Below are 115,343 nucleotides of genomic sequence, written 5' to 3' on the forward strand. Positions count from 1 at the left end.
TTAGTCCGAATTATCTGTCAATTTACCATGGCAAATCAGGGGCCGGTCAACTTTTGCTCTAGCGCAGGTGGTCAACTTTTGTGTTGACGAAACCACCTGATCTTAGGAAAACGTTTTTCTGTATCGCTTTTATCATAATTCTTCGTTACGGATAGATATTTCCAACTATTTGACGTATATTTCATTGTAAAAACTTTCGTACAATAAATTTCTCCAGATTCCGGCACAAGAAAATCAACAATTAATCTAACAGTGTCATCAGAAATTTGCTCTTTATTTGAGAGTTCAACTTTTCGATCACCGCCAAATCCTGCAAAGATAGGCGTAACAAATTCATTTTTAACCGGTTCGAAAGCATATACCTTTTCCGGTTTGAATCTAGTTTTTTCAAAATATTTGTCGAGAACTTCACGTATTGTTTTCACAGGGATATGATACTTATTGTCCCCCTTATTAAGGAATTTATCTCCCGAATCCTCAATATCACCATGAGTGAAATGATATTCCATGTCCATTACATAGATAGAAAATGTATAGAGGGTTTGCGAAGGAATATCTTCTGAATTGGCAAATATCAATTCGGGAACACAGATATCAAGATCTTTAATGTACCTAGATATAAACTTGTCATCGATCAACTTTAATAAGTCAGTAGTAAATGCAGTCTTTCTCTGTTGTTCACTGTTAGATTGTATAGTCGACACCTGAGTTGCATCCATTGTAATTGAGTTAGCTTTCGGCGAATATACGGTCGCTGTTTTACTACAGCCGATCAGAAAACAGGTTGCCAAAGTTAAGCTAAAAATAGCGATTATTATTCTTTTTATCATACATTCCCCCTAATATAAAAATAATGCTAAAAAGTAGTTTATCTATTTTGATTTCCGTCCCATCATAGGCGAAAACGATTCGCTACCTGCCAGGCATCGGCTTTTTATCTGCTACTCCGGTATCAGCAACGTTTGCTTACAAGACAGGTATGTAAAATAGATTTCGCCAAGCGGATCATGGACCTGAAATTCGATCGTCCACTCAGCCGTCGGTTTCAGTACATTTCCGGGGTTGTTCCAAACTAAGCGATCGAGCGCTTGCTCGAAGGTAAGGGGGCGATAGTTCTCGTCTTTTTTGATCAATTCCCATACAGCTTGGGCATTGGGCGATCCTTCCGTTTCCATGGATTCACCGTCAGATACGTTCATGTAGTACCCCTTAAGCTTGGCTTGCCATATCTCCTGCTGATCGGCTGTTGGCTTTTTTTCCAGATCGGTTAGTTCAAAAATAAAATACCCCTGATCACTCCATCCGATGGGCTTATATGTTCCATCGACACAGGTCAAAAAACGTGAAGAGCGATGACTGTTATCACGATGGCCAAAATACATTTCGGTTATCGAATCAAATTGTTCTTTCGTGATGGTGCCGTCTTGCGGATTAATGATCCCTGCTTTATCCTTGGCCATCTGATAAACGTACAAGGTTAGCTCATCCCAGTTGGGCCGCTTGCCGCGATCAAAAGCGGGAAGATCGCGAAGCTCTCCGTTATTTTTCTTGAAGTAGTAGTAAAAAAACAGCTTGTTTTCCATGGCCACTTTTGTTGAACCCTTTTTGATCTGCTGCTCGTAAAAATTGTCTTGGTACGGATAGGGCCAGCGGTTAAAGGAAAGCAGCGCATACTCCGAAGGTTTAAGATTCCAATCCAATGGCAACGCTCTTGCTTCTTTCACCCGGATACCGCCCCAGCGATCACCTTGTTGGACAAAAATGATGTCTTCCGGTACATTGAGCACATCCATAAAGGCATTGTCCCAGATCGGCTCCACGAGCCCTTTGCCTTCTCTCGTCACGTAACCAAACTTTTTGTTTTTTTCGACTTTGACAAAAGGTTCGACTTCCTCGTAAAAAGTGAGATGAATAAAATCAAACTCGGGCGGAATGACCATCCGTCCTTGTTGATCGATCGCACCCCAGCGCCCGTTTTGTTTCACTCGAACCAATCCGTTGACCTTATAACCATCGGGCCTGATGGGATTCATGATATCTTCATAGATAGGGTCACCGATTTTTTCGCCTGTCAGATTATAAAGCCCCCACAGGTTGTCTTTTTTCGCCAATACCAAATCCCGCATGATATCAAAGTCCTGAAAGCCGGTGAGAATGGGCACCTGATTAGCGGTCAGGAGCGATTTTTGACCATCAGGCGATGAAGTGATCAAATACTCCGTAATTTTGTCTTCTTCGTTTTCCCCGTAGTAGCTGACAGTGATTTTTTCCGTGCTTGGAACCATGCTTGAAACCGTGTTTGGAGTCACATTTTGATTCGTATCTTGATAAGCAACGATACTGCACCCGGCAATCATCAAGGAAACAATGAATACGAAAAGACTGGGATAGATTTTTCTTTTCAAAGAAATCCCCCCTCCATCTCTTTGGCTACATAGCCCCAATGGATACTACTTGCTTAGAAAACATTTTCGATAACCACTTCTCCTGTTTTCGCGTCAAAGCAATAATAGTACTGCTTGCTGTTCGCTTCGGCGATCAAAAACCAATTAACTTGGTTTTTTTCATAAGGTGCTAAATATGACTTTTTTAGATCACTACTGCCGATACCCTTGCTTTGTATGAATAAAAGTATTTTGTCTAAAGAAATTACATCTTTCATTAAAACCGCCGATTCCACTGATATCGTATTGTCATATTGGTTTTGCGCAACCCAAACCGCTTTTTCATTGCCGAATTCATCTACACCAACCACCATCGTGTCCATTGGGCCAAATTCGGTAAAACGGGTGGGCGTAAATTCAACTTTATTGATCTTTGTAAGGATTCCCTCTTTTAAAACATATTCTTTGGCATCTTCAAAAGAGCACACCGTTACCCCAGCAATCGGCTCATCGGGTATCACATTCATATTCTCCGTTTTAATCCAAACCGAACAGCTTTTATCATCCCACCGGACATTGCAACCCATCGATTCGCTGACAAAGCGAAGTGGCACCATCGTATGCCCTTCGATAATTTCAGCCGGTCGATCCAGTAACATCTCTTGACCGTCTTTTTGTGCGCTGGCCGATCCGATGATCAACCAAAGTGTCGTTTTTTCTTTTGTAGCCGTAACCTTCTGTACGTTTCCGTCCCATTGGACAGTCGCCCCCAGCGCTTCAAAAATCCCGCGCAAAGGAACCAAAACCCGATCATCCCGGATGACGGGATCTTGCGTAAAGGCTAATTTTTTTCCGTCCAGATAAACCGTAATCGGCGAAGGCGCTTCTAATGTATCAGCGGCATCAGTAGCATTGGCGGCATTGCCGGTAGCAGCTTCAGCAACATCGGCAGCATTGGCAGCAGCATCCTCAGCAACAACTTGAATGGTAAAAGCTTTCGTATATTCGCCCAGACGAGCCGTAATCGTCGTTTCACCTTCCTCCAGCGCAACGATCGTCGGCTCATAGCTTCGTATCTTGGCTACTTGATCATTACCAGACACAAATTCAGCCGGCGGCCAAAGCCCCACGTGAGCGCCGTTAGCCAGGATCTTTTCATCATATAGTTGCGCTTGAAATCCCTTATGTACCACAAAAGCACCATTGATGACGGGAACATAAAAATATTCCGGATCACTTGTCCTCTTTGGCCCAAAGTGAAGTTGGATATCGATAACCGGACTAACTTCTACATTTACCGATCCGCTGCAACCTTGATAGCGAGCCGTAACCGTTGTGCCGCCGATCGCCTTAGCGGTAATTTGGGATCCATCAAAACTAAGAACCTCCGGATTACTTGCTTCCCATACAGCTTGGTCCGATACGTTTATTTCCGAACCGTCCGCATATCGCGCCTTCGCCTCAATCATCTCTAGGGCTCCCGGAAAAAGAGCAATCGGCTCGCCCGGTTTGTCGGTTTCCTGCGGATAAACTTTTTGCACAGTCACGGAAACCACTTTATTTTCCGGCTCTGCCGCCATGACCGTTACAGGTACCATAAGTATTAAAAGTACAAATAGTAATGTAATTAAGAATGATAGATTTTTTCTTACGCCCAAGTTACTTGTTAGCGCCATAGGATTAATCCTCCCATACAACTTGATTTTCACTACTTAACCCCGTAATCGCCCAAACCTGCTTCCCACTTGCCAGCATAGAAAACATCAAAAAAGTTGCTTGTTGATCTGTGCGATGAAAGTTACCACGTATACGTACAATGAACATCGGAGCCTTTGTAGATACGTCAGATGTTAATATTAGCTTCTCCAGTCTTGGATTTGCTTCACCGTAACTCATTGATACTTTTGTTATTTGTTCCATAACATCGATGCCCTCAGGGAATATTTCCTTTTCCTTATATTGAAATGAGTTTTCGTTTACGATCAAAAAAACAACGGCACAAATGGCAAGTGCAACGAAAAGAGCCCATACTTTTTTTACATTCAAGTTTCGCTTCTCCCTCCTTTCATTGTTTTGTATTTATCGTTATGTACACATGATGAAACAAAGGCAGCCCGTTATCCCACATCAATAAAAAATATTCTTCACTTAACGTCCGATTGCCAGGTAATTGGTCGTTTTCATCTTTTTCCTTCTTGGAATCAAAAAAATAAACTTCCTTTTTGGCATTGTCATATCCCAACATTGTCATATAATGCTGCCATAATAAACCGTTGACGACGAGTACAATCACCGGATTCCCTTGCGTTAACCTGGCTTTTAACGTATCGATGGTTCCCCGGTAAATCGATGGCTGTAGTCCTTGCGATTCAAGATACGTTATAATCCCTTTGGGCAATACATAGCCCGAAACAGGTATCTTGTAATCAATCGAATTGTAAACAAGAGTCCCTTTCGCCTCCCGGCCGAGGGTTCTTAGCAAATACGCCGTTGCGAAGGCCGAACATTGGTTGTGCCCCTGAACTTCAAAATCTGCTTCTCTGAACACAGTAAAACGCGGTGGATTTTCTGTGGTCGCTGAATCTTCAGAAGGAAACGGAGTCAACAAATATACCATCGTCCCGCTTACTAAGCCCATGAGGGCGGTAAATGTAAGAAAAATTCGACGCACCTTTTTCATTCTCAACCCTAAATCTGATCTCAAACTTCAAATCCTCCTATATCGAAGAATCTAAAATACTGAATTTAACATCTTGGATTAATAATACCACACTACATCCGAATATAGGAAAAGAAGAACAATAATTCATTCCCTATTTTTATATCGTAATAGCTGCCGACACAACAGCCTATCCATACATAAATAAAAATGCGAAGCCAATTCATTCTGGCTTCGCATTTTTTTCACTCAAAAATCCCATGTTGCTCCGTGAACTGACGGAAGATCTGGCGTTTCTTCATGTGGTTACGTTCTTCCGAACAGAGCAACGCCGAAAGCGTCTTAATCGCATCGATGATGTGGGCACCTTTGTTAAGCATGACCGCGTCGGCGCGGTGAGCCGACGCAGCGTCAGTAATCTCCGCACGAGCCGGTAATCCCGTTTTGGCCATCGTCTCCAGCACTTGCGTCGCCCAGATGACCGGAACGTGGGCAGCTTCACACAGACAGAGGATCTGCTCCTGAATGATCGCCAAGTTTTCGAAGCCCACTTCAACAGCAAGGTCGCCGCGAGCGATCATGACACCAAAGCAAGGGAATTGCAGCCCCGTAATCAACAATTGCGCCAGGCCATGGAGCGCTTCCGGGTTTTCAATCTTAGCGATAATGCCGAATTCCGGGCGGCCAAGGTCGATCAGTGCATGATGTAAATCAAGCAAGTCTTGCGGACGCTGCACAAAGGATAATCCCACAGCGTCAGCATGCTCGGCGATGAAGGGCAGTGCTTCTTTATCTTGCTCCGTCAACGCTGGGAGATCGAGCAGGGAGTCCGGAATATTGATGCCTTTTTCCGCTTTGATGCGTGCCGGTGCACTGTCCGGCGAGAGAATCCGCAGTTCAAGGTAGGTATCATTTTTACCGGTGACATGAGCGCTGATTTTGCCGTCATCGATAAAAAGGCGATCACCGATTTCCACATGAGTAAGCGCCGCCGGCAGTGTACAAGCAATACCGGCCGGGCGTCCTTCTCGGGCCGGATGGCCAAGGCGTTGCGGATCGCGGTAAAGAAGCAACCGGTCCCCGGCTTGGACTTCAATCCGTACTGGCTGCGCGGCCACCGGGCCTATTCGGAAGCGCAGTCCGTTTTCCGCGCAGAGCATGATGCCTTCTTCGATATGGGCATTACGGCTGAGACTCACTTTGACACGACCCGGCCCTGTATGTTCCAGTACGTGGAAGGTGCGCTTGCGATTGCGGCTGTCTTCGAAGAATAAGGTGCTGCCGAGCGGTAACTGTTCAAGTCGTTTTTGCCCGGGAAGGGCAATAATAAACTTGGCCGTGCTGTCGGGAAGGTTGATTTTTTCCGTCTCTGCTGCATTGCTGTCGAGATAACCGAATAATTGCGGATGCGGCATCTCCGCCGTGATCGGCGGAACGCTTAGCTTGAGTGGGCGCGATTCGGCCAGTAAGGCGCCCGTGCGGATCTTGGGACCACCAAGATCCATGACGATATGGCAGCGCCGCCCAACCCCTTGACCGCTACGTTCCAGTTGCGCCTCAGTGGTACGAATTGCGTCGATGATCTTGTACCACGTCTCGGGATTGTCATGGGCGCAGTTAATCCGCGCCATATCCATGCCGCTGCGGAGCAGTTCTTCAATGAAGCCGGGACTGGCGATAGCAGCGGTATCCAGCGTAACCATGATTCGAGGACTGCGTTGCTCCCGCGGGCGGCCAAGCAGTTGGATGCTGCGTTTTTCCAGCATGGTCCGCGCTTCCGCATTCGTCGTTTTATAGAGCGTTGTCGCCGGGATCGGTGCGCCAAGGTGTTGCATGACCCGTTCAATACTGGCAAGCACCGATGGTTCCAAACGTCCAAGGGAAGAAAGACCATGTTCGGCCAGCGCCGATTGCAAGTCAAAAATATCATGGCGACGTAAGGCCAAGTACGCTAAGAGATTATCACAACTCGCCTGAATTTCTGCCGTTGCTTGCGGTTTGTGAAAGCAGGTGTTGCTGGCTTTATCGACAATATCCGAATAGAGGTCGTGCAGTTGACTGGCAAGGTAAGCATGCTCGTCATGATTTACTGGGTAGGAACCGGACATTAGGTGTCCTCCTCTGCATTAATTGACAGTTTTTCCTATACCAATATGTATATGTCGCTACTTGTAGTTTAAATTCTGCGGATTAACGAAACAAGTAAAGTTTTATTAAAGATTTTGCCAAAAATCAGCACGAAAAAGAAGAGAAGATACCGGCCTCCAAGCCAATATCCTCTCTTCGGTATTTTTAAAGACTTTTCATCGGGCACTTTTTTATCCGCTACTTCTTTCCCGGGCGCTTCGTAACCAGGCACTTCTTAACCGGGCACTTTCCGCTCCTGCAACAGCGTCGTCTTGCGCAACTCGCCACAGGAACAGCTTTCTACGGTATCACTCAAGGTGGCCATCGCCATCAACAGCCGCCGCCCGGCCCGCTCCGACTCCTCATAGAAGATATCTTTCAGTTCCTGATGGGTCCAGTCGGTGATCACACCTTCGGCAAAGTTCACGACCAGTTCCATCCGGGCGTAGCAAGCGCCGATCTCCCGGGCCAGATATACTTCCGGCGCCACGCTCTGCCCGATCACATCGCCCCCGGCGATGGCAAAATGGCGCACTTCCGCCGGGCTCTCAAAATGCCGGCCATCGGTGACGACATAGTTGGAACGATCAAAGACGCGCCCTTGCCCCGGTAATTCTTCACAAGCCGCCACAAAAGCACGGCGCATGACCGGACAAAAGGCTTGACGCATGATGCAAAGCGTCCCTGAGCCGAGATCGACGTCCTTGCGCATGGAAAAGTCGAGGTAATCATGGGGCACCACCAGATCGCGCGGGCGCAGCAGATGATTGATGGCGCCGACGCCCCCTTCCGAAAGCACCCGCTTCACGCCGGCTTCCCGGAAGACCCAGAAGATCTGCCGCGACGCATCGGCCCGCGTGACGCCGCGCCGCCATCCATGCATCGTACAAGTCAGCGCCCGCTGACCGTTCAGTTCAAAGTAAACAAAAGGCGGACTCATGCCATAAGGCGTCTCCCAACCGGAAAACACCGATAGCACCGTCAACCCCGGAAAAGAGATATCTTCCGGAAAGTGCAGCGAATTCGTACTGGAACCGCCGATAATGCCAAAACTTGCGGCAGGTATTGCAGGTAACGTCAACCGTCGTTTCTCCCTTCTCCAACCCATGTAATGCTTTTGATACTAACCCTTGTCGGACTTTCGATCTGGGTTTTCGAGCTGTCTTTTGCCCTTCCCGGCACTGTTGGTTAGTTCCCGAAGGAAATGCCGACCGCCTTTGCCGTACGCACCAGTTGATCTTCCGGATCGACCTTCTTCGATGTGCCGATCGCTTCGGTAAGCGGTACCGGTAGGATAAAGGGCGTCCGCAACGCCACCATATGACCGTAATGACCGCTCATGATCGCATCGACAGCGGCCACGCCATAGCGCGTGCTCAACACCCGGTCGTACACCGTCGGCGAACCGCCGCGTTGCACATGGCCGAGCACCGTTACCCGCGTTTCCATGCCCGTCATCTCTTCCAGCTTCGCGCCAACAGCATTGCCGATACCACCCAAACGAATCGGATCATGGCTTTGCGCTACCATCTTTTGCACAACCATCTCGCCGCCGATCTCCTTGGCCCCTTCAGCCACAACGACGATCGAGAACTTTCGCCCTTTTTGTGCCCGTGCCCGGATATGATTGGCCACTTGATCCATATCGTAGGGAATTTCCGGAATTAAAATCACGTCAGCCCCGCCGGCCACACCGGAATGCAAGGCAATCCATCCCGCATAGCGCCCCATCACTTCTAAGATCATGATCCGGTGGTGCGACTCCGCCGTTGTATGCAGTTTATCAAGCGCCGATGTGGCCGTGGTGATCGCCGAATCAAAGCCGAACGTCACATCCGTCGCCGACAGATCATTGTCGATCGTCTTGGGCACTCCGACCACTGGCACGCCCTTCTTGTGGAAGTTATAGGCAATATTTAAGCTGCCGTCACCACCGATCATGATCAGCGCATCAATGCCGCGCCGCTCCATGATCGCCATGCACTGCTCCGAGCGATCTTCAAAGACCAGTTGGCCGTCTTTTTCAACGGCATAACGAAAAGGGTTATCACGGTTGGTGGTGCCCAAAATCGTACCACCGCGATGAACAATACCGGCCACATCATCTTCCGTGAGCGGTTTCATAATGTCATTGACGAGGCCATAGAAGCCGTCAGAGATACCGACAACCTCTAAATCATAACGACGAATCGCCGTCTTCACGACAGCTCGAATCACCGCATTCAGGCCCGGGCAATCCCCCCCACCGGTCAGTACACCAATTCGCTTGATGGACTTTTTCATCTTGCCAAAACTCCTTTTTTATCTTTCTCTTGCTATCGGGCCTGCGGTTCAGACCAGATGCAGGTAACCTGTTTGGCGCAAGGCCTCAAAGACCACGACGGCCACCGCATTGGAAAGATTCAGCGATCGCGCTTCCTTGCGCAAGGGAATACGTACCACCTGATCGGGCCATTGCTCCAATAAGGAATCCGGCAAGCCCTTCGTTTCCTTGCCAAAGACCAGATAATCTCCCGGTTGATAGGCTACTTCATGGTAGGACCGCGTACCTTTGGTGCTCAGGAAAAACTTTCGCCCCTCCGGGCAGCTTTGCTGAAAATCATCCCAGCCCTCATGGTAGCGCACATCGACCAAGTGCCAGTAGTCCAGTCCCGCCCGTTTTAAGTAGCGATCATCCACGGAAAATCCCAGCGGTTTGATCAGATGGAGAACACATCCGGTGCCGGCGCAAAGGCGCGCCACATTGCCCGTGTTGGGTGGGATCTCCGGTTCTACTAACACGATATGAAAATTATGCATCTTGCCATAGCCCCTATGTTATTAAAATGTCCTCTATTTATTCTGCTCATCATCACCAAAATCCTTCCCCTTTTGTATACATGCGGTTACAGGAATCAACAATTGACGCTTTCCGCTATTTTTGTTACATTGAAGGGGTGATTACAACAAGGAGGGGTACCCGTGGGGAAAAATCTTGTTCAGAAAATTCTTAATGCTCACTTACTTGAAGGCGAACTCATCGCCGGCCAGGAGATCGCTATTCGCATCGATCAAACCTTGACCCAAGACGCCACCGGCACAATGGCCTACTTACAATTCGAGGCTATGGGCGTTCCTCGTGTCAAAACGGAGCTCTCCATCTCTTACGTTGACCACAACACCTTGCAAAGCGGCTTTGAAAATGCTGACGACCATCGCTTCTTGCAAAGCGTTGCTTCCAAGCACGGTATCTATTTTTCCCGCCCCGGCAACGGCATTTGTCACCAAGTCCATCTGGAACGCTTCGGTGTTCCCGGCAAAACCTTGCTTGGTTCGGACTCTCATACACCGACCGGCGGCGGTATCGGCATGATCGCCATTGGTGCCGGTGGCCTCGACGTGGCTGTGGCCATGGGCGGCGGTCCGTTCTACTTAACTTGCCCGAAAGTGGTCGGCGTCAATCTGACCGGTAAGCTTTCGCCTTGGGTATCGGCCAAAGACGTCATCCTGGAAGTGCTGCGCCGCATGACCGTCAAAGGCGGCGTTGGCAAAATTGTCGAATACTGCGGCCCTGGCGTCGCTTCCCTGTCGGTACCGGAACGCGCCACCATCACCAACATGGGTGCTGAACTCGGTGCCACCACGTCGGTCTTCCCGTCCGATGCAGTGACTCGCGAGTTCCTGACGGCGCAAGACCGCGCTGACGTTTGGGTGGAACTCGGCCCCGATGCTGACGCCACCTATGACGAAGTGATCAACATCGATCTGTCCGCATTGGAACCGGCCGTCGCTTGCCCGCACATGCCCGATGCGATCAAAACGGTGCGCGAAGTGGGCCCCATCGCCGTTCAACAAGTACTTATCGGTTCCTGCACCAACTCTTCCTACGCCGATCTGATGAAGGTAGCCGCTATGGTCAAAGGCAAAACAGTTCATCCTTCCGTCAGCTTTGGCATTGCCCCCGGCAGTCGCCAGGTTTTTGAAATGCTCGCCCGCAATGGCGCCCTTGCCGACCTGATCGCCGCCGGTGCCCGGATCCTCGAATCGGCTTGCGGCCCTTGCATCGGTATGGGACAATCGCCCAGCTCCGGCGCTGTCTCGGTCCGGACCTTCAACCGCAACTTTGAAGGCCGCAGCGGCACCAAAGATGCGCAAGTCTATTTGGCTAGCCCCGAAGTTGCTGCCGCAACGGCACTGACTGGTGTCTTAACAGACCCCCGTGACCTCGGCGCTCCCATCGAGATCGCCATGCCCGAGAAATTCCTCATCGACGATCGTTTGGTCCTGGCGCCGTCGGACAACCCGGAAGATGTGGAAGTCCTGCGCGGACCAAACATCCAGCCGCTGCCGATCAACACGGCTCTGCCAGGGTCGCTCACCGCGGAAGTGATCTTGCATGTTGGCGACAACATCACCACCGACCATATTATGCCGGCCGGTGCTAAGATCCTGCCCCTCCGTTCTAACATCCCGGCCATCTCGCAGCACGTCTTTGCCGGCGTCGACGCTACCTTCCCGGACCGCGCCAAAAAAGCCGGTTGCGGCGTCATCGTGGGCGGTCAAAACTACGGTCAAGGCTCGTCGCGGGAGCATGCGGCATTGGCACCGATGTACCTCGGTATCAAAGCCGTCATTACCCGTTCCTTCGCTCGGATTCACCGCGCTAACTTGATCAACTTTGGCATCCTCCCCTTGACCTTTGCCAGCGATGCGGACGCTGCAAAAGTCAAACAAGGCGATGTGCTGACTTTTGCCGACTTGGGCGACCAATTAGGACAAGCGGAAACACTGACGGTGAAAAACGAAACAACCGGCGAAACCTTCACAGTTCGCCCTGACCTGACGGAACGCCAAGTGGCGATCATCAAAGCCGGCGGTCTGCTCAACTTCACCAAGCAAAACGCACAGTAAACTCCGTCTTTGCCATTTCAAGCTTTTATAGCAATAATAAAAGTAGCTATGATCGGTGAGTTCACCGCATCATGGCTACTTTTTTATCTTTATAATGTTAGGCAGCTTTAATTTTTCGAATATTTGCTTCGCTGTGTCGTTTTGACCATAAGATATAGTCAGAGTTTTTAGCTGCAAGAGCATCTAAATACTCGGTTTTGATTTCCTTCTCCTCATCATTGATAATGGCTAAGCTATAAAGTGTTTTCTGAGTAATACGTTGCCTAGTCTCTTTGATATCATCCCAACTAAAAAGAAATTTCGACAGATTCGTCTTGTTTATCGAATTAAATGTGTTAATAACAATCTCCTTTTCCTTTCGGGCAATTTGAAAGTCAAAAGTGAATTCTAATCCTGTACTGCCCTTGGAAATAAATTGCGGGGTATAGATTATATCTTGTTCATCCAGAAAACCTCTTACATCTTCTTTAAACACCGAAAACACATTTTGTCTGGCAAGCATATACATATCCGATATTTCCATGATCGCCGAAAGTAGATTATGCTTTTTTTGCGGAAAATCCTTCAAAGTAGACTGCGTAATTAATTCTCCGTTATTATCAATGCTAACCCCATAGTTCAACAGTATTTTGTCGATGACTTCTTTTCTTTTTTGCGATCTACTTGATGACACCCCCATCATTTCTAAATCATTCAACGTCTTTCCGTCATCAGATAGAATAATAATCCCATTGTTCTCCTTACAATATATTTCTATCGCATCATTAAATAATCCTAAAAAAGGTGTGCTTATGATTATCCATCCTGTTCCTTGCATTATCCTTGTTTGAGCTTTTAAGAATTTATAATATTCATTAATAGCAGTATCAATCCACATTATAAAAACAACCTCTTTTCTATGTCCAACTCCGTGTTCAGTCTGATTCTTTTCCCAAAACACAGTATAGCCTGCTGAAATGATGTAAAGTCATCGATCGTTTTAACCGGAAACACATCTACCGCGAGGGGTACTGCCCATGATAGCGTTTTGTATCCTTGAACATGATAATGTATATGATGGTCCTCAAAATCAAAAAACTTACTGGCGTAGGGTTGGATAAAAAGAGGAACGTGAGGAGTAATAACATCCGGGTTTTTATGGCATCCGTTAAAATCAATCCGCAAAAGGCCGACCTTTGTATTATCTTCTTGAAAATGCAATGTTATTTTTATATTATATTTAGCACTTTGTTGAACGGTAAACAAAAACATATGTTCCCCGTCATCAGAAATCGCATTTAATCGCAAGTTAACCGCGGCACTATTCGTTGGAATTTTCATGTTCTCAATTTTTTCGTCATTTAAAACGATGAATTTTGGTGTTTCCAACAGTTTTTCTGCTTCTTCATTCGTCATGTCCATGTTTATTCCCCCCAGACATAACCTACTCTTTCCTCCATTCTAATCCATCTGGATAGACTTGCAAGAAAAAAAAGAGGTCAAAGTAACCGGCAATATCACCGGCTGCTTCGACCTCTTTTTAATTCCATTTGACGATCAATAAACCTCCCGCTCCACCGCCACGATCTCCACATCGTCGACGCCTTCCATCTGGCGGAGTGCCGCATCCATTACCTGCCCGATAAAGGCATGATCATTGCCGACCACAGCAAAGCCGACCACGGACGCTTGCCATAGGTCATGCTTGTCCACTTCAGCGATCGATATATTGAACTTGTTTTTCAAGCGCTCAACCACACTTTTTAATACGCGTCGTTTTCCTTTCAAGGAGTCCACGCCAAACAAATGTAGTGTCACTTCACAATACCCGACGGCCATGGGACCCCTCCTGTGCGATCACCATCGCTCTGTTCGCCGCTCAACCAGCGCTAGATTTTACGCATCTTGTACATTCATGATCAGTTCCAGATAACGGCCTGCTTGTTTGACCTTATCAATGATCAACGGCGTAACAATAGCACCTTTTTCAACGATCACTTGCCCTAAGTTCGTTTCAATGCGCTTGGTCACACGCTTGCCTAAGTAATGCTGATACTGTAAAGGGCCAAAAAGCTTTTCGTTCTCCTGAGGCGTCGATGCTGTTGGCGAACCTGCCGTCACTGGTAATCCGCTGTTCCTTGATGGAGGTTCTGCGTTAAGGGTATTTACGCCCCCGCCTAACGCAACTTCAGCCATGTCCGAAGCCGATTCATTTTGTCCAGCCAGAATATTGAGTGTCCTTCCCGCATCGGTCGCCCCGGAAGCGGTTACCGGCCCCTGACTTGGCGCGAGCAATTCCGTCCAAGGAACAAACTCTGTAGCCGCCCGGGATGATTGCTGCTGCTCATTTCCTTGAGGATACTGCGGTTGCGTCTCTCGCGCTGCTGGATACTGCGGCTGCGCTTCCCGCGTCGGCGGATACTGGGGTTGCGTCTCCCGTGCCGGCGGATACTGCGGTTGCGTCTCCCGTGCCGGCGGATACTGTGGTTGCGCTTCCCGTGCCGGCGGATACTGTGGCTGCGCTTCCCGTGCCGGCGGATACTGCGGCTGCGCTTCCCGCGCCGGTGGGAACTGTGGCTGCACTTCCCGCGCCGGTGGGAACTGCGGCTGCACTTCCCGCGCCGGTGGGAACTGTGGCTGCGCTTCCCGCGCCGGTGGGAACTGTGGCTGCGCTTCCCGCGCCGGTGGATACTGCGGCTGCGCTTCCCGTGCCGGCGGGTACTGAGGCTGCGCTTCCCGCGCTGGCGGAAATTGTGGTTGCGTCTCCCGTGCCGGTGGATACTGCGGTTGAACTTCCCGTGTCACCGGAAAAGATGTAGGGTACTCCCTTACCGGAGGAAAGGCAGGCTGATTCTCTCTTGCTGGGGGAAAGAGCGATGGCTTAGCGTGCATAGCAACGGATGGCTGTGGGTTATCCATCACCTGCGCAAGCGCTGCTGAGGCAGGCCAAACCGATGGCGTTTCCACCACCAGAACTTCCCGACCAAAGGTCACAATGGCTGATGCCGGAATGTGATACCCCTCCTGGTCCCCTGCAGCCGGCTCCAAGACCGTCTCCGTAATGCGGCCACTGCCGAGGTCAACAAAAAAAGAAGCCACACGGCCGATCAAGCGTCCGTCGCGGGTTAGCACCTTCGTCCCGCGCACCTGCACGGGACGCGTGACCAGCGCTTGTGCCGCCGGTACATCGGCCAACCACTGCAGCACTTCACCGGATTCGATCAATACCGCATATTCACCAACACTGAGGATTTGATCAAAGGGTAGTACCAAGGCACCTCGATACCATTCTTCATTTTCGAGCAACAAATACACCACCGAGCCAACGCGCGGATCAATGACAATGCCTCGAACATGGCCCATTTCACAGCCATCGTTAACCGCGATGACCATTCGTCCCAGAAACGCTTCATCAGCAAACGTTTCTACCCCCTGCATGATCGAATCCCCCTCCATGCCCCTATGCTCTCCCTGCTCTCCATTTTCAGTACTATTTGTCATAGCCATATTTCTTGGCGATTTTATCATATAGTTCGACATATTCCCGCGCCGAACGATCCCAAGAAAAATTCACTTGCAACGCCCGCTGCACGAGCTTCAACCAACGGGAACTATCGCGGTAACAGCGCAGTGACCGCCGCAGTGTGGATAGCAGTACCTGCGCTTCGTATGCTTCAAAAACAAACCCCGTCCCTTGATCGCTGTCCACATCGATATCGATCACCGTATCGGCTAACCCGCCGGTCGCCCGCACAATCGGGATCGTACCATAACGTAACCCAATCAACTGGCCGAGCCCGCACGGTTCAAAGCGGGAAGGCATAAGAAAAAAATCACTCCCGGCATAGATCCGTTGAGCCAATGCTGAATTAAAGCCAATGTGAGCAGCCACTTTCTGTGGATAGCGATACTCCAAGTCATGGATCCAGTTTTCATAGCGGGGATCACCTTGGCCCAGGAATACCAGTTGCACATCATCCCGTAGCAGTTCATCGGCGATTTCCACGATCAAATCCAGCCCTTTTTGATCCACTAAGCGCGAGACTAATCCATATAGCGGCACCGAAGCCACCGGCAAGCGCATTTCCTGCTGCAGCGCCGTTTTATTCAGCGCCTTCGGCCGAAGATTTTCCGCGGAATAATGGTGGCTGATATAGGGGTCACTGGTAGGATCGAACCGGCGCACATCGATCCCGTTAACGATCCCCGAAAAATCTTGGCTTCGCTTACGCAGTACGCCTTCCAGCCGTTCGCCATACTCGATGGTTTGCACCTCGCGGGCATAGGTCCGGCTCACCGTGTTCACATAATCGCTGAAGAGAATGCCTGCCTTTAAGAAATTCACCTGTCCGTAAAACTCCAAAGCCTCCAGTGTGAACCAAGCCGGGCTAATACCGAACTGGTGAAGGATTTCCATCCCGAAAAGCCCTTGATATTGCAAGTTATGAATCGTGAGCAGCGTACCGATATTCGCATACCGCGATTTATTCCGGAATTCCGTCTTGAGCATCAGCGGCACCAAACCCAATTGCCAATCATTGAGGTGCAAGATGTCCGGAAAAATACCGACGGCTGCGATCATCTCTAACAACGCACGGCTGAAGAATCCCCACCGGGCGCCGTCATCAGCATATCCGTAGATCCCGGGACGCTGAAAGAACTGATAACAGTCGACAAAGTACACCGTGATTGGGCCACTTTCCGGATGAAGACGGTTTTCCATTGTGCCTTGCCGGATGATCGCCGTTTCCACGCGCTCACCCATAATCACCGGAAAATCAGCGAGGTAGGTACCTTTTTCAATCTGCATATACCGTGGCATGACAATCCGTACATCGACGCCGAGAGCGGCCAACGCCTGTGGCAATGAACCGGCTACATCTGCTAATCCGCCTGTTTGCGCAAAAGGAACCACTTCCGTTGCTACGAATAATACTTTTTTCGGTAACGCTGTCATCGGTTATTTCACCCCTTTTGAACATTGTCCCAACCGCATCATCGATTTTAGTCGCCAGTTCCCTACTATATCCATATATTGTAACCAAGGTTTCCATACCTAGTTCCATCGATCAGAAGAAAGGATTGTCCGATGCTAACGTTATGTGATCGCTTTTGTGCTGATTTTTGCGCGAAACACTCTCTCCATCGTCACTACAAACCATCTGTCGATCCTCCATGGAGAGAGATGGGGTTTCACTATGTGGGGCAAGGTCAGTATATGATCGTTTTTCGCTATAAGCACATTGCACTGAAAATCCCCCGTAAACCAAGCCATGACATTGCGTCTGAGCGGAACCGCTTGCGTGCCTTACATCCCTGGGCCAGTTTTGAAAAATACATCGCCCATGGTGATCGCTGGTTAGCTACCGGCTTCGTGACCGGCGAGCGGCTTGATCATTTGATCGACAAGGGGAACTTCCACACGACTTATAGCGCCATCTTGCAGTTGGAGTCGGATTTGCGGCAAAGCATGTCCGTAACGCCCTACCTGCCTCGCGACTTGCAGTTGTTTAACTTGATGCAAACGCCGGAAGGACGGCTGATCCTTATTGATACCGGCGAATTCATCGACACTCGACAATCACCGAAACGTCTCTACCAAGCCCAGTATCTCAGTTCGCTACAACGGGTTCACAGCCTAATCTACTGGCTTTCTGAGTACGCTACACCCCGGGCTGATCCCCCATGGCACCACGAAAACCATCTTCCCCTGTCCGGTCGCTCGCGCTCGCTTAGTGAACCTCGAGCAGCATCGCTATTTCATCACAGTTAGGGAATTTAGGGCAGTCAATACACTCTTTCCAGACCTTATGGGGTAATTGCTCTTTGCTGACGATGCGAAAACCGCACTTCGCAAAAAAACCGTCCTGATAGGTCAGCGCAAACACACGGGCTAAGCCTAACCCCCGCGCTTCTTCGGTCAGCGCCTCCACAATCGCCCGTCCAATCCCACGGCCCCGCCCTTCCTTGGCAATCGCTAAGCCCCGGATTTCCGCCAAGTCTTCCCAGAGGATATGCAACGAACCGGTGCCGATAATCTTACCGTTTTCTTCAGCCACCGTCATATCCCGCAGCGACTCGTAAAGCAAACTGCGCGGGCGAGCTAGCATCAGGCCCTCGGCAGCATTTTCACTGATTAACGCATGAATCGCCTCCACATCATTCATCCGGGCCTTACGCAGCATGAACTGTTGTACCACCTTGAGTTCCCCCTCTATTTTATCTTATCGTTCTCCAGAACGGCGGATCGCATCCAAGCAATCTCCCGCTGATAGTCCGCAAGCTCGCCCGGTGTTTCCAGGTTCACCGGCAGCGACGCCAGGGCCGGATGGCGTAGTACCTCCGCCAGTGCAGTTGCGCCAATCTGGCCTTGCCCGATCAGTGCATGCCGATCTTTACGCGATGCCAGCGGTTGCAAGCTGTCATTAAAATGCATGGCCTTCAAGCGCGTCAAGCCAACGACTTGATCAAACTCAGTCAGCACCGCGCTAAAATCATGCACATCATAGCCGGCACCGAACAAATGGCACGTATCCAAGCACACACCGACCATTTCCGGCACGTCCAGCCGATCAATGATGGCTCGCAATTCCTCAAAACGACCGCCAACTTCTGAACCGGCGCCGGCCATCCCTTCCAAAAGCACCATCACTTCTTGATCCGGGCGCAGGATTGCATTCAATGCTGCTGCGATTCGTTCCACACCAGCTTCCGCACCTTGACCGACATGGCTCCCGGGGTGAACCACGATGTACGGAATCCGAGCCTGGCCCATCCGGACAATATCGGCAGCCAGCGTCTGTCGCGCAAACGCCCAGGTCTCCTCTTTCTCCGCCGCCATGTTGATCGTATAGGGCGCATGAGCGACCAGCGGACCAAAACCATGTTCCTGGCGCAATTGCCAGGCTTTCTCAATGTCTTCGGCATCCAGCGCTTTGGCTCCTCCTCCGCGCGGGTTACGGGTAAAAAATTGAAAGGTTGTGGCCCCAATCGCCAGGGCCTCTTTTACGGCCGCTGTAAAGCCTTTTGAAATCGATAAATGAGCTCCAAAGAACATCTCACATTCATTTCCTTTCGTGGACAGTCACCGTTTCCGCAAAATCCCATAATCTTAACACTGAGCCTAGAGTTACTCGCCTAGCAGAAAGGAGTGCTTTTCACATGAGCGGTTATGGCTTCTTCGGTCGCTTCCAAAACGTCGCTGGTCTCGTGATCACTTTGATTGTCATCGGTGCCTTTTTCCCCAGTTTGTTCTGCGGTTGCAACGACTAGTTCATCCAAAACCTATCCATTCAGCGTAAGGAGGTAACACAATGAGCACGGTATGTGGTGGCGGCTCCCGGTACAGCAATGATATCATCGCCTTAGCAATCCTGATCATCATCATTGCCATCTTAGGAACTTCAGCAACTCGTTGCTTCTAACTTGAAATCTCTAATGAGCCCAACGTCCGGTTTGAGCGGAGCTTCTAAGCTTCGCTCAAACCGTTCTTGGCTTAAACCACTCTTGGCAAGATACGCAAAAAAGCGGGGCCATCACCCCGCGTGCTTCCTGGATTCTTAAAAATATTATACACGATGGTAATAAAATTTACCATGTGCCTACCCGGATATCGGTTATCGGTTTAGGTTAAGGTCAACCGGTTCAGGCGCGCTAATTCCTCCACATGGGTTGCAAACACTTGCAAGCTCTGGGCAATCGGTTCCGGCGATGTCATATCGACACCGGCTGCCTGCAACTGTTCCAGCGGATAATCAGAACCACCACTCCGGAGAAAAGCCAAGTATCGCGCAACCGCCGGCTCACCTTGCTCCAGAATCTGCTGCGCCAGCGACGTCGCCGCTGAAAAACCGGTAGCGTATTTATAAACATAAAAATTCGAGTAAAAATGTGGGATCCGCGACCACTCCAAGGCGATCGGTTCATCGACCACCATATCCGGCCCATAATAGTCCTGATTCAACTGCCGGTACTGCGCTCCCAGCGTGGGCGGTGTCACTGCCTGACCGGCTTCTACGTGGGCATGAACCGCCTTTTCAAACTCAGCAAACATGGTTTGACGGAACACAGTACCACGGAACTGCTCGAGGTAATGATTGACCAGACTGGCCCGCTGTCGATCGTCCTTCACCGTTTTGAGTAAGTAATGCATCAACAAGGTTTCATTGACCGTCGATGCCACTTCCGCCGCAAAGATCGAATACTGGCTGTTTACATACGGCTGCTGGTGTGCATAGTACGAATGCATCGCATGGCCCATCTCATGAGCCAGTGTAAAGACATCATCCAGTGTTCCCTGATAATTCATCAAGACAAACGGATGGGTGCCATAGGGTCCCCAGGAGTAGGCACCACTCGTCTTGCCGCGATTTTCATACACATCGACCCAGCCGCTCTGAAATCCTTCCGCCAGCACACGGCCATACTCTTCGCCCAGGGGTCGGAGACTTTCTTGCACCATCGCGACCGCTTCTTCGTAAGGCACATGCCAATCCATGTCTTTGGTCAGCGGTACATACAAGTCATACATGTGCAGCTCATCGACGCCCAGCAGTTGCTTACGCAGGCGCACATAACGATGCAACACCGGCAGCCCGGCCCGGATCGTGGCGATCAAATTGTCATAGACGGCCAAAGGCACTTGGTCGGCAAAAAGCGATGCCTCCAGGGCTGATGGATGCTTACGGGCACGGGCATAAAAAATATCCCGTTTGATCACGGCCCCCAGCGTCGCCGCCAGCGTATTTTGCACCGAACCGTAGGTTTGATAAAAACCGGCAAAAGCATCGCGCCGTACGCGCCGGTCCCGGCTTTCCATAAAACGTACAAAACGGCCATGAGTAATTTCCACTTCATGGCCCTGTTCATCGCGGATCACCGGAAAACGCAGATCGGCGTTATTCAGCATGGTAAACACATGGGACGGTACTTGCGCCAGATCACCGGCTTGGGCCAACAGCGCTTCTTCTTCCCGCGACAATACATGGGGCTTTTGCCGCAATGTATCTTGTAAGAAAAACCGATACACTTGCAACCGCGGTTCTTGATCGAGCCACGCCTGCAACTGTACTTCAGACAAGGTTAAAATTTCCGGAACCAAAAAAGCCGTTTTGCCGGCCACCACCGTACCCAGGGCCATGACCCGTTCCGTCATCGCCTGGTAGGTGGCATTGGCGTTATCCTCATCGCGGCGCATCCGCCCATAGGTAAACAAGCGATCCAAGGCCAGGTTGATCCGGTCATGGAGTTCCAAGACGGTAGCAAGCGCCGCCGCGCCCTCGGTGATTCGCCCTTGCCACGCTGCTATCTCTTGCAGGAGCGCAGGCAACGCCTGAAAATCGCGTTCCCAAGCGTCATCACTGGCATAAATATCTTCAAGCCGCCATTTGGCCGATGCGGCGATCTCCGAACGATTTGGCAGTGCCTTCGTCGGTTGCATCAATCGATCACCCTCCATTTTATCCAAAAGCCCGGAGCTTACCAGCTCCGGGCTAAGGTTTCCCGATTACATACCAAAATATGCCGACAAGGGAGGTACAACTTGTTTTTTACGGGAGAGAACACCGGGCAAGCAGGCTACGCCATTCTCCACCTTGGTTTTGAAGACCTTTTCGATTATTTCGAGTTTGTCACCGGTGACCAGCAGCGATGTCACTTCTTTAATAATATCGGTGAACATCAACAAGGTCATATCGAGTCCTTTATGTTGACGAATGGTTTCCATTTTATCCAACAGTTCTGCCTGCAAATGGGTAGCACCGACGGCATCCATCGTTTCCACTTGGCTGATGGCCAAGGCCACGTCACCGAAATGAAACTCTTTGAAGTCCTGGTAGATGATCTCCTCGGCGGAACGCCCCTCCAAGGAAGATCCGGCCGTAAAGAGCGCCGTACCATACTCCATGATGTCCACACCGGCAATGGCGGCCAGCTTTTCGGCGGTCCGGCGATCACGGGGCGTACAGGTAGGGCTCTTGAACAACACCGTATCGGATAAAATTGCCGACAGCATCAAGCCGGCCATTTCCTTCGACGGTTCGATCTCATTTTCTTCATACATCCCGGCCACGATCGTTGCGGTACAGCCCACCGGTTCGCTGCGGAAGTAAATGGGCTCGCCGGTCTGTACATCGCCGACGCGGTGGTGATCAATGACTTCCAGCACTTGCGCTTGATCCAACCCGGCAACAGCTTGGCTTTTTTCATTGTGGTCGACCAAAATCACCTTTTTGCGCTGCAGGGCCAACAGGTGGTAACGGGACACGACGCCGATGAACTTGTTATCTTGATCGACGACGGGATAGTTACGAAAACGCGTTTCCAACATGACTTTACGGGCATCATCAGCAAAATCATCGGGTTGGAAGGTGATCATCCCTTCCGTATGCATCAGTGTCGATACGGGCGCACTGAGCCCCAGCAAACGGGCCGTGCTGAAGGTATCATGAGGTACCGACAGCACCGGCGTGCCCAGATCGTATGCTTTTTTCTGAACACGCGATGTGATGGCAAAGCCACCGGTCACGATCAAGCAACCTGCACCGGCTTCCAGTGCCGCCAGGTGCGCATCTTCGCGGTCACCGACGAGCACTACATCACCAGGCTCAATGCGCGCCGCCATCGTTTCTACGTTCATCGCAGCGATCATTGCCTTACCGCGCAATTGCGTTTCCGGATTGGCCGGCACCAGGAAGCGCCCCCCCATGGTCCGCAACACACCGCCCAAGGTAAAATGCATACGCTCCAGATCTTTAAGTTCATCTAAGCTTAAATAACGCTGAGTAATATCGCCTAAGGAAATCACACCTAATAACCGACCATGATCATCAACCACAGGCAAAGACTTGGTGGTGTTGGTTCGGGCCAGAATCCCGACTTCGCGAATCGGCGTGTCGGGCGAAACCGTAATCGGTGCTTCATTGCCCAGCATGTCAGAAACGCGCGAGCGTACATCTAGCACCAGTTCCGGTGCAGCAACATTGAAGGTATCTAACGCAAATTGCGTTTCTGCTTTGATGTTCCCGGTCCGAGCCGCGATATACTCTCTCCCGGTTAATTGCTGCTTCAATGCAGCATAGCTGATGGCCGAACAGATCGAATCTGTGTCCGGATGCCGGTGGCCAATCACGATGACAGCCATGGATGCTCCCCCTCATTCTCCCCTAGATTCATGCACTCCGTTTCTATTTCTTACGGGTGCTAACTGCTACCTTTACAAGTTTACACGCTGGCGCCTTGCGCCGCAAGCGAACATACTCACGGGAGCCCCAACGACTTAATTCATCGTCTTCATGAATCCCTAACGTCACATTATGGATGTTCGGATAGATCTTTTTGAGGCGCCGCTCGATCTCATCTTTCACATCTTCCGCTTCGCCAACGGACATGGTCTCGGGCAGTTCGATGGTGCCGTCCACATCCAAAAAGGCGCCTTCCTGTACCACATCCAACTCATAAAGGTCTTCCACACCTTCAACTTCCATAATCGCTTCGGCAATTTCCTCGACCACTTCCTCCGGTGCCGTATAGCCGATCAAACCCTTGATGTTTTCCCAAGCAACGTTCACCGCAATGCCAAAGAGCAATACACCGATAATCAACCCAGCCAGGCTGTCACCCCACGGTGCCACACCCAGATGGGCCGCGGTAATCCCGGCTACGGCGATGAAGATCGCCCCTGTGGCCAATAGATCTTCCCAAAACACCAGCCGTGTTTCCGGTGTGGCCAGGTGGTACGATCGCAATGACAATTTAACCAATTCCCACCCTCGTGCCGGGCTTTCGACTTCCTTGCCGATATCTTTCATGGCTTGGTAAAGCACGAACCCATCTACGACAAAGGCACTTACCAGCACTACGATATTCCAGAAAAAACCTGCGGCCGGCGATGCTGCCGGTGCCAGCAGGACATGAAAACTTTTCTGGATCATGTGCTCGGCGTTATAAGCCATAAAAATTGCCACAAAGAGGACAATCAAGTTGGAAAGGCGCCCAAACCCATTCGGAAACGATGATGTTGGTTTGCGCGAAGCAAAGACCGATCCCACAAAAACCGCCGCTTGGGCGCAGCCGTCGTTAAAACTGTGGATCGCTTCGGCCTGCATCGCCAGGGAACCGGTAAACGTAAAGGCAAAAAACTTGATGACCGCAAGAAACAAATTCCCGATGGCACTTTTTAATGACGTATAGTTGGCTTGACGTAACAGAAACAGGACTTGCTTAGCCAATGAAAATAACGCTCCTTCTAAATATCGCCGGTTGTTAACAATAAGCAGGCAATAAGTACAAACCCGCTGAAAATCGGATCAGCGGGCTTGCAACGTAGTGTTAGTTGATGGCGGCCTGAACTCGCTCACGGATTGCCTGCAGTTCCGCCTCATCCGGTATATAGTTGACGCGAACTTGTTCCAGCATGTCAAATCCGCAGCTTTTGAGCATATCGTCCACAAGCTGAATGCTTTGTCCGCCCCATCCGTAGGAACCAAAAGCAAGGGCAGTGCGGTTTTTCGGTGCCAACCCTTTGAGATAAGCCAAGAAACCGGCAACCGTCGGCAGCATATTATTGTTCAGCGTCGGCGAACCTACGCAAATGTATTTCGCTTCAATCAGATCGGTCATGATGTCTGAAATATGGTTCGATGTTAAGATGCACATCCGCACTTGAATGTCCTTCTCTTCAAACACACGGGCCAGTGAACGAGCAATCAGATCGGTCGAACCCCACATCGTATCATAAACAATGACCGCTTTGGGCTTGGTAATGTTGGCCGCCCATTTTTTATATTCCTCAATAATTTCACGGACATGGGTACGCCAAATCGCACCATGGCTCGTTGCAATCATATCGATATCCATTTTTTCGACGGCCGCCAAGGCTTTTTGCACTTGCATGCCGTAGGGAAGCACAATATTGGCATAGTATTTGCGCGCTTCTTCGATGACGATGTGTGAGGAAAGCTCATCGTCAAAACGCTCAGAAGAGGCATAATGCTGGCCGAAGGCATCGTTGGAGAAAAGGATTTTATCTTCTGCCAGGTACGTAACCATGCTGTCGGGCCAATGGACCATTTGCGTATGGACAAAATTCAAGGTTTTCTGACCAATCGATAAGCTGTCGCCAGACTTTATCACCTTCACAGGGTAATCTTTCTTGAAGTGTGCTTTTAAGGTTTTCGCGCCATTGACCGATGTGCAAATGGTCGCGTTCGGCGCCAATTCCATCATCCGCGGCACGGAACCCGAATGATCCATCTCAATATGGTTACACACAATATAATCGATTTTAGCCGGATCAACCAGATGGGAAATCCGCTCCAACATCTCATCAGTGAGATAATGTTTTACTGTATCAATCAAGGTAATTTTCTCGTCAATGATCAAATACGCATTATAGGTGGAACCCCGCTGGGTCAAATAGCCATGAAATTCACGGAGATCCCAGTCAATGGCGCCAACCCAATACACGTTGTCCTTCAACTTGATCGGTTTCACGTTGTTTCCTCCTTAATATGGATCAAAAACGCATGCCCTCGGTTATCACGTCTCATTTATTTTGCCGTAATTCCAGTTCTTTGTCAATCAGTAATCATTCCTAATTATTGTTTTCTTATGTATTTACGCTCCAATGGTTCAATTTCTTCAGGCAATACAGAAAAACGCCGACGCAAAAGCGACGACGTTGTCTTAATTGTCGGGACTGAGGACTGACGATCCTTAACGATATTTACGCAAAAAAGCGGGGATATCCAGCTCTTCACGTACAAATTCTTTGGTCTCCGGCATCGTTGGCGGTGCCGATGGCGCAACCGTCTCCATGGTTTGACTTCTTGAACCGGCCGGCGTTGGCAGCGGTTGCTGGCCTACCGTAGGTTGCCCGATTGAAGATTGCCCTATGGCAGGTTGTTGACCACCGCTGAATTGCTGTCCTGCCTGCCCTTCGGCTCGCCCCGCCGGTTGCGAAACAGCCGGTTGTCCGGCCATCGCATCGCTGTTCTTATATCCGGTAGCTACGATCGTTACGGAGACCTTATCGCCGAGCAGCGGATCGATATTGGCACCAAAGATGATGTTCGCTTCCGGATCGGCAATCTGCGTAACAATCTCGGCTGCTTCATTGATATCGATCAAAGACAAGGAGGCCCCCATTGTAAAGTGAATCAATACGCCCGTAGCCCCATCCAGTGTCCGTTCCAGCAAGGGGCTGGAGATCGCTTTTTTCACCGCAGCCATGGCGTGATTGGTACCGGAAGCGCTGCCTACGCCAAGCATCGCAGGCCCTCCGTTATGCATGATCGCGCGCACATCGGCAAAGTCAAGGTTGATCAGGCCAGGTACAGCGATCAAATCGGAAATCCCCTGGACCCCTTGCCGTAATACATCATCGGCATATTGAAAGGCTTCGGTCATCGTCGTACGTTTATCGACAATTCCTAATAAGCGATCATTGGGAATGGTAATCAGCGTATCCACAGCCGACTCCAACTCACGCAAGCCGGCTTGGGCATGACGAGCTCGTGTTCGTCCTTCAAAAGCAAAGGGACAGGTAACAACGCCTACCGTTAATATCCCCATTTCCTTCGCGATGCGGGCGATCACCGGCGCTGCTCCCGTTCCTGTTCCTCCACCTAATCCAGCCGTAACAAAAACCATATCGGCACCGGATACTACTTCTTTGAGGAGCTCACGGCTTTCTTCCGCTGCCAGTCGTCCGTTTTGTGGATTCGCCCCAGCACCAAGGCCTTTGGTCAAGCGTGTGCCGATTTGTACCCGTTGTTCTGCTCTGGAGGTGCTCAGCGCCTGGGCGTCGGTGTTGATCGCAATAAAATCTACGCCTTGAACGCCATGGTCAATCATTCGGTTAAGGGCATTGCCCCCGCCTCCTCCGACACCAAGCACCCGGATGGTAACCATATTCAAGGGGCCATTATCAATTTCAAACAGAGCGACCACACCTCTTCTCCGTACTCGCTATATCAATTTGCTTCTTTAATATCCAAAGCCAGTTTTCACGGAACTTTTATTTCACTGCAAAGATGAATTCAACCTTTTTGTTCTTTTTCCTGCTACCGTGCAATATTTTTCCTTTTTTAATTTATTCAGCTTCCCTCATACGGTCGGAATTAGGCACCTAACTCCGTTAATCCCGTTGCCGGTCAAGAAAACAAGCTAAGCCCTTCGCATTTAGTTCCAGATCAAATTCCAGGGTAGCCAACTCCGGCTGCTCCGGCCCGATACCTTGTTGTTGCAGTTGTTCATAAAAGGCCTGGCGCATAGCCCGGGCAATACTGCTCCAACCTTCCTGACGATCATAATGAACTTGGCCCAGCTGGACATAGGTATCGATCCACTGCAAGTTCTGCTCAATAATCGCTAAGGCACCTTCATGGCGTCCGTAATGGGTAAAGTAGATCACTTCCGGTTGAAGCGCTGCACATCGGGTCAAAGTGGCTTTCAACGCTGCCGGATCAAATTGCGTCGGCGATGAGGTAGGGCAATAAAAACGTGCCCCCAATTGGTTCAGAGCAGGGAAAGTTAAACCGATGGTATCACCACTGAAAATCCCCCGTGATAAATCATCATAAATAGCCACATGATGACGAGCATGGCCGGGCGTGTCTAAGAGCGTTAGGGTTCGTCCGTCCAGGGCCAGCGTCATGCCGTCTTCCGCTAAGATCACTCGTTCCTGCGGTACCGGAACGATCGGGTCAAAAAGTTGTTCAAAAGAGTCGCCGTAGACTTCGCGGGCACTGGCGATCAGTTTGGTCGGATCGATCATGTGCCGGGCACCACGAGGATGAACGACCAACTTGGCATTGGGCAATGCTTGCAGCAACCGACCGGCACCACCGGCATGATCAAGGTGAATATGCGTAACGATCACATATTGCACATCCTGCGGAGCGATGGCCAGTGCCTGTAAAGCCGCCAATGTATTTTCAAAAGCACCGCTCGTTCCGGTTTCGATCAACGTGGGAACGGCCCCGGTAATCACATAGCCTGATGCACATTCCGGTTGTCCGCCATACATCAAATCATATTGCGCCACACCATGATCCCACTGGATCAATCGCGCTTGTTGGTCTGCGCTCATATTTCAACGTCCCTTCTCTTCGGCATTTTTTGCCGATATCCTGCAATTCGAATGATCACAACAAAAAAAGATAAAGAAAACTGCCGGCGCTCATCCGTAAAGAGCCATCCGGCAGTAATCCTACGTATTTTGTAACGTTGTTATTCTTCCAGTGTTGTGAGATCGCCAGGATCTTGTCCCATCTCACGAGCCTTCAGGAGTCGACGAATGATTTTCCCGGAACGGGTTTTGGGCAGTTTCGTCGCAAATTCCAGTTCGGAGATGATCACGATCGGACCCAGTTCCTTCTTCACGTGCTTGATCAATTCTTGCTCCAGTTCCGGCGACGGCTCGAAACCTAACCGCAAGGTGACGAAGGTTTTCAAGACTTCGCCTTTGACCGGATCGGGCTTGCCGATCGCTGCGGCTTCGGCAACGGCCGGGTGCGAAACGAGGGCACTTTCGACTTCCATCGTACCGATACGGTGACCGGCAATGTTCAGGACGTCATCCGCGCGACCCAGAACGGCGATGTAGCCTTCTTCGTCCATGACCGCCATGTCACCAGTTGCATAGCTGCCGGGAATGCGATCCCAGACTTCGGCATAACGGTAAGGATCGTTGAAGATCGTTTTCATCATGTGCGGCAACGGCTTCCGCAAGACGAGCAACCCGCCTTTGTTGGCTTCCATCGGGTTGCCTTCGGCATCAACGACCTCGGCGATAACACCGGGCAACGGACGGCCCACTTTACCGGGTTTAGCCGCCATGATCGGCAACGTACCCAGCGTCGGTCCGGCAATTTCTGTTTGCCACCAGTTGTCCACCAAGAACCCATCATGGGGCGAGATCAGGTGCTCGTAAGCCCAGCGCCATGCTTCGGGGTTCAAGGGTTCGCCGGCGCAGATCATGTAACGCAGGCTGGAGATATTGTATTTTTGCGGCCATTCATTGCCGTATTTCATCAGTAAGCGAATCGCCGTCGGGGCGGTAAACATAACGGAAACATCGTATTTCTCGACGATTTCCCAAGGTTTGCCGGGATCGGGGAAGTCCAGTGCGCCTTCACGGAACACCGTCGTTACGCCGGCAACAAGCGGACCGTAGACGATGTAGGAGTGACCGACGATCCAGCCGATATCAGAAGTACACCAGTACACATCATCGGGTTTGAAGTCCATGAAGGCTTTGGCCATGTAGTAGATACCGACCATATAACCGCCATGAACGTGCACGATACCTTTCGGTTTGGCCGTTGTGCCGGAAGTGTAAAGGATGAACAGCGGATCTTCCGCATCCATGACTTCGGCCGGGCAATCTTTGCTTCCCCGGGCGATGAAGTCTTGGTAGTCCATTTCTTTGCCGGTCAGTTCTGTATTGGTGACCCGGCGCCAGACCACGACGTGCTCCACCGAAGCAGCTTCCAGAACAGCTTCATCAACGATGGGCTTTAAGGGCACGGCTTTACCGCGGCGGAAAGTGACATCGGACGTAAAGACCACTTTGGCTTGCGAATCATCAATCCGCTCACGGAGAGCGCCCGAACCTAAGCCGGCATAGACCACACTGTGGATTGCGCCGATACGGGCGCAAGCAAGCATGACGATGGCGCCTTCGAGCGTCAGCGGCATATAAACGATGACGCGATCGCCTTTGCCAACACCCAGCGATTTTAGCGCGCTGGCAGCGCGGCATACTTCACCATGCAGTTGCCCATAGGTGATCTGCCGTTCCGTGCCGTCTTCGCCTAACCAGATAAAGGCAACTTTATTGCGATTGCCGTTGGTCAGGTGACGATCAAGGGCATTGTATGTAATGTTTACTTGCCCGCCAACAAACCAACGATGATGGGGACACTGCCAGTCTAACGTTTTTTCCCAGGGCTTAAACCACGATAATTCCGAGGCTACTTCACCCCAGAAACCATCGGTGTCAGCAACCGAACGAGCGTAGACTTCGTCATAATTTTTCAAGTTTGCTACATCGGTCACGCGCGCCGGCGGCGGATATGCAGCACTCATTTGAAGTAGATTGTCCAGATTCTGAGTCAATGCTGTCCCTCCTGTAGTTTATTTTGTTGGCTATCGAAAATGATTGTAATGGAAACGGTAATGATTGCGCAAGACAATGGTCGCAAATTTTTTAAATCTCTGGACAAAATGCCTTGTTACCCCATACAATCCTTACGATTGCCGGTAGCCATCGCCGACGACCCGGTTATTCGCAGGATCAATCGCTACCCAGCCCACCTCAGGCAGCCAAAATTCCACCCAAGTGTGGTTACCACCGTACCCGCGCAAGGTTGGATCGGTTACCTCACCGCTGATCAAACGTGCCGGGATTTGGCCTGCACGCAAGATAGCGATGAAAAGATGAGCAAAATCCTGGACCGTTCCTTTTTTCTGCTGCAACATGTCCTCAATCCGTCCCGCCGGGGCGATGACAAAGGCGTAACGTTGGTAGATAAAATCGGCCAAGATGCTGATGGCTTCCCAGCCCCCTGCAGGTAAAGCAAAACGACGGGCCAACAATTGCACTTCCGGTAAAAAAGGGCAATCTTCGGTCTCGGCCAACCACAGGGACTGCTGCTGCTGCAATTCCTCCACCGCCACCGGTGACGGTATCGACGCTGCTAAGCGTTCGCTCATACTTTCCTCTAAGGGTACTCCATGGGCTACCGCATGGGATGCGATCCGACCTGCAGCCGTAGCCGCCCAGAGATCTCTTGGTTTGGTTTCTATTGACGTCATTGTGCTTCCTCCTTTTGCTACTGATCAACAAGGGTGGCAAGAAACCTTCTCTGAGCTACCGCTTGTACGGTATAACCCTATTATAACGGGTTCTCGCACGTGATAAAAGTATAGTTTCAAAAAATTCAAATTAGTCGTTCAAAACAGTGTTTACCCTTTCTCTACATTCTGTCAAAGCCTGCCACGGTGGGCTGGGGCGTAGTTTCGCTTGACAGCGATACAAGCTCGATCGCACAATTGAAGCACAACCACCGATGAAGCACAACTCAAAACAAACAAGGAAGAAACACAATGATTAATATGCATATTCAACTTCACCTGCCCTTCTCTTGGTCCCGGCAAAGCTGGAATACCTGGCGCGTGGCTCGCCGCCACCCCTCTTTTACGCTCACCCGTTTTCTTCAGGGACGGCGTACCGGGCAGTTAACCTTCAGCGGCAGTGACACCGATCTGCAAGCGTTATGCCAACTTTGGCCGCTGTTGAGCAAAGGGCCGGAACCGGCGGTCACGGTCAACGGTGAACCGCTTTCCTTTGCCCAGTTCACCTTAGTGATCGGCTGCCTTCAAGAAGCCCTGCGCGCCGATGATTCCCGGCGTCACTGCAACGGCGGTTACCAGAGCAGCGACGCACCCATTACGGGAACGGAACGATTTCGTCCCGGTTGCCGTTACTTGATTGTGGACATGCTCGACGCCGGCACCAATGGACCTCGGTGGTATCACTGCGGCCACGTTGATGGCAACGGTGTCTTTCACCTGGATCAAGATGCCCTTTTGACACTGCTTCATGAGCAAGCGGAACAGCGCCACTGCCGCCTTTGTCCTCGCCTGGATTGGGACTACATACGAAGCCAGATAAAAAGGCTACCTGCTACCATCGATCCCCGTTACGATCCCACATGGACCTATCGTTTTGCCGGCACGGAAGTGATCGGCATTGAACGGGCCAATCCCAACAGCGAAAACCAGCCCATACCGGATTTTTTCGCAACGAAAACCGAAGCTGCGCAGCCCGGTGCTACCCGTCCTGCCCAAGCTCTACCGTCGCGCAACGGCTGGGACAGTAGTTTCTCTTTTGAACCGGTCGAGCCAACTCAACCGATCAGCTATCTCGATGTGGGTGGGTTAAAATCCGAAGTTCGCCTGATGCGCGAAGCCGTGGAACTGCCCTTTCGTTACCCCGATCTGATCCAAACGCTGGGTATCAAACCACCGAAAGGGGTCTTGCTGTACGGCCCTCCCGGTTGCGGCAAGACGCTGCTCGCGCAGGCTGTTGCCCAAGAAGTAGATGCCCGCTTTTTTTCCGTTAAAGGCCCCGAATTCCTTTCCTCCCTGCACGGTCAAAGCGAACAGCGCTTGCGCGAACTCTTCACCCAAGCCGAAAAAATGGCGCCGAGCATCATCTTCTTTGATGAGATCGACGCATTTGCTTTTGATCGCAACCGCGCAACCTCCTCCTTTGAAGCCACACTCATCGCCCAGTTTCTTTCCCTGATGGACGGTTTCACCCGTCGTTCCCAAGTAGTTGTCATTGCCACGACCAACCGGCTGGACATCCTTGATCCGGCCTTGCTTCGTCCCGGCCGCTTCGACTACCAGATCCGCGTCACCCTCCCCGATCAAGCCGGCCGTGCACAGATCTTACAATTGCATACCCGGCAAATGCCTATCGCCGACGATGTCGATCTCGACGCATTGGCCGCCCAAACCGAAGGGTACAGCGGTGCCGATTTGGCGTTGCTCTGCGCCAAAGCCGGTCTGATCGCCCTCCATGATATCCTCGGTCGTGATATGGACACTTGGCCGGCTACCTTGGATTCGTCCGTTACCGAGCAAATGCAAATCGAAGCTGCCCACTGGGCGGAAGCGTTATCGCAAATTCAACCGTCCACACCGGTGGAATCATAGTGTAATAGAGGTGATGCTCAGAAATCATTGACACGCTTTTATATTTATCCGGCAAAAGGGGGGCCTTGTATGCCAAACCTCCGTTTTACTCCTGACACCATACGCACCACCGTACGGGTAGCACTGCTTTCGGTAGGATTGCTACCGTTGCTGATCTACTTGCTGATCACCAATTCCTCACTATCAAGCAACTTAACCAAGTTAGAGCATAAAGATGCCCTCAATGACATTAGCAATGTCCTGGTGTTGTTAAATAGCGAAGTCGACAGTTTGATGAAAACGGCCAAAGATAACACCACCTGGGATGAAGCGTATACAAAAGTCCGTGACCATGATGTCCGATGGCTGCACGAAAACTTTGCCGAGTGGACACCGGAGAACTTCGATCTCGACCTGGTACTGGTCACCGATCAAAAGACCAATATTCTCGCCAGTTACGGTGAAGCCACCGCTTCAGGCGTGGCCTTACTTCGCCATCCGGCAGTTCAGCAGTTGCTGCAGTCCTTTGGGCCCACACAAATGCGAGGCTACATTCTCTTCGAAGACGAACCGTACCTCGTGGCCATTTTACCGTTTTTAACCTCGGAATCAACGGGCCCACCGCAGGGCTTGCTCCTGCTTGGTAAAAAAATTGACTCCGCTTTTCTTGAGAATATTTCGTCCTCTCTCGGCGTTCCTTTGGCGATCACCTATGACCTGCCCCAAGGGCGCCAACACATCATTTCGAACCCGGAACTGACTACGCCAAACTTACCGGCCTGGATCAAGGAAAACCAAATTACCGAAAGCCCTGATGCCTTATGGGCCACCACGGGCCTGTTGGACATATTTTACCAACCGTTCGGTTCCCTCTCCATTGGTAAATCCCGTACCTTATACAGTTCTACCCTGCAGGTCATCCGCACCAATGCCTTTATCACCTTTTTGGTTTCATTGTTGATCATCCTCGGGCTAAGTTGGTTCTTAGAACGAACCATCGTGAATCCCATCTACCGGTTGGCGAACAAAATTCAAGACCATAGTTCCAACGGCCCCCTGGAGCAGATTGAACAAACCGCTCCGCAAGAGCTTACAACGGTCATCAATGCTTTCAACCAGATGGCCCGGCAAATTCGCATACAGATGGAGCAACAACAAGCAACTGAAAAAGAACTGCTTAACGCCAAAGAACTAGCCGAATCGGCGAATATGGTGAAAAGTGAGTTTTTATCGATCATGAGTCATGAACTCCGGACGCCACTAAATGCCATCACAGGCATGTCCGAATTACTGGAAGAGACTGAGCTTACGGAAGAACAAGCAGAATTTTTGCAGATCATCCAAGGTTCTACCCAAAAACTGACCATGTTGATCACCGACATTCTGACCTACTCCCAACTTGACAGCGGCACTTTTTGTTTATGTCATATTCCCTTTCAACCCGGTCCGTTAGTTCAGCAAGTTGCAGGACCTTTTATCGCCCAAGCCAAGGAGAAAAACACCGAAATCCATCTCGATATGGATCCCCAAAGTAACTTGCTAATTATGGGTGATCCGCTGCAGCTTGAGCAAATTCTCCTTCACCTGCTCGACAACGCTGTCAAATTTACCACCCATGGTCATATTTATATCAAAGTGCAAAGCGTAAATGTAACCGATAAATCCGTTGAACTGCGCTTCTCTGTCACCGATACCGGTGTGGGCATCGAAGCCACCACCTTGGAGCGCATCTTTACACCGTTTATGCAAGGTGACAGTTCCTCAACCCGCCACTACGGCGGTATTGGCATGGGCTTAACCTTGGCCGGTCGTATTGCCAATCTCATGAGCAGCAAGATCGAAGTAGAAAGTGCACTGGGCCAAGGATCCTCCTTTGCTTTTACCGTCACGTTCCCACGCGCCGAAATGGAATAAAAGACAAGTCCCCTCACACCTGCTGTGAAGGGACTTGTTTTTTTGCGGCCGCTTACGCGTTAATTATATGTAGATAAAAATCATTGCCATCACCGCTGTGATCGTCGTCAACAACAGGGAAATGGCAAAAGCCGTCTTGATCACTTGACTTTCAATCCCCAGCGCATCAATCGTCGCTGCTGCATTCTGCAACTTAGCCGGCGAAATCACGCTGGCTAAGCCACCGCCAATCGCCGTAGCTGCCGTAACTAACAAAGCATCGACATGGAGCATTTCTGACGTCAGCAAATGATACTTCGTAAACATGGCAATTGTCGACGCTTCGGAGCCACTGACAAAACCGCCGAAAAGCCCCAGAAAAGCACTGACAAAAGGATAAAAGCTACCAAAGAATGAAGAAGAAGCATTCGCCAATACCCAGATCATATTGGAACTGGGTTCAACCAGCTTCCAGGCACCGCCGACATTCTGCATCCCCGAGTTGTTGATCACAAAGGCAATGGCAAAGAAGATGGCTGCCGCCAGTGTCGGCCGTGGTGCCCGCCGTCCCCATTTGGTCAGCGTCTCGCGCCAAGCCTTTCCTGACGGCCGCAAAATTAATACGGACAGCAAGGTGCTGATCACGACCCAGGTATAGGCGTTCCAGAGCAACCGCGTTTTGATCGGCTGATTAGGGATCACCGTGACCGGCATGGCCATGGCCTTAAACAAAAAGTCATAGATCGGCCCGTAAAAATTCGTCACCATCAACAAGAATACCAAGATCAGCCATGGTGACAGCGCTTTGCCCAGCGACATGTTTCTCTCGACAGCACGGTCTTCATCGGTCAGCAAGTTGGGATCTAAGATCGGTTTCCCCAGCAGTTTCAGATAAAGCAGCATCATCAAAATCGTCGCGGTTCCGGCAATGACACCCGTTAACACCACGCCGGCATTTAGCGCCGGGATCCAAGCGATTGCCAGCGCCATGCCGCCGTTGGTCACACCAGCGAGCACACAAGGAATAAAACCTTCCTTGACCAGCTTCCAGCGCCCCACAATCCAAAGCATCCCAAAGCCGATCATTGTCGAAATGACCGGCAAGAACTTCGCAAAGACTTGTGCCGATTGCACCAGGGGCGTCCCCGTCAAGTCGGCATAGACCACCAGCGGCGCACCGAGCAGGGCAAAGGTACATAAAGCATCAAAACCGATGGCCGGCAAAGCGACGGCCACAAAAGCCGAGTATCCCAACGCCAACAAGATCGGCGGTAAAATCGAAACCGGTGTGGCCCCGATCGAAACCAGCAGTGTCCCGGCACCGACATTGAGTAGCATGATCTGCACCGCTCGATCCGTTGGTGCTAACATTTTGACAAAAACCACAATTCGGCGCAGTGCCCCTGTTGCTTCCATAAAGGAAATTTGGAAAATGGACGCGGCCACCATCAGGGAAACAGGAAACGAAGCAATCGTCCCGGCGAGACTGGCCCGAAGCCCAACTTCCAGGGACGTATGAAAGAAAACTCCCGCTACCAACAGTGTCACCAACCATCCTACAACACCGCTCACATCGGCTGCCCAGTGTCGCCAGGTCATCAGCAACACAATCACGACAATGGGCAATAAGGTCAACAACAACGATCCTACCATAACTACCGTTCTCCTACCTTTCCTCACCTTACCCTTACGCGTATCTTGCGCTCCGGTATCTTTCGCATCATACACCTGTCATCGAAAAGGATCAATATTCTTTTATATAACTTCTTGGTCATACCAGCAAATCTCACGCCGAGACAAATGATTCTTCGCAGTAATTGTGATACACTTGCATCACATGGACGCAACCATAGTAAGGAGTGAACCCTGTGGGTCATCTCGGCATCGGCAAAGCCGACGTTTTCCGTGCGCTCGCTCATCGGTTGGATCAAAACCCCACCGGTGCTCCCATGAATGAAACGCTGATGCAAATCCTGCACATCATGTATTCCGAACCAGAAGCGCAGATCGGCAGTACCTTTCCCCAAGGATTTACCACCAGTGACAAAATCGCCAAAGCGTCCGGACTTCCGGAAGCAACGGTTCATGCGCACTTGGAATCCATGGCCAATAAAGGCCTGATCATTGATGTTCCCCGCAAAGGTAAAAGTCTTTACATGCTTAGCCCGCTTGTCATCGGTTTTTTTGAATATACCTTTATGCGTGTGACTGACCAATTACCGATGCATGATCTGGCGCATCTCTTTGAGCAGTACCACCTGGAACGTGGTGTCAGTGAATCCTTCTTCGGCGCTGAGACCAAAATGTTTCAAACCTGGCCTTATGAAAGCACCCTGCCCGACGCGGCCGTGGAAACCGAAGTGATGCCTTACGAAAAAGCGTCCGCCATGATCCGCGACGCCGGCGGCGGCTCTTTGACCATGTGCTACTGCCGCCACCAGGCCTGGCATCGCGGCACCGCTTGTGATGCACCGTTGCAAGATGTTTGCACTTCCTTAGGCACCGCTTCCGAGTTCCTCGTCCGCCGCGGTTTTGCCCGTCCCGCCACGGTGGACGAACTGCTGCGTGTGCTGGAACAAACGGAAAAGCTCGGTCTCGTTCACCTGGCCGATAACGTGCAAAACCGCCCCGCTTATCTTTGTCATTGTTGCGGCTGCTGTTGCGGCGCCTTGCGTGTGCTGAACGAGCAAGGCATCCCTTCCGTTCACCCTTCCAATTACATCCCCGTCATCGACGCGGCCCGGTGTACCGGTTGCGGTGCTTGTGTGGACGCCTGCCATGTGCACGCACTGGCACTGATCGACAGCGAACCCGGTGCCAAAACACGCCGTCAAGCCATGGTGCTTACCGAACGCTGCATCGGCTGCGGTGCTTGCATCCAGCGTTGTTCTCGTCGCGCCATGACCTTACATCGCCGCACCCATCTGCACATTCCTCCCAAGGACAAACGGGAACAACTGTCCCGCATTGCCAAGGAAAAAGGCCAATCATAAATCTTCATGGATGAAGGAGTCGATACCCATGCGCAAGGCTTACTGGCCCCAACTCCTGCTGTTACTCCTGATCAGCGGCCTCTGCTTCCCCTTCACATTCGCCCTCGCTTGCGGTCCGTCCCATCCGCCGGCCGGTGCGCCAGCGCCGCCGCAAGTGACGGCCACCTCGCCCGTGAACGGGGCAACAGCAACCTTACCATTAAAAGAGATCATCATCGTCTTTAGTCACGCCGTCTCCCCTTGCACAAGTTATGGTGACATTGCCCTCCGTGATGGGCAAAACCAAGCCCTATCGATTCAAACCAAGATCGATGATCGCCAGCTCACCATCTACCCACAGCAACCCTTGCAACCGGAAGCAACGTACCGCCTCATCGTCCCGGTCAGTGCTGTCAGTGATATGTATAACCAGCCCAATATCCCCGCCTTTGAACTTACCTTTCAAACCGCCGCCGGGCCGCGGGTATTGCTCAATCAAAAAGATCTCGCCTTCACCGATGCTCAACCCTTTTTCTGCCCCAAGATTGAACAACTGCTTGTTCCCCTCCGCGCCGTCAGTACTACCCTTGGCGCCCCCATCCGTTGGGACGGCGCTACCCAGTCGGCCATCATCAGCTACCAAGATCGCCAGATTCGTCTGACCCCAGCGCAGAAACAAGCTTGGATCAACGAGCAACCACGCCAGCTCAGCAACGCACCGGTCCTCTTCCATGACCGCCTCTACATACCGCTGCCTGCTGTTCAGGAACTATTCGGTATCGCCGTCACCTGGGACGAAGCGACCCAAACCGCCACCATCACCACAACGGCATCATAAGATACAAAAAGACGCCAGGAAACGAAATTCCTCGCGTCTTTTTTTTATTATGTATGTAGCGTTCATTATGTTTATGTGTGTAGCTTTCATTGTCTATGTAACCAGTGAGTATGTACCTAAGGGGATCAGTTCCATACACGCCGCTCAATTAACAGCGGCGGTCGAATCGTCAAATACAATGCCGGCCCGACGAACGGCAACAAACAAGCCATCCAGTAGGTTGCTCCGTTCCAATACCCGCGCCGCATCATATCGTCGCTTAGGGTCAACGCAAACAAAAACTGCAACACAAAAAAGTCAATCGACATGATATGGACCAAACCATTTTGTCGGAATTCCGTAAGATAAGCGGACCAATCACCCCAGATCAACCCATAGACACTTAAGACCGCCGCGGCCACCAAGGTCAGTGCGCCCAAAATACGCGAGTCCAACCAGCGTACCCAGCCACGGCGCTTGCCCAGAAAAGTGTATCCTTCCTGGCGTAGCACAAAATACGGCAACAGCGCGAACCCGCCCAGGACAAAGGATAAAGCAACAAAGGGCCACGCCGGCACATCCTGTTCACGTCGGTCAAAAAGCACCACCGCCGCTAGCATCAGCGGAAACAGCCCCAGTGACTGAAAGACAGCAATCACCAGGGGATTATAATCATCCCACCGCAAGGTGAGCAAGTCCACAACCAGTTGAAACTCATTGCCCTGTGATGGGGCCAACCAAACGGCATAACCAATCAAGGCCACCCAAGCCAGAAAAAGCAGTCCTTTACGTATCATCGGTTTTAACCTCCACTTGGCCTTTTCTCATCCTTGATCTCCGTAACCTTACCCTTGAACAAAGGTTAAACAAGGAGAAATGCATAAGATTATCATACACGATAACCCGGTTTATCGCTAGCCTGATTACGACAACGATGCGTCCTAGCGGCGCCGGTGGAGCAGACCTGCGATTTCTTTTGATTTCATTTGATTTCATAAAAAAACCCCGGAGATGGTGCTCTCCGGAGTTTTCCTGTTTATTTGTTGCGATTCGTTCCCCGGCGTACCGGCTTATTCGTACCCGGTTTACCGGAACCGGCCTTGGAGCGATGCCCCGTCGACTGCGCTTTCAGTACCTTCTGGCCACCGCTCTTTTGCGCTTTGCCTCGGTACGGCGCTTCACCGGCATCAGGAGCCCGACCAATCGAAGCAGCTTCAAATTCACCGGCCTCCTCCGTGCGCGCCTGCGGTTTGGCTGACTGCAGTTTGGCAAACTGCGGTTTAGCGGACTGCCGATGGTCGCCGGAACGCATACCCGGTTCCTTAAGACGCTTCGTCGGTTTTTTGGCACCGACGCCTCGCTCATTCGTCCCCAAGGAAAAGGTAGCCCGCTCCGCTTCAATCCCTAACTCGGCACAAAAAGCCAAGAGACGCTTTTCTTCTTCCGGCGTAACGAGCGAAATCACTTGGCCGGCAGCGCCCATACGGCCGGTTCGGCCGGCACGATGTACATAAGCGACCAGCTTTTCCGGCAAATCATACTGGATTACATGGGTCACACCAGCCACATCAAGGCCCCGCGCCGCCAGATCCGTCGCAATCAGTACCGGTGATTGACCATGGCGAAATTTTTGCATCACTTGGCTTCGCTCGGCTGCCGGTGCTTCCCCTTGCAGCACTTCCACATCGACCTTTTTTTCCAGCAGTCGGCTGGCCACGTGCGGCAAAAAAGCGCCGTCATTGACAAAGACCAACGCCTTGATCGGCCCGCTCTTGATGATGCGCCGCAATAATTCGGCTTTGTCAGGCCGCCGGCACACATAATAGCGATGGGCTACGGCGATCGCATCCAGTTCCTGCGCCGATACCCGAATGACCTCGGGGGAACGCAACAGGCCCTGCGCGACCGTTTCCACCTTGGCCGGTACCGTTGCTGAAAAGAAAAGCAGTTGGCGATCACGGACGGTGGTGCGGATGATCTCCCGCACGACACCCATAAAGCCCATCTCCAGCATCATATCGGCTTCGTCGATCACGATCGTTCGTACTTCGTGCATCTTGAGTTTCCGCGCTTGAATCAGATCCGCTACCCGCGCCGGTGTCCCGACGATAACTTGGGGATGGCTCTTTAATTTTTCTACTTGACGGCGCACATCGGCACCGCCGATCAACGCCACCGCACCGATGGACGTTCCTTGGGTGAACTTCTGCACTTCTTGGTGAATCTGCACCGCCAGTTCCCGCGTCGGCGCCAAGATCACCGCTTGCGCGTGATGAATATCCGGGTTCATCCGCGATAATATCGGCCATACATAAGCCAACGTTTTCCCTGTGCCGGTGGGCGACTCGGCGAGCACGTCCTTACCGGCCAAGATCAGCGGCACTGCTTTTTGCTGGATCGGTGTAGGCTTCTGAAACCCATTGGCTTGACAAACCGTTAGAATAAACGGCGGCAACCCCTCAAAGGTCTGCCAGGGATCCGTCATACATTACCGACTCCTTATTGTTTATTATTAAAACCATGTACTGCCATCATAGTCCCCTACTGATCTCCTGTCAACCAAACCTCATCAAGCCGGCCAATCTCTGGCAATCGCATAAAACCCCGGATTGCCCTTTTTTCCCCTTCCCCCGGTTGTTATAATGTACGTATCATCGCCATTCATCGACAACGGACTTTCGAGGAGAACTGTCATGAAAACGATTCTGCTCACCCTTAAACGTGTCTTTCTCGCCTCTTCCGCCGGCATCACCGCATTTATCGTGCTTTACGCCTTCAGCCCCCTTACCTTTCTCCCGGCCCTGCTCGGCGGCGGCGCGACTTACGTCATGACCAACTATGCCCTACGCCAACGCTCTACTGCGCGCGCCCTGCTTCCCGGTCCCGTTGGTGATGATCGGTACTTTGCCGAGCAAACGTTAAAAGAAGCCCGAAAAAAATTACGAGCCCTCGGACGACTTCGCTTCAAAATTCGTTCCTTGACCGTCTGGCTCAAAGTTTCCCGGCTCTACAAACTAGCCAACCAGATCATCACCATCGCCGAGAAAGAACCACAGCGCATCAAAAAAATTCCTACTTTTTTCAATCACTATTTGGATGCCACCGTCACCATCATGGAAAAGTATGTGCTCTTGGCCGCCCAGCCCATCGAAAACAGTGAAATTCGCACGGCCATGACCAAAACGGAAAGCAGCCTCGACGAACTGCATCGGGCGCTGGAAACCGAACTGCATCACCTGTTATCCAACGACATTTTGGATCTCAATGTTGAAATCGATGTCCTCAAATCCACCTTTAACCACAAAGGAGAAGGAGAGAAAAAATGAGCACACCGAGCGATCCTTTCGCCACACCAGGCCCCTTTACTCCCTCCGGCGATTCTCTGGCATCATCGCCCAAGGTGACCTCACCTCATGCCTGGGCCGGTAATCCCGCAGCCCCCCCCAGCGCTCCCGCGGTGCCGGTTCCCACAGCGACCCAAGCAGCGCCGTCGGATATTGCCACCATCGCGACCCTGCCGCCGGAACAACAAAAACAAGCGCTGCAGTTGGCCGGGCAGATCACCCCGGAAAACCCGCAAAGCTTAATCCAATATGGCGTTCCTGTACAAGCAGAACTTTCGCGCTTCGCCGACAGCATCCTCGATCATGTCCGCGCCAAAGACACCGGTCCCGTCGGCGAACTCCTGGGCAATTTGATGATCCAGCTCAAAGAGGTTAACCCCAGTGAACTGAGCAGCGAAAAAAGCGGCTTTTTTACCAAGCTTTTCGGCAATGCTAAACGCTCCACCGAAAAAATCCTCGCTCGCTACCAGACCGTCGGCAATGAGATCGATCACATTGCCCAGCAGCTTGACAAAGCACGGTTGCAACTTTTACGCGATATCACCTTATTGGAAACGCTTTTTGAGAAAAACCGCACTTATTTTCGCGAACTCAACATCTATATCGCCGCTGCCAAATACCGCTTGGATGAACTGCAAAACCAAACCATTCCGGCACTCCAACAAAAAGCGTTACAAACCAATGATGCTACAGTGCTGCAAACCTTAGATGACGCCATCCAGTTTGCCGAACGGCTCGACAAAAAAATTCACGACCTCTTGATCAGCCGGACGGTCACCATGCAAACAGCACCGCAGATCCGCTTGATCCAAAACAACGACCATGTGCTTGTGGAAAAACTGCAGTCTTCCATCTTGACGACGATTCCCCTTTGGAAAAACCAAATCGTCCTGGCCGTCACCTTGCACCGCCAGCAAAGCGCCTTGGCGATGCAGCGTCAGGTGACCGATACGACCAACGACCTCCTGCTTCGCAATTCGGAAATGCTGAAAACCAACAGCATCGGCGTTGCCCGCGAAAATGAGCGCGGCATTGTGGACCTGGAAACGCTGCAAAAAACACAGGCAAACTTGATCGCCACCTTAGAAGAAACACTGAAGATCCAGCAGACCGGCCGCGCCAAACGGCGCGAAGCCGAAACAGAACTGGCCCGTATGGAGCAAGAACTGAAAACCCAGTTAACCACCCTGACGACAACACCGCTGAAGCGCTAATCGACGGTTCTGGCACGTAGCGGCAGCGCCATTGTTCACCACTTTCGGGATTTATCGTCAACGATAGTTTACTGCCGCCGGCGGTTTACTGCTGCCGGCGAGTTCCCGCTTCTAGCAGCCTGCGCAATTGTTGATAGCGGCGAAGAACAACAGTCCAATCGATATTTTGAAAAAATGCATTGATATAGGGTCCCCGATTGGCTCCATAATCGATAAAATAAGCATGCTCATAGACATCGATGAGCAGCAAGGGATAGGACGACTGTACGATCCCGACATTGTGAGCATCGGCTAAAAAGTTATGGAGTGCACCGCTGCGGTAATCATAGGCCAACATGGCCCATCCCCGTGACGCCGCAGCGGCAGCCCGAAAATCTTTTTCCCAGGCATCGAAGGAGCCAAAGTCCGTTTCAATCGCTTGCCGCAACGCCGGAGCGGGCTGTTCCCCGGGAGCGGTGAGGTTTTCGAAGTATAATTCATGGAGAATCACACCATCCAGGTTAAACGTTTCCTCCACCTTCATTTCACGATAGGAACTGTACCGGGGATTGACGTTTTCACGGCTCACCGTCCGTAAGTCTGTCCGGATCCGATTGACCGTCGCCACGTACCCTCGATAGAGGATCTCAAAGTGTTCCCGGATTTGACGGGCTGAAATCCCCTGCAATTGAAGCCATTTCGGCTGAAACGGCATTGATGTCAACTCAGCCATCGGTTTTATCTCCCTTCATCGCTCTTTTTCTTACGGTACGAACAAGTTAACCATTTTAGGATAGCGTAACAGAGAAAAAAGCAGCCTCACGACAGCCAATCATTGGCATCGTGAGGCTGCTTTTTTACGCAACCCGCTAACTTGTCAAGGACAAAGACCTTAGCGCACCGCACTTGATTTGGCCACCTTGGCCATAACCTCGACCATTTTTTCCACTTCCACGCCACTTAGGCCGGCTTGAGTGGCTTTTTCGATCGCGCCTTCCCACTGCGTATCGCGATCTTCTTTAACCGCCAAGATGGAGCGATAGTCCTGCAGCGACGGTGGCTGCTTTTGAATGCTTACCACGTAGCCAAGAATGCGCGTGTGCGGGCCTACAGGTAGATCTTCATAGTAGGGATTCGCCGCCCGCAGCCACGCTTGCCCGCCTTCCACGACATAAAACTTCAGCGTCGCCCGCCACTCACCGTCATCCATGCCGGCGGCAACAATCATGCCCGGGCGCGGCGTATCGGTCTGCCGCAAAATGGCGATGTCGCCGTCGCTGATCCCGGCCCAGGACATACTGTCGCCGGAAACATGCAGGGCAAAATCAGCATGCAGTTCATCAGGCACAGCGATCTCGCCCTCAATATGCTCATCGGCCAACAGTGGAATCCCCGCTTTGATCGTCCCAAGAATCGGTACCCGTTCCAGTGGCTTGGCAGCCCGCAGATCGATGTCCCTTTCCATGCGCCCCAAGATGTAGTCAACGGACGTGCCAAAAAAGTCCGCCAGTGTTCGCAACGACTTATAATCGGCTTCACTGCTGTTTGTCTCATAGCGCGTATAGGTTGAGCGCTTCAGTCCCAGGTAATTGGCTACTTCCTCCTGATTCACGCCTTTGCGTTCCCGCAGCTTTTTCAAGCGTTTGCCTACGTCCATTTTTATCACCTCATATCCTGATACCCTTATTATACGTTACGTTATTGCACACGGAAATATGATGTGCAAAAAACTCACAAAAGATACTTGACGTGCGTTTTTGTAACATATATAATCAGGGACACAAGGAGGTGATGCAAATGCACAAACGAATTCGCGACAGGCCATTTTTTTACCCAATGATGTTACCAAAATTCACACAACAAGCGCACATTACAAGCACCCAAAATAATCGTCTGTCCGCACAGAAAGGAGCTATTTTATGGCGACTACCGCTCAACCCCTCTACCGGCGCGGCATGATTGTCATCCAACCGGCCGTCAATCAGCAAGGGATGCCGGTCCTCAAGCAAGTGGCCATCCCGAACTTACGCCCTGAAAGCAATCAAGCCGACATCTACAGCACCCTTCAAGCTATCGGCCAATTACAGCGTCATCCCGTAACCGGGATCATGACCGTTGATACGGCCGAACTGATCGAAGCGTAAAGGAGGTGAACAAGCATGGCAGTAACCTTAACCCCTCAAAGCACAGCACTGCTCATTTCCCTTGAAGAGGGCACAACCACTTCGGGCAGTCCCAAGTACAAAACCTTGACCTTTAGCAACATCAACACCGGCGCGACCAACCAAGACGTTTACGACATCGGCGCCGCACTGGCCGGTTTGCAAAATAAAACTCTCTATCAGATCGAGCGCAAAGACAACGGCACACTCGCCAGCGCTTAATCCCAGGCTGACAGGATGGTTTTACCTTACATCCAGCCCTACATCCGGTAACCTCATCCTCCGAACCCCATTTGGGCGGAAAAATCATCATCACGTAAAATAAAAAATTAGAGGAGAAATGAACCATGGCTAAAGTACTTCGTATGACCTTTGCCACCAGTGAAGGTGGCTCCTTTCAACTGAACATTCCCGATCCGCTGGACACGCTCGATTCGACGGCCATCGCCAACGCAATGGACCTGATCATCACCAAAAACGTCTTTACGACCAAAAAAGGCAATCTGGTGAGCAAAAAAGACGCCGTCGTCGTCGAAACCACGATGACGGACCTGTACACCCCGGCCGTTTAGCCGATATTCCCTAATTTCTTTCCGTAATTACCGGACTTCTCTTACCTTTGAGCGGGATCACCTAAGCAGGTGCCCCGCTCCCATCACCTCAGAAAATCAAATTTCAAAAACAAAAATCATATAAACTCTGAGAGGTGACTCCTTCCTATGGACGAGCAACTCCTGCGCAGCGTTGCCGACGTCGGCTTCCCGATCGCCATCGCCAGCTACTTGTTGATCCGTTTTGAACCGCTGATCAAAGGACTGGAAAACACGATCCACATGCTGACGCTGATCATCGCCAAGCAGCAAGACCTGAACATCGAAGAGGTCAAGCCCTTGATCAAAGGCGTGAACGGTTAGCGCAACAAGCGAATTCCCGTATATTCCTTACCCCTAGGCCCTCCTAAATAAAAAACCCGATCATAAAGCCCCAGGAATTCTTGAATTAAAGATTTCTGGGGCGTTTTACGTTCAGGAAGATATCACTGTCAGGTCCGTTAAATCAGGAGAGCATCAAGGATTTCCGGGTTTCCCTTTTTCGGAAAATATAACGCCACGATGAAGCCACAATGAAATCATGCTATACTAAATTCATCTGAATTGGTATTTTATTTTTATTTTATGTATTTAGCGTTGACGAAAATCCGCGAGCGGTGTGCCGCTTTTGCCATACACTTTTGTCCAAGGAGGTTGTTCGATCATGCCTACATCTATCCGCTCGGCACTTACACTCTTACGTACCGCTCCGTCTTCGTTAAGCAAAACGATATTATCCGTGATCTTTGGTTTTGTTTTTTTGATTGTTACCACCCTTTGGGGAACGCTCTACTTCAAAATCTCCCAAGAACGGGAAGCCGAAATCCAGCGCACTTATACAGAACTGTCCAATTTGTCCAAAGCCTTCGAAGAACATATTGTCAGTGTCATCAACACAACCGACCAGGATTTATTACTGCTAAAATCAATTTATGAAAAACAGGGCCACCAGGGACTGAACACAGTCAAACAAGGCATTATTACCCCTATAAAAATCAAAGAAATGGCGCTTTTCGATGGGTCCGGCCAAGCGATTTACACGACGCTCCCGCCACGCCCAACAGCGGAACCGCTGAACATCGCCAATCGCCCTTATTTTACCGTTCACCAGAACCAAAGTGCACAGTCGCTTTACATCAGCCCGCCGCTCAACGAGGACTTGACGGGGAAAGCAGGGATTCCCTTTAGCCGGAGCCTCAATCATCCCGACGGCTCCTTTGCCGGTGTAGTCGTGACGTGGGTCGAATCGGCTTATATTTCAGATTTTTATCAGAAATTCGACCTTGGGAATAATGGTCTCATCAACTTTGTCAGCCTCGATGGCCTGGCCTATGCCCGGCGCGTGAACAATAATGCCGAATTCGGTCAGGACTTGCGCCAGACCAAGCCCTATCAAAAAATTATGGCCAGATCGCTCAGCGGTAATGAAGAAACGGTCAGCCCTATCGATAACGTGCCGCGCTTTGTCCATTACCAGAAGCTACCGCAATACCCCTTTTATCTTTCCGTCGGTATGTCGCAAAGCGAAGCATTGTATGCCTTTCATCAACGGGAAACAATGTACTATTTATGGGCCTCGATCGTGACTGCCGGGGTCATCGCCTTTGGTATCCTATTGATCCTCTTGCTCTCCCAACAGCATCATTACGATCGTGAAAAACAAGAAAGCCTGTATGCCATACGCACCGCCGAAGCGGCCAATCAAGCGAAAAGTGCTTTTCTCGCCCACATAAGCCATGAAATCCGCACACCGATCAACGGCATCATTGGTATTAGTGAGCAAATGATCGAACAGCCTATGAGCCCGATTTTAAATCAATATGCCACCATCATCAGGCAATCAGCGGAAGCGTTACTGCAAATCATCAACGATATTCTCGATGTAACCAAAATGGAATCGGGCCGGTTTTCGATTGTGACGGCCCCCTTTGACCTTCGTAACTTACTTCAGGAAGTCATTGAGCTGCTTATCCCCAAAGCAAAGGAAAAATCAATTTCCTTGCATACCCAGATTAACCCGGAGATCGCCCCGGTCATCGTCGGTGACGCGTTGCGCGTTCGCCAGGTATTGCTGAACTTGCTTGGTAATGCCGTCAAATTCACCGACCAAGGTTCCGTAACCATCGCTGTTACGCTGCAACCCGGTGGAGAGCATTCTGAATGGATTCATATTGCCGTGCAAGATACAGGCATTGGCATCGATACCGGCGATCAAGCACATCTTTTTAGGCCCTATGTGCAAGCCAGCAACCACGCCGGGCACAAGTATGGCGGTACCGGTTTAGGATTAGCGATCAGTAAAGATCTGGTCGAACGTATGGGAGGACAAGTCGGCCTACAAAGCCAAAAAGGCCAAGGTTCAACCTTTTGGTTTACCCTTCCTTACCAGCCTTTCCACTCCACTGTTGAACCCGGTGATACCGTTGCTCCTGGTCCTACCGGCGAAACCGGCCCCGACACAAGTAACTCGGGCAACGTGGCATCCCTGCAAGCAGCACAGGCGATGGAGCTTCCTGTCTTACTGGTCGAAGATAACACCGTCAACAAGCTGATAACTGTCATGCAACTCAAAAAGCTGGGCTTTACACAAATCGATACCGCCATGAACGGCCATGCAGCATTGGAAGCCGCCAACACCAAACCCTATGGATTGATTTTAATGGACGTAATGTTACCGGACATGACCGGCGACAAGATCACCCAAAAAATCCGTGAATCTGAACAGTCGCTTAATCGCCATACACCGATTCTGGCACTGACCGCCCAAGCCATGGATGACGCTCGGGAACGGTGCTTTGATGCCGGTATGGACGGTTATGTCATCAAACCGATCCATTTCGCTCAGTTACGCGATGCCATCGTCGAAGTATTGGCTAAAAACTTATAAAATTCTTGACGTTCTCCTGGTACAATGAATCATCATACCGGTACTTCGATGAACGGAGCGATGCTGTGTGGCACTAACCATCCTTGTTGTCGATGATGAACAAAAGATCCTCGATATGGTAACCCGCTTTCTGACCTCCGAAGGCTACAACGTCAAGCAAGCCCTGGACGGACCGGCTGCACTGGAAACCATTCACCACAGCCCGCCCGATCTGGTGCTTCTGGACTGGATGCTTCCCGGCAAAAGCGGCATTGACGTGTGTAAAGAAATTCGCGCCCATTCCCTTATCCCGATCATCATGCTAACCGCCCGTGTCGACGAAAGCGAAAAAGTGCTTGGTCTGGAAATGGGCGCCGACGATTACATTACCAAGCCCTTTGGCCTGCGCGAACTGGCGGCCCGGATTCGTTCCGTCATGCGCCGCTACGAAAAGCATAGTGAAATCACTGCTCCCGTCAACCCCTCGATCCTGCGTCGCGGCGCCTTGTCCATCGACACCGAGAAATTCGAAGCTTCGCTCCAGGATCAACCGCTGAACTTGACAGCGACCGAATTCAAGATTTTACACACCTTAGCCCAGCGCCCTGGTGTTGTCTACAGCCGACTCCAACTCATGCGCCTCGTCATGGGGGAAGCCTACCTCAACTACGAACGTTCCATCGACACCCACGTGAGCAATTTACGTAAGAAAATCGGCGATACCCAGGGAGAACAAAAATACATCCTCACCGTTTTTGGTGTAGGCTATAAATTTGCTGAACGTTACTAATCCTATGCCCCCTGCGGGCCTACCTTCAATGAGGCGATGAACACCGATGCGACTACAAAGCAAACTCCTGCTGGGCTCCTTTTTGATCATTTTTACCCTCTCCAGCGTCTATCTCATGCTTTCCCTGCGCGCTACCGATATGGTTTTCGAACGCTTTGAAGGCTTTGTCCAAAAACAAATGGCCGAACAAATGCAAGACGCCTTGATCGATTACTACTTGGAAAACGGTGAAAGCTGGGCGGGTGTGCAACAGTACCGGTTTTCTCCGCCACGCCCTCGCGGTCGACCGGACCGGATCACGATGGCGCTTTTTGATCAGCAACATCAACTGATTACCACCTGGCCCGCTATCCCGCCCGGCAACGACCTGGACATCAACTTTTTTGCCCGCTTCGGTGTTCAAGTTCCGCTGCTTGTGGACGATCATCCGATCGGCACGCTTTGGCTTCCTTCCCATAACCCCATTTTCATTGATGGCATCCGCGCCAAATTATCGGTATCCTTAATCAATAACTTTTTGATTTCCATTCTGCTCAGTTCCGCCATTGCCATTGCGCTCAGCTATTTTCTGGCCAATCGCTTGACCCATCCCCTCAAACAGTTGGCTGTAGCCGCCGGGGAAATCAAAAAAAGACGCTTTGATCGGCGCTTGCCCGTGACCTCCGGTGATGAAATCGGTACCGTGATCACCGCCTTCAATGAAATGAGCGAAGAACTGCAGCGCGGCGAACAAGTGCGCAAAAACATGGTCGCTGATGTAGCCCATGAATTACGCACACCGCTGACGATCATGGAAGGCCAGTTAGAATCGATCCAGCAAGGCCTGATTCCGGCTACCGTAGAAACAGTGTCACCCATCTATGATGAAGTGATCCGCCTGACCCGCCTTGTCGGTGATTTACGCCAATTGACCTTAGCCGAAGCGGGACAACTTCCCTTGCGGCTTATGCCGACCGATGCGGCAGCGGTAATCCAGCGTATCGTCGAAACCTTTGCCTTCGAGGCGGAAGCGCAAAACGTTACCATTACCTTGCATTCCCAGGATCGTCACTCAACGCTGGATGTGGTGGCCGATCCCGATCGCCTGACGCAGATCATCGTCAATATCGTCGGCAATGCTCTTACCTATTCGCCCGTCGGCAGCACCATCATCGTTGGAGTGGCACAGGTCACCTTGCCGGCCGGTGCGGCGTCATCGTGGCTGGACACCTGGCTGCAAACCCATGTCCTTGATGAAGCTCCGTCCAAGGATACTTCTCTGGCTCCCTCTACCGACGCCACGGCATCGCCAGGCCATCCTTCGCCATCGGTACCCGGCATCATCGTTTGGATCGCCGACGAAGGCCCCGGCATCGCTCCGGAACATCTTCCCTTTGTTTTTGAGCGTTTTTACCGTGGTGATCCTTCCCGTAGCCGGGAAAGCTATGCTCCTGGCGGCAACAGCGAAAATCCTTCCGTACCGTTGACGCAATCGCCGGACGCCGCTTTCAGCGATCCTTTTCAGGATCACCCTTCTCCTGCCGGCGGCACGATTGGCGGTACCGGCCTCGGCTTGGCCATCGCCCGCGAGTTTGTGCTTGCTCATGGCGGCCAGATCACCGCCGTCAACCGCCCGGAAAAAGGCAGTTGCTTTGCCTTTTATTTACCCTCCCGCCCGACCGATGCTTCCTGATCTGCCGGGCGCACAACGCTTGACTTCCGGCACACACAACGCCCGACCTCCGGCGCACACAACGCCCAACTTCCGGCACCAGCCCGGAAAACTCCACAAAATCTTGATACCTTCCTGAAACCCACTAAAAACACGTAGGTTATTCTATAGTCAAGGGAAAACAGTCCCGCACCCCATGAAATAGGAACAAAGAAAAAGAGGTGGACACTTATGCTATCCATGAAAAAAGGAATGATTGCCCTCGGCCTGATTGGCACTGTATTTACCGGTGGGGTCATTGCCTATGCGGCTACTGGAACAACCGATAACAACGCCCCGCAACGACCTGCTTTTGGCTCCTGTTTTGGCGTTAACAAAGTCAACTGCGGTCCTGGTATGCAGGGAAAAGGCCAACCGATAACCGAACTGGCGACGATTCTCAACATCGATGCGACTGCACTGCAAACGGAATTGCATAGCGGTAAAACCTTAGCGGAAATCGCTCAAGCCCAAGGCATCACCAAAGAAGACCTGATCGCCAAAATGGTGGCAAATGTGCAAACACGGCTGGATCAAGCTGTGACCGACGGTAAAATTACCGCCGAGCAAGCTGCTACCATGAAAGCAAGAATGACCGAGCGCATCACGGCGTCTGTCGACAACAAGTGGGAAGGCAAGCTCGGCCCGCGCGGTGATAACTTTGGCAATAAACGTGGCGGTGGATTCCTTGGATTCGGTGGACCGGCCTATATGGAGCAAATCGCTCCGATCGTCAACTTGACCGTTGATGAATTACGAGCCGAGTTACAAGCTGGCAAATCCCTTGTCCAGATCGCCCAAGCCAAAGGCATCAGCGCTGATACCTTAAAAGCGCAAGTTCTCGAAGTGGCCAAGAAAACCATCGCCACGCAAGTGGAACAAGGCAAGCTGACCCAAGAAAAAGCGGATCTCATGCTCAGCAACCTCCCCAACCACATCGATACGTTCTTGAATCATTGCGCTCAAGGCAAAGGACTCGGTAATGGGTCCGGTAAAGGACCCGGCAACGGGTCCGGTAATGGGCTCGGTAATGGATCCGGCAGAGGTTACGGCAATGGCTTCAAAGGCCAGGGCCAAGCCCGAGCCCAAGCCCCTGCTCTGTAGAAACTACAGCTCCTAAAGCCTCGATGTAAGATAAGCAAGCCGCCTCCTCCCGCGTCAGCGTGGAAGAGACGGCTTTTTTTTATGCGTCCCAATCAACATTTATAACCAGGCACTGACACCGAGACGGCCATTAGATTCTTGACAACTTCTTGATATTTTCTCAATTCGTTTTGGTTGTTTTTGGTTTATCCTTAAAAACGACCTCCCTGTTGCAGGGATATTTCAGGACATAATGAAAGGAGCCTTTCCCCATGAACCTTCGTGTATTGCTTTCCACCTTTTCGCTTTTCCTGCTCAGCCCCGTCGCCGCTTGGGCCGATGGCCCGCTCAAAGACCCCATCGCTCAACAAGTCGATGGTAGCGGCAAGATCATTGTACCCTTGCTGGCCCTTACGCTGTTATCGGCCATCGTCGTGCGTTTCAGCAAAAACAAGATCATTCGCAAACTGCATCAAGGCATTGGTCTGATCGCCGGTCTCGGTGTGTTCGGCCATGCTGTCTATGCGCTCAGCCAAATGGGCTTTGAAAAACCAGGCGTCAACATCACCGGCATGGTCGCGGCCATCGCCGTCGCCATCGCTCTTTTCTCCGGATTCCGCAAAATGTCACCGGCGTTTCACCGCATTGCTACAGTCGTTCTCATTGCCGGATTTGTTGGCCACAAAGCTCTGATTGCTTAAGACCATCCATCAACGCATCGGGGGATTGGTTATGGGGAAAACTGTTTTTTTCTGGCCCTCGAAAAACCCTGTGCTCAGCATTCCCTTGGCCTTAGCACTTGGGTTTCTCATTGGGTTACAGGCGGACACGACATTTCTGAGTAGTTCCATCCTCATTTTCACCTTTTTGATGATCTACCCCACCATGATCGGTGTAAAATTAAGAGAAGCCTTTGATTTGAGTCACGCCAAAGTAGTCGGCATCTCACTGCTGATCAACTTTTTGCTTATTCCGCTGCTCGCATGGGGGTTAGGCAAGGTTTTTCTCTCTAACGATCCCACGATGATGGCCGGCTTAGCCATTGCCGGCCTGCTGCCGACGAGTGGAATGACCATATCATGGACGATGATGTTCAAAGGCAACGTACCGGCCGCCGTCAAAATGACCGCCCTCAGCTTAATTGTCGGCTCACTGCTGGCACCTTTTTACCTGTTGCTTATGGTCGGTAAGTATGTACCTGTCGATATCATGAAAACCTTTACGACGATTGCCATCATTGTCTTCTTGCCCATGATCCTCGGCCATTTCACTTTCCAGCAGCTCTTGCGCCGCTACGGCCAAGAACATTTTCAAAAAGTGCTTAAGCCTTACATGCCGGCCTTCAGCTTCTGGGCCATGTTAGCGGTGATCTTTTCTTCCATCTCCATGAAAGCCAAAACGGTCATTGCCCAGCCCCACTTGATCGGTGGGATCCTGGTCGCCTTGGTGATTTTCTACCTGGCCAACTTCACCGTAAGCACGGTTATGGCCCGCCTCTTCTTCGCCAAGCCCGATGGCATCGCTTTAATTTATGGCACAGTCATGCGTAACCTTTCCATCGCCTTAGGTTTGGCCATCACCGCCTTTGGCCCCCAAGCCGGGCTGGTCGTAACTCTAGCCTTTATCTTGCAAGTGCAAGCGGCGGCATGGTACGGAAAGCTGGCCGAACAGTATCACTTTTTCGGTAAGCCGCAGGAAGTGACCGCCAAGCAATAACAATCAATGTGATTAAAAAATCAATAAAAAAGGAGTATGGTACCAGCCATGCCACGATCACAGTTAGGAGGCGCACAAATTGTCCAAGATACTAATCGTCGAAGATGAAATCAAACTACGCGAGAGCATCGGGCAGTTTCTCCGCAGTGAAGGTTTGGCAGTGATCGAGGCTGCCGACGGCCTGACAGCATTGAAGAAGGTCCGGGAAGAAAAACCGGACCTTCTTCTTTTAGATATCATGCTCCCGGAGCTTACTGGCATCCAAATCTGCAAGATTGTCCGTCAGGAATGGTCTACGCCGATCATCATGCTCACCGCTTTAGGCTCGGAAGATCATGTACTTGACGGCCTTGAGCAAGGTGCCGACGATTATATCGTCAAGCCCTTTCGCATGCGCGAACTGGTCGCCCGCATTCGCGCGGTCCTCCGCCGCCATCATGCTTTACCGGCCACGGGGAACGTGCTTGCTTATGGCGAGTTAAACCTCGATCTCGATGCTGTTCGCTTAGAAAAAAGCGGTCGTGAAATCCCGTTAACGCCTACAGAATTCAAATTGCTCGCCATGATGGCCCGGCAGCCGGGACGCGCCTTTACCAGGCTCCAGCTGCTGGAAGGTGCTATTGGTGAAACTTTTGAAAACTACGAGCGCACCGTTGATACGCATATTTTCAACTTGCGCAAAAAAATAGAAGCCCATACGGGAAAACCACAGTACTTACAGACGGTTTTCGGCATCGGCTACCGTTTTGGAGAAAAGTCATGATCTTACGACGTATTTTCATGTCTTTTTTTCTGTTTATCTTGCTTACCGCCAGCTTGAATATTTTCATTGGCCACTTTTCCACTCAGCATTTATTACACTACTTCACCTTGAACTTCCAAAATGAGGTTTCTCAAGATGTGACCCGTAATTTTTTCCTACGCTCCATCACCCGGATGAACATGCTGTCGGCCATCCTTTCATGCGTACTGGCACTTGCGTTCGCCTATTTCGTTTCGCGATTTTTTTCGGCCAAAATCGAAACGCTGGCCCGGGCAGCTCATCTGATCGCCCAAGGTCAACTGGAACACCGGGTACCGGTAAGCCCCAACGAAGTCCTGGGCAAACTATCGGCCGATTTCAATACCATGGCCGACCATTTGCAAAAAGGGCAACAGCTTCGCCGCCAGTTGCAAGCCGATGTGGTCCATGAACTGCGGACGCCGCTGGCTGTCAGCCAGGGCATTCTTGATTCGCTGGAAAGCAAGGTCATCCCCTGGGATGAGCGATCCCTGTCCTCTCTCCAAGAAGAGATCGGCCGCATGAACCGACTCGTTACGGACTTGCACGATTTAAGCAAAGCCGAAACGCGCCAGCTTTCCATCCAAAAAGAACTGATCTACGTCGGTGATCTGTTGGAACGGGTACAGGAATCCTTTCAAGAAACGGTCCGCTTGGCGGGGGTACATTTTCAGGTTGGCCTCCCCCCTGCCGAAAGCGGCGCTTTGCTTTATATCGATCCCGATCGTACCATCCAGATTCTTTTGAACCTCCTGCATAATGCGCTACGCTACACTCCATCTGGCGGGATGATTCAGATCAACCTTTGTCTTCAAATCGCCAACAACAGCCCTGGAATCAACATCATGGTCACTGATACAGGAACAGGTATTGCCCCGGAACATTTGCCGTTTATCTTTGATCGCTTTTATCGAGGCGATCAAAGCCGCAGTCGCCAGACCGGCGGTTCCGGCCTGGGGTTAGCCATTGCCAAAGAGTATGTAGAGCTTCAAGGCGGTCAGATTATGGCGGCAAGCACGTTAGGCGCAGGAACAACCATTCGTCTTTGGCTTCCCGTTGAATCCGAATTAGCCACGGTCGAATTAAAGTAGGTCCCTGTTCAAACCCATTACTGTTTGAACAGGGACCTTTTCGCTGGTTTTATCATTATAAAGGCTTGCGACATGCTCTGTTTCACAATAACAACGCTTACTCCACTGGCAGACCATACTGCCTTGCCTGCGCTCGTATGGCCGCCATCGCCGTCTCCGACGGTGGTTTTACACCAACGAGTGCATTGGTAATCCCCATTTCCTCGCGCTTGCCTGCCCCTAAGGTATGATAGGGCAAAAAAGTCACGCGCCGGATGATCCCGCCCAAGCCTACAAGCAAACGGCAAAGCTGATCGATGTCCTCCGGCGCATCTGTAGATCCCGGCACCACCACATAGCGAATCCATACCGGAATCGCCCGGTCTTTTAGCATCCGGGCAAAAGCCAATATCCGCTCATTGTCGACGCCGGTCAGCGCCTTGTGCTTATCCGGATCAGCCTGTTTGATATCGAGCAGCACCAGATCAGTATCATCAAGAAACAACTCCGCCTGCGCCGGTTCACAATAGCCGGACGTATCTAAGCAGGTATGAATGCCCTCGGCATGACAGCGTTGAAAAAGCGCCCCCAGAAAGGCCGCCTGCATGGCCGGTTCACCGCCGGAGACCGTAATGCCGCCGCCGGACGCGGTAAAATAGGGACGATAGCGCCGCAGTTCCGCCATGATCGTTTCGACCATTTTGATTTCACCGGCTTGGGGGCTCCAAGTGTCTGGGTTGTGGCAATAGGCACAGCGTAAGGGACAACCGGCCAGGAAAAGCACGTAGCGGATCCCTGGGCCGTCCACGGTGCCGCAGGTTTCTACCGAGTGGACACAGCCCTTCGTCGCCAGAATCTGCGCTTCTGGCACACCGGCCAGGGCTAGTTCGCCGTCACTGTCCGTCAAATCGATCATCATCATGCCCGGCACCTCCTCAACGCTTGCCCGTCCCTAATTAGATCCCTTCATGGAAAGTCCGCTGAATTACATCCAATTGCTGCTCCCGCGTCAACTTGATGAAATTCACCGCATAACCAGACACGCGAATCGTCAATTGGGGATACTTTTCGGGATGCTCCATCGCATCCATGAGCATTTCCCGTTCAAAGACGTTGACATTGATATGATGACCGTTTTGAGCAAAATAGCCGTCCAACAACGCAACCAAATTGCGTACCCGGCTATCGGCCGTCGTTCCCAAGGCCTTCGGGATGATCGAAAAAGTGTAGGAGATCCCGTCCTGGCTGTGGGCATAAGGCAGCGTCGCCACCGAATTCATCGACGCGACGGCGCCTTTGTGATCGCGTCCGTACATGGGGTTCGCACCCGGTGCAAAAGGTTCACCGGCTTTGCGGCCATCGGGCGTGTTGCCCGTCTTTTTCCCATAGACCACATTCGAGGTGATCGTTAAAATACTCATCGTCGGCACAGCCTGGCGATAGGTCCGGCACTGGCGCAGTTTTTCCATGAACATGCGCACCACATCCTGGGCGATGCCATCGACGCGGGGATCATCATTGCCAAATGCCGGGTACTCACCGGCCACTTCATAGTCCACGGCCAGTCCCTGTTCATCGCGGATCACCCGCACCTGGCTGTAGCGAATGGCCGATAAGGAATCAACTACGACCGACAAGCCGGCAATCCCGCAGGCCATCGTCCGCAGCACTTCCCGGTCATGGAGGGCCATCTCGATGCGCTCATAGGCGTACTTGTCATGCATATAGTGGATGATATTCAACGTATCGATATAAAGCCCGGCCAGCCAATTAAGCAGCGTATCGAACCGCTTCATCACGTCATCGTAATCAAGCACATCGGCCGTAATCGGTACAAAGGTCGGTGCCACCTGCTCACCCGATTTTTCATCTTTACCGCCGTTGATCGCATAAAGGAGCGCCTTGGCCAAGTTGACGCGGGCACCGAAAAACTGCATCTGCTTGCCGATGCGCATCGCCGAAACACAGCAAGCGATGCCGTAGTCATCGCCCCAGTAGGGACGCATAAGATCATCGTTTTCATACTGAATCGACGATGTAGCCACCGACAGTTCCGCACAAAAACGCTTGAACCCTTCCGGCAGCTTTTGCGACCAAAGCACCGTCAAATTCGGCTCCGGCGCCGGTCCCAAATTGGTCAAGCTGTGCAGGATGCGAAAAGAGTTTTTCGTGACCAGCGTACGTCCATCGACACCCATACCGCCGATGCTTTCGGTCACCCAAGTAGGGTCGCCGCTGAACAGTTCATTATAAGATGGCGGACGCAAAAAGCGCACCAAGCGCAGCTTGATCACCAGATCATCCATCCAAGACTGCACGGTGGCCTCGTCGGTCGTTCCCCGCTTTAGATCGCGCTCCAAGTAGATATCAAGGAACGTCGAGATGCGTCCAATACTCATGGCCGCCCCGTTTTGCTCTTTTACCGCCGCCAGGTACGCCAGGTAGAGCCATTGAATCGCTTCCCGGCCGTTTTCCGCCGGGCGCCGCACATCGCAACCGTAGCGCTCAGCCATGACGGCCAGTTCCTCCAGCGCCGCCATTTGCTCACGCAGTTCCTCACGGAGGCGAATTTGCTCCTCCAGCATACCGGCATTCCCTACCGTGGCCAATTGGGCTTTCTTGTCTTCGATGAGCCGCGTCACACCGTAAAGAGCCACCCGCCGGTAATCACCGATGATCCGCCCCCGCCCATAAGCGTCAGGCAGTCCCGTCAACAGCCCGTTGCGCCGGGCCGCCCGCATCTCCGGCGTATAGGCATCCATCACCGCTTGGTTATGGGTCTTGCGAATCGTGGAAAAAATCCGGTCAATCTCCGGATCCAGTTCATAGCCGTAGGCCTCACAAGACTGGCGCACCATGCGGATACCCCCAAAGGGGATGACGGCCCGCTTGAGTGGTGCATCGGTCTGCACGCCGACGATCTGCTCCAATTCCTGATCGATATAGCCCGGTCCGTGACTGATGATCGTGCTGATCGTCTTTGTATCAACATCCAGCACCCCATCGCGGTCGCGCTCCTGCTTTAAAAGCTCTGCTACTTTCGCCCAGAGCCGTTGAATGCGTTCGGTCGGAGCGGTTAAGAAAGAACTGTCCCCTTCATAAGGTCGATAGTTCGCTTGGATAAAACCGCGAACATCAATCTCCCGCTGCCAATCGCCACCGCGAAAATCTGCCCATGCCTGTTGCATTTGCATTGCCTCCTCAACATCATCTGGTGATTGTATCGATGTCCCGGACAGCTTTTTTTCAACCTGCCCTCCGTCAAGCGCCGGTTTCATAGAACCAACCCTTCCCGAGGAACCGATTTAAAAAACAAAAAAACCCCTGGACAACGATTGCCCAGGCGGTCGGCATAAAAGCTCAATCACACTCCCTGTGGTATACTCCACTTCCGCCAGTCGTGTGATTGCGTAAATTCAATTACTTTGTCATTTTATCGCCCGCTCGTCTTGTTTGTCAAGAAGCATGTTTTGGCACTGCCACAACCAACAACATGGTTGAACGTCTTTCGCATGCAACTGCTTGGCGCCAAAGTGGAAGCCGTCAAAACCGGCACCCGTACGCTGAAAGACGCGGTTGACGCCGCGTTAGTTGACTATATGACCAACTACGAAAACACCTTCTATCTCCTCGGTTCCGCCGTCGGCCCCCATCCCTATCCCCTGATGGTCCGTCACTTCCAGTCGATCATCGGCATTGAAGCACGTCGCCAAATCTTAGAGCGGGAAGGCCGTCTGCCCGATTATTTGCTGGCCTGCGTCGGCGGCGGCAGCAACGCTATTGGTCTTTTTTACCCTTTCCTGGAAGATAAGAGCGTCAACATCATCGGTGTGGAACCGGCCGGCCACGGTTTGGAAACGGGCCGTCACGCCGCAACGATAACCACCGGCTCCCCCGGTATCATTCATGGCTTCCGCTGCTACGTCATGCAAGATGAGCAAGGCAACCCGCTGCCGACGTACTCCGTATCAGCCGGCCTGGATTATCCCGGCGTCGGTCCGGAACATAGTTACCTCAAAGATAGCGGCCGCGCCACCTACGTAGCGGTCGATGACAAAGAAGCGCTCAGCGCCTTTGCCCTGCTTTCCAAGACCGAAGGCATCATTCCGGCGCTGGAAAGCTCTCACGCCGTGGCTCATGCGCTTAAGCTGGCACCGACACTTCCCCGCGATCAGATCATCATTGTCAACCTCTCTGGCCGTGGTGACAAAGACGTCGAGCAAGTCAAAGCGTTACTTGGTTAACGCACTTCTTACCTTTTACCTAAAAATATTAAATATATTGCTCTGATAACGTAATATAACAAGTTATTTAAACACCTCTGCGCTTTGTTTAAGTGCAGAGGTGTTTTTTTAGAAAAAATTCATAGAAAAACTGATTATCTAGCAAGATTTATCACAGTTCACGTCGAATAACCTCAGAAGCAAGTGCATATAAAGATCGATTAAGGGGGCATCTCTATTGGGCTGGCTAAACAATCTGAAAGTTTCGCAGAAAGTCATGCTACTGATTACCGTAGCGGCACTGTTCATGACTCTTCTCGGTGGCATTACTTACACCTATCTATCGGAAATTGCTCACAGTACGAACGAACTTTATGCTTCACGCTTGTTACCGGTAAAATGGCTCAACGAATCACGTACATTGACCGTTGAAAGCGAAGCCGCCACATTGCAAGCGATATTTTCCCAGGATCCGCAAGAGCGTCAACGGTTGTTTGCCGTAGTTGAAAAAAACTCCCAAAAAATTCGGGAGCTTGAAGATCAATTTAAGAAAACCGAACTGGATGCTTATTCACAGGAACTGGTCACCGCGTTAGATCAACAATTGGCCACGTTCGTAGGCATCCGGGGACGGGTCATCCAAGTGGCCAACCTCGGCAACAACGAGCAAGCTTTTTTAGCCTACCGTATCAGCCGCCCTTACTATGATAAAGTGGCTGAATCACGGCGTTTGCTTGCCGAACACAACGCAGAGTTAGCGTCGGAGCTCAACAAAGCCGTCAACGAGTATATTACCCAGATCATCTATACCTTGCTGGGCCTTACGGCATTAGCTATCGTCTTATCCAGTGTCTTTGGTATCTGGCTGTCCAAACGCATCACCAACCCCATTCAGGAAATTGAAGAACAAATGATTCGCGCCGGTGCCGGTGACCTGACCGTGCAAGGGGCAGTCCATTCCGTTGACGAAGTGGGACAACTTACCGCCTCGTATAACCAGATGATCAATCAGCAATCGCAAATGGTCAGCCTCGTCCGCAAATCAGCAGACGAACTGGCCGCTGCCTCGGAAGAAATGGCTGCTTCCTCGGAAGAAGTTTCCGCTACCATCAATGAAATCGCTCAAAATGCCCAAAAAGTCGCAGGGGAAGCACAAAAAGGCAGCGGATCGATCCTCGATTCTTCCGAAGTTCTCTTGGAGCTTTCCTCATTGATTCAGATCGCTCGCGAGAAGTCCACCAAAGCGGCAGAATCCTCGCAATTTACCCTCAATACGGCCAAAGAAGGTACGCAAACTGTCTCCGAATCCATCGCCAGCATGATGAACATCAAGCAAAAAACCTTGGAAACGGAAGAACGCATGGCGATCCTCAACGATTACTCGCAACAAATCGGTCTGATCACCGAAACCATTGCTAACATTGCCGGTCAAACCAACCTGCTCGCCCTCAACGCCGCCATCGAAGCAGCGCGGGCCGGTGACGCCGGTCGCGGCTTTGCCGTCGTTGCCGAAGAAGTGCGGAAGCTGGCTGAGCAGTCCAACCAAGGGGCAATAGAAGTAGCCAACTTGATGAGCAAAGTCACCGAAAATACAAGTGCCGCCCTTGAATCGACATTGCTGACACGCAACGAAGTGGAAAAAGGTGTGACTGCCGTTAACAACGCCGGACAGGCCCTGGAACGAATTCTGCATGCGATGGAAAACACCGCGTCCGCCGTCGATGACATCTATCATCTTACGGAAGAAGAAGTAGCTAGCTCCGATCGCATCTTGAAGCTGATCGATTCTATCGCCTCGGCGGTGGAAGTCATCAATCAACAAATTCACCAGATCGCTGAATCAACGGAACATGTCTCCCTAGCGATGGAAACGATCGCGGCCAGCACCGAAGAAACCAGCGCCATGGCCGGTGAACTGCGGATGAACATGAGCCGCTTCAAAGTGCAAGATGCGGGAACCAAAGCCGATCTATCGGTTGTCGATATCCTGACCAAAGCCAAATCGGATTATCTCCTCTGGAAAATGCGCGTGGAAAACTTGGTGGCCGGCAAGGAGGCTTTTAGCCTCGATGAGCTTCCCCAATTCAAAGATATGCCACTGACCAAGTGGTATATGGACGAAGACAACCCGCTCCGTCGCGATCCCGATGTGGTTCACTTGAAAAAACCACACAAACAAGTGCACGAAGCATTGAAACGGACGGCCACGGCCTGCTCTCTGGAAAACGTGGCCGAATGCCAATACTTCCAGGCTCAGTTGGGACAACATATGGAATCTTTCATCGAAATGATTGATGTTTTAATTCGCAAGTTTATGAAGTAAAAAAACGCGGCGCCGGAAATTCCGGTGTCGCGTTTTTTGCCGCTTGATTGTATTTCACAGACTTTTTTTATTTTTCCAGTTTTTCTGCTCCCCCACCGCCGGGCTTTTATCGCGACGGGTCAACCGGAAGGGCAAGTAACAAAGCCCGAACAGTACCAATCCCACTGCTTCCAGCGACAAGATATACCACGGCCATGGCCCCATAACATCCATTATGGATGCGTTCATTGGCTTCGTGCAAAGAAAAAGATAATTACCGTTGACCAGCCAATTAACAATCGCCACAGGCACCATATAGGCATTGGTCACCCAAAAGGTTTTTTTGATCGACCCGATCGTCGGGACAAATCCATCGATCCATGTAGCATACAAGCACGCCAGGACGATTGCGCCGTGAACAATAAAAAAGTGAAAAAAAGCCACACTGGGATAGTCATTATACCCCAGCGCCGGTGTCAGCAATGCTTGCACCGCACCGGCCATGCCCCAGAAATAAACCACTTCATAGATACCATAGCTCCGCAAAAAAAGCATGACTACCGCCAGTAAAGCCGCTATGCCGCAAATATGAAGCGGTAAGACCGTCGCTGCCGACCACGTACCTGCGGCCAGATGGGTGTACTGCGTATAGGCTTCCTGCAACAAAAGAACACTGATCAAACCCGTGCGCACGATCCGGTCCACATCGGGCTGCTGCAACAGCGCCCGTTGCCAATACAAGAGCAAACAAAGCGCTACGATTACCGCAAGTACCACAAGGTGAGAAGAGGAAAAAGGAACAAAAAGTTTGGCTTCCGTTACGGTTGGCACAGCCCTCTCCCTTTCTTGTGTTAACTCTGTGTTTTGTTTTAGTTTGCATAACCATATCATCATAACCATAATCAAAAGCCACCGCCGAGATCGTCTCTGGCGGTGGCTTTTGATTGGGGAAGGAACCGATTGCTTCCCGATGCGATGCAGCGCAACGGAAAACACTCCTTCCATCAGTCAATGCTAGGCACTACCGGTGCGATGCAGCGCAGCGGTTGTGCCTCCTTCGTCTGCTTATGTTGCTTCGATTGGAGGGCTCTGGCGTGAACATCTCCGTTGCGATGCAGCGCAACGGAAATCTCATCTACTTTTGCCGCTTCTCTGTGCGTATCTACGGCAGTCTCGCCGGTGCGATGCAGCGCACCGGGAAGATCTACATCGAAGGCATTTCAAAAATACGGCGAAGTAAGTCGTAGGCTTCCTCACGAGTGATGCGTGCCTCCGGTCGGAAGGTCCGATCGGGATAACCCAACGCTAAGCCGTGGGCATGGGCACTGTTAAGGATATCTTTGGCCCAGGAATCAGCAGTGTCACCAAATGCAGTTGGTGCCTTCTGCCCATTCCAGGCAAAAAATCGTGATAATTCAGTAACCGCTTCCGCGCGGGTAAGCGCATCGGCCGGTGCCAGAATATTGCCGGGACGCCCGATCACTAGCCCTTCTTGTACTAATCCGGCAACACCGGGCTTCAAGGCAGGATGGGTACGATCGCCGTCAGTAAATCGTTGTAAGATCGTCGTCGCTGCTGCTTCCGATACGTTCGGCACCGGGCGCAGTGACGACGTAACGCTCAGCGACTGTTGGAAAAATTCTTGCCGCGAAATCGTCCCTTGCAAATCGGCTGGGCTTTGAGGCCACATGACCATATCGGAGATGCGCACCGCACTGTAGTTGGGACGATTAAAGAGGAATTCCAGCATGGGCACCGCATCAAAGCGATAGTTGACGATTTCCACCGTCAACGAATGGGGCGTTGCTTCAATGAATTTCAGCGCCGGCGCGTTGGGACTGTCGACGATAGCGTTGACTTCCCAGTTGACCATGGAGGGAATGTCCACATACTGATCAAGCGTCTCTGCCGTCGGTGTCTTCATGTAAGCCACACCGTAGGGCAAGGTTAAAGTGACCCGGCTGCCCTGGTGTACCGTGGCCGGCCTAGGTGCCTTTGGCTCCGTTGGTGTTGCGGCCATGGATGCTTCCGCCGTTGGTTCTTCCCTTGTTAGCGCTGCTGTTGCTGAACCTTCCGTCATGGAAGCTTCCCTTGCTGGCGCTTGCGTAGTTGGTGCTTCCGTTGTCGGCGCTTCAACGGGAGGAGCTTGCCGCCCATCGGCTTTGAAGTAAATGAAGCCCATCATTTGGTTTTCGCCAAAGCCAACCTGCGGCATCGATGTCGGTATGTTTTCACTGGTCATCGTGCCTTCGTACTGGACGTTGATCGGCCTCCAGGAAGATACCTCTGCAGCCGGGTCAGTGACGCGAATGCTAATATCGCCAGCCTCAGCAGCCGTACCTAGTCCCAAAGCGAGCAAGCCCGTGAGTATACATTGGATGATCTTTTTCCGCAATATGTATCCCCCTTCATGAAACATTTCATTACAATGCAAAAATCCGAGTTGTCCCGATGTTATTTTCGCATTCGGGGGCGATTTTCCTGCTTTTTCTTTATAATGATTTCAAGAAGATCACAAACAAGCGTTACTGATTATGCGTTACTGAATGCGTTGCTTATTACGCTTCTTCGCCGGTCTGGCCTTTTTCCGCTTCATACAGATTGATTACATAACGCCGGAGACTCCAGAGAACAACGCCAAAGACAGTTGTGCCGATCACGGCGTAAAGGGCGCCAACGAGCGAATACATCACCACTAAACCCAGAACAATGATCCCCAGGCCTGTCGCATGGTCCATCCACTTGTCAATTTCTTGTTTGGTCATTTTGTATTAACCCCGTTCCTTTCTCTCATGCACCTGATGTCCATTATAACATTTCTGGTTATTCTTTTCGTCAAAAGCAGCTTGATTTCCTGCCCCGCCGCTGATTGCATATTTTACAGGATTTCATCGGCTACGCTCAGTATCCGGTAGTTGCGCGCGCCTCCCGAACTATCCATGGATTACATATTCCGCAGACTCGCACTCGCTTTGGTGTAATGCTCTTTTATATAAGTCCAGTCTTGTCTTATCAGCAAAAATCTTGTATCGTAATTTCTCGAAAGCGAGGAATAGCCAATGGAACACTTAGCTACCTGGGTCCTTGAATATTATCAAATCAATGAGTCCATCAAGGATCTGAATGAACGAAAAAAACAACTGAAAGAAACCATCGAAACAACGATGATTCAACATGAAATCCCACGGGTCGATGCCTCCACCGATCATGGGCAACGCATCGCTGCCATGCTGATGGGAAAAATCGAAAAAGGGTTGGACAAAGACAAGCTTTGCGAAAAATTCGGTGTCAAAAAGTCCGATCTGACGATTGATAACTTCATGCTCTGGGTTGAGCAAGGCTTGATTACACCGGAAGAATTTCAACAGTATAAATTCGAAGAACAACGCACCGTCGTCTCCATCAAGAAAGCCCCGAAAGGACGCAAAGGCCGCGCCCCGAAAAGCGCTGCGGCTGAATAAGCGGCGACAGACGTTTTTTCGAAGCACCTATGCAGGGTCGCACCGTCGCCGCCAAAGCGCCGTTGCGACCCTTTTTTGTCGATGTAAAGTCGTTTAACCGCTATGAGAATAGGTTGAGCATCGAGCCACTTCGTCCGCATCCAGCCACTAAAATGCACATCAAGCCACTTTAAAGTAAGGAGAAAAAGCCATGGACTTTGTCGCCATCGATTTTGAAACGGCCAATTCCTATCGCAACAGCGCCTGTGCCGTCGGGATTACCATCGTCAAAAATGGACAGATTGAAGCCAGTCACGCTTGGCTGATCCGTCCTCCAAAACTTTATTTTCAATTCACCTTTATCCATGGCATCACCATCGATGACGTACGCCATCAACCGACCTTCGGTGATCTGTGGCCAACGCTTCTACCGTATCTGCAAGGACAAATTCTGGCCGCCCATAATGTCTCCTTTGACAAAAGTGTGTTGGCCGCCACCTTAGCCTACTACCAGCTTCCCCCGCTTGCAGCGTCATGGCTATGCACGGTGGAACTGTCCCGGAAAGCCTGGCCTGATCTACATAACCATAAGCTAAACACCGTTGCCGAATATCTTGGTGTGAATCTCAACCACCACGAAGCGCGCAGCGATTCCATTGCTGCCGCCCAGATCGTCTTGCACGCCGGCCGTCAGTCAAAGAGCATAACCATTCAAGACATCATCGCCAAGCATGATCTGACCCGCTATTTAATGAACTATCCGGAAATCAGTTAAAATAACGGTGCCGGGGTGCTTTGCCTCTTTGCTTCCTTGCCCCTACTCATGGGTTCCCCCTGCCAGGTTGAGGATGACAACTCCGGAAATAATCAAACCGATAGCAAAGATTTTAATCATGCTTATCTGCTCTTTAAATATGAAAAAGCCAATCACAGCAATGAGAGCCGTACCCACACCCGACCAAATTGCATAGGCAATGCTCACATCGATCTTTTTTAATGAAAATGTAAGCATGGACAAACTCAATATATAAAATATGCCCATCGCGATCGATGGAATGAGCTTGGTGAATCCATTTGAATATTTCATCGAAGTTGTACCCACCACTTCGAAGCCAATTGCCAGGACTAAATATAACCAGTGCAATATAAAACCTCCCGCTTTTAAGTGAACCAAGCTGCCACAACCACAGCCACGCCGGCACCCATGGCCGAACTGATAAAGTTAACCAGATCATTATCCATCCAACGCCAACCCCGGCTGTAACGATTAGGCACACCGCTTTTGGTGCGCTTTTTTTCTGTCTCTTTGCCCGTTTCCGCGTTCACATACATGACCTGCACCGTAGCGCCCATCAAGCTGTCGGCCAGGGAGCCGCCTAACCCACCGATCATGCCAGCCAGAATGATCCACCAACCGTCCACAAAGCCTGCCAGCGGTACTCCCGGTGCGTTCACTCCGGGTACATTCACGCCAGCCGCGTTCACTCCAAATGCGCTCACACCAAGTGCTTCCACTCCAGCTGCATTCACTCCGGCAGTTCCGCCCAGCATACCAGCCACGCCCACGAAGACCCACACCGTCACGCCGATCAGTAGGCCGCCCAGGAGCGTTGCTGTCGTTCCAAGCGGCGTAATCCCACCGCTCGTTCCCGGCACGACAGGCTTACCGGTGGTGATCAAGCGGGGCCGACTTTTGCTTAACACACCGATTTCCGTCGCCCACGTATCGGCGTTGACTGTAGCCATACAGCCGATGAAAGCGGCAAACAGCGCCGGCTCACCGGGAAAGTAATAATGAAGCAGCGCCAGCACGCCGCCAAAGCCACCGTTCGCTAAGGCCTGCCCAAAGTCGCGCCGGCTCCCCTTATCGAACTTCTCCTCGGCGACGACATTTTTCTGCGCTTCCTTATACTTCGACAAAGCCGAACTGTAGACAAAAAAAGCGACCAACGTCAATCCCCAGATCCAGCCGCCAAAGCCAAAGATCAGCGTACCCACCAGGATCGCCCCGGCCACACCGCTTTCCGCCAGGGAGCGCCGTCGGTACGCCAGCCACCCGATCAGCGAGCTTAAAACGAGGCCCGTCAGGACCATCGACACCGGAAAGCGATCATGGAGCATGAGCCAAAGAAGACCGCCCGTCCCCAAGGGCACGGCCACATTATCGAGCCCTTTGAGAGAAACTGCTTCCAGCACCGTGGCGATCACTGCCAGGACCAAGCTCACCATGATGATCGGCAGTACACCCAAGTCCGGGCGTAGCCACGCCAGCGTTACCGCGATGACCAAAAACGAAACGACGGCCATGGCCAAACTGCCTTCATAGGTCCGGCGATGTCCGCCGATCATGTAGACATGCTTACCCATCGCCTGCCCGATAATGGCCGCAAAAGCATCACCCCAAGTCATGATCATCGTCGCCGCCACCGCTACTTCCACTTCGCCGCGCGGCCAAAAGATCAACAGTAGCAGCGTCACCGATGCAGCAAAATAAACCGTCCCCAGCGTATCGCCGGCAAGGTCGACGGCTTTATTCAGGCGAAAGCGGTAACTGATATAGTTGAGCACGATAAAGGAACTGATCGGGATCACCCCGTATGTCCAGTGATCAAAAATCGCCACAGCACCGACGATCCACATCCCTGCCCCGATATGGACAATTTTGCGGGTAAATTCCGGCGGATAGCCACGCCATTTTTGTACCAGTGTCGCTACGATCAATAATCCCAGCACATACCCGTAGGAAGCGATCAAGCCAAAAAGATCAGATTGCGTCATGATCGTTCAGAGGCCCCCTCTTGGTTACATTCACGCATATCGGCATGGGCTTCACACCGTTTCTTGTGCCTACTGTTTCGACAAGCATGCTTGCCCCCCCTTCCACCGAAGCAAAAAGGACCGATACCTACAGCATAAATCAAAAATCGATCAGGCTTGCTTTTTTCAATAAATTGGCTTCGTCAAAAAGTTGTACATTGGCAATACTGGTCTCAAGTTATTCAGCGTTTTCCTAGTTTAAATTATTAATATTCAGCAATAATTAATTGAAAATCCTTATCTTATCCAACCATTATTTAATCAACGGATAAAAATCGTTAATTATCAAAATACACATAGAATCCGGATAATTTCTATGCCATAATGTAATCAGAATACGTTATCAATTAGGGGGCTTCGCCTATGGGTAAAATCAAAATGATGATTGTTGATGACTCGGTTTTTTCCCGCACGGTGCTCGCAGATACCTTTCGCCGGCAAGGCTACGAGGTAGTGGGGGAAGCGAGCGGACTGAATCAACTAGTCGAAACCTATGATTGCTGTAAACCTGATGTTGTAACGATGGATATTGCTATGCCAGGTGCCGATGGATTTGCCTGCAGTCAAGCGCTGCTTGCCCATGATCCGGCAGCCAAGATCATTATGATCAGTTCGATTAAAGATCCTGCAAGTGAAGCGGAAGCGTTGCGTATCGGCATTGCCGGTTATGTTCAAAAACCGGTTGAAGAAGAAGCACTCAAACGAGTCGTTGAGTACACCCTGTCCCCGGATGCGCCCTTTGAGAAATTACTACAACTGAGCGCTGAAGCTTTTAAGGAATCACTGGCCCAAAATGTTACCCGTCTGACCAAAAAAACGATTGCCTTTTCTTCCCAAGATGCACAAGACCCGCCCTTTACCTCACAAGGTATTACCGTCGTGATTGGCATCATCGGTAATTATTCCGGCTCGATGATCATGGATCTTTCTGAAGCTACGGCAGCCAAAATGACGGAAGCGATCCTGCACCACCCTGCCAAAGACCACGAAGAAATTTTATCGATGAGCGGAGAATTCGCCAATTTAGTCGCCGGCATCGCCTGCTCGATGCTCAATAAGCTGGACAAATCCTTCCGGTTACGGGTATCGCCACCCAGCGTAGTTTACGGTGCGCCAACGGAAGTAGTTAGTCCGAAACTCCAAGCTCACAGTATCAATGCCAACTCCGATTACGGTCGTATCTATGTCAGTGTCGGTTTTAAAAAGGGGTCTTTGTTATGGACATAACGTGGGGCACTCCCGTTTTTACTGCCATTGCCACCGTGCTTCCCCAAATTGGCTTTAACAGTATTGAGCAAACAAGCATAGCTGCGGGAAATAATATTTATATCAATGCCGGCGTCAGCGTCAATGTCAGCGTGATCGGTTCGATCAAAGGTTCCATCTTGATTAGCAGCACCCTTGATGGTGCGATGCAATTCGCCTCCAAGATGATGATGGGTATGCCGGTTACGGAATTAGATGGAATGGCTCAAAGCGCGCTTTCTGAAATGGGCAATATGGTTTGTGCCTATGCCTGTACTGTTTTTAGTGAACATGGTATGCCCGGACTGGATGTTTCTCCGCCAACGATATTGATCGGCGAAGGCGCCACGATCATGGTTCCGGCACCGCAAACCCTTACGGCATCCTTTACGGTCGATGCTATTCCCTTGCGTGTTTGTGTCGGTCTGACCTAGCCCCGCCTCTTTACTTGTAGCCTACACCTTTCCGGCATAGGCTTTTCAGGCTTTCTCTAGGCGTGGGGTAACCACAAAGAAAAACACGAAGGAAAAGCTGTTCCCTTCCTCGAAGATATGAGGCAGTGACAGCTTTTTTGCATTTCTATTTCATCATTTGCTTCTGCTTCTATATACAATAGGAGAACTGCATGCCCAAAGGAGAGCTTTCTTTGCCAAAGGAGAGCTTTGTGACCAAAGGAGAGCTTCATGGGAGAAGAACGTAAGTTTATTTTATCCGGACTTACCTGTGCCAACTGCGCAGGCAAAATCGAAAGAACCTTGGTAGAACGAGGCATTATCCGGGACGGCGATTTTAATTTTGCCGCTAAAACTGTATTGATTCCACCCGATCAGGCCGCGAAGGTTCAGCAAATCATTGATCAAATTGAAGAAGGCGTTTTGCTGATTCCCGCTCAAAAACCACCGCAAACCTCTCCATGGCGTTTCTGGCTTCCGATCGGTTTCGCTGGGATATTGCTGGGTCTCGGGATCTTCTGGCGTGCTGAACTCCATGACCGGATCGAGTGGCTTGAATACCTGCTTTTTTTAACAGCTTACCTTCTCGCCGGTGGCAACGTTGTCAAGCTCGCCGTCAGAAACGCCCTGCGCGGTGATTTCTTTGATGAACGCTTTTTAATGACTGTGGCGACAGTGGGGGCCTTCGCGATCCGGGAATTTCCGGAAGCGGTAGCGGTCATGCTTTTCTACCGGGTTGGTGAATACATTCAAGGGCTGGCCGTCAACCGTTCCCGCCGTTCCATCCAGGCACTGATGAATATCCGCCCCGACTACGCCAATCTGCAGATCAATGGCGGCAGCCGTAAAGTATCGCCGGAAGACGTCCCTGTAGGAGCTTCCATCATCGTCAAACCCGGTGAAAAGGTTCCCCTCGACGGCGTCATCATCGACGGTGCTTCTTACCTGGATACATCGGCACTGACCGGTGAGTCCCTTCCGCGCTATGCAGCAGCCGGGGCAGCCGTCAAAGCCGGGATGGTCAATCAACAGGGGCTGTTAACCGTACGGGTTGAAAAAGGTTATCACGAATCTTCCGTAGCGAAGATCCTCGATCTGGTGGAAAATGCCGTTACCCGCAAGGCGCCTACGGAGCAAGTGCTCACCAAGTTTTCCCGGGTCTACACGCCCTTTGTCGTCGTGGCCGCGCTGGCCGTCGCTTTTCTTCCGCCCTTACTGCTCCCCGGTGCCGTGTTGGCCGATTGGATCTATCGCGCCTGTACGTTGTTGGTGATTTCCTGCCCCTGCGCGCTGGTCATTTCCATTCCGCTGGGCTATTTTGGCGGTATCGGTGGCGCATCCCGCAACGGCATCCTCGTCAAAGGCGCCAATTATCTGGAAGCATTAACAGAGGTGCATACGGTGGTCTTTGATAAGACCGGCACGATCACGGAAGGCCATTTTCAAGTGCGCGCCGTTATGCCCCAAGACGGCTATCGTCAGGACGAGATTATACGGTACGCTGCCATGGTCGAAGCCGGGTCATCGCACCCCATCGCCAAGTCGATTCTTACCGCCTATGCTCGCCCTGTCGACGCCGGAGCCATCGAGCATTTTGAAGAGATTCCCGGTTGCGGTATCCGGGCCGTGGTGGAAGGCAAAACGATCCTGGTCGGCAATGATCGCTTGCTGCACCGGGAAAACATCGTCTTGGCCGATTCTCTTGGAACTTCTTCCGGCACCGTTGTTTATCTGGCCATAGACGGACGCTTTGCCGGCGCGATTTCCATTGCCGATCAGATCAAAGCCGACGTAACCGCAGGAATTAGGGAACTAAAAAGGCTGGGCGTTCAACAAACGATCATGCTGACCGGCGATGATCAAGCAGTGGCCGAACAGGTCGCCCAAGCGGTGGGCATCGACCGTTTTTATGCCGAACTATTACCAGCAGATAAAGTCGCCCGGTTAGAAGAACTGGAACAACAAGTGCCGGGCCGCCCCAAGCAAAAGCTCGTTTTCGTCGGTGATGGAATCAACGACGCCCCTGTGCTGGCCCGCGCCGATGTGGGGATCGCCATGGGCGGGCTCGGCTCCGATGCAGCCATCGAAGCGGCCGACGTGGTGATTATGGAGGATCAGCCAAGCAAAATCGCTACGGCCATCCAACTCGCCCACCGCACCAAACAGATCATCATGCAAAACATCTTCTTTGCCTTCGCCGTTAAAGCGTTGTTCATCGGCCTGGGCATCTGGGGTGTTACGACCATGTGGGAAGCCGTCTTTGCTGATGTGGGCGTGGCGATTCTTGCTGTACTCAATGCCACGCGGGTACTCACTATTCGTCCTGAACCAAAAAGGCCATGCTCGCCATAATGGCAGGCATGGTCTTTTGTATCGCTCGATGGCCATTAACCCCAAGAAAGCCGTCCGCCCTGATAAGCGACCAAACTGGTCATCACCACCAAGGCAAACAGGAGGCCTTGGAACAAGAAGCCATTCCAGGCCATAACACCAAGGATCTGCGAAAGCAATAACGCCCAAGAAAAGATCATAAACAAGAAACTGGTGATCACTTTGAACTTGACCATCGGGTTGATCTTCTTGGCGAAGTTAACTGTCCAGCTCAAAAAGCCGGTAGCAAAAGCAAAAGGCCCGCTAATGGCCGTGGCGATCAAGCTTAAAAAACCAGCCAGGTAAAACGCTTCCCATCCTAACGCCGGAATACCTAAGAAACCTTTGCTGATCCCCATGGACTGCAAAATGGCCGCCGGAAAATAAAAACCAAAACAAACGATCGACAATGCGATAGGAAAATGCACGGACGCCGGATGCGGATGAAAGCGCATGATGAAGTTGAGCACTTGCTCCGTCGGATTTTCCTTGACCCGTTCCAGTCGAGCCACCAAGGGAAAGCCAAAGAGGTATTCCGGATCATGCGGCGCATACTCTAAGTGGCGCGTCAGATCCCGCCCGGCCGCATGGGCAAAGTGGTGGCCCTTTTGCCACATCCGGCTGACCGTCACATCATAGACCCGCCCTCGATAGCCCACATAAGCCGGTTGGCCATGTTCACCGTTATATTCGCGCAGTTCCTCCACGGTCATCAGCCGATCCGGCAAAGGACGGTCATCTTGGGGCACATCGGGCACGATGGCTTCCATCTTTTTATGCACATCCGGCGAAAGCGGTTTTTCGCTGGGTACGTGCGGTACCGGCGTTGATCGGGACGTTGCTGGTGCCGGTAGTTCACCGCCGGCCCAGCGACCGATGACAGGAAATCGCTCCATCACATCAGCTGCATGGGGCGCTTTCTCCATATCGCCGGTCAAATCGCCGCCGGCCCAATGTTTAAAATGCTTGCCCCCGCGCCATTTGGCACTTTCTGTGACATCATAGACCAAACCATTGTAAACAACATAGGCTTTGCGGCCTTCTTTACCATCGGCGGCCGCCAGCTGTTCCGGTGATATCACCGGTAAATCTGTACTCATCCTTGCCCCCCCCTATTCCTTCCATGTTCCTGGGTTACATTGTATCTACAAGTGTATTATTCGATCATTACTATAAAATCTCCTTTTCCTTCTTGCCATGGAGATAAGTAAATAACGAAAAACGCCAAAAAAACCGAAAAGTGAGCTCCAAAATCCACAAACCCGAAAACGCTAAAAAGCTCGGTACGGCTATCCGCACCGAGCTTTTCAGTATCCTCAACATTTCGTCAAGGTAGTTGATCAACTCCAAGTGACTTATCCAAAAAAGGCATTGGCCACCAGTAAGGACACCAAGGACGTGGCCCAAGCGATGGTCGTCGGCACCGACCAGACTTTTAACTGTTCACGCGTATCTTCGATGCCGAGCATCCGGTTAACCACCCAGAACAAGCTGTCATTAAAGTAGGAGAAGACAAAGGCACCCATGGCCGCTGACTGGGCTGCAAAGACCGGGTTGACGTTCATATTGGCCAGAATCGGTGCGGCAATCGAAGAAGCCGTAATCATGGCTACCGTACCACTTCCTTGAATTAACCGTACCAGTGTCGCGATGACAAAGGGAAGCAAGATGGCAGGCAAAGCCGTTTGCGCGATCAAGTTGGCCATGTAGTCACCGGCGCCGCTGTCACGCAGCACTTGACCGAGAGCACCACCGCCACCGGTAACCAAGATGATGATCCCAGCCGATGTGACGCCTTCTTCCATCCGTTTCAGCACTTCTTTTTTGTCATCCCGACCTGTCAGTCCATAGATCGCGATCAGGAGGCCAATGCCTGTCGCAATGATCGGCGTACCCAAGAAGATGAAGGCATCGGCGACCAAACCGGTAGCTTTCATCGCCGCCAGCACCGTATTCGCCAAAATCAACAGGACCGGTACAATGATCGGAGCAAAGGAAATCCATGTCGATGGCAGATTTTTTTCTTCCTTGCTTTGCATCCAGTCCGCATAGGCTTGTTGTAATTGCGGCCGTTCCCAGTTCATGCCTGTTTCATCAGGCAACGTATAGATTTTTTTACCCAGCCACATCGCATAGAGCACACCGGCGATAACCACCGGTATAGCAAAAACCATACCCCAGAGAATCATCGCCCCCAAATCAGCCTTGAAAATCCCTGCAGCCCCGAGCGGACCTGGCGTGGGCGGTACAAGATGGTGCGTGGCAGCCAATCCAATCGCTAAGGAAATGCCCAGCGTTACGGCTGATTTTTTTGTTTTTCTGGATAACGCCTTGACCAGGGGCATCAAGATGACAAAACCGGAATCCACAAAAATCGGAATGGAGACCATGTACCCCGTCAAGGCCAGCGCCCATTCTTCTTTTTTCTTGCCTAGATACTTGAGAAAAGTATAGGCCATTTTTTCGGCAGCACCCGATACTTCAAGAATCCGGCCCATCATTACACCAAAGCCGATGACGATACCGATGCTGCCCAAGGTACTGCCAAAACCATTGGAAATCGACTTGGCTACGGCCGGGGCGGCCATACCACCGACGAGGCCCGTAACGGAAGCAGCGATGATCAAGGCCGGGAAGGCATGCACCTTGGTTTTGAGCACCAGAAAAATCAACAGAAACACACCCAGGGCGAGGCCAATCATCATTTGTGAGCCTGATACAGCAGGAACAGCAGCTTGTGGCATGAGAATACGCCTCCTTACAAACGGACTTATTACCTGGTGCCTTTAATGAAATGGGGTGCATAGCGAACTGCTAACAAAATCGCTTCCGTCATCGATACGGAGCTGGCTTTACCGGTCCCGGCAATATCAAAAGCCGTCCCATGATCAACGGAGGTACGTAAAAAGGGCAATCCATTGGTTACCGCCACCGTTCGCTCAAAATCAACCATTTTGGTGGCGATATGCCCCTGATCGTGATATAAAGACAAGACTGCATCATAAGCACCTTTACGGCCAAAGTGGAAAACCGCATCGGCCGGTACCGGGCCCACCACATTCAGCCCTTTGGCCCGTGCAGCGGCAATGGCCGGAACGATTTGCTCATCTTCTTCGTGGCCAAACAAGCCGTGTTCGCCACTGTGGGGATTAAGACCGGCTACGGCAAAGGACGGCTTCGCAATCCCTAAGCGTTCCATGGCCGCCGTGCAGCGAATCAAATAATCAAGTACCCGTTCTGTCGTAATCAAATCACAAGCTTGCCGCAGGGACACATGGCGGGTCAAGAAAAAAACACGCAGGCCTTCCACCTGAAACATCGTGAGTGGATCAGCAGATCCTGATAAGTGGCCGAGCATTTCCGTGTGTCCGATGTGCGGGATCCCGGCGGCTTTTAAGGCTTCCTTATTGATCGGCGTCGTGGCCATGGCATCAATGGAACCGTCCATGGCCAACGTCACTGCCCGCTCAATATAATCATAGGCGGCTTGTCCGGCCATCGCTTGTACCTCACCCATGCAGAGCGCCGCCACATCGACATTGGCCAAGTCCATCAAATCGATCGTTCCTGCCTGATAACGGCCGGCCGCCGGTTGTTCGATCGGCTGGATTTGCAGCGTAAGATCGCAAAATCGTAACGCTTGCCGAAGCACAGCCGCATCGCCAATCACCAATGGCCGCGCTTTGGTGTAGAGAGCTTCATCCGCTAAGGCTTTAACGACAATTTCCGGACCGACGCCGGCCGGATCACCCATCGGAATGCCGATTATGGGACGCGTCATCGTTCCCATCTCCTCACAATTTTGTATTTGTATTTGCCCTTGCTATCTTGATCACAAAGTTGGCAAAAAAGAAAAATCACGTTGCCGGCACTGCCGGATAGACCTCATTGGAAATCTTGGTCAGCAGGTAATCGACACAATTGCAGATGGCCTGATCATCGCCGACGAGACCACCCTTGGTGATGATCGGCATTCCCGGATAGCTGCCACCGATCAAGCGACCATAGGCCGCCAAGGGAACCACTTCATCCTTCACTTCGATCGCTGCCGCTTCTAAGGCTCGGCAAACGGCAACCGTTACATCGCCGCCGCTGGTATATAAGCCACCGACTTCACCGCGGGCTCGGGCCACCACTGCAGCGGTAATCCGCGCCAATCCGGCGGTAATCCGCGTCGTCACTTCTTCTTCAGTTATCGCCCATTGCTGGGCTACTTGCGTAAGATTGAGTCGATCGCTTTCATCGCGCATCGTCCGAATACCGAGCACGGGGAACTCCTCCAGTTGCCCCATGATCTCACTGGCAACCCGGTCAACTTCTCCCTCCACACGCTCCGGATTGATCAAAGCTCGTGCATCGACAAAAGCCAAATAACTGCGGTAGCTGTTCTCCACTTCCTTTAACTGGCGGCGGGCCAATGGAGTAGCGCTGCCAACGGCCAAAAATACTTTTTGCCCACGACCACGCACTGGCGGCGGCAGCAAGCAAGAAGCCAGTGCCATCGTAAAGGGACCGGGATCGACAGCAATGATCGGCAGCTTCGTAGCCAACGCTCCTTGCGCAATCGTTTCGAGGTCTACCTGGGTGGTTGCATCCATGACCACCAGACGTCGTCCGGCCTGCTGATGCTCCAGCAGGGCAGTTGTAACGGCTTCTTTTCCTTGGAGAGTCACCGTCAGCGGAATGTGCCCGACGGGATACTTGGACTGCGCTGCAAAAAGTTCCGTCACTATACTGCCGCGGACAGGTGTTTTGGGATCACGGGCCACATCGGTTTTTTCAAGGGGCACCCCATGAACCAGCAAATAGCCACCGATCGTTACCCGTCCGGACGCCGGGAAGGCAGCTACGACAACAGCCATGCTCTCATCACCAAGCACATCCAGCACTGCATCGGTCTCAGCGCCTAAGTTGCCGCGCAGTGTACTGTCGATACGTTTGGCAAACATCAAAGGGGCTCCCTTGCGCATCGTCGCTGCCGCCTCGGCCACGCGCCGGTACGCTTCCTGTGCATCAATGGCCCGGCTGTCCGTATTGATGGCAATCACATCGTACCCGGCATACTGTTCGGTATCATCCATATCCAACTGCAAAAACGTCGCTGTGGTATAGCCCTTGCGGGCCAGCAACACTCCGGTTGCATTGGAACCGGTTAAATCATCGGCAATAATGACGATACGGCCCATAGTCATCCTTCCTTCCGGTTGTTCCAGATGCTCCGAGAAAAGGGGTTACACAATCCGTACATCCATGTCTAAGGTGAGCAGTTGCCGATCAAGCATCCCAGTTTCTTTTGCGCCCGCCCACCGTTACAGTATAGTGTGATTCCCGGAAGCTCAAACAATTCCGCAGCGATTTTTAAATCATTCGTGATTACTGTCAATTATTTACATTCCGCCAAACGCCGGGCCAATAAAAAAACCTTGCCAACCAAGTGCGGCAAGGTATCTTCAATATTACAACATGCGATGTTACAACATTGATACAGATCAACGAATTACGGCATCGGGTTGCCATAATCGGCATCCCAGGCAATCTGCGACATCCGTTGCAACCCACTTTGATGCTGCGAAGCCGTTACATCGGTAGGTACTACAACGTCATTCAATCCATCCGCGTGCTCAGGACGTACTGTATTAGCATCTTTTTCCGCCATACCCTTCACCTCCTTGGTGTATCATGCCCAAGAAAGGTGATCATGATTAATCCTTTTGTGCCGATTTCTGTTATTGAGTTATTCCTGACCGCAAGCAACCAGATAACACCATTTGAGACTTCCAAACAAAAAATCATATTGATTATCAATATACTATTTAAATTAAACTACCTTTACTATATATTAATGGTAGAGGTGGTATTATTGACAACGATACATCAAGCTGTAAGCGGCTATGCGTCAATTACGATTTTTAATAAACGCTATTGGATAACCCTTCTATTTTTCGTTACGATTTTTTATAACTTGATGCTGGGCGTTCCCGACGCCACATACGCGCAGCAGCCAAAAGCCAAACCGGTGGAAACGCTGGGCTTAGCATCCGGGAAAGCTCCCGAACCAATCACGTTGCAACTCCGATGGAAACACCAGTTTCGATTTGCCGGTTATTACGCCGCCATTGCCAAGGGCTATTATCATGATGCCGGTCTCGAAGTGATCCTCCGTGAGGCACCGAGCACCGATATCGTACCGGAAGTGCTGGATGGGCGTGCGCAGTACGGCATCGCCGACAGCAACCTGCTCTTGTACCACCAGCAAGGAAAGGCGATCGTCGTCCTGGCCAATGTGTTTCAACATTCACCTTTGGTTTTTTTGACACTGAAAAATCCCGGCACCCATCCGCCCATCCATCAGATCGACCAACTTGCCGAATACCCAGTGATGATTGAACCCGCGGCAACGGAACTATTCGCCTTTTTGCGTAAAGAAGGGATTCCTCCAAATAAGCTACAGATGAAACCCTATACGTTCTCCATCCAGGATCTGCTGGAAGGGCGTGTGGCAGCCATGGGCATCGATGCGACGAATGAACCTTATACGCTCGAGCGCATGGGCATTCCCTATCGTCTATTCTCGCCCCGCGCAGCAGGTATTGATTTTTACAGCGATACGTTGTTTACGACTACGGAAGAAATGCGCCTCCATCCTGACCGTGTCTGGGCATTCCGGCAAGCAAGTATGCAAGGCTGGGCCTATGCGTTAGCCCATCCGGGAGAAATCGCCGATTGGATTATGAACAATTACCCGGATTCTGGACAGACCCGGGAAAAACTGCTTTTTGAAGCTGAACAAATTCGCCATCTAGTCCAGTCTGATCTCATTGAAATCGGTCACATCAATCCCGACCGTTGGCGCCATATCGCCGATACCTATGCCGACTTGGGGATGCTGTCCGGCGATGTGAACCTTACCGGCTTCCTCTATAATCCGGAAGCTTATGTTGCCATGGAACAAAACGAGCGTATCCTGGGCGGCGTGCTGCTAGTGTTGTCGGTTGGCGGATTCATCGTTGCCTATGTAATCGGGCTCAACCGGAATCTATCCAAACAGAATCGCCGCCGTGCCCAAGCTGAAAGACAACTGCGCGAGTTGCTCATCACCTTACCGACGGCCGTGGTGATCACCACTCAACGGGACGGCTCTTTCTTGCTGGTGAATAACAGCGCTTCGAAAATGTTTGATGTTCATCCGCAGGAACTGCTTCATAGCAGTTTCAGCGAATATTACGCCGATATATCCGTACGAGGGCGATTAAGAGAATTATTACTCACACAAGGCACACTTAACGATTACGAAGTGCAGTTGCGTCGCAAAACCGGCGAAACCTTCTGGGCGCTCTTCGACGCGCAAACGGCCGATTTTGAAGGGGAACCGGCCTTCATTGTTACACTGGTCGATATTGAGTTACGCAAACGGGCGGAAGAGGAAATGCGTGCAGCCAAGGAAGCGGCTGAAGCGGCCAAACTAGCAAAAGGCTACTTTCTGGCCAACATGAGCCACGAGATTCGTACCCCCTTAAATGCGATCATCGGCTTTACTAACTTAGCGCTGGGCGGCGATTTAGACGCAAAACAGCGTGACTACCTGACCAAGATCAATACCTCTTCCATTTCGTTGCTCCGGATCATTAACGACATTCTCGATTTTTCCAAGATTGAATCGGGGAATCTCACCATGGAGTCCATTGACTTTCATCTTGACGAAGTGATCTCCCATGTGGTCGATATGGTGACCATAGAAGCCACCCGGAAAAACATTGAATTGGTTTGCACCTTACCGGATCAGCTTCCTCCCGTGCTGATCGGTGATCCCATACGACTTACGCAAGTGCTGCTGAATCTTGTAAACAATGCTGTCAAGTTTACTTCCAGCGGCTCTGTGCGGATTGCTGTCGAGCAAGTAACAGCAGACAATCAGTGCTGCCGGATCAAGTGTGCTGTGAGCGATACCGGTATCGGCCTTTCTCCCGAACAGATCAGCAATCTTTTCAGCCCCTTTACCCAAGCTGATGCATCGGTAACACGCCGCTTCGGCGGGACCGGCCTCGGATTGTCCATTTGCAAACGATTGGTCGAAATGATGGATGGTGAAATCACCGTAGAAAGCCAGCAAGGCATCGGCAGTACCTTTTCGTTTACGGCCTTCTTTGGCTACCGGATGACGGAGAACCGTTCCCAATCTTCATCGGTCGTGACAACAGCAAGAGCAAAATCCAGGCAAGATACTTATCACCCTTGGCTACCTGCCGGATCGTGGCCCGCGGAAAAAATCACAACCTTTACCGGCGCCAAGGTGCTGCTCGTCGAAGATGTGCCGCTCAATCAACAAGTGGCCACCGGGTTGCTCGAACGTTTCGGCGTTGCCGTAACCATTGCCAACCATGGTGCCGAAGCATTGGATGCATTAGCAACTGCAACTTACGATCTGGTTCTCATGGACGTGCAGATGCCCGTTATGGACGGCTATGAAGCTACCCGACGGCTCCGGACAAATCGGGCCCATGCCGGCTTGCCGATCGTAGCCATGACGGCCAATGCCATGCAAGACGCCCATGCAGCCTGCTTACAAGCGGGAATGAATGACTATGTATGTAAGCCCATTGACCCAGGTCAGTTGCTGGCCATGTTAAAACGCTGGCTTCCGCTAAAAGAAGCCACCATCCCTGCAGAGGAGCCGGAAATCAGGGCGGAAGCTCCGACAATCAAACCCCAGATAACCAAACCTCAGATATCGACACCGCAGAAAGCAGACCCTCGGCTTCTCCCTACCGATGTACCGGGACTGGATATCACCAAGGCCCTGGACCGCTTCCTTGGCGAGCAGGAATTCTACCGCACTCTGTTGCTCGAATTTATCAAAATCTTTCGTGATGCGCCACGGGAGATTCGTCATCACATCCAAAAGGGTGAGCAGCTTGAGGCCCTTCGCCTGGCCCATAAGCTCAAAGGCGCAGCCGGCAATTTAGCGGCAGAGCAGATTTTTGCTATTGCCCGCGAGATCGAGTCACTGATTAGCTCCGGCGAAGAAACGGGCCCTGTGGACGTTTGGGTGCCAAAACTGGAGGAGGCTTTTCAACCATTGATCAAATGGGCGGAGTCAGAGGGATAAAGGAAAAAAGAAGCGCTCCTGTAATCAATACAGGGGCGCTTCTTGCTGTATCCTTAGGAGTACTGTATCGGTGGTAGTACCGTATCCGTGGTAATCAGCACTTCACTGTGGCGATGGATGAACTGATGCTGCGATCGGCATCATGATGCGTTCCTGCATCGGTTCGATGATTTCATGAATCGCAGAATAGCGCAACACCGGCATACTCCAAGGATAACGGATAAGACTCTCAGGTATCTCCCCGGCAGGCGGCAACAATAATTGCACCGGAATAGCTGCCAGGCCAGGCAACGCTTGTTCTAACTGCGGGAAAACACCTTGGGCTTCGGTAGCATCGGCAATGATCAACCGCGATAACCGTGCAAGCGTCTCGACGGTTTGCGTCCCTTGGAGCAGTGCCGGTTTTTCACAATCAACCCAAACAGGGATGTAATTTTTCTTCCGGATTTCCGCTCGGAATGCTTCAAGCACCGCTTTTCTTTCCGGGGTAAAATGGCCAAGAATTAAAACGACTTTCGCCGCCAGATGGTCGATCACTGTGCGCAGCGTATAACTGTTGATTAAAAGATCGATCAGTTGCGCTACCTCCAGATTATCAACCACGATCTTTTGTGCTCCATCGCCACTGACGATCAAGTCGAACTGCTCCGTGCTTTCCCGGATTTCCGTTTTCCACAGGGAAATCCCATGGATTTTGCATCCCGAAAGATTCGCGTTCGTAAATTTGGTTTTGATCAAACTACTGTTATGTACGTTGGCTTCGCGAAGATCGGCCCGGCGCAGATTGGCCTCGCTCAAGTTTGTCCCGTTGAGGTTCGCTCCGCGCAGGTCAGCGCCGCCGAGATTGGCACCTTGCAGATTAGCCCGGCTAAGGTTTAACCAGCGGAGATCGGCCCCACTGAGATCGGCCCCCCGCAGATCAGCACCACTGAAGTCAGCCAGGCTGAGATCGGCCCCGATCAGGGTAGCTTGGCACAGATCAGCACCGCCAAGGTTTGCCCCGCTGAGATTGGATCCGATCAGGTCCGCTCCGCTGAGATTCGCCCGGCTTAGATCAGCTTCACGCAGGTCTGTCCCGACAAGATCAGCACCACGCAGATCGACGCTGCAAAGGTTGGTGCCGATCAGTCTGGCCCAACTGAGATTGGAGTTTCGAAGATCGGCCCCACCTAAGTTGATTCCGACAAGGTTCGGAAGAAAAACCAAATCGTCTTGACTTACCCTCCACTGATTCCAAGCTTCCACACCTTGCTTCAGAATCTCAACATGCTCCGGATTGGCCATCTCGTCCACCAGCTTCCATGTTCTTTATAACTCAATCATACCAACCCTGAAAATTTCCGTCAACAATTCTCCTTTATTCCCCGGCCATCTGTTCGACAACCCGCCGGAAATATCGGCAGTTTTCTACCAGGTCGGGGCCATGTCGGAATAAGCCGCCGCCGATCAAAAAGATCACATCATGCCCATAGACACGAAGCATTTCCGGGATCGCTTCCAGCGACATGCCGCCACCAGGGCTGGGGAAAATCGGTTGGATTGAGCCCATCGCTATTTTCGTGCCCAAGGTGATCTGCCGGCACTCGTCCTGACTGAAGGAAAAGCGTCCGCCAAAATTAGGGTAGATCACCGCATCGGCGCCAGCCAGGCGCGTGATCTGTCCGAACAACGCACCGTGGCCGATGCCGTTTTCCGGCGATGTAACATAACTGCCTTGAAAAGCCGGGTGACTGAAGATCGGCAAGGCCAAGCTGTCATCATCGGCCAGTTCACGCATCGTATCAAGCCCGGCAATAGCCGGCGCGATCATCAAGCCCCCGGCACCGGCCGCTTTGGCCAGACGAGCCCGCTCGACAATCTGCCGATAGGGAGCCGTCACGTTGGGCACATAGATCGCACGGTGTCCCGTTACCGCATTGGCCCGCTCCACCGCTTCAACACAGCGTTGCAGCCGCTCTTCGTAGGGCGCAAAGCACTGGTTGGTTAAGCCGTGATCATCTTTGATGATGTCAATGCCGCCCAGCGCACACTTATAGGCCATATCCGCCAATTCCCGGGCCGACAGCCCCATCGGCTTGAGTGCCGTAAACAGGAGCGGACGCTTGGGTACCTTAAGCCACGCCCGCAGGCCTTCGCGGCCAAAGCGCGGGCCGCGAAAATGCTGCAAGATCGCTTGGGGCAAGCGAATATCTTCCACCACGATGCCCGGCTTGATGCTGATGTTGCCAAAGATCACATTGATCAACTGGGTTAATTCACCCGATGCTGTTTCCACCGCATAACTGATTTCAGCCCGGTAGCTTTTCTCTACCAGCGTCAACATTTCCAACCGGCCGACTACATGATCACGAATCATACCTTGCGGAATGAATTCTTCCGGAAACTCCACGGTCTGCTCCAAGCAGATATCGTGCGCTTTTTGGCGCGCCGTTGCTTCATCACCGGTGAGCCGGTAGACAACGGTAAATCGTTCTCCCGATATCATCACAACGCCTCCGCTTTAGCCAAACTGTGTACGGCCGTCAGGTGTGCCTCGGCCAATTCGCTTTCCGCGATGCCCAAGGTTTCGCCGGTCAGGCGTTCCACTTCCGCAATCAGCGCCATAGCGTCCAGGCCATATTCCTTCATCAAATAGGCCTTGCTGGCACCATGGACAAACGTATCCCGGAGACCGATGCGCACAAGTTTTTTCCCGAGGCCCTGTTCGGCCATTTTTTCCGCGATGATCGTACCGAGCCCGCCGATGATCGAGTGGTTTTCCATGGTGATCACACCGTAACGGGATTGGGCGATAGACTCCATTACAGCCGGATCATCAAACGGTTTCAGCGTCGTAATGTGCAAATGTTCGATGGCCAGCCCACGGCCCTGCAGCACTTGGACAGCCCGCATGGCTTCTTCCGTGCAAATCCCACTGGTCAGCAGCGTCAGATCACGGCCGGTGCTGACTTTCCGCGCTTGGCCAAGCACCATTTTCTCGGAGGGGTGAAAAAGCCGGGGGATCTCACCGCGCAAGATCCGTACATACACCGGCCCATTGACAGCGTGAGCCACATCGAGCACCGATTCGACATCGGTGGCGTCACCGCATTCAAGAATGGTCATATTGGGCAGCGCCCGCATTACGGCAATATCTTCGATGGCTTGATGGGTCGCACCGCCCGGCGTCATGATGCCCGGCAGGAAGCCAAACATCCGTACCGGCAAGTTCGGATAGGCCACGGACATGGCAATCTGGTCATAAGCACGGCGATAGATAAAAACGGCAAAGGTATGAATGAAGGGAAAAAAGTCTTCCCGGGCCAGCCCGCCGGCAAAGCTCAGCATATTTTGTTCGGCAATCCCCATCGAAAGAAAGCGCTCGGGATAGGTGTCGCGAAACAAATCGATCTCAGTGGAACTGGTCAAATCCGCCGAAAGCACAAGCACTTCCGGCTTGTCTTTGGCCCATTGCACCAGGTTTTTGGCATGGACTCTCGTCAATATCTCCATGATCATGGCTCCTCTTATTCTGGCTTATCATCATTAATTAAGGTCAAGCTTCCGCCGAAAAATCCGCCAGCACTTGGCGATAGCGCTCCCGCTCTTCCCCACTGACAAAACGAACATAATGCAGCTTGGGAATACGGGTCTGTAAGATCGGCAAACCCCGGCACGGGTCGGTGTCAGCCAGCACCACCAAAGGGCGACCATCCGGTTCCAGTTCGGCCGGTGCGGCCAAGGCATCCAGATCGTGACCGTCAACGACAAAAACGCGCGCGCCAAAGGAAGCCAACCGTTCGTGCAGCGGTTCCATGTTCATGACCGAACAGACCGGTCCGTCACACTGCTGCTTATTCACATCGACATAGATGCCCATGTTGTCCAAACGGTGATGAGCCATCGCCTGCAAGGCTTCCCAGTTTTGGCCCGATTGCAGTTCACCGTCCGATACAAATACCCAGACGCGGCCCGTTTCGCCACGCAGTTTGCGGGCCATGGCGATGCCGGCGGCCTGACTTAATCCTTGGCCCAAAGACCCGGTCATCACTTCCATGCCCGGTGAATGTTCGGCACCGATCATTTCCACGGTACTGCCGTCTTGGTTAAAATGGTCAAGTCCCTGCTCATCCATGCGCCCCACTTCGATCAGCGCCGCATAAACAACCAGCGCATACTGGGCCGGCGATAAGATGAAGCGATCCCGCTGGGACGCCTTAGGGCCATGAAAGATCGCACCGGTAAAGCTGTTGGGATTATCCGGTCCCGGCACACCGGCAAAAGGCGGCGGTACCAGGGGCTTGTCCACCGGAGCCAAATTCATAATCTTGGTATACAGGGCAGCCAAGATCTCCGCCGCCGAGCAAGCCTGGCTGAGATAACCGCCGTTGTTATTGACGGTATGAGCCAGCACCCGCTGGCGAATGCCACGGGCCACCTGCTGTGCGCGGCGTTGCCAACGCTCACCGTCATGGTGCGTTTCTTGTGTCATGATCATAACTCCTTCGCATAAAATCATCGGGTTGCAGCGCAATCCCGAGTATTCAAACCAGTTCATCGTATATTATCCAACATTACTAGCGCTGTCAACTTGATTGTACACCGCTTTGCCCATAAAACAACAGTGTTGCACGTATTCCTTTGATAAGAACCAAAAGTAACGGGCGTAGCTGTGAATACAGGCGAACGAATATCGCTGATTGTTCAAGATCTTACATTAGTGAAATTGTATTTTAAATAATTATTATTTGCTGAATGAGAATGCATTGTATAATAATTCTACATGATGCAACAGGAGTGGAGATGAATGGCCCCTACTACGAACAAACGAACTGCGATCATCGTCGGCGCCGGCGCTGCCGGACTCAGCACAGCGGTCCGGTTGGCTCATCAAGGCTGGGATGTAACCATATTTGAAAAAGAAAAAACTCCCGGCGGCCGACTTAGCGCTGTCGAGGAAAATGGCTATACGATCGACATTGGACCGACCATCTTGCTGATGGATGATGTATTTCGTCAGCTTTTTGCCGATGTGGGGCGCAAGCTGGAAGACTATTTGGAATTGGTTCGACTGAACCCGCTTTATCAACTTTGTTTTTCCGACGGTACTGTTCTGCCCCTGCCCAGCACTACCAAGGAACTGCTCGACGAGATTCGCCGGATCAATCCCGACGATGTGGACGGCTATCTGCAATTCCTTGCCCAGAGCAATGATCGCTACCGGGCGGTACGGGAAAATTTTTTCGAGCGGCCCATGAACACCCTTGGCGAACTGTTAAGCATGGATTCACTGTTCGGATTCTACCGATTAAAAACGCTAACCAACATGTATGCCGATATCAGCCGCTACATCGCGGATGAGCGCCTGCGCCTGGCTCTGACCTTTGGAGCCATTTACATGGGCGTTTCTCCTTATAGCACGCCCTCGGCCTACACCATTATCTCCTATGTGGAACACGCCGTCTGCGGCGTTTGGTACCCCAAAGGCGGCATGAACAAAGTCAGTAAAGCGCTGGTCAAACTGCTCGGTGAGTTCGGTGGGCAGTTGCAGCTAGGCCGCGAAGTCAGCGAAATCATCATTGAAAACGGCCACGCCCGCGGTGTGCGCTTGGCTAACGGCGAAACCCACCATGCCGATGTGGTCATTTCCAACGTGGACTTCCCTACGTCCATGGAAAAGCTCGTCAGCCCGCCTTACCGCGGCAAACACACAACCAAGAACTTGGAAAGCATGACTAACTCCTGCGGCGCTTTGATGTTTTACCTGGGCATCAACCATCGTTATGACCATCTCGATGTTCATAACATCTATTTTACCAGCAACTTCAAAAAGACGATGGATCAAATTTTTGAAGCGAAGGTCTTCCCTGACGAGCCGGCGATCTATCTTTATTCTCCGACGCGCATCGACCCGTCGATGGCACCGGAAGGCAAAGAAGTGCTCTACATCCTTGTACCAGCGCCCAACATGAGCAGTTCCGTCGACTGGATCAAGGACGTCCCCCGCTTCCGCGATATCGTCATGAGCAAACTGGAACGGTCGGGCCTCACCAACCTACGGCAGCATATCGAATTTGAGCGGGTCTATACACCGCAAACCTTTGAGCAACGGTTCAATCTCTATCAAGGTGCTGCTTTCGGCTTGGCACCGACCCTATTCCAGTCGGCCTATTTCCGTCCCCGGATCACTTCGGACAAAGTGGATAATCTTTATTTTACCGGCGCCAGTGTCCACCCCGGCGGCGGTGTTCCTGTGGTTATGGTCTGCGCCAAATTGGTCACCGATCTGATCCTCAAAGACCATGGGTACACCCCTGTTTGGGCTGATCCCAAAGCAGCCGTATAACCGGTACCCAGCACTTATCGAAACCACAAGCGACGTCAGCACCGCCCATAGAAAAGAGGATGTTCATGTGTCGAGACGATACATGGACATCCTCTTTTGCTTTTGCTATAGCGACTCCGGCGATCCTGCCGTACTTTCCGCAGGCAAAGCCCGCTTCGCATCCCATTTTTCTTTGAGCCGGTAGATGTAGATGAAAATAATTGGAATGATGATCACCGTAAAGAAGGTCGATGTGAGGAGGCCGCCGATGATGACCCAGGCCATGCCAACACGGTTTTCGGCACCTTCGGCAATGGCCAGCGCTGTTGGGAGCATACCAACCACCATGGTGATCGTCGTCATCGAGATGGGCCGTAGCCGCGTCTTACCTGATTCGATGATCGCCTCACGGGGTGACTTGCCCCGTCCCATTAAGGTTAAGGCATAATCAAGGAGCAGCGTGCCGTTTTTGGCGACCAAGCCGTCCATCATGACGATCCCCATTAAGGAGAAGAGGTTCAAACTGTTTTTGGTCAACGCCAGGATAGCGAGCGCGCCGATCATCCCTAGCGGCAGTGAGAACATCCGAATAAAGGGCGTCAGGAATGATTCGTACAAGACAACCAGGACCATATACACAAGGAGCAGCGACAGGATCAAAGCGCTGATCATTTGTGTAAACGTATCGTTCATGTTTTGCACTTGACCGGCCAGTTTGACGGTATAGAGGGGATCAAAGTTTTGCGCTTTGATCTTCTCTTGTACTTCCGCCGTGAACTCCTGCAGTGGCCGGTCATTCAAGTTACAGGTGAGCGTGATTGTGCGCTGTTTATCGATCCGCCGGATGCTACGCGGCCCCGTGCCTTCTTTAAAGTCGACGAGATTGCTCATCGCAATGTTCTGACCGCCCACGCTGATGGGCAGCTTTTTCAAGTCGCTGATCTCCATCTCGTCGCCGTCTTTGAAGCGCACATTAATGTCGATATCTTCGCCTTGCAACGTGAAGGTGCCCGCCGTGCTGCCGGTGACGCCCGTTTGCAAGACGTTAGCAATATCATTGATCGAAGTGCCGTAGTATTTGACCCGTTCTCGGTTGATCACCGTCTGAATCTCCGGCTGCCCGGTGCGCCAACTGGTGTTAACGTCTTTGGCCCCAGGCGTGTTACGCATGAGATCCATCACTTCATTGGCGATCGTTTGCAGTTTGTCCGGGTCAGGACCCATGACGTTGATCTGTACGTTCCCGCCGCCGCCACTGCCGCCAGGCCCACCGCCACCGCCGGGCCCTCGTCCGGGCAAGCCGGCAATGGAGGCTGCCGTTTCACTAACCCGTACTACGCCCGGCGGGAATTGTTCTTTGCCCCAGGCGCGCACTTGATCGGCAATCTGCCAGACCGTACGCTCGCGCTCCCGTTTGTTCGTCAGCATCACCGAGAGACTTCCGGAGTTGCTGCTGACGCGAGCCTGGACGAATTTGACCTCCGGAATCGACTCCAGGATCAATGCTTCCATCCGCTTGGCAACGCGATCGGTTCTTTCAAAGGGCGTTCCCTGCGGCAGCTCAATGTTGACGGAAAAGCTGCCTTCATCAGTTTGCGGCAAGAATTCAGCACCCACCACTTTCAGGGGGATCAAGCTGACGGCCGCGATGAACAAAACCAGCGCGCCGGCCAGCACTTTCTTGCCGTTATTTAAAGCGCTGTTGAGCGTTTTTTCATAGAGATGCTGAAAAAATTGCCCCACTTGATCGACCTTTTGCCAGAAGGGACCTTGTTTGATCTCATGACCGCCACGCCGGTAAAACTGCGACGACAACATGGGCGTGACCGTAAAGGACACAAAGAGCGAGAACAACGTGGCAAATACGATGGTCAAACCGAACTGGCGGAAAAATTGACCGACCATCCCTTCCATGAAGGCGATCGGTAAAAACACGATCACGTCACAAAGGGTGATCGCAATGGCGGCCATGCCGATTTCGTTTCGCCCTTCCAGTGCCGCTTTGTCGGCCCGTTTGCCCATGGCCAGATGGCGATGAATATTTTCCAGTACGACGATGGAGTCATCGACGAGGATACCGATACACAGGGCCATCCCCATCAAGGACATCATGTTAAAGGAAAAATCATTGATGTACATGATGAAGATCGTCGAGATCAGCGACGTCGGGATCGCCACCAGCACCGTCAGCATCGACCGCCAGTCTTTTAAGAAAAAGAACAAAGCAATCGTCGTCGTCAAGATGCCCTCGAAGATGCTCATCTGCGTATTATTGAGCGACTTGTTCACATAGTCCGACGAGTCGTTCCCGATGATGATATTGACGTGGGGCAGTTCTTTTTGCAGCTTTTCCACTTCGGTGCGCAGCGCCGCGCCCACATCAACAACGCTGGCATCGCTTTGCTTGAAGACGGCAAGACCGACCGATTCTTCGCCGTTTAAGCGGCTCATCTCGCGGACTTCCTGGATTTGCTCACGAACGGTGGCGATCGTCTTTAAGGTCACCGTCGTGCCGTCACCGGTCGGGATGGCCAGGTTTTCGATCTCTTTGATATTGCTGAATTCACCGAGTACGCGCAAATCGTAGTCTTTTTTCTGATAAAGTTTACCTGCTGGCTTGTTGGCATTTTCCGATTTAATCTTATTGACGATAGCGTTGAGCGCCACATTGTAGACATTCATTTTCTGGGGATCCACTTCGACAGCAATCTCTTTTTGCCGCCCGCCGTAGATCTGGATTTCCGACACGCCGTAGACACGGGCAAGCCGCTCTTGGATCAAGTTTTTGGCCAGATAGTAGGTATCGGCCTTGCTCATGCCTTCGCTGCTGATGCCTAGGTTCATGATCGGTGCCGCGTTGATGTCCCGTTTGATCACCATGGGATCGTTGGCATCTTCAGGGAGGCGCCCTTTGACGGCATCGACTTTTTTGGTCACATCCAAGGTGGCTTGATCGGCATCGGCTGTCAAATCAAACTCCAAGACGATGGAACCGGATCCCTGGCTTGCCGTCGATGAAATGGATTTGAGCTTGGACACGGAAGAAACGGCGTCTTCCAGGGGTTCAATGACTTGCGCTTCCACTTCTTCGGCAGCGGCGCCGGGATAGGATACTTGCACCGTTACATAGGGCGTGTTCATCGCCGGCAAAAGCTCCACGCCGATGCGGTCATAGCTGTAGAGCCCAAGCACGACAAAGAAAAGAACGATCATCGAGATGCCGGCGGGGCGCTTGATGGAAAACTCCGTTATGTTCATATGCTGACCACCTATCGCTTAGTTGCCGGCAGGGGCACCGGCCGGCCGTTGACCGCCGGCACCGCGCTCGCCTGGTGCACTGGAAGCGCTGCCTTGCCCGCCCCGTTCTCCTTGGGCACCGGCTGCATTGCCTTGTCCACTGCGTTCGCCCTGGGTGACACCAGCACCGCCGTTACCCTGACCACCTTGTCCCGCTGTCGGCTCCTCCACGCGCACCACCGTACCATTGCGGATCGCCATCAAGCGGCTGGTGATGATCGTTTCCCCGGCTTGTACGCCGGCGGTGATTTCCGTTTGCTTTTCTCCCACTTGGCCTGTCGTTACGTTGCGCTCGGCCGCTTTGTCGCCATCGAGCACGTAGATCACTTTTTTACCGGCCCGTTCGGCAATCGCTTCACTGGGCACCATGACGGCATTCTCGCGCACTTGCGTGAGCAAGTGAACTTCGGCGAACATGCCCGGTTTTAACAGTCCCTGAGGATTATCGATGGTCACCCAGACAGGATACATCTTGGTTTTGCTGTCGGCGGCCGGGCTCATACGGGATACTTGGCCTTGAAAGGGTTCCGGTGCCGCTGCTGTAACGGTCACTTCGGCCGGCATGCCCGTACGGACTTGATTGATATCGTCTTCGCTGATGTTGACCATCACTTCCACGCGGCTCAAATTCATGACAACAAACGGTGCCGTACTGCTGGAAACCACTTCGCCCACATCGGCATTTTTGCTGGTGACGGTTCCGGCGATCGGCGAAGTAATGCGCGTATTGTCGAGATCAACTTGGGTCTGGGCGATGGTGGCTCGGCTCTGTTCTACACTGGCTTGGGCTGCCGCTACGGACGCCACGTTCATGTCGTAGTCTTGCTTAATCGAATCATAATTGGTCTGGGCTGTATCCAAGGCAGCTTGGGTCACGATACCGCCGTTAAAAAGCTCTTTTTGCCGCTCGAGATTACGTCGGGCGTCGTCAAGCTGTACTTGCGTCTTGGCGACTTGGCTTTTGGCCCGGTCCAGGTTGGCCTGGGCTGACGCTAAGGACGCACGGGCACCGTCCAGCTTGGCTTGCAGATCGTTGTTTTCCAGTTCCAAAAGCACCGTGCCCGGCCCTACGCTTTGGCCCACATCGCTGTAAACACGAGCCACTTTCCCGGACGTCTTGGGCACAACGCTGACTTCTTCCACCGGGGCAATCTTGCCGCTGACGCTTAATAAGGTCGACAGCTTGGTTTTTTCTGCTTTGGCAGTTGTGACCACCGGCGTCACTGCACCGGCTTCAGTCGGAGTCGTTGCTTTTTTGCCGCATGCCGTCGTTGTGACGATCATCGTCGCGGCAAGCAGAAGAATTAGGGCCTTTTTGCGCAATCTAGCCACCTCTTTGCCTGTTCTGTTCGCTTTGATTATACGGGAAAGTTATCAAGATTTGTTTAAGATATATAAGAAAACCTTGTGTGACTGCCGGGCAGTTTTTCACACAAGGTTTTTTAGCGGTGATGCTGTTTTTATTCCGTGGGAACCGATGGAGGCGCGATGAAGGCTTGCCCCATGTTGGGATGGTGATAGTTTTTGTCTTTTGGCTCCGTAAGGTGACAGACGGTGCAGTTGCCGTTGGCACCGATGGGGGCAGCAAGTCCTTGGTACTGCACAGGTTGAATGTTGAGATCATAGCCAAACAACGTGTTCGTCGGATACTGCAAGTGCGGCGAACCATGGCAGCTGGCACACATCATTCCACTCGCATCGGCCGTAAAGCGGTAGTTGGCTTGCATGCCCGCCGTCCAGTGACCATAGGAGTCTGCGTTCAAATCTGTTTTGCCGTAATTGGTATGACAAGAGAGACAATCCGGTTCTTGTGCCCATGGTGTGCGTCCAACAACCTTCGTATTTTCAGGCAATCTCTCTTCAAGCCATTTCAGTAATCGCTGGGCAGCAGGCAACTCCTTTTGGGCGGTCAACAAGGATACGGCATGCTCTTCCAAGGTTCCGTGACAGCTCTGGCAATCCATCCCAAATGATGTATGTACGCTGCGTTCACATCGTACTTGTCCGGTCTTGGACGTTGGGTGGCAACTGGCACAAGTTTGCTCCGTATTTCCGGACATAAACTGAGCATGTTTGCCATGCATGGCCGCCGACATGCTCAGCACACCCTCTTTGCCTTTAGCATTCACATTTGCTGCGGAATGACAATCGAGGCAGTTTTGCGGGCGTCCGGCTTCCGCTTCTGCCAATAAGTTTGTGCCCTGGTTTTTGTCATGGGCCATCAGAATATTGCGCGCCGTTTTGTCAGAAAGTCCAATGCCATCTTCCGCTTCCCCGCCGCTATGGCATTTGTAACAGCTTACTTCTGCCGAAGATGGCAGGCCCGCCTTGGTACGAATCAATTCGGTACCATCGGTACCTTTGACGCTTACATCATACATGACATAGGGCTCAATTTGACCGTCATCCGTATAGGGAGATATGGGGATTCCCAGAGCCGTAAAGGCCTTTTTTTCCCCATTGAGCTTTAAGATGCCGGTGTCCGATGCGTTCCCGCTTTTACCGACATTTTTAGGGATCTCTTTGTGCATCGTGAACTTGGCATAATCCCAAAAATTAATCGTTTTCGAGGGATCGTTGTGATTTTCCGGGGCCCTGTACTCCACTTGAATCCCATCGGTCACAATGGCCGGCGGATCACCGCGTTTCACTACTTGTACCCATAAGTCATTGCCCGGTGTGTGCATGGCAAAATATTTATCATTATCACTGACGCATTTCATGCCAATGGTATTCCAGGCGAAAGCGACATAATCACCCAATACCGGTTTCGGTGGCTTGGCAGCGCTTTCCGTTTGGTTATGTGTGACGACAATACTGGTTGCGATGCCAATAGCAGCAATGATGCCGGCAAACGTCAAGGCGATGGGCTTCCAATTCTGCTGAAATCGATTGTTGCTGTCCATGATGTTCCTCCTGAAATCTGAATTATCAGAATCGACCCTCAATAACGATTACACCACAGAGTATTATACCATTTTAATTTTTTGACTTCTATGATCGATTGAAAAATTCTGAATAATTCCTCGCTTTCAAGCAAAAAAGACTGGATTTACATCCAGCCCCTTCTGAAGAATCCTTTAGATCACTAGGTCAATCTGTTGTACCGTACCGACTTGTCCATTTTCCTTGACAAAGATGCCGCTTTGCTGCACCTGCCCTAAGGCTTCATTGCTGCTGTTTTTGATCGTAAAGCCGGTGGCTACACTGCCGAGGTAGATGGCACCAACACCCTTTTGGCCCAGGGCAAAAAGATAATCGTTGCCGGCTTCATCCTTGGACCAGATGCGCAGCTTTTCGAAGATCGGATCATTTTCGTCAATCCAGTTGTTGTTGTCACTGTCAAAAGCAGCCAGTTCCGCAAAGCCGTTGCCGCTGTTCGGACCAAACAGTTCACTGCCGTCATTGATCGTTCCGTCGTTATTGCGGTCCAGGGCCAGAAAGCCGCTGCCCGGTTTGACAAAGGCGATGCGGTCGGCGCTACCATTGAGGTCAATATCAAAGCTAACATTACGTTCCGTCAGTTCGGCGGCCTTGCCGTCAAAATTGATCACGAGCGGATCAATGGCATCACCGGCTCGGATGCTGATGTGTTCGCTGGCGGCAAAGGCACGGCTCATGGTCATCTGAATCGCAAAGTTCACGCTTTTGCCGTCCGCCGTTTGGAACGTACCCTGGGCGTTAAAGGCCATTTTTTCTTCTTCGCGGTACTCGATGTGCCGGTCATAAGCACGGCCCCAACCTACGCGCGCTTGACTGCTTCCCGCCGCCGTTCCCTGCAACTGCAGTTGCAGGGAACGGCCTCCCTGTTCCTTTTTGATTCGTTCCGGGAGAATAAACTTGATCTCTTTGCCGGTCATCGCTTTGATGAACTGCTGCAACATTTCAATCTTCTGTCGATCTTTATCGGATAGCGCGAAAAGGACGTCATCTTCCGGCTCGACGGCCCCCGCTTGTTGCGTTTGTTGCGCCTGTTGTTGGATCTGGGCTTTAAAATCGTCGGATAATTCAAGAGCGTCAAAAGCCAGCGCCGCACGTCCGTCGTTCATCGCGCGCTTTTCGTCCAGTCGCACACCGCCGCGCTCATCGGTCGTCAGCGTCGTCAAGGTATTGCCTTTTTGAATACGCAGCGTCTCCGTTCGAGCATAGCTCTCGCTGGCGCTGTGCGCACTGGCCATCGTGATATTAGAGTTCATGATCCGCATCCTGCACGCCTCCTGCCTTCCCGGTACTGATCGTTGCTTTCCCACGCTTCCTTGCTTCAGGTAAAAAGCACGGACTTTCCTACGATCAGTATCGTGTTAAAAGACGTAAAGGCTTAACAGTTATTTTCGCAGATGCTTCGTTGTTAGCTTCTCCCGTTGCTTCCCCCTTCGCTGATCCCTTCCTGCCATCGTCGCTGCAAGGAAAAGAGCCGCAACAAAAGCAAAAGTGCGCCCAGCCCCAAGCCAGTGATTAACCCCACCCAGTACCCAAACGGCCCCCAAGCCGGCATTCCGGCCAGCCAATGTCCCAAGGGCAGGCCCACCAGCCAATAGGCAACTACGGTAACGACGAGGGTAACATTGACATCCTTGTAGCCGCGCAGTATCCCTTGCACCGGCGTAGCCACCGCATCAGAGAGTTGAAAAAAGATCGCATAGATTAAAAAATGGCCGATCATCGCTGCTACCGCCGGATCGGGTGAATAAAAAGCGGCCACTTGCTTGTTCAAGAGAAACAACAATGTGCCTCCCAGCAAGGAAAAACCGACGGCCAGCAACAATCCCAGCCCGGCATATCGCCGCGCTTCGGCAAAACGTTGGGCTCCGGCTTCATAGCCAACAAGGATCGTCATGGCCATCGACATGCTGAGGGGTACCATATACAAGATGGTCACAAAATTTAAGGCCGCCTGGTGCGCCGCAATGGCCACCGTATCAAAGCGGCTCATTAACAGCGAAATGGCGGCAAAAATACTCGTTTCGATAAAGATGGCCCCACCGATCGGCAGACCAATGCGTAATTGTTCCCTCCATGCCGGCAGGCTAAGCGGATAAAAACGCCGGGCTACCCCGTAGGAAGCAAAAAAACCCCGCCGAGCCATGGCTACCGCGATTACGGCCATACAGCCATAGGTCACGGCCGTCGCATAACCGGCCCCAGCGCCGCCGAGCCGCGGAAAACCGCCGTGACCAAAAATCAGCAGGTAATTCAAAAGCACATTGATGGGCAGTGACCCTAGCGTGATCAACAAGGTGATCCGCGTTTGCCCAAGGCCATCAAAAAAAGCCCGCAGCACTGTGTACACAAAAAGCGGCGGAATGCCCCAGGCGATACCGATCAGATATTGCCGGGCGATCTGCCCGACCGCCGGCTCCAAGTTCATCGTAGCCAACAACGGATCAACTGCCAGCACTCCGGCCATCAGCACGATGCCGGCAATGGCCATAGCCAGATACATCCCTTGATCGACTGTCTTGGCCACCTGGTCATTCCGTCCCCCGCCGATCAGATGGGCGACGAGCGGTGTCACGGCCATCATCACACCGGTCAATCCCGTGTATACGGGTAACCACAAATTCGATCCAATGGCCACGCCAGCCAAGTCTTCCGGACTGGCGTGACCGGACATGACTACATCAAAAAAGCTCATCCCATGGAGCGCCAACTGCGTTGCCAGCACCGGCAACAAGATGGACGCCAGTCGCCGAAACTGTTTCTGAACCCCTGCTGTATACAAAAGAACTTTCCCCAATCCTTCTCGATAAACCCAGTATGTCGGTTCGCCATCAAGCCACACCCTCACAGGGTGCCTTAGGTGCCGCGCAGCGGCATGAGGGTCTATTTGTAAAATCTCTCCATGAGAATGCTATGACGAATCGACTCTTGCTCCAGCTTCTTGCGCAGTTCCTTCTTTTGTGCTTCGTCGGTAGCAGCTTCCAACTGCTTCTTGAGCTTTTCCACTTCTTGGCGGATCGCCACTTCTTCCGGTACCATGCCGGCGTTTTTTAGAATATGAAAAACCATGCGTTTGTCGGCTGGGATAAAAGGATTCTCATCGTCCAGATTCAGCGGTTTTCCTTGCCCGGGCAGATCCTTTAAGTCGCCTTTGGCAACGGCTTCACGCATCCTCGCTTCAGCCATGATTTCAAACATGTTGGGCACCAATACTCACCTCATTTTTGCGAATGAAGATAACGTTCCCTATCGCGAATAGCGTAGCCGATTCCTCAAAAAAAGGGAAGTCCCTCAGTCGCGTGGAACTATCTTTTTATCTTATGGGACGTACCTGAGAGGGGCGATGACCAGTGAAGGCCACGGGCACAATACATACGCCAGAATCATCAGCGATGATCGCTACCGCACCGAAGAGCGCCTGGTTTCAGCGACTCTTTTTTCTTTATAACCAGTATTACTTACTCCGGCGCAACTTTCACACACTGTTGATCCGGGGAGACATCGATCCGTTTGTGCCGGCCTTAGCGCCGGCCAGGTCCGAGGCTGGGGCTGGGGTCGGGGCTGGTACTGCACCCATTCTCTACATGGCCAACCACAGCAGTTGGTGGGACGGGCTTTTGATCTATCATGCCCTTACGGTGCGCTCGAAGGGCGATCACTATATGATGATGTCCCAGCAAGAATTGAACAAGTACGGTTTTTTTCGTAAGATCGGCGCGTTTCCCATGGATGCCAGCACCCGTAGCGGCATCATGGCGTCGTTGGATTATGCCGTCCGGTTGCTTCAAGCCAACCGTCAAGTCTGGATCTTTCCCCAAGGCGAGATTCTCCACCAAGATCGGCGGCCTTTTCGCTTTATGACCGGCATCGGTCATTTGCTCCGCCAGTGCCCGCAAACACGCGTAGTTCCGGTGACCTTGAATTACACCTTCACACGCTTGCAAAAACCAGTCGTATCCATGATTTTCGGTCAAGCCTACCACGAAGATTGGTCGGCCAGCGATCGCAAGACGATCACCGAACGCTGCCGCTGCTTGCTTGAAAAGCAAGCCGATGAGCACCGCGCCCTGGTGATCGACCACCCCGAGCCGCCCATAGCTGGATTTACCTCCATCCTGGCACCGACCAAAGCCACCGATGAACAATTTACGCTGGTCAGAGAGAAGGTCACTCGATGGTTTTAGTACTCACCGTGATCATCGTTCTGCTCGTGATACAGTGGCTTTTTGTTTTCTGGAACATGAGCTACTTGCTCCCCCTCAGTTCATCCATCGAACCATCCCAAGGCTCATCGATTGCGCCCCCTACTTCTCAGGGGCCTGTCTCTGTAGGCGCCGTAGGGTCCGGAGACAAGATCAGTCTCTCCCAAGTCAGCGCCACCCACACCGCTTTGGCCGCCCCTTCCCTTTCCATCCTCATCCCTGCTCGTGAAGAAGAGGGCAACATCGGCGAATGCCTGCGCGCCCTGCTTGCCGATCCCGATCCATCGCTGGAAGTGATCGTCCTCGATGACCACTCCCGCGATCAAACGGCGGCCATCGTGGCGGCCATTGCGAACGAAGGCCCTCGCGTGCGCTTGATCGCCAGTTCCCCGCTACCGCCGGGTTGGCTGGGCAAATCCTATGGCTGTCACCAACTGGCCCAGCAAGCCCAAGGCACGTGGTGGCTTTTTCTCGATGCCGACGTGCGCTTACAACCGGACGCCATTCAGCAGATCAAAGCCGCCGTTCATAACTTGGATCGCGGCCTCTTCAGCGGCATTCCCTTTCAGGAAACCGGCAGTTGGCTCGAAAAACTCGTCGTGCCGATGATGGCCTTTTTGATCGCCTGCCATCTGCCGCTGCACCTCGTGCGGACTTCACCGGATCCTAAATTTACGGCTGCTCACGGTGCTTTTTTACTGATTCATCGCGATACCTACAAAGCCTGCGGCGGTCATCAAGCTTTTCGAGGCCATCTCCTTGACGACATGCAAATGGCGCGGGCCGTCAAAAAGGCCGGCCACCCGCTTTTTTTCCGAGCGATTCACCACTGGGTGCACATGCGTATGTATCACAATGCCCGTGAAGTCTGGAATGGATTCAAGAAAAACCTTTATCCCGGTCTTGACCGTAATCCGCTGATCCTCGGAGGAATGCTCAGCCTGTACAGCTTGCTTTACCTGCTGCCGCCCCTCGTTCTCGCCGCCAGTTGGCTGCAGCCCTCTTGGTTTTTGCCGTCCCTGACAGCCTACTTGCTCGGCGTGGCCATCAAGATCACCGTTGATCGGTGCAATGGTCAACCTTCCTGGTTGGGCCTTTTCCTGCCGGCCAGCATCTTGTTCACGATTTTGATCGCCCTCGCCTCCTGGCGCGTCACGGTGACCGGGCATGGCTATCGCTGGAAAGGGCGAACCTACGAATAAAAATTTTCCGTTAATCCATTCTCAACTACCCATGCCACCATTTTCTTTAACATAACGGCAAGGTAATGGTAACGGTTGTTCCCTTTTCGAGCCCTTGACTTTCGATAGAAAGCGTCCCGCCCATCTGTTTTAAAATCGAATGGGATAAATATAACCCCAATCCGATTCCTCCCTGTTGGCGTGAGTACGATCCATCGATTTGTGCGAACATCTGAATCAGCATATTCACTTTCTCCGGTTTAATGCCCACTCCTGTGTCTTGAATATAACAAGTTACCGTCGATGCTGTTGTCTCTGCATAAATTCTAACTGAACCGGATTGAGTAAACTTAATTGCATTGTTTATGACATGATAAAAAACTTTTTTTAGCAATTGAAAGTCACAACACAGTTGTACCAATGGCGAAGGATATTCAATAATCAAATCAATATTTTTAGAATTAAACTTTCGTTCGTACGTTTCATTTATTTCTTTGAATATCGACTCAAGCGGAAACTTTGTTGAATCACTGGCTAAATCGTGACCTGAATTAATTAATGATATCTCAACTAAATCCGAAAGCATCTCCAGCAGCTTGTTACCATTTTTTATAATGTTCTTAACGTATATTTTTTGTTCTTCACTAACATCTTCTTGAAGTATCTGTGCATAACCGAGAATGGCATTCATGGGAGTTCTTGATTCGTGAGAAAAATTGGATATAAATTCCGATTTAAACCGGTTGGATAATTCCAGTTGATTATTAATCGCTTTGACTCTTTCTTGAGAATCGTTGATATGGTCAAGCATATCATTCAACGTTACTGCTATATCAACAAATTCATCATTACCGGAAATTTTCAATCGACTTGAGTAGTCTTCATTTTTATTTATATTAGACAAAAATTTATTAACAATCTGGAACCGCGCAACAAATATTCGTTTAAAAAGAAATATGCTGAACAAAGAAAAAAAAGTTCCGAAAAACGAGACAAGAATAATAAAATATCGCATCTGTTCTTGCCCTTGATTATATATGGCTCTCGGTGTAGAAACCTCTAAAAAATATTCTTTTTTATTATTGAGATCTTTGAGCGGGAAATATCCATTTATCACATCATGACCCATTACAAAGTGAAGATAGCCATCATGGTTTTGATGTGAACCGTTGGGGATTTTATCCACAAAACTTATTCGGGCTTGCGCAATCTCATCGAACTTGCTTAAGAGCGATTGATCCATATTACGAGTATATATCAAAATACTTGAGCTTTTTTTCGAATAATCACTGTTAGCAATTCTTCTTCCCGATACTAATACGGGATATTCAGATGTACGAACAAAACCGCTAAACTTTTCTAACGAGTTATTTCCTTCGAATTCTTTCTTTTTAATTATTTCGACAAATGAATTTAGTAACTCATTTTTAAAGGGAATTACCCATTTATTATTTATCCCAATATTCTTAGCATAGAGTATATTACCCTGATCATCGATAACGGCTACGAAATCAACAGCGAGGTTTTGCATATTTGCATCCGTAAAATAAAGGTCAATAAACTTTTGGTTATTTATTGGATCCTGCGCAAATTGATACATGTCATCCCATTCAGCCCAGTCCCTGGCTCTTGATAACAGTTTGTCCTGCTCATTTTCCCATAGTGAAGAAACCCTTTTAATGTTTTCCGTTATTTCTTGTTCCTCTAGGTTTTCGTAATTTTGAACCCAAACTCGTTCTCCCATAACAAATAAAGTTAATACAAATGAAGAAAAGAGAATTATATAGGTAATCAGCATTTTTTGAATAAATGACACGGTTATCAACCCCACTGATCCCATGTATTTTTGCATAATAATGTATCTTTAATTAATTATACTTCTCAAAGAAGAAGGGCACAAGTTTTTTCCGACTTTCTGAGCAAACTTCACTATCAAAAAAAGTGATTACGACTTGTGTAACATGGGCATCGTTCTTTCGACATAAATGTAACGGTATCATCATCGACTTTTCAGCGGAGGTGCGGAATATGGATAACCATAACTGGCGATATCCCACCGTTCAGAAGCGTTGGGAAAGGGCGCCATGGCAACAGCAACAAACGCCACCGCTCAGCCTGACCCTTGCCGAATTAGCCCAGTACAACGGCAAAAAAGGCATGCCGGCCTACATCGCTGTGGACGGCGTCATTTACGATGTCACGATGGAGGCTGCCTGGGCCGCTGCCAGCCACTTTAGCCTGAGGGCCGGCCAGGATCTTTCCGGCCCCTACCGGGCGTGTCATCGTGGGCAAGGCATTCTTGCGCGTTTAAAGGTGGTGGGACAACTGCGATGACAACCTTGACCCAGGCAAAACCAAACCTCCTCTGGCTGGAACTGACGGGCTGCTCCGGCAACATCATCTCCCTGCTCGATGGCGCCCATCCCGGTTTCATTGATTTGGTAACGTCTCTGGTCAACTTTCGCTATAACAACAGCTTAAGTGCCGGCGAAAGCAGCGATGCCATGGACCAACTGCTTGCAACACTCGGGACCGATTTTATCTTGATCGTGGAAGGCGCTGTAGCGACCAAAGCCAATGGCCGTTACACCGTGATCGGCTCAGTGCAAGGCAAGCCGCTTACAGCCCTGGAGGCGCTCCGGCTGCTCGGTGCCCAGGCTCGGCACATCGTGGCCGTTGGATCTTGCGCTACCCATGGCGGTATGTCGGCAGCCGCTCCCAACCCGTCCGGATGCATCAGCGTACAACAAGCCGTAGGCCGCCCGGTGATTCAACTGCCCGGCTGCCCTTGTCACCCCGATTGGATTCTCGGTACCTTGACGGCGCTGCTTGAGCATGGATCCCTGGAACTGGATGAGCGCCACCGCCCTCGCCTTTTTTACGGCAATTTGATCCATGACCGTTGCCCCCGCCGTTCCTTCTTTGACCAAGGCATCTTTGCCCGCCGCCTCGGCGAAAGCACCTGTTTGTTTAAGCTGGGCTGCCGCGGGCCGGTAACCCGCACCGATTGTCCGACACGACAATGGAACCAGTACGTTAACTGGCCTGTCGAGGACAATACACCCTGCATTGGCTGTGCTCAATTCGGTTTTCCCGATCAGATGGAACCATTCATTTCCTATGACATTACCTGAGCGGTTACACGCTGACATTACCGTTCAGTTATCCGCTGACACCACCTAAGCGATACCCGTATCAGTGCTGGGGGAAGGAGGTGCCTTCGACGCGCGTTACGCTTAACCCGGTCACCCGCATCAGCGGCTTTATGGCCATTCATGTAACCATTGAACATCATCAAGTTACGGCAGCCCAAACGGAAGGTATGCTTTTTCGCGGTTTTGAGCAGATGCTCATCGGCCGCCAACCGTGGGATGCCGTTTATTTTACCCAGCGGATCTGCGGCATTTGTTCCGCCGCTCATTCCACGGCTTCGACCTTAGCCTTGGAAAACGCCATGAACCTGACGCCCAGCGAACAGGGCCGGTACCTTCGTGACATCATCCACGGCTGCGAATTTCTCCAAAACCACATCCGCCACTTTTACCAGTACACCGTGCCTGACTATGTCCGGATGCCGCAGGAAGTTCCCCTCTTTCAAAGCAGTTACGGTGACTTTCGCTTGCCTACGGCCGTGAACGATCAGTTGATCCGGCATTACTTTGCTTCCCTTCCGGTCAGTCGCGCCGCTCACGAAATGATCGCCATCCTGGGCGGCAAAGCACCGCACAACCACGGTATTTTCGTCGGTGGCATCACGACGGAGGCTACCGTCGACAAGATCATGAAAATCCGCTCCCTCCTTGCCGGCATTCGCCTTTTTATTGAGACCGTGATGATCGCCGACGCTGAAACGATCGCTCGGTACTATCCCGAGTACTTTCATCTCGGTCGAGGCTACGGCCGGCTTTTGTCCTTTGGCTGCTTTGATAACTACCCCGTCACTGGTACCTTGTATGTCGATCCGTCCCTGTACAGGGCCGATCGCATTGAGTCTTTTGATCCGGCAAGAATTACCGAAGAAATTGAGCACTCCCGCTATACAGGTGCGCCGGTTGCCTACCAGCCCTTGGAATCCATGACGACCGATGCCATCGATAAGCCTGCCGCCTATAGCTGGATCAAAGCGGCTCGCTATCAAGGCCAACCTTTTGAGACAGGGCCGCTGGCACGGCAGTGGCTGAGCGGCGCCTACCGGCGCGGTATTTCCGCCATGGATCGCACCATCGCTCGGGTCCGGGAAGCGCTGACCATCGCCCGGATTATCGAAAACCTCCTTGACCGACTGGAGCCGGCCGATACGATGCAAACGGCTTATTCACTGCCGCAACAAGCTACCGGCCAGGGCCTAATCGATACAACTCGCGGTGCGCTGGGGCACTGGCTGAAAATTGCTGATGAAAAGCTCAGCTTTTATCAGGTGATCACGCCGTCGGTGTGGAATCTCTCCTCCCAAGGCAACGACGGGCAACCCGGCACCGGTGAAGCAGCGCTGATCGGCACACCGATCCAAGATCCGACGCAACCGGTGGAACTGGGCCGGATCATTCGCTCTTTCGATCCTTGCGTTTCCTGCGCCACCCACGTTTTTATGCCGGGCCGAAAAGCGCCGGTGACGGAGGTCATCGTCCCATGAGTTCCTTGCACCCCATGGGTCACTTGTATCCCACAAATCCCAAGAGCCCCACAAGTCCGCCCGCGAATGCACTTATTTTAGGCATCGGCAACCGCCTCATGAGCGACGACGGGATCGGCGTAGCCCTCGTCGAAGCGTGGCAAAAAGAGCAAGAAGCGGGGTGCCCTACCTCGGGTCCACGGACGTATTGCCTCGGCGAAAGCGACGTGGACTACTGCATCAACCAGATCGCCTGCCTCTCGCCGGGCGATGCTTTGATCATCATCGACGCCGCTTACCTCGGTCAACAGTCCGGCCAGATCACGGTGCTTCCCTGGAAGCAGGTCTTTGCCGAACTTCCCTGCCGCTTGGATGCCCACAGTTACCACCTTTTTCACGCCCTGGCACTGTTGCGCCCGCAAAGCCTGGGCTGCCTCATCGCCATCGAACCGTTCTCACTTGACTGGGGCGATCAGCTAAGCCCAGCGATGGCGCAACGTTTCCCCTTTCTCTTGCTTGAGGTTCATCGCATCATCGATCGCCATTTGCAAGGGAGGAGTTCCTATGTATGATCGCGACGCCGCTGTCGCGTACGCTAATCGTTACTACCAAAACCATAATCCCGCCTATCCTGACTTTGATGATCAGCCCTGGGAGGGCGGCAATTGTGCCAACTTTATCTCCCAGTGCCTCTATGCCGGCGGCATGCCCTGGATCACCGGCCCGCCAAGCCAGTACACTTCCGTCAAATACTGGTGGTGTCAACCCGGTGCCACCGATCGCGACGGCGATAAGCGTATTACCTTGACATGGAAAGTGGCCCTGGCCTTTGGCCTTCATTGGGCCAAGCGCGCCGCCAAGTATACCGAGGAAGCACCGGCGACGGTGCTCCTCAATTTTAACCTCTGGTCACGCCGCCTTGACCGGGGCGACGTGATTCAACTTACCCAAGCCAACGGCAATCCCTATCACACCTTGATCCTTGTCCAGCGCAGTGGCAGCGACTGGCTCCTGGCCGCCCAAACGTACGATACGAATGACCGCTCCCTCTTTAGCACATTGACAGCGATGGCCGGCACCGGGCAGCGGGTTCGTTTCTATCAGATGGGCTAACGAAAAAGACCGTCGACAATCTTTGCGGACGTAGGTAATACCTCCTTGTCGCCATCCTTCTCTAGGGATATAATAAGCAAAACGTTCCATATACTGCCTATTTACTTACATCCTGCCGAAAAGCCCTGGAGAAAGGACAATCATCATGGAGAATCGTCGTCTCATCATCTATGCATCGCTGCTGTTCTTTGTGTTTCTCGCGGCCTATCTTGGCTATAGCTCCTCGATCTCGCCCAAAGAAGTGCCGACACCGCCACCACCACGGCGAACCGCCGCTCCCCCCGTGGAAGAAGGCCCCACCGAAAAAGAAAAAGCCGCCAAAGAATCGCTCAACACCCTCAAAGGCATGGCTAGCAACATGCGCACCACCATGGTCACGGCGGACGAACTGCGCGAAAAAATGCGCGGTAACGAAAGCAGCTTTGCCGTTTTCGATCTGCGTACCAAAAAAGAATTTTCTAAGGGGCACATCAAGGGCGCAACCCATCTCCCCTTCGATGAATTTCCGGAAAAACTAAACACCTTACCGAAGGACAAAACGCTGGTTTTGTATTGCGCCACCGGCCAGATGTCGGCAGCAGCCCTCACATCGCTCAAGCTTGCCGGCTATGAGAACATCTATACGCTCTTCAAAGGCTATAACGACCCGGAGCTTTCCCGGGCCGGCTTTACCATTCAACGGTAGCCACCATAAGAAAAGCAAAACCCGTATGGCCGGTACGATCGGCCATACGGGTTTTGCTTTGTGGACTTCGGGCGTTTTTGCATAATTGCAGTTAAAGTTTTTACCGGGCCGATTATTTACCGCCTTTTTTACGGATAAGCCGGTCCAGATCGGCAATGACCATCTGCGAATTTCTTTCAATCTCCCCGAGGATGCGTTTGGCCTCGGCCGTATTGCCCGTTTGATAGGCTTGGGCAGCTTGCTTCGCCAAGGCATGGACTTTGGCATGAGGTTCATCAATGTGCTTGAAGATGCTATCATCGCGCAGTGGATTGTTGGTATCAAAATACCATTTGCCAAGGTTACACTCCGTATGCGTGCTGATCGATTCGGGATCGATCTGTTCCAGACCATCGATCATATTGGCAATACGCAGTTTCCAAAGCAGGTGATCCGATTTGGCCCGCTTCAAGATTTCTACATCCGATAAGACTTGCTGATGATCGTCGGTCTTAAACTTCGTCATGCTGGTTCGCAACTCACTGGCCATGGCACTGGTTTGCTCTGTCGCCGCCGCGATCGTATCCATGGCAGCCGTCGTTTCTTCAGCCGACGTTGCCACTTGTTGGATCTGCTCATTCATATTTTCAATTACGGAAGAAACCGAATCGATCAAGTGAAGAATTCGATCGGAACTGGCCACCTCTTCATCGGTCAATTGGGTAATGTCATGCACGGCGGCTACCGTATTGTTGACGGCCGCTAAAATCCGCTCTAACGATTCGCCGGCATTATGTACGGCTCGCACACCATATTCAGCCACAGCCCGGCTTTGCATGGTCGCTTCCAGGGCAGCCGTAGAATTCTCTGTTACCTTACGCATCAAGGTGGCCACATCGACGGCCCCTTGATTGGACTGCTCCGCCAGTTTGCGTACTTCTTCAGCGACCACGGCGAACCCTTGTCCGGCTTCACCGGCACGGGCCGCTTCAATGGCGGCATTCAGGGCCAGCAAATTGGTCTGGCTGGCGATGTTGGAAATCGTCTCCGTAATCTGCTGAATTTCCTGGGAATATTGATTGAGCGTCGTCATCCACTCGGCCGTTTCAACCGCTTTTTCCTTGATTTGCTCCATGCTGCTGATCGTCTCGCCGACCGTTCGTTTGCCATCATGGGCGGCTTGTGCAGTTGTATCGGAAGTGGCTGCAGCCTTCGTCGCTTTATCTTTGGCGATTTGAATCAGCGATGACAATTCCAGGAGAACCTCGGTCGACTCGCTTACGGCTTGATTGCCTTTTTCCGATTCTTCGGCAATCCGATACACCGTGCTGGCGATTTCACTGACTGCGGCTGACACTTCCTCCGTCGAAGCCGCCATCTGTTCCGAAGCGGCGGCCAACTCATCAGCCGACCGGGTAATGGTCGTGACCATGTCCGATTGCTGGCGAATCATCTGGTTAAACGATGCCGTCAGCAATCCTACCTCATCGGTCGAACGAACTTCCCCGCGACTCGTCAAATCACCGGCGCCGGCACGGTTCATCTGCCTCTGCACGCCAACGAGGGGCACGGTGATTTCCCGGACCAGGAACATGGCCAGAAGTCCCACGATGATGATATTTAATACATTCAGGCCGATCATAGTCAACGTTGCTTGCTGGGCATGAGCCTCTATATCGCCATACAGTTTATTGGCTAATTCGGAATTATGATCGGCCAATACTTGCTGGGTATGACTAACTTGTTCAAAGGCTCTGGCGCTGGCAATATACAAATCATAAGCTGCTTGTTTTTGCTCGCGCAGGGCAAAATCCAGCACACGGGTACGCACGGCCAGGTACACTTTAGATTGATTCTTCCATTCGGCGATCTTTTCTAACTCGAAGGCATCCAACGCTGTATTCTCATAACGCTCTTGTAGATCCTTGATCTGCCCTGTATTTTCATCAACCCGTTGAATATAGGCTAAGCGCGTCGGCTCATCGGTACTCCAAATCGCTTGTTGCATCTTCGCTTCATTGTCGCGCTGAAGAGTCCGAATCTCATTCAGCCACTTTACCGTTAACAATTTGTCGGCATACAGTTCTTCCGCGTTACTTTTGATTTCGTTCATTAAGTAATAGTTGATGGTGCCCACAATGGACATCGTAAGTGCCGTCAATGTGATTAACAGCATCATCTTTTGTGCAACTTTTAGATTTCGGATCCAATTCACCGGTATCACGCCTCCTTGCCTTTTCTTTTCCTTCCTTCCCTCTACCTATGCTTAGGTAAGAAAAAGTTAAATCATTCTCTATGATTATAAGATAAACTGCTTTGCCAATGTATACTTTCAAGCAATAATTTAATATTTTCATTTAGCACGCAGCGGGTTGTACTTATTTCCGCGCCGCGTCCCAGGTGCCATCGGAAAAGGGATAATAACTTCAAGAACAAAGCAGGTAATTCCCCCAATTTTATCGTATTCTTATGTGTAATTCACAAGAAACAGGAGGGATCCCCCATGGATATTCGTAAGGTCATCGTCATCGGTGCCGGTCAAATGGGTTCCGGTATCGCCCAAACTGCTGCTGTCACCGGCCTGGAAACTGTACTCCATGATGTCCGCCTTGATATCGTGGAACGCGGCATCGCCAATATTGCCAAAAGTCTCGCTAAATTCGTTGAAAAAGGAAAAATGACGGCCGAAGAACGCGACGCTGCCCTGAGCCGGATTCGTCCTTCCGATAATTTTGAAAACGCTCGTGATTGCGACCTGGCGATCGAAGCCGTCGTGGAAAACCTGGCTGTTAAATCGACCATCTTCAAGAGCTTGGACAGCGTCATGCCCGCTCATGCCATCTTGGCCTCGAATACATCGTCCTTGCCCATCACTGAACTGGCCGCCTTTACCGGACGTCCTTCCCAGGTCATCGGCATGCACTTCATGAACCCCGTACCGATCATGAAACTTGTCGAGATCATCCGGGGCCTCCAGACGAGTGATTCCACCTTTGAAGCCATCGAAAATTTGGCCAAGCAAATGGGCAAAGTACCGGCATCGTGCCAAGATGTGCCCGGCTTTATCTCCAACCGGGTGCTGCAAGTGATGATCAACGAAGCCATCTGGTGCCTCTACGAAGGTGTAGCCACCCCTGAAAGCATCGACACGATCATGAAGCTGGGCATGAACCATCCTATGGGCCCCTTGGCCTTGGCCGACCTGATTGGTCTCGATACAGTGCTTTCGATTCTGGAAGTGCTGCAAAACGGTTATGGCGATCCCAAGTATCGCCCCTGCCCGCTCCTGCGGCAATATGTTAAAGCGGGCTGGCTCGGACGCAAGAGCGGCCGTGGTTTCTATAACTATCAATAATGCGACTATCGTTCCCTACCACCATCATCGTTCATTATTCTGTTGTCAACAACATTCCCTTCACAATTGCCAGTAACTAAAGGAGGAATTTTGATGGATTTCCGTCTCGATGAAGATCAAGCATTATTTGCAGCAACCGTGCAAAAATTTGTGCAAAACGAAGTGGCCCCCCTGGCCGAAACGCTCGATCGGGAAAGCCGTTTCCCGAAAGAAACAATCGCCAAGATGGCTGAACTTGGCCTGATGGGCGTTTCCGTTCCGGAAGAACTGGGCGGCAGCGGCGGCGACTATTTAAGTTACATTCTGTTCGTGGAAGAACTGGCCAAAGCCTGCGCTTCCACCGCCGTGATCGTCGCGGTACATACTGGTCTCGGCTGCGGCGCGCTTCAAGCTTTTGGCACACCGGAGCAGCAAGAACGCTTCTTGCAACCGCTGGCGGAAGGTCGCATGATCGGTGGCTACGCCTTGACCGAACCGAACGCCGGCTCTGATGCCGCTTCGATTCAATTGGAAGCTCGTGATGCCGGTGACCATTTTGTGCTTAACGGCAGCAAAATGTGGATCACCAATGCCACCGAAGCCGGTGTCTTCATCACCTTTGTACGGACCGAACCGGGATCACGCGGCGCCAACGGTGTTACGTGCTTGCTCGTCGAACGGGATACGCCGGGCCTAACGATCAGTGCCCCCATCGAAAAAATGGGCTTACACGGTTCCCCCACCTGCGAATTGATCTTTGAAGATGCCCGCGTTCCCAAAGCCAACGTGCTGGGCACCATCGGCGAAGGCTTCAAAGTGGCCATGCGCCTTTTAGACGGCGGACGGATCGCCATCGCTGCGCAAGGTCTGGGCATCGCGGAAGGCGCCTTCCAGTATGCCTGCAAATACATCAAGGAACGGCAGCAATTCGGCCGTTCGATTGCCGCCAACCAAGGGATTCAGTGGATGGTCGCCGATATGGCCAGCGAAATTGAAGCCGCCAAACTGCTGGTCTATCAAGCCGCTTGGTTGAAAACCAACGGCCTGCCGCACGGCAAAGAAGCATCCATCGCCAAAAAATACGCTACCGACACGGCCATGCGCGTCACCACCGACTGCGTGCAGTTGCTGGGCGGCTATGGTTACAGCAAGGAATACCCTGTCGAGCGGTACATGCGCGACGCCAAAGTCACCCAAATCTACGAAGGCACCAACCAAGTTCAGCGTTTGGTCATTGCCAAATACCTGTTGCGCGACTAATGTAGGAGGCTTACTTGTGACACAGCAAAAACGCATCTCCCTGAAAGAAGCTGCCGGACTGATCAAAGATGGCGACGCCATCACCTTTTCCGGCTTTACGATTTGGCGCCGTCCCTTTGCCATGATCTACGAACTGATCCGCCAAGGACGCAAAAACCTTCACCTGATGGAAGTCAACGGTGGAACCCATACGGATATGTTTGCCGGCGCCGGTGCCTTAGGTATCTGGGAGTCCTGCTGGGCCGGTCACGAATTATACGGAAAATTAGGCGCCAACGTGTCTCGGCGTGCGCAGGCCGGCGAAATGCTGGTGGAAGACTACAGCCACGTGCACATGGTCTGCCGCTTTGCTGCCGGTTCCATGGGTCTTCCTTACTATCCTACCTACGCCTCCCTCGGTACTGACATCCTCAACCCGGCCTACGATACCCTGGGTAATGCCGGTCTCCGTGACGGGAGCAACCCCAAAATTCCCCGTCACAAATATCTCCATGCCACCAGCGATTTCTACGAGCCGAGCCATCTTCTGCACATTCCTGCCGCTCGGCCGGACTGGTGCATTGTCCAAGCCCAGCTTGTCGGGGAAGAAGGCACGATCCGCATCAATGGCCAGAAATACTCCGATGAAGAAGCGATCAAGTCCGCTGAGCGCGTGATTGTCCTGGCGGAGTCGGTTGTACCGGAATCGGCACTGCGCCAAGAGCCGGAACGCAACCTCATCCCTCCCTATTTTGTCGATTACATCATTGAAGTTCCCTGGGGCGCTCACCCCACCGGTGTCTACGGCAATTATGAAGTAGACGGGAAATTTATTAACGACTACTACAACCGCACCAAGACGCAAGAAGGTTTTGATGCCTGGGCCCAAGAGTGGATCTATGGCGTGGAATCGCATGAAGAATATCTCGCCAAGCTTGGTATTTCCCGCCTGGAAAGCCTGCGCGCCAACCCCATGCTGAAATATTCGACCAACGTAAAGCGAGGGAGCCGGTCATGACCAAATTAGCACCTGGTGAATATAAAACCATCGATCTATTGGCCGTGGCTGCCGCCCGGGAAGTCAATGATCGCGACATCGTTTTTGCCGGCACCGGACTGCCGATGCTGGCGATTCTTTTGGCCCAAGCAACCCAAGCTCCTGATGCCGTTTGTATCTATGAAGCCGGTACGGTCGACGGACGGCCGGTTCACCTGCCCACGTCCGTCGGTGATGCGCGTTGTGTCTACCAATCGTCAGTGACATCGGGCCTCTTTGATGTCTTTAATCAACTGCAGCGTGGCAAAGTGGATCTGGCGTTTCTTGGCGGCGCTGAGATCGATCAGTACGGCAACGTCAACACGACGGCCATCGGTGGCTATGCACCGACACCGAAACTGCGTCTGACCGGCAGCGGTGGCAACCCCGATATCAACGCGTTGGCCAAACGCACTGTCTTTATCATGGTGCAGGAAAAACGCCGGTTTAAGGAGCGCGTCGATTACATCACTTCCCCCGGCTGGCGCATTCCCCGCTGGCCCTCCGGCGAGTTGGTGCATAAACGCGAAGTCTACGGTGACAAATTCCGCGGCGGTGTATCGGCCGTGATCACCGATATGGCTGTTTTTCGTTTTGACGAAGAGGGCATTATGTATCTCGACACGGTTCATCCCGGCTTTACACCGGAAGATGTGCTCAACAACGTCAGCTTTGACCTCAACATTAGCCGATGCCGCGGCGTTACCGAGCCGCCGACCCAAGAAGAAATCGATCTTCTTTACCACAAGATCGACCCGGAAGGGATTTTCTTGAAATAGCAATATCGGCATTGAACACTGTCCTTACTTCCTGTAGAATAAAAATGAACAATGTCATCTACTACATGAAAATTGCTTAGGTAAATGTAAAAAAATAAGGAGGAGCCTGTCACCAAGGCCCCTCCTTATTTTTTTACAAGTGAAAACTAGAGGAGGTATGATCAGTGAACGATGTTGCTTTTGGAATTTCCATTCTTGTTTTTATTGTCACTTATGGACTGATCATCTGGGAAAAGGTTCCTCGTGCCATTACGGCCATGCTTGGTGGCCTCATCATGATCTTGCTTGGCCTTGTGAGCCAAGAAGTGGCCATCAAAGATGACATTGATTTCAATACACTGGGACTGTTGATCGGCATGATGATTTTGGTGGCGATCACGCGGCGCACAGGTGCCTTTGAAGCCTTAGCAATTTGGGCGGCCAGAATTACCGGTGGTCATCCTCTTTACTTACTGGGTTTGCTGGCGTTGATTACCGCCGGTACTTCGGCACTGCTGGATAATGTCACAACAGTACTGCTGATCGCGCCGATCACGATCATTTTAGCGGAAACCCTCAAGCTTCCGCCGTTACCTTTTTTGATCACCGAAGTACTCGCCTCCAACATTGGCGGTACAGCCACCTTAATCGGCGATCCGCCGAATATCATGATCGGCAGCGCGACCGGTCTGGGCTTTGTCGACTTTTTGATGCACATGGCCCCGATCGCCATCATCATCATGGTGGTCACCATTGCTGTTTTAATGTTCATCTATCGCCGGGCGCTACAAACCGATGAAGCCACGCGCCGCAATATCATTGCCCTAAGCCCCCAAGACGAGATCAAAGACTGGGCATTGCTTAAAAAGTGCTTGTTGGTTTTAACCCTTACCATTACCGCTTTTATGTTTCACGGTGTCCTTCACCTCGAATCGGCCACGGTGGCGCTGACCGGTGCGGTAATTTTAATGATCATCAGTCGGGAAGAGCCGGAGGAAATTTTCCTGCTCATCGAATGGCCGACGATCTTCTTCTTTATCGGTCTTTTTGTCCTTGTGGGTGGCTTGAAAGCGACCGGTGTTATTGCAGCTCTGGCCGGTTGGGCCTTGAACATTACCCAAGGTGATCCGCAGACAACAGCTTTGCTGGTGCTTTGGTTATCGGCAATCGCCTCTAGCTTTATCGATAATATCCCCTTTGTGGCTACGATGATTCCCATGCTTCAAGAAATGGGCAGCTTATCAGGAATGCCGCTAGACACCATTTGGTGGGCGCTGGCCCTGGGTGCTTGCCTTGGCGGTAACGGTACCCTCATCGGTGCATCAGCGAACATTATCGTCGCCGGTATCGCCGAAAAAGCCGGCACTCCGATCTCTTTTCGCCAATTTTTCCTCATCGGCTTTCCGCTCATGCTGCTTTCGATCGTCCTGGCTCACGGTTATATTTATTTACGCTATTTCCTCTAACGGTGCCGGAAAACCGCAAGCCCCTTGAAACTTGTGATTACTTCCGGTAAAATTAACAGTATCAACATTAACCACCCATATAACGGAATGCATATACGTGTTATAACGAACCGATAACAAGGAGGAGCCTGTCACCAAGGCCCCTCCTTGTTTTTTTATGCCCTTTTCAAAATGAAACGGAGGTATTGCCAGTGAACGATTTTGCTTTCTGGGTCTCGATCATTATCTTTGTTCTGATCTATGGTCTCATTATCTGGGAGAAGATTCCTCGCGCAATCACAGCTATGCTCGGTGGATTGATCATGATTCTGCTCGGCTTTTTAAGCCAAGAAGTAGCCGTGCAAGACGATATTGACTTTAACACCATCGGATTGCTGATCGGCATGATGATTCTTGTGGCGATCACGCGGCGCACCGGCATCTTTGAGGCCTTAGCAATTTGGGCCGCCAAGATCACCGGCGGTCATCCCCTCTATCTGCTGGGCTTGATGGCACTGATCACGGCCGTTGCGTCGGCACTGCTCGATAATGTCACCACGGTACTGCTGATCGCGCCGATCACGATCATCTTGGCCGAAACGCTCAAGCTTCCGCCGTTGCCTTTTCTGATCACGGAAATTATCGCTTCGAACATTGGTGGCACAGCCACCTTAATCGGTGATCCCCCGAACATCATGATCGGCAGCGCAACCGGTCTTGGCTTCGTCGACTTTTTAATCCACATGGCGCCGATTGCCATCATCATCATGGTTGTCACCATCGCCATTCTGATGTTTCTTTATCGTAACGAACTGCAACGTGATGCCGACGATCGGCGCAGTATTCTTGCCTTATCGCCGCAAGAGGCAATCAAAGATTGGGCATTACTCAAAAAATCCCTTTTTGTCTTGGGCGTAACCATCATCGCTTTCATGTTGCACAGTGTTCTTCATCTCGAGTCTGCCACTGTGGCCCTGACCGGCGCGATGCTCCTGATGATCATCAGTCGGGAGGAACCGGAAGAAATCCTTCTCCTGGTTGAATGGCCGACGATCTTCTTCTTTGCCGGACTCTTTGTACTCGTGGGCGGTCTGAAAGCGACCGGCGTCATTGCCGCCTTGGCCAACTGGTCTCTGACAGTAACCCAAGGTGACCCCCAAACAACAGCGCTGCTGGTCCTTTGGTTATCGGCGATCGCTTCCGGCTTTATCGATAATATCCCTTTTGTGGCCACCATGATCCCCATGCTTCAAGAGATGGGCAGTTTATCGGGGATGCCCCTGGACACCATCTGGTGGGCGCTGGCCCTGGGTGCTTGCCTCGGCGGCAACGGGACTCTCGTCGGTGCCTCGGCCAACATCATCGTCGCCGGTATCGCCGAAAAAGCCGGTGTGCCCATTTCATTTCGTCAATTTTTTGTCATTGGCTTCCCACTGATGCTGCTTTCGGTTGCCATCGCCCACGGTTACCTGTACCTGCGTTATTTTTAACCCTGCTTGTTTTTATCTGCCTGATTTTTAATCCTGAATTACTTTTAGTTCCGTTTTTTGG

97 protein-coding genes and 1 riboswitch are annotated in these 115,343 nt (G+C 51.7%); of the genes, 44 read left to right on the forward strand and 53 right to left on the reverse strand.

Annotated elements, in window-relative coordinates; all coding sequences use genetic code 11:
• Positions 1 to 71 precede the first annotated feature (71 nt).
• The 9 genes from EDD73_RS00950 to trmL form a co-directional block, all read right to left on the reverse strand.
• Positions 72 to 830 carry a hypothetical protein gene (locus tag EDD73_RS00950; protein ID WP_131917821.1) on the reverse strand — a complete coding sequence of 253 codons (759 nt, stop codon included), beginning with the start codon at positions 828 to 830 and terminating at the stop codon, positions 72 to 74.
• A 111-nt stretch (positions 831 to 941) separates the two neighbouring features.
• A complete protein-coding gene (locus EDD73_RS00955; RefSeq protein WP_131917822.1) occupies positions 942 to 2,405 on the reverse strand; it encodes a WG repeat-containing protein in 1,464 nt (487 codons plus the stop codon).
• A gap of 53 nt (positions 2,406 to 2,458) precedes the next feature.
• Complete coding sequence (locus EDD73_RS00960) at positions 2,459 to 4,060, reverse strand: stalk domain-containing protein (protein WP_131917823.1); 1,602 nt, start codon at positions 4,058 to 4,060, stop codon at positions 2,459 to 2,461.
• Between the two features lie 4 nt (positions 4,061 to 4,064).
• Positions 4,065 to 4,430 carry a hypothetical protein gene (locus tag EDD73_RS00965; protein ID WP_131917824.1) on the reverse strand — a complete coding sequence of 122 codons (366 nt, stop codon included), beginning with the start codon at positions 4,428 to 4,430 and terminating at the stop codon, positions 4,065 to 4,067.
• A 19-nt stretch (positions 4,431 to 4,449) separates the two neighbouring features.
• The gene (locus EDD73_RS00970; protein WP_243116748.1) at positions 4,450 to 5,088 is read right to left on the reverse strand and encodes a C39 family peptidase; all 639 of its coding nucleotides are present in this window, start codon (positions 5,086 to 5,088) and stop codon (positions 4,450 to 4,452) included.
• 200 nt (positions 5,089 to 5,288) lie between these two features.
• A complete protein-coding gene (locus EDD73_RS00975; RefSeq protein WP_131917825.1) occupies positions 5,289 to 7,151 on the reverse strand; it encodes a pyruvate kinase in 1,863 nt (620 codons plus the stop codon).
• Between the two features lie 254 nt (positions 7,152 to 7,405).
• Positions 7,406 to 8,251 (reverse strand): MTAP family purine nucleoside phosphorylase, encoded by an 846-nt coding sequence (locus EDD73_RS00980; RefSeq protein ID WP_131917826.1) that lies wholly within the window; start codon positions 8,249 to 8,251, stop codon positions 7,406 to 7,408.
• A 107-nt stretch (positions 8,252 to 8,358) separates the two neighbouring features.
• On the reverse strand, positions 8,359 to 9,453 hold the full coding sequence (locus EDD73_RS00985) for a 6-phosphofructokinase (protein ID WP_131917827.1): 1,095 nt from the start codon (positions 9,451 to 9,453) through the stop codon (positions 8,359 to 8,361).
• Between the two features lie 48 nt (positions 9,454 to 9,501).
• On the reverse strand, positions 9,502 to 9,969 hold the full coding sequence (gene trmL, locus EDD73_RS00990; protein ID WP_131917828.1) for a tRNA (uridine(34)/cytosine(34)/5-carboxymethylaminomethyluridine(34)-2'-O)-methyltransferase TrmL: 468 nt from the start codon (positions 9,967 to 9,969) through the stop codon (positions 9,502 to 9,504).
• A 162-nt stretch (positions 9,970 to 10,131) separates the two neighbouring features.
• Here trmL and EDD73_RS00995 point away from each other — a divergent pair, with 162 nt between their 5' ends.
• Positions 10,132 to 12,060 carry an aconitate hydratase gene (locus EDD73_RS00995; RefSeq protein ID WP_131917829.1) on the forward strand — a complete coding sequence of 643 codons (1,929 nt, stop codon included), beginning with the start codon at positions 10,132 to 10,134 and terminating at the stop codon, positions 12,058 to 12,060.
• Between the two features lie 97 nt (positions 12,061 to 12,157).
• On the opposite strand, the gene EDD73_RS01000 is transcribed toward EDD73_RS00995, so the two are convergent.
• From EDD73_RS01000 to glgA, 5 genes are all read right to left on the reverse strand, one after another.
• The gene (locus tag EDD73_RS01000) at positions 12,158 to 13,000 is read right to left on the reverse strand and encodes a DUF1828 domain-containing protein (RefSeq protein ID WP_207668771.1); all 843 of its coding nucleotides are present in this window, start codon (positions 12,998 to 13,000) and stop codon (positions 12,158 to 12,160) included.
• A complete protein-coding gene (locus EDD73_RS01005) occupies positions 12,937 to 13,461 on the reverse strand; it encodes a DUF6978 family protein (protein ID WP_131917830.1) in 525 nt (174 codons plus the stop codon). Before EDD73_RS01005 ends, EDD73_RS01000 begins: the two co-directional genes overlap by 64 nt.
• Positions 13,462 to 13,596: 135 nt before the next feature.
• Entirely contained in the window at positions 13,597 to 13,878 is a 282-nt protein-coding gene (locus EDD73_RS01010; RefSeq protein WP_131917831.1) for a DUF503 domain-containing protein, read from the reverse strand.
• A gap of 57 nt (positions 13,879 to 13,935) precedes the next feature.
• Positions 13,936 to 15,477 (reverse strand): PRC-barrel domain-containing protein, encoded by a 1,542-nt coding sequence (locus EDD73_RS15385; RefSeq protein ID WP_165876237.1) that lies wholly within the window; start codon positions 15,475 to 15,477, stop codon positions 13,936 to 13,938.
• Between the two features lie 52 nt (positions 15,478 to 15,529).
• Positions 15,530 to 16,996, reverse strand: coding sequence for a glycogen synthase GlgA (gene glgA / locus EDD73_RS01020; RefSeq protein ID WP_131917833.1), 1,467 nt, complete (start codon positions 16,994 to 16,996; stop codon positions 15,530 to 15,532).
• 132 nt (positions 16,997 to 17,128) lie between these two features.
• Between glgA and EDD73_RS01025 the strand changes: the two genes are divergently transcribed.
• Entirely contained in the window at positions 17,129 to 17,812 is a 684-nt protein-coding gene (locus tag EDD73_RS01025; protein ID WP_131917834.1) for a hypothetical protein, read from the forward strand.
• Here the strand turns inward: EDD73_RS01025 and EDD73_RS01030 are convergent.
• From EDD73_RS01030 to EDD73_RS01075, 10 genes are all read right to left on the reverse strand, one after another.
• Positions 17,772 to 18,224, reverse strand: coding sequence for an N-acetyltransferase (locus tag EDD73_RS01030; protein ID WP_131917953.1), 453 nt, complete (start codon positions 18,222 to 18,224; stop codon positions 17,772 to 17,774). The two genes, EDD73_RS01025 and EDD73_RS01030, sit on opposite strands and share 41 nt — an antisense overlap.
• 29 nt (positions 18,225 to 18,253) lie before the next feature.
• Positions 18,254 to 19,096 (reverse strand): deoxyribonuclease IV, encoded by an 843-nt coding sequence (locus EDD73_RS01035; RefSeq protein WP_131917835.1) that lies wholly within the window; start codon positions 19,094 to 19,096, stop codon positions 18,254 to 18,256.
• Positions 19,097 to 19,663: 567 nt separating this feature from the next.
• The gene (gene pepF / locus EDD73_RS01040) at positions 19,664 to 21,478 is read right to left on the reverse strand and encodes an oligoendopeptidase F (protein ID WP_131917836.1); all 1,815 of its coding nucleotides are present in this window, start codon (positions 21,476 to 21,478) and stop codon (positions 19,664 to 19,666) included.
• 66 nt (positions 21,479 to 21,544) lie between these two features.
• The gene (locus EDD73_RS01045) at positions 21,545 to 23,179 is read right to left on the reverse strand and encodes a putative manganese-dependent inorganic diphosphatase (RefSeq protein ID WP_131917837.1); all 1,635 of its coding nucleotides are present in this window, start codon (positions 23,177 to 23,179) and stop codon (positions 21,545 to 21,547) included.
• 43 nt (positions 23,180 to 23,222) lie between these two features.
• The gene (locus EDD73_RS01050) at positions 23,223 to 24,266 is read right to left on the reverse strand and encodes a cation diffusion facilitator family transporter (RefSeq protein ID WP_131917838.1); all 1,044 of its coding nucleotides are present in this window, start codon (positions 24,264 to 24,266) and stop codon (positions 23,223 to 23,225) included.
• A gap of 100 nt (positions 24,267 to 24,366) precedes the next feature.
• Positions 24,367 to 25,530 (reverse strand): FprA family A-type flavoprotein, encoded by a 1,164-nt coding sequence (locus tag EDD73_RS01055; RefSeq protein ID WP_131917839.1) that lies wholly within the window; start codon positions 25,528 to 25,530, stop codon positions 24,367 to 24,369.
• 222 nt (positions 25,531 to 25,752) lie between these two features.
• A complete protein-coding gene (gene ftsZ, locus EDD73_RS01060; protein WP_406567177.1) occupies positions 25,753 to 26,979 on the reverse strand; it encodes a cell division protein FtsZ in 1,227 nt (408 codons plus the stop codon).
• A gap of 196 nt (positions 26,980 to 27,175) precedes the next feature.
• On the reverse strand, positions 27,176 to 28,129 hold the full coding sequence (locus EDD73_RS01065; RefSeq protein ID WP_131917840.1) for an MBL fold metallo-hydrolase: 954 nt from the start codon (positions 28,127 to 28,129) through the stop codon (positions 27,176 to 27,178).
• 140 nt (positions 28,130 to 28,269) lie between these two features.
• Positions 28,270 to 30,159 (reverse strand): acetate--CoA ligase, encoded by a 1,890-nt coding sequence (acs, locus tag EDD73_RS01070; RefSeq protein WP_243116749.1) that lies wholly within the window; start codon positions 30,157 to 30,159, stop codon positions 28,270 to 28,272.
• 132 nt (positions 30,160 to 30,291) lie between these two features.
• Positions 30,292 to 30,858: a transglutaminase-like domain-containing protein gene (locus EDD73_RS01075; protein WP_131917841.1), complete on the reverse strand. Its 567-nt coding sequence runs from the start codon at positions 30,856 to 30,858 to the stop codon at positions 30,292 to 30,294.
• 291 nt (positions 30,859 to 31,149) lie between these two features.
• Between EDD73_RS01075 and EDD73_RS01080 the strand changes: the two genes are divergently transcribed.
• Positions 31,150 to 32,766, forward strand: a complete 1,617-nt coding sequence (locus EDD73_RS01080; RefSeq protein WP_131917842.1) for an ATP-binding protein — start codon at positions 31,150 to 31,152, stop codon at positions 32,764 to 32,766.
• Positions 32,767 to 32,835: 69 nt separating this feature from the next.
• A complete protein-coding gene (locus tag EDD73_RS01085) occupies positions 32,836 to 34,659 on the forward strand; it encodes a sensor histidine kinase (RefSeq protein ID WP_131917843.1) in 1,824 nt (607 codons plus the stop codon).
• Positions 34,660 to 34,722: 63 nt separating this feature from the next.
• On the opposite strand, the gene EDD73_RS01090 is transcribed toward EDD73_RS01085, so the two are convergent.
• Positions 34,723 to 36,291 (reverse strand): L-lactate permease, encoded by a 1,569-nt coding sequence (locus tag EDD73_RS01090; protein ID WP_131917844.1) that lies wholly within the window; start codon positions 36,289 to 36,291, stop codon positions 34,723 to 34,725.
• Positions 36,292 to 36,506: 215 nt separating this feature from the next.
• Between EDD73_RS01090 and EDD73_RS01095 the strand changes: the two genes are divergently transcribed.
• Together EDD73_RS01095 and EDD73_RS01100 are read left to right on the forward strand one after the other, a co-directional pair.
• Positions 36,507 to 37,631 carry a 4Fe-4S dicluster domain-containing protein gene (locus tag EDD73_RS01095; protein WP_165876238.1) on the forward strand — a complete coding sequence of 375 codons (1,125 nt, stop codon included), beginning with the start codon at positions 36,507 to 36,509 and terminating at the stop codon, positions 37,629 to 37,631.
• 28 nt (positions 37,632 to 37,659) lie between these two features.
• Positions 37,660 to 38,448, forward strand: coding sequence for a stalk domain-containing protein (locus tag EDD73_RS01100; protein ID WP_165876239.1), 789 nt, complete (start codon positions 37,660 to 37,662; stop codon positions 38,446 to 38,448).
• 125 nt (positions 38,449 to 38,573) lie between these two features.
• On the opposite strand, the gene EDD73_RS01105 is transcribed toward EDD73_RS01100, so the two are convergent.
• Positions 38,574 to 39,224 (reverse strand): DUF2834 domain-containing protein, encoded by a 651-nt coding sequence (locus EDD73_RS01105; RefSeq protein ID WP_131917846.1) that lies wholly within the window; start codon positions 39,222 to 39,224, stop codon positions 38,574 to 38,576.
• Between the two features lie 239 nt (positions 39,225 to 39,463).
• A complete protein-coding gene (locus EDD73_RS01110) occupies positions 39,464 to 40,912 on the reverse strand; it encodes a DEAD/DEAH box helicase (protein ID WP_131917847.1) in 1,449 nt (482 codons plus the stop codon).
• 208 nt (positions 40,913 to 41,120) lie between these two features.
• Here EDD73_RS01110 and EDD73_RS01115 point away from each other — a divergent pair, with 208 nt between their 5' ends.
• On the forward strand, positions 41,121 to 41,753 hold the full coding sequence (locus EDD73_RS01115; protein WP_165876240.1) for a 5-bromo-4-chloroindolyl phosphate hydrolysis family protein: 633 nt from the start codon (positions 41,121 to 41,123) through the stop codon (positions 41,751 to 41,753).
• Positions 41,750 to 42,985, forward strand: coding sequence for a toxic anion resistance protein (locus tag EDD73_RS01120; RefSeq protein ID WP_131917849.1), 1,236 nt, complete (start codon positions 41,750 to 41,752; stop codon positions 42,983 to 42,985). Before EDD73_RS01115 ends, EDD73_RS01120 begins: the two co-directional genes overlap by 4 nt.
• 85 nt (positions 42,986 to 43,070) lie before the next feature.
• Here EDD73_RS01120 and EDD73_RS01125 read toward each other — a convergent pair whose 3' ends face one another.
• Positions 43,071 to 43,697, reverse strand: a complete 627-nt coding sequence (locus tag EDD73_RS01125; RefSeq protein ID WP_207668772.1) for a superoxide dismutase — start codon at positions 43,695 to 43,697, stop codon at positions 43,071 to 43,073.
• A gap of 159 nt (positions 43,698 to 43,856) precedes the next feature.
• Positions 43,857 to 44,621 (reverse strand): LexA family protein, encoded by a 765-nt coding sequence (locus EDD73_RS01130; protein ID WP_131917850.1) that lies wholly within the window; start codon positions 44,619 to 44,621, stop codon positions 43,857 to 43,859.
• 262 nt (positions 44,622 to 44,883) lie between these two features.
• Between EDD73_RS01130 and EDD73_RS01135 the strand changes: the two genes are divergently transcribed.
• The 12 genes from EDD73_RS01135 to EDD73_RS01190 all read left to right on the forward strand — a co-directional run bounded on the left by EDD73_RS01135 (position 44,884) and on the right by EDD73_RS01190 (position 55,733).
• Positions 44,884 to 45,108 (forward strand): DUF1659 domain-containing protein, encoded by a 225-nt coding sequence (locus EDD73_RS01135; RefSeq protein WP_131917851.1) that lies wholly within the window; start codon positions 44,884 to 44,886, stop codon positions 45,106 to 45,108.
• 15 nt (positions 45,109 to 45,123) lie between these two features.
• The gene (locus tag EDD73_RS01140; protein WP_131917852.1) at positions 45,124 to 45,348 is read left to right on the forward strand and encodes a DUF1659 domain-containing protein; all 225 of its coding nucleotides are present in this window, start codon (positions 45,124 to 45,126) and stop codon (positions 45,346 to 45,348) included.
• A gap of 125 nt (positions 45,349 to 45,473) precedes the next feature.
• Positions 45,474 to 45,698, forward strand: a complete 225-nt coding sequence (locus EDD73_RS01145; RefSeq protein WP_131917853.1) for a DUF2922 domain-containing protein — start codon at positions 45,474 to 45,476, stop codon at positions 45,696 to 45,698.
• Between the two features lie 147 nt (positions 45,699 to 45,845).
• Positions 45,846 to 46,040: a YvrJ family protein gene (locus tag EDD73_RS01150; protein ID WP_131917854.1), complete on the forward strand. Its 195-nt coding sequence runs from the start codon at positions 45,846 to 45,848 to the stop codon at positions 46,038 to 46,040.
• A 340-nt stretch (positions 46,041 to 46,380) separates the two neighbouring features.
• Positions 46,381 to 48,603 (forward strand): hybrid sensor histidine kinase/response regulator, encoded by a 2,223-nt coding sequence (locus EDD73_RS01155; RefSeq protein ID WP_131917855.1) that lies wholly within the window; start codon positions 46,381 to 46,383, stop codon positions 48,601 to 48,603.
• A 67-nt stretch (positions 48,604 to 48,670) separates the two neighbouring features.
• Complete coding sequence (locus EDD73_RS01160) at positions 48,671 to 49,372, forward strand: response regulator transcription factor (RefSeq protein ID WP_131917856.1); 702 nt, start codon at positions 48,671 to 48,673, stop codon at positions 49,370 to 49,372.
• 46 nt (positions 49,373 to 49,418) lie between these two features.
• Complete coding sequence (locus EDD73_RS01165) at positions 49,419 to 51,044, forward strand: sensor histidine kinase (RefSeq protein ID WP_131917857.1); 1,626 nt, start codon at positions 49,419 to 49,421, stop codon at positions 51,042 to 51,044.
• Positions 51,045 to 51,254: 210 nt separating this feature from the next.
• The gene (locus tag EDD73_RS01170) at positions 51,255 to 52,166 is read left to right on the forward strand and encodes a DUF2680 domain-containing protein (protein ID WP_131917858.1); all 912 of its coding nucleotides are present in this window, start codon (positions 51,255 to 51,257) and stop codon (positions 52,164 to 52,166) included.
• A gap of 251 nt (positions 52,167 to 52,417) precedes the next feature.
• Positions 52,418 to 52,846, forward strand: coding sequence for a hypothetical protein (locus EDD73_RS01175; protein WP_131917859.1), 429 nt, complete (start codon positions 52,418 to 52,420; stop codon positions 52,844 to 52,846).
• A gap of 31 nt (positions 52,847 to 52,877) precedes the next feature.
• A complete protein-coding gene (locus EDD73_RS01180) occupies positions 52,878 to 53,861 on the forward strand; it encodes an arsenic resistance protein (protein ID WP_131917860.1) in 984 nt (327 codons plus the stop codon).
• 79 nt (positions 53,862 to 53,940) lie between these two features.
• Complete coding sequence (locus EDD73_RS01185) at positions 53,941 to 54,624, forward strand: response regulator (RefSeq protein WP_131917861.1); 684 nt, start codon at positions 53,941 to 53,943, stop codon at positions 54,622 to 54,624.
• Between the two features lie 179 nt (positions 54,625 to 54,803).
• The gene (locus tag EDD73_RS01190; RefSeq protein WP_423244894.1) at positions 54,804 to 55,733 is read left to right on the forward strand and encodes a HAMP domain-containing sensor histidine kinase; all 930 of its coding nucleotides are present in this window, start codon (positions 54,804 to 54,806) and stop codon (positions 55,731 to 55,733) included.
• A 97-nt stretch (positions 55,734 to 55,830) separates the two neighbouring features.
• Here the strand turns inward: EDD73_RS01190 and pflA are convergent, their stop codons facing one another.
• Entirely contained in the window at positions 55,831 to 56,634 is an 804-nt protein-coding gene (gene pflA / locus EDD73_RS01195) for a pyruvate formate-lyase-activating protein (RefSeq protein ID WP_243116750.1), read from the reverse strand.
• Between the two features lie 34 nt (positions 56,635 to 56,668).
• Positions 56,669 to 58,900 carry a formate C-acetyltransferase gene (gene pflB, locus EDD73_RS01200; protein WP_131917863.1) on the reverse strand — a complete coding sequence of 744 codons (2,232 nt, stop codon included), beginning with the start codon at positions 58,898 to 58,900 and terminating at the stop codon, positions 56,669 to 56,671.
• Between the two features lie 142 nt (positions 58,901 to 59,042).
• Positions 59,043 to 59,124: riboswitch (ZMP/ZTP riboswitch) on the reverse strand.
• 37 nt (positions 59,125 to 59,161) lie between these two features.
• On the opposite strand from pflB, the gene EDD73_RS01205 reads away from it, so the two are divergent.
• Together EDD73_RS01205 and EDD73_RS01210 are read left to right on the forward strand one after the other, a co-directional pair.
• Complete coding sequence (locus EDD73_RS01205; RefSeq protein ID WP_264672903.1) at positions 59,162 to 59,956, forward strand: tryptophan synthase subunit beta; 795 nt, start codon at positions 59,162 to 59,164, stop codon at positions 59,954 to 59,956.
• A gap of 217 nt (positions 59,957 to 60,173) precedes the next feature.
• Complete coding sequence (locus EDD73_RS01210) at positions 60,174 to 62,258, forward strand: methyl-accepting chemotaxis protein (protein ID WP_131917864.1); 2,085 nt, start codon at positions 60,174 to 60,176, stop codon at positions 62,256 to 62,258.
• A gap of 54 nt (positions 62,259 to 62,312) precedes the next feature.
• Here the strand turns inward: EDD73_RS01210 and EDD73_RS01215 are convergent, their stop codons facing one another.
• Positions 62,313 to 63,068: a YwaF family protein gene (locus tag EDD73_RS01215; protein WP_165876241.1), complete on the reverse strand. Its 756-nt coding sequence runs from the start codon at positions 63,066 to 63,068 to the stop codon at positions 62,313 to 62,315.
• Positions 63,069 to 63,331: 263 nt separating this feature from the next.
• On the opposite strand from EDD73_RS01215, the gene EDD73_RS14755 reads away from it, so the two are divergent.
• On the forward strand, positions 63,332 to 63,484 hold the full coding sequence (locus tag EDD73_RS14755; RefSeq protein ID WP_165876242.1) for a hypothetical protein: 153 nt from the start codon (positions 63,332 to 63,334) through the stop codon (positions 63,482 to 63,484).
• Here the strand turns inward: EDD73_RS14755 and EDD73_RS01220 are convergent.
• Together EDD73_RS01220 and EDD73_RS01225 are read right to left on the reverse strand one after the other, a co-directional pair.
• Positions 63,442 to 64,632, reverse strand: a complete 1,191-nt coding sequence (locus tag EDD73_RS01220) for an S-layer homology domain-containing protein (protein ID WP_165876243.1) — start codon at positions 64,630 to 64,632, stop codon at positions 63,442 to 63,444. The two genes, EDD73_RS14755 and EDD73_RS01220, sit on opposite strands and share 43 nt — an antisense overlap.
• 163 nt (positions 64,633 to 64,795) lie before the next feature.
• Positions 64,796 to 65,002, reverse strand: coding sequence for a hypothetical protein (locus EDD73_RS01225; protein ID WP_131917867.1), 207 nt, complete (start codon positions 65,000 to 65,002; stop codon positions 64,796 to 64,798).
• Positions 65,003 to 65,296: 294 nt separating this feature from the next.
• Here EDD73_RS01225 and EDD73_RS01230 point away from each other — a divergent pair, with 294 nt between their 5' ends.
• Both EDD73_RS01230 and EDD73_RS01235 read left to right on the forward strand, forming a co-directional pair.
• Complete coding sequence (locus tag EDD73_RS01230; RefSeq protein WP_131917868.1) at positions 65,297 to 65,698, forward strand: hypothetical protein; 402 nt, start codon at positions 65,297 to 65,299, stop codon at positions 65,696 to 65,698.
• Between the two features lie 190 nt (positions 65,699 to 65,888).
• Entirely contained in the window at positions 65,889 to 66,452 is a 564-nt protein-coding gene (locus EDD73_RS01235) for a 3'-5' exonuclease (protein ID WP_131917869.1), read from the forward strand.
• A gap of 42 nt (positions 66,453 to 66,494) precedes the next feature.
• Here the strand turns inward: EDD73_RS01235 and EDD73_RS01240 are convergent, their stop codons facing one another.
• Positions 66,495 to 66,821: a DMT family transporter gene (locus tag EDD73_RS01240; protein WP_131917870.1), complete on the reverse strand. Its 327-nt coding sequence runs from the start codon at positions 66,819 to 66,821 to the stop codon at positions 66,495 to 66,497.
• Positions 66,822 to 66,838: 17 nt separating this feature from the next.
• Positions 66,839 to 68,455, reverse strand: a complete 1,617-nt coding sequence (locus tag EDD73_RS15030; protein ID WP_207668773.1) for a DUF92 domain-containing protein — start codon at positions 68,453 to 68,455, stop codon at positions 66,839 to 66,841.
• Between the two features lie 402 nt (positions 68,456 to 68,857).
• Here EDD73_RS15030 and EDD73_RS01250 point away from each other — a divergent pair, with 402 nt between their 5' ends.
• From EDD73_RS01250 to EDD73_RS01260, 3 genes are all read left to right on the forward strand, one after another.
• A complete protein-coding gene (locus tag EDD73_RS01250) occupies positions 68,858 to 69,721 on the forward strand; it encodes a response regulator (RefSeq protein ID WP_243116751.1) in 864 nt (287 codons plus the stop codon).
• On the forward strand, positions 69,712 to 70,173 hold the full coding sequence (locus EDD73_RS01255; protein ID WP_131917871.1) for a chemotaxis protein CheX: 462 nt from the start codon (positions 69,712 to 69,714) through the stop codon (positions 70,171 to 70,173). Before EDD73_RS01250 ends, EDD73_RS01255 begins: the two co-directional genes overlap by 10 nt.
• A 249-nt stretch (positions 70,174 to 70,422) precedes the next feature.
• Positions 70,423 to 72,543 (forward strand): heavy metal translocating P-type ATPase, encoded by a 2,121-nt coding sequence (locus tag EDD73_RS01260; protein WP_131917872.1) that lies wholly within the window; start codon positions 70,423 to 70,425, stop codon positions 72,541 to 72,543.
• 35 nt (positions 72,544 to 72,578) lie between these two features.
• On the opposite strand, the gene EDD73_RS15035 is transcribed toward EDD73_RS01260, so the two are convergent.
• The 5 genes from EDD73_RS15035 to EDD73_RS14765 all read right to left on the reverse strand — a co-directional run bounded on the left by EDD73_RS15035 (position 72,579) and on the right by EDD73_RS14765 (position 78,217).
• Entirely contained in the window at positions 72,579 to 73,661 is a 1,083-nt protein-coding gene (locus EDD73_RS15035; protein ID WP_207668774.1) for a cytochrome b5 domain-containing protein, read from the reverse strand.
• 255 nt (positions 73,662 to 73,916) lie between these two features.
• A complete protein-coding gene (locus EDD73_RS01275) occupies positions 73,917 to 75,305 on the reverse strand; it encodes a GntP family permease (protein ID WP_131917873.1) in 1,389 nt (462 codons plus the stop codon).
• A 29-nt stretch (positions 75,306 to 75,334) separates the two neighbouring features.
• Complete coding sequence (pdxA, locus tag EDD73_RS01280; protein ID WP_131917874.1) at positions 75,335 to 76,342, reverse strand: 4-hydroxythreonine-4-phosphate dehydrogenase PdxA; 1,008 nt, start codon at positions 76,340 to 76,342, stop codon at positions 75,335 to 75,337.
• 76 nt (positions 76,343 to 76,418) lie between these two features.
• Positions 76,419 to 77,747, reverse strand: coding sequence for a four-carbon acid sugar kinase family protein (locus EDD73_RS01285; protein ID WP_131917875.1), 1,329 nt, complete (start codon positions 77,745 to 77,747; stop codon positions 76,419 to 76,421).
• A gap of 311 nt (positions 77,748 to 78,058) precedes the next feature.
• Positions 78,059 to 78,217 (reverse strand): hypothetical protein, encoded by a 159-nt coding sequence (locus tag EDD73_RS14765; RefSeq protein ID WP_165876244.1) that lies wholly within the window; start codon positions 78,215 to 78,217, stop codon positions 78,059 to 78,061.
• A 204-nt stretch (positions 78,218 to 78,421) separates the two neighbouring features.
• Here EDD73_RS14765 and EDD73_RS01290 point away from each other — a divergent pair, with 204 nt between their 5' ends.
• Entirely contained in the window at positions 78,422 to 81,667 is a 3,246-nt protein-coding gene (locus EDD73_RS01290; protein ID WP_165876245.1) for an ABC transporter substrate-binding protein, read from the forward strand.
• A 102-nt stretch (positions 81,668 to 81,769) separates the two neighbouring features.
• Here the strand turns inward: EDD73_RS01290 and EDD73_RS01295 are convergent, their stop codons facing one another.
• The 4 genes from EDD73_RS01295 to EDD73_RS01310 form a co-directional block, all read right to left on the reverse strand.
• Positions 81,770 to 82,951 (reverse strand): pentapeptide repeat-containing protein, encoded by a 1,182-nt coding sequence (locus tag EDD73_RS01295; RefSeq protein ID WP_131917877.1) that lies wholly within the window; start codon positions 82,949 to 82,951, stop codon positions 81,770 to 81,772.
• A 73-nt stretch (positions 82,952 to 83,024) separates the two neighbouring features.
• On the reverse strand, positions 83,025 to 84,152 hold the full coding sequence (locus tag EDD73_RS01300; RefSeq protein WP_131917878.1) for a RuBisCO large subunit C-terminal-like domain-containing protein: 1,128 nt from the start codon (positions 84,150 to 84,152) through the stop codon (positions 83,025 to 83,027).
• The gene (locus EDD73_RS01305; RefSeq protein WP_131917879.1) at positions 84,152 to 85,159 is read right to left on the reverse strand and encodes a transketolase family protein; all 1,008 of its coding nucleotides are present in this window, start codon (positions 85,157 to 85,159) and stop codon (positions 84,152 to 84,154) included. Before EDD73_RS01305 ends, EDD73_RS01300 begins: the two co-directional genes overlap by 1 nt.
• A gap of 43 nt (positions 85,160 to 85,202) precedes the next feature.
• Positions 85,203 to 86,138 (reverse strand): transketolase, encoded by a 936-nt coding sequence (locus EDD73_RS01310; RefSeq protein WP_131917880.1) that lies wholly within the window; start codon positions 86,136 to 86,138, stop codon positions 85,203 to 85,205.
• 315 nt (positions 86,139 to 86,453) lie between these two features.
• Between EDD73_RS01310 and EDD73_RS01315 the strand changes: the two genes are divergently transcribed.
• Positions 86,454 to 87,992, forward strand: a complete 1,539-nt coding sequence (locus EDD73_RS01315) for a phytoene desaturase family protein (RefSeq protein WP_131917881.1) — start codon at positions 86,454 to 86,456, stop codon at positions 87,990 to 87,992.
• A gap of 105 nt (positions 87,993 to 88,097) precedes the next feature.
• Here the strand turns inward: EDD73_RS01315 and EDD73_RS01320 are convergent, their stop codons facing one another.
• The 6 genes from EDD73_RS01320 to EDD73_RS01345 form a co-directional block, all read right to left on the reverse strand.
• Positions 88,098 to 91,229: an efflux RND transporter permease subunit gene (locus tag EDD73_RS01320; protein WP_131917882.1), complete on the reverse strand. Its 3,132-nt coding sequence runs from the start codon at positions 91,227 to 91,229 to the stop codon at positions 88,098 to 88,100.
• Between the two features lie 18 nt (positions 91,230 to 91,247).
• A complete protein-coding gene (locus EDD73_RS01325; RefSeq protein WP_131917883.1) occupies positions 91,248 to 92,591 on the reverse strand; it encodes an efflux RND transporter periplasmic adaptor subunit in 1,344 nt (447 codons plus the stop codon).
• 137 nt (positions 92,592 to 92,728) lie between these two features.
• Positions 92,729 to 94,174 (reverse strand): cytochrome c, encoded by a 1,446-nt coding sequence (locus EDD73_RS01330; protein WP_131917884.1) that lies wholly within the window; start codon positions 94,172 to 94,174, stop codon positions 92,729 to 92,731.
• A gap of 174 nt (positions 94,175 to 94,348) precedes the next feature.
• Positions 94,349 to 95,473 (reverse strand): hypothetical protein, encoded by a 1,125-nt coding sequence (locus tag EDD73_RS01335; protein WP_131917885.1) that lies wholly within the window; start codon positions 95,471 to 95,473, stop codon positions 94,349 to 94,351.
• Between the two features lie 143 nt (positions 95,474 to 95,616).
• Complete coding sequence (locus tag EDD73_RS01340; protein ID WP_243116752.1) at positions 95,617 to 96,990, reverse strand: MATE family efflux transporter; 1,374 nt, start codon at positions 96,988 to 96,990, stop codon at positions 95,617 to 95,619.
• Between the two features lie 101 nt (positions 96,991 to 97,091).
• Positions 97,092 to 97,406, reverse strand: coding sequence for a DnaJ family domain-containing protein (locus EDD73_RS01345; protein ID WP_243116758.1), 315 nt, complete (start codon positions 97,404 to 97,406; stop codon positions 97,092 to 97,094).
• Between the two features lie 152 nt (positions 97,407 to 97,558).
• Here EDD73_RS01345 and EDD73_RS01350 point away from each other — a divergent pair, with 152 nt between their 5' ends.
• Complete coding sequence (locus EDD73_RS01350) at positions 97,559 to 98,392, forward strand: lysophospholipid acyltransferase family protein (protein ID WP_131917887.1); 834 nt, start codon at positions 97,559 to 97,561, stop codon at positions 98,390 to 98,392.
• Positions 98,383 to 99,612, forward strand: a complete 1,230-nt coding sequence (locus tag EDD73_RS01355; RefSeq protein WP_131917888.1) for a glycosyltransferase family 2 protein — start codon at positions 98,383 to 98,385, stop codon at positions 99,610 to 99,612. The genes EDD73_RS01350 and EDD73_RS01355 overlap by 10 nt, the downstream gene beginning before the upstream one ends.
• Before the next feature lie 46 nt (positions 99,613 to 99,658).
• On the opposite strand, the gene EDD73_RS01360 is transcribed toward EDD73_RS01355, so the two are convergent.
• Complete coding sequence (locus EDD73_RS01360) at positions 99,659 to 101,407, reverse strand: sensor histidine kinase (protein WP_165876246.1); 1,749 nt, start codon at positions 101,405 to 101,407, stop codon at positions 99,659 to 99,661.
• 212 nt (positions 101,408 to 101,619) lie between these two features.
• Between EDD73_RS01360 and EDD73_RS01365 the strand changes: the two genes are divergently transcribed.
• The 6 genes from EDD73_RS01365 (at position 101,620) to EDD73_RS01390 (ending at position 106,001) form a co-directional block, all read left to right on the forward strand.
• A complete protein-coding gene (locus EDD73_RS01365) occupies positions 101,620 to 101,925 on the forward strand; it encodes a cytochrome b5 domain-containing protein (protein ID WP_131917890.1) in 306 nt (101 codons plus the stop codon).
• Positions 101,922 to 102,725, forward strand: a complete 804-nt coding sequence (locus EDD73_RS01370; protein ID WP_131917891.1) for a hydrogenase small subunit — start codon at positions 101,922 to 101,924, stop codon at positions 102,723 to 102,725. Before EDD73_RS01365 ends, EDD73_RS01370 begins: the two co-directional genes overlap by 4 nt.
• A gap of 80 nt (positions 102,726 to 102,805) precedes the next feature.
• Positions 102,806 to 104,224 (forward strand): nickel-dependent hydrogenase large subunit, encoded by a 1,419-nt coding sequence (locus EDD73_RS01375; RefSeq protein ID WP_243116753.1) that lies wholly within the window; start codon positions 102,806 to 102,808, stop codon positions 104,222 to 104,224.
• A complete protein-coding gene (locus EDD73_RS01380) occupies positions 104,221 to 104,775 on the forward strand; it encodes a hydrogenase maturation protease (RefSeq protein ID WP_131917892.1) in 555 nt (184 codons plus the stop codon). The genes EDD73_RS01375 and EDD73_RS01380 overlap by 4 nt, the downstream gene beginning before the upstream one ends.
• Positions 104,768 to 105,316, forward strand: coding sequence for an amidase domain-containing protein (locus EDD73_RS01385; RefSeq protein ID WP_131917893.1), 549 nt, complete (start codon positions 104,768 to 104,770; stop codon positions 105,314 to 105,316). The genes EDD73_RS01380 and EDD73_RS01385 overlap by 8 nt, the downstream gene beginning before the upstream one ends.
• 145 nt (positions 105,317 to 105,461) lie before the next feature.
• Positions 105,462 to 106,001 carry a rhodanese-like domain-containing protein gene (locus EDD73_RS01390; protein ID WP_131917894.1) on the forward strand — a complete coding sequence of 180 codons (540 nt, stop codon included), beginning with the start codon at positions 105,462 to 105,464 and terminating at the stop codon, positions 105,999 to 106,001.
• 112 nt (positions 106,002 to 106,113) lie between these two features.
• Here the strand turns inward: EDD73_RS01390 and EDD73_RS01395 are convergent, their stop codons facing one another.
• On the reverse strand, positions 106,114 to 108,195 hold the full coding sequence (locus EDD73_RS01395; protein WP_131917895.1) for a methyl-accepting chemotaxis protein: 2,082 nt from the start codon (positions 108,193 to 108,195) through the stop codon (positions 106,114 to 106,116).
• Positions 108,196 to 108,483: 288 nt separating this feature from the next.
• On the opposite strand from EDD73_RS01395, the gene EDD73_RS01400 reads away from it, so the two are divergent.
• From EDD73_RS01400 to EDD73_RS01425, 6 genes are all read left to right on the forward strand, one after another.
• A complete protein-coding gene (locus EDD73_RS01400) occupies positions 108,484 to 109,335 on the forward strand; it encodes a 3-hydroxybutyryl-CoA dehydrogenase (protein ID WP_131917896.1) in 852 nt (283 codons plus the stop codon).
• 93 nt (positions 109,336 to 109,428) lie between these two features.
• Positions 109,429 to 110,574, forward strand: coding sequence for an acyl-CoA dehydrogenase (locus tag EDD73_RS01405; RefSeq protein WP_131917897.1), 1,146 nt, complete (start codon positions 109,429 to 109,431; stop codon positions 110,572 to 110,574).
• Positions 110,575 to 110,590: 16 nt separating this feature from the next.
• Entirely contained in the window at positions 110,591 to 111,571 is a 981-nt protein-coding gene (locus tag EDD73_RS01410) for a CoA transferase subunit A (RefSeq protein ID WP_131917898.1), read from the forward strand.
• Entirely contained in the window at positions 111,568 to 112,368 is an 801-nt protein-coding gene (locus tag EDD73_RS01415; protein ID WP_131917899.1) for a CoA-transferase subunit beta, read from the forward strand. Before EDD73_RS01410 ends, EDD73_RS01415 begins: the two co-directional genes overlap by 4 nt.
• 164 nt (positions 112,369 to 112,532) lie before the next feature.
• The gene (locus EDD73_RS01420; protein WP_131917900.1) at positions 112,533 to 113,813 is read left to right on the forward strand and encodes an ArsB/NhaD family transporter; all 1,281 of its coding nucleotides are present in this window, start codon (positions 112,533 to 112,535) and stop codon (positions 113,811 to 113,813) included.
• A gap of 191 nt (positions 113,814 to 114,004) precedes the next feature.
• Positions 114,005 to 115,282, forward strand: coding sequence for an ArsB/NhaD family transporter (locus tag EDD73_RS01425; protein WP_131917901.1), 1,278 nt, complete (start codon positions 114,005 to 114,007; stop codon positions 115,280 to 115,282).
• Positions 115,283 to 115,343 lie beyond the last annotated feature (61 nt).

It is taken from the genome of Heliophilum fasciatum (assembly GCF_004341395.1).
GTDB lineage: Bacteria > Bacillota > Desulfitobacteriia > Heliobacteriales > Heliobacteriaceae > Heliophilum > Heliophilum fasciatum.

Coding starts and splice junctions, on each gene's coding strand:
- EDD73_RS01255 (WP_131917871.1), top strand. CDS start 69,712: ATGGACATAACGTGGGGCACTCCCGTTTTTACTGCCATTGCCACCGTG.
- EDD73_RS01155 (WP_131917855.1), top strand. CDS start 46,381: ATGCCTACATCTATCCGCTCGGCACTTACACTCTTACGTACCGCTCCG.
- EDD73_RS01145 (WP_131917853.1), top strand. CDS start 45,474: ATGGCTAAAGTACTTCGTATGACCTTTGCCACCAGTGAAGGTGGCTCC.
- EDD73_RS01305 (WP_131917879.1), bottom strand. CDS start 85,159: ATGGAGATATTGACGAGAGTCCATGCCAAAAACCTGGTGCAATGGGCC.
- EDD73_RS00975 (WP_131917825.1), bottom strand. CDS start 7,151: ATGTCCGGTTCCTACCCAGTAAATCATGACGAGCATGCTTACCTTGCC.
- EDD73_RS01035 (WP_131917835.1), bottom strand. CDS start 19,096: ATGTTCTTTGGAGCTCATTTATCGATTTCAAAAGGCTTTACAGCGGCC.
- EDD73_RS01315 (WP_131917881.1), top strand. CDS start 86,454: ATGGCCCCTACTACGAACAAACGAACTGCGATCATCGTCGGCGCCGGC.
- EDD73_RS00960 (WP_131917823.1), bottom strand. CDS start 4,060: ATGGCGCTAACAAGTAACTTGGGCGTAAGAAAAAATCTATCATTCTTA.
- EDD73_RS01065 (WP_131917840.1), bottom strand. CDS start 28,129: ATGAGCGCAGACCAACAAGCGCGATTGATCCAGTGGGATCATGGTGTG.
- EDD73_RS01080 (WP_131917842.1), top strand. CDS start 31,150: ATGATTAATATGCATATTCAACTTCACCTGCCCTTCTCTTGGTCCCGG.
- EDD73_RS01415 (WP_131917899.1), top strand. CDS start 111,568: ATGACCAAATTAGCACCTGGTGAATATAAAACCATCGATCTATTGGCC.
- trmL (WP_131917828.1), bottom strand. CDS start 9,969: ATGCATAATTTTCATATCGTGTTAGTAGAACCGGAGATCCCACCCAAC.
- EDD73_RS01075 (WP_131917841.1), bottom strand. CDS start 30,858: ATGACGTCAATAGAAACCAAACCAAGAGATCTCTGGGCGGCTACGGCT.
- EDD73_RS01170 (WP_131917858.1), top strand. CDS start 51,255: ATGCTATCCATGAAAAAAGGAATGATTGCCCTCGGCCTGATTGGCACT.
- EDD73_RS01250 (WP_243116751.1), top strand. CDS start 68,858: ATGGGTAAAATCAAAATGATGATTGTTGATGACTCGGTTTTTTCCCGC.
- EDD73_RS01110 (WP_131917847.1), bottom strand. CDS start 40,912: ATGACGGATCCCTGGCAGACCTTTGAGGGGTTGCCGCCGTTTATTCTA.
- EDD73_RS01115 (WP_165876240.1), top strand. CDS start 41,121: ATGAAAACGATTCTGCTCACCCTTAAACGTGTCTTTCTCGCCTCTTCC.
- EDD73_RS14765 (WP_165876244.1), bottom strand. CDS start 78,217: ATGGCGGAAAAAGATGCTAATACAGTACGTCCTGAGCACGCGGATGGA.
- pflA (WP_243116750.1), bottom strand. CDS start 56,634: ATGATGATGATCGATTTGACGGACAGTGACGGCGAACTAGCCCTGGCC.
- EDD73_RS01225 (WP_131917867.1), bottom strand. CDS start 65,002: ATGACCAAACAAGAAATTGACAAGTGGATGGACCATGCGACAGGCCTG.
- EDD73_RS01310 (WP_131917880.1), bottom strand. CDS start 86,138: ATGACACAAGAAACGCACCATGACGGTGAGCGTTGGCAACGCCGCGCA.
- EDD73_RS01025 (WP_131917834.1), top strand. CDS start 17,129: ATGCTAACGTTATGTGATCGCTTTTGTGCTGATTTTTGCGCGAAACAC.
- EDD73_RS01165 (WP_131917857.1), top strand. CDS start 49,419: ATGCGACTACAAAGCAAACTCCTGCTGGGCTCCTTTTTGATCATTTTT.
- EDD73_RS01330 (WP_131917884.1), bottom strand. CDS start 94,174: ATGGACAGCAACAATCGATTTCAGCAGAATTGGAAGCCCATCGCCTTG.
- EDD73_RS01010 (WP_131917831.1), bottom strand. CDS start 13,878: ATGGCCGTCGGGTATTGTGAAGTGACACTACATTTGTTTGGCGTGGAC.
- EDD73_RS01365 (WP_131917890.1), top strand. CDS start 101,620: ATGGATAACCATAACTGGCGATATCCCACCGTTCAGAAGCGTTGGGAA.
- EDD73_RS01175 (WP_131917859.1), top strand. CDS start 52,418: ATGAACCTTCGTGTATTGCTTTCCACCTTTTCGCTTTTCCTGCTCAGC.
- EDD73_RS01335 (WP_131917885.1), bottom strand. CDS start 95,473: ATGCGGATCATGAACTCTAATATCACGATGGCCAGTGCGCACAGCGCC.
- EDD73_RS01355 (WP_131917888.1), top strand. CDS start 98,383: ATGGTTTTAGTACTCACCGTGATCATCGTTCTGCTCGTGATACAGTGG.
- EDD73_RS01190 (WP_423244894.1), top strand. CDS start 54,804: ATGCTGTCGGCCATCCTTTCATGCGTACTGGCACTTGCGTTCGCCTAT.
- EDD73_RS01400 (WP_131917896.1), top strand. CDS start 108,484: ATGGATATTCGTAAGGTCATCGTCATCGGTGCCGGTCAAATGGGTTCC.
- EDD73_RS01295 (WP_131917877.1), bottom strand. CDS start 82,951: ATGGCCAATCCGGAGCATGTTGAGATTCTGAAGCAAGGTGTGGAAGCT.
- EDD73_RS01005 (WP_131917830.1), bottom strand. CDS start 13,461: ATGGACATGACGAATGAAGAAGCAGAAAAACTGTTGGAAACACCAAAA.
- EDD73_RS01130 (WP_131917850.1), bottom strand. CDS start 44,621: ATGGACGTAGGCAAACGCTTGAAAAAGCTGCGGGAACGCAAAGGCGTG.
- EDD73_RS01390 (WP_131917894.1), top strand. CDS start 105,462: ATGGAGAATCGTCGTCTCATCATCTATGCATCGCTGCTGTTCTTTGTG.
- EDD73_RS01230 (WP_131917868.1), top strand. CDS start 65,297: ATGGAACACTTAGCTACCTGGGTCCTTGAATATTATCAAATCAATGAG.
- pdxA (WP_131917874.1), bottom strand. CDS start 76,342: ATGACGCGTCCCATAATCGGCATTCCGATGGGTGATCCGGCCGGCGTC.
- EDD73_RS01275 (WP_131917873.1), bottom strand. CDS start 75,305: ATGCCACAAGCTGCTGTTCCTGCTGTATCAGGCTCACAAATGATGATT.
- EDD73_RS01045 (WP_131917837.1), bottom strand. CDS start 23,179: ATGGCTGTCATCGTGATTGGCCACCGGCATCCGGACACAGATTCGATC.
- EDD73_RS01320 (WP_131917882.1), bottom strand. CDS start 91,229: ATGAACATAACGGAGTTTTCCATCAAGCGCCCCGCCGGCATCTCGATG.
- EDD73_RS01385 (WP_131917893.1), top strand. CDS start 104,768: ATGTATGATCGCGACGCCGCTGTCGCGTACGCTAATCGTTACTACCAA.
- EDD73_RS01120 (WP_131917849.1), top strand. CDS start 41,750: ATGAGCACACCGAGCGATCCTTTCGCCACACCAGGCCCCTTTACTCCC.
- EDD73_RS01105 (WP_131917846.1), bottom strand. CDS start 39,224: ATGATACGTAAAGGACTGCTTTTTCTGGCTTGGGTGGCCTTGATTGGT.
- EDD73_RS01085 (WP_131917843.1), top strand. CDS start 32,836: ATGCCAAACCTCCGTTTTACTCCTGACACCATACGCACCACCGTACGG.
- EDD73_RS01150 (WP_131917854.1), top strand. CDS start 45,846: ATGGACGAGCAACTCCTGCGCAGCGTTGCCGACGTCGGCTTCCCGATC.
- EDD73_RS01345 (WP_243116758.1), bottom strand. CDS start 97,406: ATGTTTGAAATCATGGCTGAAGCGAGGATGCGTGAAGCCGTTGCCAAA.
- EDD73_RS01405 (WP_131917897.1), top strand. CDS start 109,429: ATGGATTTCCGTCTCGATGAAGATCAAGCATTATTTGCAGCAACCGTG.
- EDD73_RS00985 (WP_131917827.1), bottom strand. CDS start 9,453: ATGAAAAAGTCCATCAAGCGAATTGGTGTACTGACCGGTGGGGGGGAT.
- EDD73_RS01235 (WP_131917869.1), top strand. CDS start 65,889: ATGGACTTTGTCGCCATCGATTTTGAAACGGCCAATTCCTATCGCAAC.
- EDD73_RS01135 (WP_131917851.1), top strand. CDS start 44,884: ATGGCGACTACCGCTCAACCCCTCTACCGGCGCGGCATGATTGTCATC.
- EDD73_RS01030 (WP_131917953.1), bottom strand. CDS start 18,224: ATGCTGCGTAAGGCCCGGATGAATGATGTGGAGGCGATTCATGCGTTA.
- EDD73_RS01140 (WP_131917852.1), top strand. CDS start 45,124: ATGGCAGTAACCTTAACCCCTCAAAGCACAGCACTGCTCATTTCCCTT.
- pflB (WP_131917863.1), bottom strand. CDS start 58,900: ATGCAACAGGCATGGGCAGATTTTCGCGGTGGCGATTGGCAGCGGGAG.
- EDD73_RS01100 (WP_165876239.1), top strand. CDS start 37,660: ATGCGCAAGGCTTACTGGCCCCAACTCCTGCTGTTACTCCTGATCAGC.
- pepF (WP_131917836.1), bottom strand. CDS start 21,478: ATGCAACCGACGAAGGCACTGCCAAATCGTTCGGAGATCGCCGCATCG.
- glgA (WP_131917833.1), bottom strand. CDS start 16,996: ATGACAGCGTTACCGAAAAAAGTATTATTCGTAGCAACGGAAGTGGTT.
- EDD73_RS01380 (WP_131917892.1), top strand. CDS start 104,221: ATGAGTTCCTTGCACCCCATGGGTCACTTGTATCCCACAAATCCCAAG.
- EDD73_RS15035 (WP_207668774.1), bottom strand. CDS start 73,661: ATGAGTACAGATTTACCGGTGATATCACCGGAACAGCTGGCGGCCGCC.
- EDD73_RS01300 (WP_131917878.1), bottom strand. CDS start 84,152: ATGATATCGGGAGAACGATTTACCGTTGTCTACCGGCTCACCGGTGAT.
- EDD73_RS01125 (WP_207668772.1), bottom strand. CDS start 43,697: ATGGCTGAGTTGACATCAATGCCGTTTCAGCCGAAATGGCTTCAATTG.
- EDD73_RS01285 (WP_131917875.1), bottom strand. CDS start 77,747: ATGGGCCGTATCGTCATTATTGCCGATGATTTAACCGGTTCCAATGCA.
- EDD73_RS15385 (WP_165876237.1), bottom strand. CDS start 15,477: ATGCAGGGGGTAGAAACGTTTGCTGATGAAGCGTTTCTGGGACGAATG.
- EDD73_RS01180 (WP_131917860.1), top strand. CDS start 52,878: ATGGGGAAAACTGTTTTTTTCTGGCCCTCGAAAAACCCTGTGCTCAGC.
- EDD73_RS01260 (WP_131917872.1), top strand. CDS start 70,423: ATGGGAGAAGAACGTAAGTTTATTTTATCCGGACTTACCTGTGCCAAC.
- EDD73_RS01090 (WP_131917844.1), bottom strand. CDS start 36,291: ATGGTAGGATCGTTGTTGTTGACCTTATTGCCCATTGTCGTGATTGTG.
- EDD73_RS01370 (WP_131917891.1), top strand. CDS start 101,922: ATGACAACCTTGACCCAGGCAAAACCAAACCTCCTCTGGCTGGAACTG.
- EDD73_RS00950 (WP_131917821.1), bottom strand. CDS start 830: ATGATAAAAAGAATAATAATCGCTATTTTTAGCTTAACTTTGGCAACC.
- EDD73_RS15030 (WP_207668773.1), bottom strand. CDS start 68,455: ATGACGCAATCTGATCTTTTTGGCTTGATCGCTTCCTACGGGTATGTG.